This is a genomic window from Hylemonella sp. GW821-FHT12C09, assembly GCF_058807395.1.
In genome coordinates this window covers 56,402-168,468 of the sequence record NZ_JBXAQQ010000008.1, presented here as the reverse complement: position 1 = coordinate 168,468, position 112,067 = coordinate 56,402, and the positions used below count along the sequence as shown (strand labels likewise).

Below are 112,067 nucleotides of genomic sequence, written 5' to 3'. Positions count from 1 at the left end.
TGAACGTCTACGTGGTCAACGGCATGGCCAAGGACGTGCCCATCAGCGAGAGCTACCGCGGCGTGATGCCCTTCCTGATCAGTGACGTGCTGCGCACCCTGCTGCTGCTGTTCTTCCCGGCCGTCTCGCTGTGGCTCGTGAAGTACGTGGGCTAGCAGCGCGCCGGCACGGCCGCCCGCGCGCTCATTGAGGGAAAGCCCCAGCACGTGCCGAAGTGAATTTCGGCTAAGGTGCAGCCTGAACCCCCAAGAGGAGACAGACCATGATCCAGCGCCGTACCCTGCTCAAATCCACCGCTGCCGCCGCAGCGCTCGGCGTCCCGACGCTGGGCCTGGCCCAGCAGAGCGTGACCCTCAAGTTCCACACCTTCATGGCGCCCATGTCGGCCGTCTGGCTGACCATGCACAAGCCCTGGATGGACAAGGTCGAGAAGGATTCGGGTGGCCGCATCAAGTTCGAGGCCTACCCCGCCATGCAGCTGGGTGGCACGCCGGTGCAGCTCTATGACCAGGCGCGTGACGGCGTGGTCGACGTGGTCTGGACCCTGCCGGGCAACACCGCCGGGCGCTTCCCGCGCATCGAAGTGTTCGAACTGCCCTTCATGCTCAACAACGCCGAGGCCACCTCCAAGGCCTATTGGGAATACGTGCAGACCGTCGCGGTCGACGAGTTCAAGGACACGCACCCCATCGCCCTGCACGTGCACGGCCCCGGCATGTTCCACACCAAGGCCAGGCAGATCAAGACCCCCGATGACCTCAAGGGCCTGAAGATGCGCGGCCCGACCCGTCAGGTCACCAAGCTGCTGCAGTCCGTGGGCGCTACGCCCGTGGGCATGCCGCTGCCGCAGATTCCCGACGCCCTGTCCAAGGGCACCATCGATGGCTGCGTGATCCCCTGGGAAGTGGTGCCGGCCGTCAAGGTGCACGAACTGACCAAGTTCCACACCGAGTTTCCCGCCGGCCATCCTGGCCTGTACACCACGACCTTCGTGATGACCATGAACAAGGCCAAGTACGAGTCGCTGGCACCGGACCTCAAGAAGGTCATCGACAACAACTCCGGCCTGGCCACCTCGGGCTGGCTGGGCAGGCAGCAGCAGCAGAGCGATATTCCCGGTCGCAAGACCACGGTCGAGCGCGGCAACACCATCTACACCTTGAGCAATGCCGAGGCCCAGGAGTTCGTGAAGCGCTCCAGTGAAGTGGACAACGAGTGGGTGGCCGACATGAACAAGCGTGGCTTCGACGGCAAGAAACTGCTGCAAAGCGCCAAGGATCTGATCGCCAAACACGGCAAGGCCTGAGGAACCAGCGCACACATGAAAAAGCGCCCGATGGGCGCTTTTTTTACGGCTGGCTAGTAGTGGGCACCGTTGATGAACCGCACGATACCCTCGGCCACCTCGGCCTCCTGCTCCAGGAAGCCATGCGGCGAACGCCCTTCGCAGGCCTCCACCGCCGACAGGCCGGCGCGGCCCGGCCCGCCGTCCACCCGCACGAGCTGTTCGCGCACGCCCTCGGTACGCGCCATGATGCGCTCGTTCAGCGTGGCCGGGGAACGCAGGCATTTGTCCTGCGCATGGCCGATCACGAGCACGGGCATGCGGATGGATTCCAGCGGCAGGTCGAACACGGTCTGCGCCACCCAGGGCTTGCTGCCCTTGGGATTACCCGAGGTGACCGGAGAGGTCAGTACCAGGCCATCGGGCGCCGCCGGGCCGCTCAGGCGGCTCGCAGCGTTGGCCGCCGAGATTGCGCCGCGGCTGGTACCGACCAGCCAGACACGCGCCTGGGTGCGCCGGCGCACGTCGGCAATGATCCGCCCCAGGTCCAGGGCATGCGTGGACGAAGCCCGGAATCCCGCCAGGCCGTCCTCGCCGGTATGGTCCGAGCGCGCATCCACCAGCGCCGTGGCAAAACCAGCGGCCTGGAACAGCGGCAGCGAGCGCACCAGCGAATTGCCCTGGAGGGCCTGCGGGCAGGCCCGTTCGTCGAGCCGGAGATGGCCGCCCCCACCCGGCAGCAGCACCAGTGCCACCCGACTGCCCCGGGCCGGACTCGCGGGATGCGCGAACGCGTAGCGCGTGCGGGTTCCGTCGTGGGTGTCCATCGTCACGAGGTCGCCGCAAGGCCCGGCCTGCGCCACCGCCATGGTCAGGAACACCAGGCTGGCAAGCACCGACGCACTGCGCAGATTCCGTTCGTGTTGCATGGGACGCTCCTCTGTGGGGGGAGGACAAGCACCAAAAAGAAACTCAGAAGTTCGGACGCACCAGCCGCACCGTGAGCATGGAACGCTTGGTGACGTCACCCCGCGCCTCACCCGAGCCCAGGTGGACCGCCCAGCCCTGCTGCACGCCGAGCTGGTCGGTGTTGCCGCCCGCGCGGCCCTGGCGGATATTGTCGTAGTCGTAGGGGTTGATCCGCACGGCATTGATGCTGGCCGTGATGGACCAGTGCCAGTCCTGGGGAGCCGCCGGGAACAGTGCAGCCTCCGGCCCTGCAGGCTTGCCGACCTTGCCGGCCAGACGACGCAGTTCGGGTACGCGCGGCAGCCGCCAGGCCACGCCCTCGGCCTTGGCCCGTGCCGCGGCCAGCGCCGTGGCCTCGCCATGGGTCATCAGGCGCGCCGCACCCGTGCAGGTCTTCCCGTTCCAGGCCATGCCCTCCACGCAGCGGGGCCAGGCCAGCTTGCTGCGGACATCGACCACATAGGCGCCATCCTCCGACAGGCTCAGCTCCGGGGACGCGGGCGCATCCGCGGCAGCGGCCAGCGTGCCGAAACCGGCAAGGAACAGGCCGGGGAGCAGGCAGCGATTCATGGTCTGGGCCCCCGGGCTATTTCACGAGCTTGAGGACATCCGCAAAAGCCGGATGTTCAGCCGAGCGCAGCCACTCGAAGGCCACCATCTCGGTCGTCACGAGTTCGACACCGGCGCCGGCTAGGCGGTCAAAGGCGGCATCGCGGTTGCGCTCGCTGCGCGAACCGCAGGCGTCCGTCACGACCCAGACCTCGAACTCGTCGTCCAGCAGATCCAGCGCCGTCTGCAGCAGGCAGACATGCGCCTCGCAGCCGGCCATCACGATGGTGTTGCGCCCATCGGCCGGCTGGGCCGGCTTCTGCAGGTGCTTGGGCAGGCTGCGCGCGTTGCCTTGCGGCGCACGCGCCGGCGGACGCAGCAGTTCGGCCAGGCCGTCGGCCACGGCGCTGAAGCTCATCTTGGTTAAGGTCTTGCCGCCGGCCTGGGCGATCAGGGCCTGCAGCGCGGGCACGGTGGGGCCCAGGCCTGCGGGGTTCTCTTCGGTGGCAAAAACCGGCACCTGGAGCAGGCGCGCCATCTGCGCCAGCCGACTGGCGTTGGCCAGCACGGCCGGGCCCTCGTGGAGGGCGGGCATCAGCTTGCCCTGGTAGTCGACCAGCAGCAACTGGGAATCTTCGAGTTCGAGCAGCATCTGGTCTCCTTCAGGCGATGCGGACCACCACACGGCCGCGTACCTGGCCGGCCATGAGTTGCTGGGCCTTGGCGATGGCCTGGTCCAGCGGTACTTCCTCGACCATGCGCTCCAGCAGGGTCACGTCGAGGTCGCGCGCCAGGCGGTCCCAGGCGCGCTGGCGCTTCGGCAAAGAGGCCATGACCGAGTCGATGCCGGCCAGCGTGACCCCGCGCAGGATGAAGGGCATCACCGTGGTGGGCAGGTCCATGCCCTGGGCCAGGCCGCAGGCGGCCACCACACCACCGTAGCGGGTCTGCGCCAGCGCATTGGCCAGGGTGTGCGAACCCACGGCGTCCACCACCGCGGCCCAGCGCTCCTTCTGGAAGGGCTTGCCGGGCTGGGCCAGTTCTTCGCGGTCGATGATGGCGCTGGCGCCCAGCGCCTTGAGATAGTCAGCCTCGGCGGCCTTGCCGGTGGCCGCGACCACCTGGTAACCGAGCTTGCCCAGCAGGGCGATGGCGACGCTGCCCACGCCGCCGGTGGCACCGGTCACCAGCACCTCGCCGGCGCCGGGTTGCACGCCGTGGTCTTCCAGCGCCAGCACGCAGAGCATGGCGGTGTAACCGGCGGTGCCGATGGCCATGGCCAGTCTTGGCGTAAAGGCGGCCGGCAGCTTGACCAGCCAGTCGCCCTTGAGGCGCGCTTTTTCGGCCAGGCAACCCCAATGCGTCTCGCCCACGCCCCAGCCGTTGTGCACAAAAGCGTCGCCCGCCTTCCAGGCCGGGTGGCTGGATTCGAGCACGGTGCCAGCGCCATCGATACCGGCCACCATGGGCCAGCTGCGCACCACCGGCCCCTTGTTGCACAGGGCCAGGCCGTCCTTGTAGTTGAGCGTGGAGTACTGCAGGGCCACGGTCACGTCGCCGGCCGGCAGCCGGGCTTCGTCGATCTGCTGCAGGGAGGCCGTGAATCCGTTGGCATTGTCCAACACGAGCGCTTTGAACATGAAGGCATCTCTCAATGAATTTTTATTTAAAATCAATCACTTAAGCTGTTTTCCATGAAAAAGCTTTAATTGACATCTGCACTGGCAACGTCCTATGCTAACCGCATGCGTACCGCTTGTATCGCCCTGCTGCTGAGTCTGCTCGCCTGTGCACGTGCCGGCGCCAGCGGTGCGGGCGACGATGAACTGGACCGCTTCCTCAACGCACGCGGCCTGGTGGAGGCCCCGGCACGTGGCGTCTCGGCGCCGGCACCCGCTGGCGCTGCGCCGGTACCTACCGAGCCGGCCGGCACGAGCGATCCCGCCGGTTCGAACCAGCCGATGGACCGCATGTCCGAACTGGTGGTGGCGGCCATGGGCGCGCTGGGCGTGCCTTACCGCCGCGGCGGCAACACCTACGACTCGGGTTTCGACTGCAGCGGTTTCGTGCGGGCCGTGGTCGAACAGACGCTGGGCCTGATGCTGCCGCGCAATGCGGCGCAACAGGCGGCCGCCACGCATCAGATCGAGCGCACCGAGCTCCAGCCGGGCGACCTGGTCTTCTTCAACACCCTGCGCCGCACTTACAGCCATGTGGGCATCTATGTCGGCGACCACAAGTTCATCCACTCCCCCAAACCGGGTGCGGCCGTGCGCATCGAGGACATGCGCGTGAACTACTGGGACCGGCGCTTTGACGGCGCCCGTCGTGTCCTGGGCCAGTCCTCCGCTCGCGCGCCCTTTCAGGCCGCAACGACGTCGACGCCGGTCTCTACCAGCTACTGAGTCCGGGCCACCCTGCGCCGGCCGGACGCACATACCTCCGGGGGAATCCGGCACAATGCTTAGCCCCTGCCAACCCCCGAGAGGAATTCCCATGTTCTATACCGTTGACACCGCCAAATCCTTCGAACAGGCCGCCGCCGATCTGGACGCTGCCGTCAAGCGCCATGGCTTCGGCGTGCTCCACGTGCACGATATCGGCAACACCCTGCGCAGCAAGGGCCTGAGCTTCACCGAGAACTGCCGCGTCTTCGAGGTCTGCAACCCGGCCCAGGCCGCCAAGGTGCTGGCTGCCGACATGCAGATGAACATGGCCCTGCCCTGCCGCATTTCGGTCTACACTGAAAAAGGCAAGACCCGGATCGGCATGATCAAGCCGACCGACATGCTGGCCATGCTCTCCGAGGACCCGGCCCTGGGCCAGGTGGCCCGGGAAGTCGACGAGAAAACCACCCTGATGATCAACGAGGCGAAATGATGCGACCTGCCCTGCACCGACTCCTGCGCCAGACCGCGGCCCTGCTGCTGGCCGGCACCAGCCTCTGGGCCCTGGCCCAGGATGCCAACCAGCCGACCTACGCTGGCGCCGAGCCGCTGGGCGCGGCCATGGAGAACTGGGCCTATCCCTACCCGGTGCAGATGTTGCAGTTCGAGGTGGAGGGCCGGCCGTTGCGCATGGCCTATATGGACGTCAAACCGCAGAACCCCAACGGCCAGACCATCGTCCTCCTGCACGGCAAGAACTTCGGCTCGGACTACTGGCTCCCCACGCTCAAGGCCATGTCGACCTACGGCTTTCGCGTCATCGCCCCGGACCAGATCGGCTTTGGCAAGTCGTCCAAGCCCGAGATGCGCTACTCCTTCGGCATGCTGGCCGAGAACACCGCACGCCTGCTGGACCATCTCAAGCTCAACCGGGTCACGGTCATTGCCAACAGCATGGGCGGCATGCTGGGTGTGCATTTTGCGCGCCGTTACCCGGAGCGCGTGATCGCCCTGGTGCTGGAGAACCCGCTGGGCCTCGAAGACTACGTGGCCAGCATTCCGCCCCAGCAGACGCCCAACCTCGTGAAGCTGGAGATGGCGCAGACGCCGGCGAGCTACCGCAACTTCGTCAAGGGCTACTTCCCGGTCTGGAAACCCGAGTTCGAGCGTTTCGTGGAGCAGTTCGCACGCGTGCAGCTCAGCGGCGACTACCCGCACTTCGCCCTCGTCTCGGCCCTGACCTACCAGATGATCTACGACGGGCCGATCTACAACGAGCTGCCCCAGCTCAAGGTGCCGACCCTGCTGGTCATCGGCCAGAACGACCGCACGGTCTTCGGCCGCCGCTTCGCGCCGCCCGAGGTGGTCAAGCCCATGGGCAACTTCCCCCTGATGGGACGTAATGCACAGCAGCGCATCCCGGGCGCCGTGCTCAAGGAATTCAACGGCGTGGGCCACGTGCCGCATCTGGAACAGCCGGAGCGGTTCCACGCGGTGGTCATGGACTTCATCTACGGCAAAAAATAAACCCTGAGGGCTGACGCCCTTCAGGGTTGTTCGCAGCGTGCGACGGCGGCCTATTTGTCGGCCGGCTTCTCCGCGCTGCCCTTCTTGTTGACCTTGTTCTGGATCCAGGTGTCGGCAGGCTTGAACACCTTCTCGTTGACGGTACCGAAGGCTTTGCCCACCCCCTTGTCGGCAGCGGAGGCACCTTTGTGGATGCCCTCCTCGGCCACCTCGCCGGTTTTCTTGGTCACACGCGCGGCCTTGTCGACGAAGCGCTCTTCCTCGGCATGCACCGCCGGCCAGGCCAGTACAAGCAGCAGGCCACAACACCATCCCAGTTTTTTCATCACGATCTCACTCCAGTATCAAGAGGCCAGGTCAACAGGGACCCTGTTGCGAAATCTAGCATCATTGGACCCGCACGCCGAGCCATGACCATTGGAGCGGTCGGGACTACTTTGGTTCCTCGTCATGGCCGGGCGACAGGTCGATCTCCACCGATTGCCCGCGATCGATCGCACCACCGGCCTGCGACGGCGCACTGCGTGCCATCGGCACGCCCTCCAGCAGGGCAAAGACAGCACCACCTGGCCGCGCGTTGTCCGCCGCCGCATCGGACGACAGAGTGCCCGTGACTGATGAGCGATCAGGCACCACACGGTTGTTGCCGGCGTTGTCCGCCAGGGTCTGGCCGACCTCCGGCCGACCATTGACGGTGAAGACCCCGTCACCGGCGTTGCTGACGTTGCTGAAATTGCCGCTGACGCTGCCCCCCGGCGCATCGAGCGTGAGACTGGACGCCGAGCCGGACAGATTGGCCTGGCCCTCGGAACGCACCGTGGCCGTCTGGGTATTCAGCGTCAGCTGAACCGCACCGCCCGAGTCGACCACCGCCGCCGGTGCGCTGACGGAGCCGACCACGGAGTCACCGCTCAGGGTGGCCGTCTGTGTGGCCACCACGGCCACATTCGCGCTGCCTTGTGCCGTCACGGCCACGTCCGCCCCCGAAATCGTGCCCGTGATGTTGTTGCCGGCCACCGATGCATCACCGCCGGCGCTGACATTCACCGAAACATCGCCGCTGCTCTGCACGGCCACATTGCCCAGGCTGATGGTGCTGCCCGTCACGTCACCGCTGGTGGTGAGCGTGTTGTTGCCCGCCGCATCCAGGGCGCGCAGGGTATGGTTGCTGAGCGCCACCAGGCCCAGGGCGTTGATCTGGTAGCGCTGGACCCACAGGGTGTCGCTCAGGCTGTAACGGTTGGCGCTGACGTCGAACTGTTCCAGCGGGCTGTTCTGCGAACCACCGCTGCGCATGCTCACGTTGCCGCGGTTGCTGCCAGAACCCGCAGCCAGGGTCAGACTGTAGGCCCCGCCAGCGGCATTGCTGATGTGGCCGTCTAGCTGGATGTCGGCGCCGGTCGTGGCCAGCCGGGTGTCGGCCAGCAGCTGGACCGGCGCCTGGAAACGGATGCCGCCGGCCCCCTGGGCCGTCACCTGGCCGCCGATGCCGGAGTCGGCCGCACCGGCCTGAACGTCCAGTGCCTGGACGGTGGCATCGGCAAAGCTCAGGTTGCGCCGGCTGCCGAGGCTCACGGTTTCGCTGTAGCTGCCGGCCCCGATCGTGATCCGGGCGCCGGTGCCGGACGCGCTGATTGCACTGGCAATCGACATGGCCTGCGTGCCACCGCCGGCCAGCTGACCAAGGCCAACCTCGAAGTCCTGCGTCCGGGCTGCGCCATCCCAGCCCTGGATGATGCTGGACGACGCGCCGGGCAGATTGACGGCGAAATCGTAGGCCTTTTGTTGCGTGGCCTGCAGCCAGGTGTACTGGCTGCTGCCGGCGCTGGTCGTGTTGCGCACCGCATAGCCGAAACCGGCAATGCCCAAGGTGCCGAAATCATGCAGCGCCGACTCGTCCTGCAGGTAGACCGGGTTGACTTCATGGAACTGGTTGTTGCCTTCGATGCTGATGTTGTTGACCTGCTGGTTGTAGCTGCGGTTGGCCTGGTACAGCGCCACCCCACCCCACGCGTTGTTCAGCGTGGTGCTGTAGCGCACCGTCACGTTGGCGCTGTCGGTGATCTGCAGGCCGGCCCCCTGGCTGCTGCCAGCGTCGTTGCCGACCGGCGCGCCGTTGAGGGTGACATGGTCGATGAGGGCACCGTCGACACCGTTGAGGTCGAGCTCGGCCTTGCCCGCGCCACGGCTGCTCACGTTCACGATGGTGAAATTGCGCAGGCGTGCATCCGGCGTGCCCGAGGGCGATACCTTGATGCCGTAGGCCGAGGCATAAAAGGCCGAGGGCCCGTAAAACGTGAAGTCGCGCAGGGTGACGTCATCGGCGCTGACGGACATGCCGTAGGGCGTGGTGAGCCCGCGCGCATCGATGGTTGTCGCTGTCTCACCGGCACCGATCAGCGTCAGCGGCTTGCCGACACTCAGCGTCGAGGCCTGCGTGTAGCTGCCCGCGGCCACCTTGACCGTGCCGCCGCTGACCACCGCGTCGATACCGCCCTGGACCGTGTTGATCGGTGTGAGCCGGCTGCCCTGGTTGCCGGCTGCCCCGCTGCCTGCGACCTGCACCTGCGTGCGGTTGGAGGTGGTGTAAGCCTGGTCCTGCACCGTCCAGCCGTTGTTGGCGCCGCTCAGGGCCAGCAGGCTTTGCTGCCAGCCCAGGGTGGGGGCGGCCGCGATGGGTGTGCTGTTGCTGACGATCGTGCCGCCCACGATGTGGCCGTTGAGGTGCAGGTTCAGGCCCCACTCATTGCCTATCGTCCCCTGGCTGTTGCCGCTGATGGCGATGCCGCTGGCGTCGGTGTACTGCACCGAGATGCCGCTCTTGGTGTTCTCGATGCGGTTGCTGCTGACGCTGCCCGTGCTGTTGCGGCCATGGATCAGGATACCGGTGCGCAGATCGTGCAGATTGTTGTTGCGAATCGCAAAGCCTGTGATGCCGTCGGCCACCACGATGCCGCGGCTGATGTTGGGCCGCGAGCTGGCGTAGTAATCGTAGTAGGGCTGGTTCACCGGCCCGACGATCTCCAGGTTTTCCACCGTCAGGTTGGCGGCGCTGAGGGTGATGCCGTTGACATCGGCAACATCGGGCACCAGCAGCCTGGCGCCGGTCTCGCCCTGCAAGCTCAGGTTCGCCCTGTTCAGCGCCACTTGCTCGGTATGGTCGCCGGCCTTGAGGACCACCGTCGCCCCGGCACCGGGCGTTCCCGTCTTGGCGATGTTGATCGCGTCGCGCACGCGCGCACCTGGACTGACCTCGATGCGGTTCGAGCTGCCGCTGACCGTGGGCGCATCCAGCGCAGACTTGAGCAGCACCACGTCGCCGTTGACCACCAGGGTGCTGCTGGCCTGCTGCACCCCCTCCAGGTTGATGACACCGGACAGAAGGGTGGCAGCGTCGCCGGTGGTCATCAGCAGCTGCGCCCCGACCAGGCTGGCGCCGGCGTTGTTGGACACGCTGGTACCGATCGCGCCAGTTGGCAGGGCGAACTCAAAGAGGCCCCCGTTGAGGGTCACCGTCGCCCGATCCGTCCCGGACAGGGCGATGCGCCCCCCGGTGGCCGTGATGCTGCCGTGGTTCACCACCGAGGGAGCCACCAGGGCCACCAGGCCCGCGTTGCCGGCGGTGATGCTGCCCTCGTTGCGCACACTGCCGGTGGCGCCGGTGATGGTGATGGCGCCGCTGTTGACATCGTCCATGAAGGGGCTGACGCTGACCGTTCCCGTGGACGCGATCAGGGAGCCGACATTGATCGTCGCACCGTTGCCGAACAGCACGCCGTTCGGGTTCATCAGCAGCACCATGCCATTGGCCGACAAGGTGCCGTAGATCTCGGACATACCGGCGCTGGCCGACACCCGGTTCAGCACGGCCGCGGTGGCGCTGGGTTGCACGAATTCGACCGTTTTCCCTGCGCTGATATTGAAGGATGTCCAATCGATGATCGCCCGGTTGCCGGTCTGGGTCAGGGTGAGCTTGTTGCCCGTCAGGTCACTGGCCACACTGCCTGCCGCCACCGTCCCGCCCATGGGCAGGCCCGCGATGGCCGGGTTGATGTCGGCCCGGCTCAGCGTGCAAAAGCACCAGGCCACGGCCAGCGGCAGGGTCTTGAGGGTCAGGCCCGCAGGCATGCCACGCGTGCGCCGTCCGTGGGCAGGGGAGTGAATTTTTTGACGCGTCATGGTGAACCTTTCAGGAGTTGGTTCGCAAGCACGGTCCCTAGGCCAGAGCTGGATCAGGCTAAAACTGGATCAGCAGTGAGGCCAGCAGGCGCACGGCCTTGCCGTCGTCCGGGAGACTGGCGACCGGTTTGGTCAGGGGCCAGGCCGCTTCAAACTGGGCCGTCGCCGGCCCGGCCATGAAAAGACGGGTGCCGAAGCCGGCGGACGCCAGGCTCTGGCTGACCGGGGTACTGGCAGACGGGTTGCCGACCTTGGAAACCTCGCCGATGTCGTAGAAGCTGAACAGGTGATAGGACTGCAGCCCGCTGCCACCGACCGGCACGGCGTAGCGAGGCTCCAGCCGGAAGGCCAGCCCGCGATCCCCCACCAGTTCCGCGGCCTCGTAGGCGCGGCCATAACGGCGCCCGCCCAGGGCGAACTGCTCGGAGGACAGCAGTGGCGTGTCCGCGGTCCACTGCCCGGCCAGTCCGGTGGTGAGGCCCCAGCGCCCCCCCAGCGGCTGGTAGCGCGCATAGTCGAAGGTCAGCTTGCTGAAATGGCCATCGGCGCCGACGCGGCTCTTGAGCACATCGCCGCCCTGCGTCCCGCCCAGACCCCGGCTGAAGTCGACGTCGAGGTTGTTCTGCCCGTCGAGCAGGTCCAGCCGGCGCCAGGTCAGCCCGGTGCGCAAGGCGCGTATCTTGTCGTCGCTCACGCGCGCGCCCAGGATCTCGCTGCGGATATCGGCCTGGTCGTAGGTCACGCGCGCCAACAGGCTGTGGTTGCGGGTGCGCAGCCAGGGGGAACTCAAGGTCAGCGCAAACGCGTCCGAGTAGCCACGGACATCGAAGGCACGCAGGGTGTCGCCCGGCTGGGTGCGTGCCTGCGAGGCCGACAGCCCCAGCGCCAGCCCCTCCCCATTCAGCACCTGGCTATAGGAGAGCTGGGCAAAGGACATCTGCGTATTGCCGGTACCCGCGCCAATGAAACGCCACTGGTCGTTGACCCCGAGCAACTGGTTGCCGGTGACGCCCACCGTGGCCTGGTTGGGGCCCAGGTAGCGGGTGCCGTAGTTGTCGATCGAGGCAAAACCTTCCACGTCCTTCACACTGGCGATCAGGGTCAGGTCGGCGGCACCCACCGTCTGCGATGGCGACAGCACGCTGCGCAGCTGCACGCCGGGAAAGTCATTGGCGATCAGCAGGTAGCGCTCCAGCACCTGGGCCGACAGCGGCCGGGAGGCCTGGATCTTCGCCGCGATCTCCTCCAGCTGCGGACGCACGCGCGGGTCTCCTTCGATCCGCACGCTGGCCACATACCCCTCGATTGCGCGCAGGGTAAGCGTGCCCTCGGCCAGCGACTGCGGCGGCACGATCACCACCGAAAGAAAGTAACCGTCGTTGCGATACTGCACCGTCAGCGCCTGCGCGAGCGCAAAGATGTCGCTGCCGCTGATTTCCCGACCGATGTAGGGCCGGGTGTGCGCCTGCCACTGCGCGTCGCTGTAGACGGTGCCGCCCTCGACCCGGATGGCACGCAGCGTCACGCGCAAGGCCTTGACGGCCTCCGGCAAGACGGTTTCAGCTGCCCCCCTGAGTTCAGGCAAGCGGGCATCCGCCGAAGCAGACGGCGGGGCTTCGAAGCGTTCGCGAAGCCGGCCCGGCTCGGCCGTCGCCGGCGGAACCACCGTCTGGGCCTGCACGCCCCAGGCTGACAGGAGCAGTGCCGCTGTCAGCATCCCATCCAAGGCTCTCATCTTCCCCCCTCCAGGTCAAACCTCCGGGAGCGCCCTGTTCCTCATCACTCCCAGCAGCCTGGAAGGCAGGTCATCCGTCCCACGGCCCCATCTGTAACTTGGTGTAACCCAGTGTAATCTTTTGTAACACAAATGCAAGACTTCGATCCCGATGGACCGGAGCGGTCTGAAACAGGCGCGGGCAGACAAAAAAACGGGCGCCCTGGAGGCGCCCGTTGTGTGGAAGGCCGAAAAGGCTCAACGCCGCGCCGGGGGCACGTCGGTGCAACTGCCGTGCGCCACCTCGGCGGCCATGCCGATGCTCTCACCCAGCGTGGGATGCGGGTGGATGGTCTTGCCGATGTCCACGGCGTCGGCCCCCATTTCGATGGCCAGCGCGATCTCGCCGATCATGTCGCCCGCATGCGTGCCCACGATGCCGCCACCGACGATGCGGTGCGTCTGCTCGTCGAACAGCAGCTTGGTGAAGCCTTCGTCGCGGCCGTTGGCGATGGCGCGGCCCGAGGCCGTCCAGGGGAACAGGCCCTTCTTGACCTTCACGCCCTGGGCCTTGGCCTGTTCCTCGGTCAGGCCCACCCAGGCCACTTCCGGATCGGTGTAGGCCACGCTGGGAATCACGCGGGCGTTGAAGGCGGCAGCAGCCAGCTCCTTGTTGCCCAGCAGTTCACCGGCAATGACTTCGGCCGCCACGTGGGCTTCGTGCACCGCCTTGTGCGCCAGCATGGGCTGGCCCACGATGTCGCCGATGGCGAAAATGTGCGGCACATTGGTACGCATCTGGATGTCTACCGGGATGAATCCGCGGTCGCTCACGGACACGCCGGCCTTCTCGGCGACGATCTTCTTGCCGTTGGGACTGCGGCCCACGGCCTGCAGCACCAGGTCGTAGGTCTGCGGCGCCGGCGCGCCCTCGCCTTCGAACGTGACCTCGATGCCCTGGGGCGTGGCCTTGGCGCCCACGGTCCTGGTCTTGAGCATGATGTTGTCGAAACGCGGTGCGTTCATCTTCTGCCAGACCTTGACCAGGTCGCGGTCGGCGCCCTGCATCAGGCCGTCCATCATCTCCACCACGTCCAGGCGCGCGCCCAGGGTGCTGTAGACCGTGCCCATTTCCAGGCCGATGATGCCGCCGCCCAGGATCAGCATGCGCTTGGGCACGTCTTTGAGCGCCAGGGCGCCGGTGCTGTCCACCACACGCGGATCGTCAGGCATGAAGGGCAGGCGAACAGCCTGCGAACCGGCCGCGATGATGGCCGTCTTGAAGGCCACGACCTGTTTCTTGCCCGTCTTGTCCTGCGCCGCGCCGCTGGTCTCTTCCACTTCCACGTGGTTGGGGCCGACGAAGGCACCATAACCACGCACGATGGTGACCTTGCGCATCTTGGCCATGGCAGCCAGGCCGCCGGTGAGCTTGCCGATGACCTTCTCTTTGTGGCCGCGCAGCTTGTCGATGTTCACCACCGGCTTGCCGAAGTCCACCCCCAGGTCACCCAGGTGGCTGACCTCGTCCATCACGGCGGCCACGTGCAGCAGCGCCTTGGAGGGAATACAGCCCACGTTGAGACAGACGCCGCCCAGGGCAGCGTAGCGCTCGACCAGCACGACCTTGAGGCCCAGGTCGGCCGCGCGGAAAGCGGCCGAATAACCGCCAGGGCCAGCGCCCAGGACCAGCAGATCGCACTCGATGTCGGCGCTGCCGCCGAAGCTGGCCGCGACCGGCGCGGGTGCAGCGGATGAGGGGCTTTTCGAGCCCTCCCCCGTGACGGGGGAGGGTTGGGGTGGGGGTGAGCCAGCTTGCCCCGAAGGGGAACTCGTGTCGCTGCTTTCAAGCAGCAACACGAGAGACCCTTCTTTGACTTTGTCGCCGATCTTGACCTTGAGCTCCTTGACCACCCCGCCCTGGCTGGCCGGGATCTCCATGGAGGCCTTGTCGGACTCCACAGTGATCAGGCTCTGCTCGGCCTTGATGGTGTCGCCGGGTTGGACCAGCAACTCGATGACCGCAACCGACTCGAAGTCGCCGATGTCCGGAACCTTGATTTCTATGAGTGCCATCGGTTTTCCTTACAGCATGACGCGGCGGAAATCGCCGAGCACCTGGGCCAGGTAGGCGTTGAAACGTGCGCCCGCCGCACCATCGATCACACGATGGTCGTACGACAGGGACAGCGGCAGGACCAGGCGCGGCTGGAAGGCCTGGCCATCCCAGACCGGCTTCATGGCACTCTTGGACAGGCCCAGGATGGCCACTTCCGGCGCGTTGATCAGTGGCGTGAAGTAGGTGGTGCCGATACCACCGAGCGAGGAGATCGAGAAAGTACCGCCCTGCATGTCGGCCGCGCTCAGCTTGCCGTCGCGCGCCTTCTTGGAGAGTTCGGCCATCTCGGCGGAGATCTCCACCAGGCCCTTCTGGTCGGCATTCTTGAGCACGGGTACCACCAGGCCATTGGGCGTATCGGCCGCGAAGCCGATGTTCCAGTAGTTCTTCAGGACCAGCTGATCGCCATCGAGGCTGGCATTGAAGTCGGGAAACTTCTTGAGCGCCGCGACCGCCGCCTTGATGACAAAAGCCAGCATGGTGAACTTGATGCCGGCCTTCTCGTTTTCCTTGTTGAGCTGCACGCGCAGGGCTTCGAGTTCGGTGATGTCGGCGTCCTCGTAGCTGTTGACGTGCGGAATCATCACCCAGTTGCGGTGCAGGTTGGCGCCGCTGATCTTCTTGATGCGCGACAGTTCCTTGCGCTCGGTCGGGCCGAACTTGGCGAAGTCCACCTTGGGCCAGGGCAGCAGGCCCAGGCCGGCGCCATCGCCACCACCAGCAGGCGCCGTGCCCATCGCCTGGGTGCGGGCCGCGCCGCTCATCACGGACTTGGTGAAGTTCTTGATGTCTTCGTCAACGATGCGGCCCTTGGGACCACTGCCTTTGACCTCTTCCAGCGGCACGCCGAGCTCGCGCGCGAACTTGCGCACCGAGGGGCTGGCATGCGGCAGCTGCCCCTTGGGGGCCGAGGGATCGTGCGCCGGCACGGCGACGGAAGCCACGGGTGCGGTGGTTGCCGCAGCCTGGACTACCGGTGCCGGAGCGGCGACCGCGGCGGTTTTGGCCCCCTCCCCCGTGACGGGGGAGGGTTGGGGTGGGGTTGAGCCAGCTTGCCCCGTCGGGGAACTCGTTTCGCTGCTTTCAAGCAGCAAAACGAGTGACCCCATGGCGACCTTGTCGCCGATCTTGACCTTGAGCTCCTTCACCACACCGGCGTGGCTGGAGGGGATCTCCATGGAGGCCTTGTCGGACTCGACGGTGATGAGCGACTGCTCGGCCTTCACCGTGTCGCCGGGCTTGACCAGCAGTTCAATGACAGCGACGGACTCGAAGTCGCCGATATCGGGTACCTTGATTTCTACGATAGCCATGTTCTTGTCTTCCTGTTTGGGAAGCGGGCCCTGAGAGTCAGGCCCACCCGGCTGAGCGCGGGCAGGCCTGAGCCACAGGATCGACCCGCCTTATGCGTAAAGCGGGTTGATCTTGTCGACTTTGATCTTGTACTTGGCGATGGCCTCGGCCACCTTCTCCATCGGCACCGTGCCCTCATCCGCCAGGGACTTGAGCGCGGCCACGACGATGTAATGGCGATTGACCTCGAAGTGCTCGCGCAGCTTGCTGCGGAAGTCGCTGCGGCCGAAGCCGTCGGTGCCCAGCACCTTGTAGGTCCGGCCCTTGGGGATGTAGGGGCGGATCTGCTCGGAGAAGGTCTTGACGTAGTCGGTGGAGGCGATCACCGGCCCGGCATGCGGCTCCAGCTGCTGCGTGACGAAAGGCACGCGCTGCTTGGCCGTCGGGTGCAGCAGGTTCCAGCGTTCGCAGTCCTGGCCGTCGCGGGCCAGTTCGTTGAAGCTCGGGCAGCTCCAGACATTGGCGGCCACGCCCCAGTCCTTCTCCAGCAGCTCCTTGGCGAAGATCGACTCGCGCAGGATGGTGCCCGAACCCAGCAGGTTGACCTGCGGCGCCTTCTTGGCGGCCTTGGCTTCCTGCAGCAGGTACATGCCCTTGATGATCTGCTCTTCCGTGCCGGCCTTCAGGCCCGGCATGGCGTAGTTCTCGTTGAGCAGGGTCAGGTAGAAGAAGACGTTGTCCTGCTTCTCCACCATGCGCTTGAGGCCATGGTGCAGGATGATGCCCACCTCGTGCGCAAAGGTGGGGTCGTAGCTCACGCAGTTGGGGATGGTGCTGGCCAGCACCTGGCTGTGGCCATCTTCATGCTGCAGGCCCTCGCCGTTGAGCGTGGTGCGCCCGGAGGTGCCGCCCAGCAGGAAACCGCGCGCCTGCATGTCGCCGGCCGCCCAGGCCAGGTCACCCACGCGCTGCAGGCCGAACATCGAGTAGTAGATGTAGAAGGGGATCATGATGCGGTTGTTCGTCGAATACGACGTTGCCGCGGCGATCCAGCTGCAGATGCCGCCCGCTTCGTTGATGCCTTCCTGCAGGATCTGGCCCGCCTTGTCTTCCTTGTAGTACATGACCTGGTCCTTGTCGACCGGGGTGTACTTCTGTCCTTCGGGGTTGTAGATGCCGATCTGGCGGAACAGGCCTTCCATGCCGAAGGTGCGTGCCTCGTCCACGAGGATGGGCACCACACGCGGGCCCAGGGCCTGGTCACGCAGCAGCTGCGTGAGGAAACGCACATAGGCCTGGGTGGTGGAGATCTCGCGGCCCTCGGCCGTGGGCTCCAGCACCGACTTGAAGGTCTCCAACGACGGCACGGTGAAGCTCTCGCTCGACACGGTACGACGCTTGGGCAGGTAACCGCCCAGGGCCTTGCGGCGCTCGTGCAGGTACTTCATCTCGGGCGTATCGTCGGCCGGCTTGTAGAACGGGATCTTGGGCAGCTCGCTGTCCGGGATCGGGATGTTGAAACGGTCGCGCATGTAGCGGATGTCGTCGTCGCCGAGCTTCTTGGTCTGGTGCGCGGTGTTCTTGCCCTCGCCGGCCTTGCCCATGCCCCAGCCCTTGACGGTCTTGACCAGCAGCACGGTGGGGCCGCCCTGGGAGTTGTGGGCCTTGTGGAAGGCCGCATAGACCTTCTGCGCGTCGTGACCGCCGCGGCGCAGGCCCCAGACTTCCTGATCGCTCATCTTGGAGACCATCTCCAGCGTACGCGGATCGCGGCCGAAGAAGTTCTTGCGCACGAAGGCACCGTCATTGGCCTTGAAGGCCTGGTAGTCGCCGTCCAGTGTGTCCATCATGATCTTGCGCAGCGCGCCGTCCTTGTCGCGCGCGAGCAGGCCGTCCCACTCCTTGCCCCAGATCAGCTTGATGACGTTCCAGCCGGCGCCGCGGAACTCGCCTTCGAGCTCCTGGATGATCTTGCCGTTGCCGCGCACGGGGCCGTCCAGGCGCTGCAGGTTGCAGTTCACGACGAAGACCAGGTTGTCCAGCTTCTCGCGCGCGGCCAGGCCGATGGCGCCCAGGCTTTCGGGTTCGTCCATCTCGCCGTCACCGCAGAAGACCCAGACCTTGCGCTGGCTGGTGTCGGCCAGGCCGCGAGCGTGCAGGTACTTGAGGAAACGCGCCTGGTAGATCGACATGATGGGCCCCAGGCCCATGGACACGGTGGGAAACTGCCAGAAACCGGGCATCAGCTTGGGGTGCGGGTAGCTGGACAGGCCCTTGCCGTCGACTTCCTGGCGGAAGTTCAGCATCTGCTCTTCGCTGATGCGGCCTTCGAGGAAGGCGCGGGCGTAGATGCCGGGCGAGGAGTGGCCCTGGATGTAGAGCAGATCACCGCCGTGGGTGCCGCCCTCGTCGGTGTTGTCGGCGTGCCAGAAGTGGTTGAAGCCGGCGGCGAACATGTGCGCCAGCGACTGGAAGGAGCTGATGTGGCCACCCAGGTCGCCACCGTCGGCCGGGTCCAGGCGGTTGGCCTTGACCACCATGGCCATGGCATTCCAGCGCATGTAGGCGCGCAGGCGGCCTTCGAGGTCCAGGTTGCCGGGGCTGTGGGCTTCCTGGTCCGGCTCGATGGAGTTCACGTAGCCGGTGGTAGCCGAGAACGGCAGGTCGATGCTGTGCTCGCGCGCATGTTCCAGCAGTTGCTCCAGCAGGAAATGGGCACGTTCCGGGCCCTCCTGCGCAATCACGGCTTCCAGCGCGTGCTTCCATTCAAGGGTTTCCTGGCTGTCGAGATCTTGGGCGTCGATTCCAGACAGGTTCTGGGGCAGGGCTGACATGCTTGGCTCCTCTTGGTTTTAGGCACGGAACCTGTCTGCGGACAAGTTCTTCAGTCAATGTAGAACGATCCGGGAGTTTCTCATAATTCTTTTCCCATTTCAAGGCGTGCTCGCCAATTTCATATTATGGATTTCGCGGGGACCGCCGAAGGCCATACGGAATACACTTGGCACACATGCAAACCCGACTGCGCCGCCTGCTGCCCTACCTGCGCGAACTGCCCGCGCTGGTGCGTCTGCGGCAGTGGTGGCGCAGGCAGTCACCCCACCGCCAGGACCGTTACGCCATGCTGGCGCCGCTGCTGGCCGTGCTGCTGTTCCTGGCCGCCATCGTGGCCGCCTTTGGTTATCTGCGCCTGGAAGAGATGGAGCGGGAGCAGGAAGCGGTTCGCCGGGACGTGGAATACGCCCAGCAGCGCATGCGCCTGCGATTGCTGGAGCGCCAGGAAGAACTGGTGCGCCTCGCCCAGGAAGTCTCCAGCCAGGAACTGGACGCCGAACAGTTCCGCAACCGTGCCAACGTGCTGCTCAACCAGTACCCCGAACTCCAGGGGCTGAGCTGGGTCGACGAACGCCGCCGCCTGCGTGTCGCCCATGGCAATCCCAGTCTGGCGCAAAGCCTGGTGAACGGCCAGGTACGCAGCGGCGTGCTGCCGGAAAAACCCAGCGAGACCGAAAACGCCTTTGCCTTGGCGCGTGAATTGCGCCAGCCCATCTACGTGCAGCGCAGTGCCACGCCGGATGGCACCGCGCTGCTGGAGCTGCACCTGCCCTTGTACAGCCGGACGCGCTTCACCGGCGTTCTGCTGGCCGAGTATTCGCTGGACACGCTCTACCGCTACGGCGTCCCCTCCGAGGTCTCGGCGCGTTATGCCGTCTCCCTGCGTGACTCCCGCGGCGAGGTGCTGGCCGGCAGCAGCGCGCCCAAGCGCAACCGGGCTGGCCAGTGGCTGGGCTGGGCCTCCCATGCGAACGAATATGAAGTGCCGGTCTCGCCTGTAGGCAACGGCCTGGTGCTGCACGCCCAGGCCTATCGCGCTTCGCTGGGGGTGGTGGGCAGCGGCCTGTTCTGGCTGGTGGGCACGCTCAGCGTGATGACGGCCTGGATGCTGATCGCCAACTGGCGCCACACCCGCCGGCGCATGCAAGCCCAGCAGGCCCTGGTGCTGGAAACCAATTTCCGCCGCGCCATGGAGAACTCCATGCCCACCGGCATGCGCGCCCTCGACCTGCAAGGCCACATCACCTACGTCAACGCCGCGTTCTGCCAGATGACGGGCTGGAGCGAGCGTGAACTGGTGGGCTGCACCGCCCCCTTCCCCTACTGGCCCGAGGAAGACCGCGACATGCTGATGGGCCGGCTCGAAGACGAGCTGACCGGCCGCGTGACCCCGGGCGGCTTCCAGGTGCGCGTCAAGCGCAAGGACGGCACCCTGTTCGATGCCCGCATCTACGTCTCGCCGCTCATCGACGCACGCGGCCTGCAGACCGGCTGGATGACCTCGATGACCGACATCACCGAGCCCAACCGCGTGCGCGAGCAGCTCTATGCCTCCTACGAGCGCTTCACCACCGTGCTGGAGGCCTTGGACGCGTCGGTGTCGGTGGCTCCGCTGGGCACCGACGAATTGCTGTTCGCCAACAAGCTCTACCGGCTCTGGTTCCACGAACACAGCAGCGGCCATGTGCTCCTGTCCACCCAGGCCGGCATGCCGGCGCGCGTGAGCAGCGAGGACAGCCACGACAGCGTGGACGGCCTGATGGGCATGCCCACCAGCGCCCTGCCCGATGCCGAGGTCGAAAACGCCGAGGTCTATGTGGAGGAACTCGACAAGTGGCTGGAGGTGCGCACCCGTTACCTGACCTGGGTGGATGGCCGCCTGGCTCAGATGGTGATCGCCACCGACATCACGCCGCGCCGCCTGGCCGAAGCCCAGTCCGCCGCCCAGGCCGAGCGCGCACAGACCGCCAGCCGCCTGATCACCATGGGCGAGATGGCCTCCAGCGTCGCGCACGAGCTCAACCAGCCTCTGACCGCCATCAACAACTACTGCAACGGCATGGTCTCGCGCATCAAGGCGCAGCAGATCTCCGAGGAAGACCTGCTGGGCGCGCTGGAGAAGACGGCCAAACAGGCCCAGCGCGCCGGCCAGATCATCCAGCGCATCCGCGCCTTCGTGAAGCGCAGCGAGCCCAACCGCACGCTGTCGGAAGTCGCCGTCATGGTCAACGAAGCCGTGGAGCTGGCAGAGATCGAACTGCGGCGCTACAACGTGCGACTGAGCTACTTCATGGCCGACCTGCCGCCCGTGCTGGTCGATCCCATCCTGATCGAGCAGGTGCTGGTGAATCTGCTCAAGAACGCTGCCGAGTCCATCGTCCACGCACAACGCCCGCCGCAGCATCGCCGCGTGGAACTGCACGTGCTGCCGGCCACCGTCGAGGGCAGGCCGGTGGTGGAGTTCACCGTGACCGACACCGGCCGCGGCATCGCGCCCGAGGTCATGGCGCGCCTGTACGAGGCCTTCCACACGACCAAGGCCGAAGGCATGGGCATCGGCCTGTCCCTGTGCCGCTCCATCGTCGAGTCGCACCAGGGCCGGATGAAGGCCGAGAACCTCTACAATGGCTCTGCCGTCACGGGCTGCCGTTTCACCTTCTGGTTGCCCGTGGACGGACCAGCGGCTGCGTCGGCCCCCTTACAACTGCAAGCAGAAAAATCTCAGGTTAGAGCATGAGTCTGATTCCGAAAAAAGGCACGGTCTATGTGGTCGACGACGACGAGGCCGTGCGCGATTCTCTGCAATGGCTGCTCGAAGGCAAGGATTACCGGGTGCGCTGCTTCGACTCGGCCGAGTCCTTCCTGAACCGCTACGACCCGCGCGAAGTGGCCTGCCTGATCGTCGACATCCGCATGGAGGGCATGACCGGGCTGGAACTGCAGAACCGCCTGCTTGAAGGCCACTCGCCCCTGCCCATCGTCTTCATCACCGGCCACGGCGACGTGCCCATGGCGGTGGACACCATGAAAAAAGGCGCCATGGATTTCATCCAGAAGCCCTTCAAGGAAGACCAGCTGGTGGCCCTGGTCGAGCGCATGCTCGATCGCGCCCGCGAGACCTTCAGCGTGCACCAGCAGGCCGCCAGCCGTGATGCCCTGCTGGCCAAGCTGACCCTGCGCGAAAGCCAGGTGCTGGAGCGCATCGTCGCCGGCCGCCTGAACAAGCAGATCGCCGACGACCTGGGCATCAGCATCAAGACGGTGGAGGCACATCGCGCCAACATCATGGAAAAGCTCAACGCCAACACCGTGGCCGACCTGCTCAAGATCGCCCTGGGACAAGCCGCCAAAGCCTGACCCGCAGACTACTTCTCCGACGCCCGCCTCGTTCGCTCAGCGGGCGTTTTTACTTGACCGACGGAATAGCACGATGACCCAGACCACCGGCCGCCTGATCGACGGCAACGCCCTCTCCAAGCAACTGCGCGGCGACGTCGCCCAGCGCGCGGCCGCCCTCAAGGCCCGCGGCATCACGCCCGGCCTGGCCGTGATCCTGGTCGGCGAAAACCCGGCCTCCCAGGTCTATGTGCGCAACAAGGTCAAGGCCTGCGAGGACAGCGGATTGCACTCGGTGCTGGAAAAGTACGAGGCCACCATGACCGAAGCCCAGCTGCTGGCGCGCGTGGACGCCCTCAACAAGGACCCAGCCATCCACGGCATCCTGGTGCAGTTGCCCCTGCCCCCCCACATCGACGCGCACAAGGTCATCGAGGCCATCTCCCCGGCCAAGGACGTGGACGGCTTCCACGTGGCCAGCGCCGGCGCCCTGATGGTCGGCCAGCCCGGCTTCTGGCCCTGCACGCCCTACGGCTGCATGAAGATGCTGGAATCGATCCACTACGACCTCAGGGGCAAACATGCCGTGGTCATCGGCCGCTCCAACATCGTGGGCAAACCCATGGCGCTGATGCTGCTGCAGCAGAACGCCACGGTGACGATCTGCCACAGCGCTACCCCGGACCTCAAGGCCATGACCCTGCAGGCCGACGTCATCGTCGCGGCCGTCGGCAAGCGCAATGTGCTGACGGCCGACATGGTCAAGCCCGGTGCCGTGGTGATCGACGTCGGCATGAACCGCAACGACGAAGGCAAGCTCTGCGGCGACGTGGACTTCGAGGGCGTGAAGCAGGTGGCCGGCTGGATCACCCCGGTGCCCGGCGGCGTGGGCCCCATGACCATCACCATGTTGCTGGTCAACACCCTGGAAGCTGCCGAGCGCATGGCGGCGGGCTGATCGGGGACATCAGCAAAAGCTATGGGGACATGGCTTGAATCGAGCCCCGCTGACCGCACAATGCTGGATATGAGCAATCCCCTTCTCGACACCTCGGACCTCCCCCTCTTCGACCGCATCCGCCCGGAGCACGTGGCCCCGGCCATGGATGCGCTGCTGCGAGCCTGCGACGCTGCTCTGCAACGCGTCACCGCCAACGACTTCCCGCCCGACTGGTCCGCCATCGCGCGCGAACTGGACGTGGCCACGGAACAACTGGGCCGGGCCTGGGGTGCGGTCAGCCATCTCAACAGCGTGGCCGACACACCCGAGTTGCGCGCCGCCTACAACGAGGCCCTGCCGCGCGTGACAGAGTTCTGGACCCGCCTGGGCGCCGATGAGCGCCTGTATGCCAAGTACAAGGCCATCGATCCCTCCAGGCTGAATGCGGAACAGCGCCAGGCGCACCAGAACGCCCTGCGCAACTTCGTGCTGGGTGGGGCCGACTTGCGCGGCGCAGCCAAGGAACGTTTTGCCCAGATCCAGGAACGCCAGGCCGAGCTGAGCCAGAAGTTCAGCGAGAACACGCTGGACGCCACCGACGCCTGGTCTTATTACGCAACGCTGAGCGAACTCGAAGGCGTGCCCGCCGATGTGCAGCAGGCTGCGCGCGCGGCTGCCCAGGCCGAAGGCAAGGATGGCCACAAGCTCACGCTCAAGATGCCCTGCTACCTGCCAGTGATGCAGTTTGCGAAGAGCAGCGCGCTGCGCCACAAGCTCTACCGCGCCTACACCACGCGCGCCTCCGACCAGGCCGAGGGCGAAGGAGCCAAGTTCGACAACAGCGCGCTGATCCGCGAAATCCTGGCCTTGCGCCAGGAAGAGGCCCAGTTGCTGGGCTATCTGAACTTCGGCGAGGTCTCGGTCGTGCCCAAGATGGCCGAATCCCCGCAGCAGGTGGTGCGGTTTCTGCGCGACCTGGCGGTCAAGGCCCGCCCCTACGCCGAGCAGGACGTGGCCGACCTGCGCGCCTTTGCACGAGACGATTTGCACATGTCCGATCCCCAGCCCTGGGACTGGTCCTACATCGCCGAACGCCTGAAGGAGGCGCGCTACGCCTTCAGCGAGCAGGAGGTCAAGCAGTACTTCACCGCGCCGCGGGTGCTGGCCGGCCTGTTCAAGATCATCGAGACCCTGTTCGAGGTATCGATCCGGCCTGACACGGCACCGGTCTGGCATCCGGCGGTGGCGTTCTACCGGATCGAACGTGGTGGCCACTTGGTAGGCCAGTTCTACCTGGACCAGCCGGCCCGCCCGGGCAAGCGCGGCGGCGCCTGGATGGACGATGTGCGTTCACGCTGGCTGCGCCCGGACGACGGCCGCCTGCAGATGCCCGTGGCGCACCTGGTCTGCAACTTCGCCGACGGCGTGGGTGGCAAACCGCCGCTGCTCACGCACGACGACGTCATCACCCTCTTCCACGAGTTCGGCCACGGCCTGCACCACCTGCTGACCCAGGTCAACGAGCGCGATGTCTCTGGCATCAGCGGCGTGGAGTGGGACGCGGTGGAACTGCCCAGCCAGTTCATGGAGAACTTCTGCTGGGAGTGGGACGTGCTCAAGCACATGACGGCCCATGTCGAGACGGGCGAGCCGCTGCCGCGCGCCCTCTTTGAGAAGATGGTCGCCGCCAAGAATTTCCAGAGCGGCATGCAGACCCTGCGCCAGATCGAGTTCGCGCTCTTCGACATGTTGCTGCACACCGAACATGACCCGCAACAGGACTTCATGCCCCTGCTGGACCTGGTGCGCACCGAGGTCGCCGTGCTGCAGCCGCCGGCCTGGAGCCGTACGGCCCACACCTTCAGCCACATCTTCGCCGGCGGTTACGCAGCCGGCTACTACAGCTACAAGTGGGCCGAGGTGCTGAGCGCCGACGCCTACGCCGCCTTCGAGGAGAACCCGGGGCCTGAAGGCTTGCCGAATGTGCAAACCGGGCGAAAATACCGCCAGGCCATCCTGGAGGCCGGCGGCAGCCGACCGGCCATCGAGTCCTTCAAGGCCTTCCGCGGGCGTGAGCCCAGCCTGGACGCCCTGTTGCGGCACCAGGGCATGGCCCGCTCCTAGCGCGGCCGTAGATAGGGAATAATGAGACGCATGAAGACCACCTACCGTCCCCACCGCGCCACCCGGCTGGTTGCGGCCGCCGTTCTGGCGCTGCTCCCTGTCCTGGCTTCTGCCCAGGGCATCTACCGCATCGTCGGTCCGGACGGCCGGGTCACCTTTTCCGACAAGCCGCCCACCAGCAGCGAAAAAGCCACGGCCCTGAGCCCGAGCGGCCGCTCAGGCGAGGGCGGCGGCGCCAGTGAACTGCCCTTCGAACTGCGCGAAGTCATGAACCGCTACCCGGTCACGCTGTACAGCGGAAAAAATTGTGAACCCTGCAATGCAGCGCGCAGCCTGCTGAACTCGCGCGGCATTCCCCATACCGAGCGCACCGTCACGACAGCACAAGATGTCGAAGCGCTCCAGCGCTTGGGCATTGAGCCCACGGTGCCCACGGCCACCATCGGCGGCCAGCGCCTCAAGGGTTTTTCCGAGGGGGAATGGAACGACTACCTGGATGTCGCGGGTTATCCCAAGACCTCCCGCTTGCCCTCAGGCTATCGCAATCCGCCGATTGGCCCCCTGGTACCGCTCCCGGAAGCGCCCCCCCCCGCTGCCGCGCGCCCTGCAGCACCACCAGCAGCACCCAGCGCCCCGGCACCCGGGCCGACGCCGGACAATCCGACCGGCATCGTCTTCTGACCAGCAAGGGGCCCCAAGAGGCCCCTTGTGCATTTCAGTACGTCTGCGTCTTCACGCCTGCGGCCGTGCCCAGCAGGCAGACCTGGGCGCGCTGGTGCGCGAACACCCCCACCGTCACCACACCCGGCCACTGGTTGACCTCGGATTCGAAGGCCAGCGGCTCCTTGATCTGCAGGCCGGTCACGTCCAGGATGTGCTGGCCGTTATCGGTCACCAGGGGCGCAGCCCCTTTCATGCGCACCCTGGCCGTGCCACCCAGGGCGGCGAACTGGCGGATCAGGCGCTGGGTGGCCATGGGGATCACCTCCACCGGCAGCGGGAACTTGCCCAGCACGGCCACCTGCTTGGATTCATCGGCGATGCAGACGAAACGACGCGACTGTGCCGCCACGATCTTCTCGCGCGTGAGCGCCGCACCACCGCCCTTGATCATGTAGCCGCGGCCGTCGATCTCATCGGCCCCGTCGATGTAGACCGAGAGTTCACCCACCTCGCCGGCCTCGAACACCGGGATGCCCAGGGCCAGCAGGCGCTCGGTGCTGGCCACCGAACTGGACACGGCACCCTTGATCTGCCCCTTCATCGAGGCCAGCGCATCAATGAACTTGTTGACTGTGGAGCCGGTGCCGACCCCGACGATCTCGCCGGGAACCACGTATTGCAGGGCCGCCTGGCCGACCAGGGTCTTGAGTTCGTCTTGGGTGAGCATGTTGGGGAAAGAAAGGAAGGGTTGATCTGGGAAAATCGGGGAAACACTGGAATTATGCGATGTCCCTGATCCCCTACGCCCTCTCCCGCGCCATGCTGTTCCGCCTTGACCCCGAGACAGCGCACGACCTCACCATCGACATGCTGGCGCGCACGCAGAACACCCCCCTGGCCTGTACCTACAGCGAGCCCCGGGTCGAGGACCCCATCACCCTGGCCGGCCTGCCGTTCCCGAACCGCGTGGGCATGGCCGCCGGCCTGGACAAGAACGCCCGCTGCATCGATGGCCTGGGCGCCATGGGCTTCGGCTTCGTCGAGGTCGGCACCGTGACGCCGCTGGCCCAGCCGGGCAACCCGAAACCCCGCATGTTTCGCCTGCCCGCGGCGAACGCGCTGATCAATCGCATGGGCTTCAACAACGACGGCCTGGACGCCTTCCTGTCCAACGTGCAGCGCGCCACCTTCCGCCGCAAGAGCGGAACGCCCCTGCTGCTGGGCCTGAACATCGGCAAGAACGCCGCCACGCCGATCGAACGTGCCACGGATGACTATCTGATCGGCCTGGCCGGCGTCTACCCGCATGCCGACTACGTCACCATCAACATCTCCAGCCCCAACACCAAGAACCTGCGTGCACTGCAGAGCGACGAGGCGCTGGACGCGCTGCTCGGGGCCATCGCGACCCGGCGCGAACAGCTGGCGCAGCAGCATGGCAGACGGGTACCGGTGTTCGTGAAGATTGCCCCGGACCTGGACGAAGAACGGGTCAAGGTGATTGCCGCCACCTTGCGGCGCCACGACATGGACGGCGTGATCGCCACCAACACCACGCTCAGCCGCGACGCCGTGTCGGGCCTGCCACATGCGCAGGAAGCTGGCGGCCTGTCGGGCGCGCCGGTGCGGGAGGCCAGCAACCGCGTGATCCGCCAGTTGCGCGCCGCGCTGGGCCCGGCTTACCCCATCGTCGGTGTGGGCGGCATCCTGAGCGCCGCCGATGCCGTGAGCAAGATCGAGGCCGGTGCCGACCTGGTACAGATCTACACCGGCCTGATCTACCAGGGCCCGGCGCTGGTGCAGCAGTCTGCGCTGGCGATCAAGGCCTTGCGCCAGACGCCCTGAGACGCGCCTTACGGATTCAGGCCCCAGGCCTGGAACTGCGGCTCTCTTTGCCGGAAGGCGGCGTGAGCAGCGGCTGGTCCCAATAGGGTTCATCTGCAAAGCGCTCGGCGAGGAACTGGACAAAATTGCGCAGGCGCTCCGGCAGGCGACGATCCGGCAGGAACACGGCGTACAGCGTGCTCTGCGGCATCGTGTACTCCGGGAACAGCTGGACCAGGCGTCCGGCCACGATGTGTTCGCTGGCCGCGAAGGACGGCAACACGGCGATGCCCACGCCGGCCACGGCAGCATCGACCAGGCCCTCGGCCACATTCGCACGCAGGTTGCCCGACACATTGACGGTCAGCTCACCTTCGCGTCCGCGGAAACGCCATTCATTGCCCTTGGGCCGGTCATAGACCAGGCAATTGCAGGCCAGCAGGTCGCGCGGGGTGCGTGGGGTGGCGTTCGCAGCCAGGTAGGCTGGCGAGGCCGCCACGATCCAGCGGCAAGGCGCCAGGCGACGCGCCACGAGATTGCTCAGGCGCGGCTCTTCCGCCAGCCGAACCACCAGATCGGCATTGCCGGAGATCAGGTCGGCGAAGCGCTCGGACAAGGTGACATCGATCTGGATGGAACGATTCAGCGCGAGAAATTCGCTCACGGCCGGCAGCAGGTGCAGGCGGCCGAAGGTGATGGCGGTGCTGATGCGGATCAAGCCGTGCGAACCCCGTGAGAGTTCCGCAACATCGCGCACGGCATCGCCGGCATCGGCGACGATGCGCGAGCAGCGCTCGTAGAAGCGTTCGCCCGCCAGGGTCAGGCCCAGCTTGCGGGTGCTGCGATTGAGCAGCTTCACCCCCAGCGACTCCTCGAGTTCCTGGATATGGCGGCTGGCCAGGGCCTTGGAAATGCCGCAACGATCGGCAGCGACCGTGAAGCTGCCGGCATCCACGACAGCCACGAAGGTGGCCAGGGCGTTCAGGTCGCGCATGAAGGAACCCTCGGCATGACGCCCGTAAACAATGAATTCACAAAATCCCGTTCCATAGACGATGGCTTGAAAGTATATTGTCCCGTTGACCCGGCGTGCCCGCGGCACCACCCGGCGCGAGCGCGCTGCCCCTCTCTCGAACTGAAAGACCATCACCGTGATCTGGAGTGAAGAACATTTTGTGACCCGTGAGGGCGTGCAACTCTATGTGTACCGCAAGCGCGCCAAGGCACCCGTTCCCGGCGAGGCGCCGCTGCCGGTGCTGATGCTGGTGCACGGCTCCACCGTCTCGGGTCGCAACACCTACGACCTGCAGGTGCCCGGCGGCAAGGACTACTCGGTGATGGACTACTTTGCCGAACGCGGCTACGACGTCTGGACCCTGGACCACGAAGGCTACGGCCGCTCGGGCTGGTCGGGTCGCGGCAACAGCGACATCAAGACCGGCGCGCTGGACCTGGCCGCCGCCATCCCCTTCATCCTGCAAAAGACCGGTGCGCATAAAGTCAACCTGTTCGGTTCCTCCTCCGGCGCGCTGCGCTCCTGCCTGTACACGGCCGCGCATCCGGACACGGTCGAGCGGTTGGGCCTCTCGGCCCTGGTCTACACCGGTGCCGGCTCTCCCACGCTGGAGCAGCGCCGCAAGAAGCTGCCCGAATACTCGGCCAGCCCGCGCCGCAAGGTGGACCTGGCCTTTTATGAGGGCATGTTCAACCGCGACAAACCCGGCAGCAGCGAGGACATCGTGCCCAAGGCCATCGCCGCGGCGGAACTGCCGCTGGTGAGCGAAGTGCCAACCGGCACCTACGTGGACATGTGCGCCAACCTGCCGGTGGCCACGCCGGAAGCCATTCCCTGCCCGACCCTGGTGATCCGCGGCGAATACGACGGCATCGCGGCCGAGCCCGACCTGCTGGACTTCTTCGCCCGCCTGCCCACCAAGGACAAGGAGTTCGTCGTGCTCTCCGGCATCGCCCACAACCCGATGATGGGCGTGCAACGGTACAAGTTCCATTACGCGCTGGAAGCCTTCCTGCGCCGTCCCGTCTGAATCACAGATCAACCCGAGGAAACAAGACCATGGCAAATGTGCAGTGGACCGGCGGCATCGAGCACTGGACCCGCAAGGGAGAGATCAAGCTCTTTCTCTGGCAGAAACCGGCGTCGTCCAAGGTGCCTTACGCCGGCACCATCCTCTTTGTCCATGGCTCTTCCATGGCCTCGCAGCCGACCTTCGACCTCACGGTCCCCGGCCGGCCGCACTCCTCGGTCATGGACTGGTTCGCCGAGCGCGGCTTCGACACCTGGTGCATGGACAACGAGGGCTATGGCCGTTCCGACAAGCACCGCCCCATCAACTTCGACATCAGCAACGGTGCCGACGACCTGGCCGCCGGCAGCGAGTACATCCTGAAGACCACCGGTGTGGGCAAGCTGATGGTGTACGGCATCTCCTCCGGTGCACTCAAGGCCGCTCTGTTTGCCGAGCGCCACCCCGCACGCGTCGCCCGGCTGGCATTGGACGCCTTCGTCTGGACCGGCGAAGGCAGCCCGACCCTGGCCGAGCGCAAGAAGAAGCTGCCTGAATTCCTGGCCAAGAACCAGCGCCCGATCGACCGTGCCTTCGTGCACAGCATCTTCAACCGCGACCATCCGGGCTGCGCCGACGAGGCGACCAAAGAGGCCTTTGCCGACGCCATCCTGACGCTGGACAGCACCATGCCCACCGGCACCTACGTCGACATGTGCTCGAAACTGCCGGTGGTCGAGCCGCGCAACATCCAGGCCGCCACGCTGGTCATGCGCGGCGAGTTCGACGGCATCGCCAGCCTGGACGACCTGCTGAAGTTCTACCAGCTGCTGCCCTGCACCAACAAGCAGTTCAGCATCATGGAGGGTATCTCCCATGCCAGCTTCCAGCAGAAAAACTATCTAATGGTCTACGCCATCCTGCACGGCTTCTTTGCCATGCCCGAACCTAGCTACAAGGGGTAATCATCATGACCGAACGCTTCTCCGTCCGTCGTCTTTTGCTGGGCTCGCTGCTCGTGCTGGCCGCCGGCAGCGCCGCTGCCCAGGGCTATCCGAACCGCCCCGTCAAGATCATCGTGCCCTTCGGCCCCGGCGGCTTCACCGACGTGGTGGCACGCATCCTGGGCCAGAAACTCGGTGCCGCCATGGGCAGCTCCTTCGTCATCGAGAACAAACCCGGGGCCGGCTCCACCATCGGTGCCGACCTGGTCGCCAAGGCCGCCCCGGATGGCTACACCCTGGTCATGATCTCCTCGACCCACACCATCAGCCCCTCGATCTACAAGACCATCCCCTACGATCACATCAAGAGCTTCACCCCCATCAGCAAGCTGGTGGACTCCGCCTACGTGCTCGTGATCAATCCCGGCAAGGTCCCGGCCAACAACGTGAAGGAATTCATCGCGCTGTCCAAGGCCAGGCCCGATACCCTGCGCTACGCTTCGTCGGGCAATGGCAGCACGCAGCACCTCATGGGCGGCCTGTTCATTTCCATGACCGATGCCAAGCTGCAGCACATCCCCTACAGGGGCAGCAACCTGGCCATGACCGACCTGATCGGCGGCGTGGTCGAGAGCAGCTTCGCCGGCATCACCAACGCCCTGCCCCATCTGTCCAGTGGCAAGCTCAAGGCCCTTGCCGTGACCACGGCCACCCGCGCACCGCAGATGCCCGACGTGCCCACCCTGCAGGAAGCCGGCGTGTCCGGTTACGACGCCAGCAACTGGCTGGCCCTGCTGGGGCCGGCCGGCATGCCCAAGGAGATCGTGCAGCGCCTCAACAGCGAGATCGCCAAGCTCATGGCCCTGCCCGATACCCAGAAGGCCCTGTTTGATGCCGGCGTGCAGGTCAGCCTATCCACCCCCGAAGGCCTCACCAAGCTCATGCAGGACGAGACCGTCAAGTGGAGCAAGATCGTCAAGGATGCCGGCGTCAGCATCGACTGAGCGGCTTCAGACGAGTTCAGCCACCCGAGCCCCAATGGCCAGGCTGCTGGTCAGCCCGGGGGACTCAATGCCGAAGAGGTTGACCAGGCCGGGCACCCCGTGCCCGGCCGGCCCCTGGATCACGAAGTCACGTGCCGCCTCTGCCGGGCCGCTGATCTTCGGTCGAATACCGGCGTAACCGGCCTGCAGGGCCGCATCTGGCAGCGCCGGCCAGTACTTGCGCACCTCGGCATAGAAGCCCTCCCCACGCGCCGGGTCCACCACCAGATCGTCGGGCGAGTCCACCCACTGCACATCGGGACCGAACTTGGCCTGGTTTCCCAGGTCAAGGGTCAGGTGCACGCCCAGGCCGGCGGCCTCGGGCACGGGGTAGATCAGGCGGGAGAACGGCGAGCGACCGCTGAGCGTGAAGTAGTTGCCCTTGGCGTAGTACTCGCCGGGAATATGGCGTGCGTCCAGTCCCTCCATGCGGTGCGCCAAGGAGGGCGCGTGGACGCCGGCGGCGTTGACCACGGTGGAGGCCCGCAGCTGGGTGCCGTCTTCGGATTCGAGTTCGATGCCCCGCGCCGTCACCCGCGCGCGCGCCAGGCGCGCATGGCAGGCCACCATGCCGCCGGCATTCTCCAGGTCACCCTGCAGCGCCAGCATCAGGCCGTGGCTGTCAACGATGCCGGTGCTGGGGGAATGGACAGCCGCCACACATTCCAGCGCCGGCTCCAGGGCGCGGGCCTGCTCGCGTGTGAGCAGCACCAGGTCGTGGACGCCATTGGCTGCGGCCTTGGCGATGATGCCCTCCAGCTGGGCCACCTGCTCGGGCGATGTGGCGACGATGAGCTTGCCGCAGCGCCGGTGCCCGATGCCGCGCTCGGCGCAGTAGTCGTAGAGCATCTGCTTGCCCTGCACGCACAGCAGCGCCTTGAGCGAACCCTGGGGGTAATAGATGCCGGCGTGGATGACCTCGCTGTTGCGGGAACTGGTCTGGGTGCCAATGGCCTCGGCGGCCTCCAGCACCAGCACCTCGCGTCCGTTCTGTGCCAGCGCGCGCGCCACCGCCAGGCCGACCACACCCGCACCGATCACCACACAATCGACCTGCTCCACAGCTCAACTCCTCAGAAGGGCAAAGCCGGGAGCATAAGCGAGCTGCCGCTCAGCCCTCTTCGCCGCCCAGGGCCTTGTAGAGCTGGGCTGCGGCCGACCACATGGTGCGGCGCACCTGGATCAGGCTCTGCTGCACGGTGAAGAGCTGGCGCTGCGCATCCAGCACTTCGAGGAAGCTGCCCACGCCCTGGCGGTAACGGGCCTGGGCAATGTCGGCCGCACGCTGCTGCGAACGTTCCTGTGCCTCCACGGCCTTGAGCTGCTCGGCCAGCTGATCGCGCGCGACCAGCAGATCGGCCACCTCGCGGAAGGCCTGCTGCACCGTGCGCTCGTAGTCCGCCACCGCGATGTTCTTGCGAACCGTGGCCAGGTCCAGGTTGGAGCTGTTGCGGCCATAGTCGAAGATGGGCAGGCTGATGCTGGGCGTGAAGCTCCAGGCGTCAGACCCGCTCTTGAACAGGCCTTCAATCTCGCGGCTGGCCGTACCGGCCGAAGCCGTCAGCGCGATGCGCGGGAAGAAGGCCGCGCGCGCGGCGCCGATGTTCGCATTGGCCGCCAGCAGACGCTGCTCGGCCGCCAGCACATCCGGGCGACGCACCAGGACCTGAGACGGTACATCGGCCTGCTGGTCCAGGGCAATGCCCTGCTCGGCCAGGGCCTTGCCCACGGGCAGATCCCTGGGCTCGGTCCCGACCAGGGCGCGCAGATAGTTGCGTGCTGCCGACTGCTGGCGCAACAAGGCGGCCACTTCAGCACGGGCGCCCTCGAAGGCTGCATCGGCCTGCAGATAGTCAAGGTCGCCGGCCAGTCCCGCCTGGCGCCGGCGGTCCACCAGCTCACGGGTCTGGGCCCGGGTCTCCAGCGACGACTGGGCCAGTACCAGGCGCTCCTGCGCTTCGCTCAGGGAGAGGTAGGCATCGGCCACGCTGGACACCAGCGTCAGACGGAAGGCGCGCTCGGCCTGCTCGGTCGCCAGGTAGGAGGCCTTGGCGGCCTCGCTGAGACTGGCCACGCGCCCCCAGAAGTCCAGTTCGAAAGACGACAGGCCCACGTTGACATCGGCCCGCTGGCCGATGACAGCTGCACCGGTGCTCGACAGGTCGGCCGGCGTGCGGCTGCGCGCCAGCGAAGCGCCCACATTCACGGTGGGCAGACGGTCGGCGCGCTGGATGCCGTAAAGCGCCTGGGCCTCGGCCACCCGCGCCGTGGCGATGCGCAGGTCGCGGTTGTGCTCCAGTGAGAGCTTGATCAGGGCACGCAGGCGCTCGTCCGGGAAGAAGCTGGCCCAGTCCACCGGCTTGCCCGGCGCCACGGTTGCCTTGACGTCGTCGGGCCAGGCCTCCGGCACGGCGAGTGCGGGACGCTCGTACGTGGGCGCGAAGGAACAGCCAGCCAGTGCCAGCAACGCGAGCAATGCCGCGTAACGAATGTGCTTAGGCGCCATGGTGGCCCTCCTCGCCTGCGGCTGCGCCGCGCTGACGGCTGTGACCCGGGAAGAAGCGGCTCACGACCAGGTAAAACACCGGCACCAGGAAGATGGCCAGCACGGTGGCCGCGATCATGCCGCCCATCACGCCAGTGCCGATGGCGTGCCGGCTTTGCGCGCCGGCGCCGCTGGAGATGGCCAGGGGCAGCACACCCACGATGAAAGCAATCGAGGTCATCAGGATGGGGCGCAGCCGCAATCGGCAGGCCTCCAGGATGGCCTCCTTGAGCGCCATGCCCTTGTCCTGCAGGCTGCGCGCGAATTCGATGATCAGGATGGCGTTCTTCGAGGACAGTCCGATGGTTGCGATCAGGCCGACCTTGAAGTAGACGTCATTGGGCAGGCCGCGCATATACACCGCCAGCAACGCGCCGAAGATGCCCAGCGGCACCACCAGCATGACCGAGAGCGGGATGGACCAGCTCTCGTAAAGCGCGGCCAGGCACAGGAAGACCACGATCAGCGACACCGCAAACAGCAGCGGCGCTTGCGATCCGGACAGGCTTTCCTCAAAAGAGGTGCCGGACCAGGCGTAACCGATGCCCGGGGGCAACTGCCCCGCCACGTCCGCCATGGTCTGCATGGCTTCGCCCGTGCTGCGGCCCGGCCCCGGGTTGCCGGACAGCTTGACCGAAGGCACGCCGTTGTAACGGTCGAGTTTGGGCGCGCCCACCATCCACAGCGGCTTGACCACTTCGGACAGCGAAACCATGCCGCCGTTGCGGTTGCGCACCTGCACCCGCAACATCGCTTCGGGGGTGGTGCGCACCTGCGGCTCGGCCTGCAGTTGCACGCGCAGGATGCGGCCCTGGCGCTCGAAGTCGTTGATGTAGGCCACGCCAAACAGTGTCTGCAGCGTCTCGTTGAGCGTCGCGATGTCCACGCCCAGGGTCTGGGCCTTTTCGCGGTCGATCTGCAGCAGCAGCTGCGGGCCGGGTGGCATGCCCTCCATGCGCACACCGGCCAGACCCGGGTTGCTACTGGCCAATTGCACGGCCAGGGCCTGCGCCTCGGCCAGCTTCTCGCGCCCGAGGCCGCCGCGGTCCTGCAGGCGGAAATCGAAACCACCGACAGCTGCCAGTTCAGGAATGGGCGGCGGATTGACGCTGAAGATGAAGGCCTGCTTGATGCCGAACAGGGCCATGTTGGCGCGTTGCACTACAGCGGTCGCGCTGCTTTCCTTGGCCTTGCGCTCATCCCAGTTTTTCAGGCGCGTGAAGATCAGGCCCGCATTCTGGCCACGGCCGAAGAAGGAGAAACCGACCACACCGATGGTGTGCTCCACCTCGGGCTGCTTCAGGAAGAACTGCTCGGCCTGGTGGATCACCTCCACCGTACGCTCCTGCGTCGCGCCCGGCGGAAGCATCACCATGCTGATGAAATAACCCTGGTCTTCTTCGGGCAGGAAGCTGCCCGGCAGCTTGCTGAACATCCAGACCGTGGCCGCCAGGATCGCACCGTAGACGATCAACCAGCGGCCGGGCCGGCCCAGCATGCGGGTGACGTTACGTACGTAGCCGCGTGTGGCGGCAGCGAAACCGCGGTTGAACCAGCCAAAGAAGCCGGTGGTGGGCAAGACGCCTCCGTGTGAACCGGGATTGTGCTTGAGCAGGGTGGCGCACAGCGCCGGGGTCAGCGTCAGGGCCATCAGGGCCGAGAACAGCATGGTCAGCACCAAGGTCACGGCGAACTGGCGATAGATCGCTCCCACCGAGCCCGAGAAAAAGGCCATGGGGATGAACACCGCAGACAGCACCACGGTGATGCCGATGATGGCGCCCACGATCTGATCCATGGCCTTGGCGGTGGCGTCACGTGGCGAGAGGTTTTCCTCGCTCATGATGCGCTCGACGTTCTCCACCACCACGATGGCATCGTCCACCACGATACCGATGGCCAGCACCATGGCGAACAGCGTGAGCACGTTGATCGAGTAGCCCAGCACGTACAGGCCGAGCGCTGCACCGATCAGCGAGATCGGCACCACGATGGTCGGAATCAGCGTGGCGCGGAAGTTCTCCAGGAAGAGGTACATCACGATGAAGACCAGGAACACCGCTTCGAACAGGGTCTTGATCACTTCATTGATCGAGATGTCGATGAAAGGCGTGGTGTCGTAGGGGACCTCCCATGCAATGCCTTTGGGGAAATAGCGCTCCAGTTCCTTCATGCGCGCGCGCACCGCCTTGGCGGTGTCCATGGCATTGGCGCCCGGCGACACCTTGATGGCCAGGGCGGCGGTCGGCTGGCTGTCCATGCGCGCGAAGATGGAATAGTCCTGCGCCCCCAGCTCCACGCGTGCCACGTCGCGCACGCGCACCAGCGAGCCGTCCGCCTGGGCCCGCACGACCACGTTGCCGAATTCCTCGGTCGAGGTCAGGCGGCCGCGCGTGATCACGGTGGCGGCGTATTCCACGCCCGAGGGCGCCGGGGGCTGGTTGATTTCGCCCACGGCCAGCAGCACGTTCTGCGCGCGCACGGCCGCGATCACCTCACCCGGGGTCAGGCGGTAGGCCGTCAGCTTGTCCGGGTCCACCCACAGACGCATCGCATACTCGGAACCGAAGAGCTGGGCTTCACCCACCCCAGGCACGCGCCGAATTTCATCGATCACGCTGGCCGCCACAAAACTCCCGAGGTCCACGCCCTTGAGGCTCCGGTCCGGCGAATACAGCGAGATGAACATCAGGTAGTTGCGTCGCGTCTTGGTCACGTTGATACCGAGACGCTTGACCTCGTCGGGCAGGCGCGCCTCGACGCGCTTGATGCGGTTCTGCGTCTCGACCGAGGCAATCTCGACATTGGTGCCGGTCTTGAAGGTCAGGTTGATGGTGCCGGTGCTCTGCTCGGAGGACGAATCCATGTAGAGCAGGTTCTCGATGCCGTTCATCTCCTGCTCGATCAGGGCCACCACCGTGTCCTCGACCACCTTGGCCGAAGCCCCGGGGTAGGTCACGTTGATGGCCAAGGCGGGCGGCGCCACCTCGGGGTACTGGGCCACGGGAAGCTGGCGCAGGGCGAGCGCACCGGCCAGGATGATGACCAGGGCAATCACCCAGGCAAAGACCGGGCGGTCTATGAAAAATTTAGCCATGGTGTCTTACTTCCCCTGCGTGACGGGCGCGCCCGCGGGCGGTGCCGGCGTCCACGGCACGGGCTTGACGACGCTGCCCGGACGGGCCTTCATATGCCCTTCGACGATCACCTGTTCGCCGCCAGCCAGGCCCCCTGTGATGGTCCAGGTGCTGCCGCTCATGCCGCCGAGCTTGACCGGGCGCGGTGCGACCTTGCCCTCGGCGTCCACGATCAGCACCGCGGCACCGCCGGGAGACAACATGACCGCGCGCTGCGGCAGCGTGATCAGCTTGTCGGCCTGGGCCTGCGCGTAGCGCACGCGCACGAACATGCCGGGCAGCAGTTCCTTCTTCGGGTTCGGGAACTCGGCGCGCAACGAGACGGCGCCCGTGCCCGGATCCACGGCCAGGTCGGAGAACAGCAGCTTGCCGGTGAGCGGATAGACGCTCTCGTCCTCCAGCACCAGCTCCATGCGTGCCTTGGTGGCACTGCGCCAGCGACCGCTCTTGATGGCATCACGCAGGGCCAGCAGTTCGGCGCTGCTCTGCGTGAAGTTCACATAGATCGGATCGATCTGCTCGATGGTGGCCAACTGGGTGGCCTCACCGCGACCGACCAGTGCACCTTCGGTCACCAGGGTGCGGCCGATACGACCCGAGATCGGGGCCGGCACGGTCGTGTTTTCCAGGTCCAGTTCGGCGCGCGACAAGGCGGCCTCGGTCTGGCGCAGCCGCGCTTCGGCCGTATCGAGCTCCTGCTGGCTCACGGCCTTCATCTCGACCAGGGGGCGGTAGCGGTTCACCACGGCGCGCGCCGCGGCGGCATCGGCCTTGGCCGCCTCGTAGCTGGTGCGGTAGGTCCGCGCATCAATCCGGTACAGGGGCGACCCGGCCTTCACGTCCGAGCCTTCGACGAACAGACGCTGCTCGACGATGCCTTCCACGCGGGCCCGCACCTGGGCGGTGCGCCAGGCCTGCAGGCGACCCGGCAGGTCCTTGGTCAGCAGGGCCTCGCCCTGGCGCGCGATCACCACGGCCACTTCAGACGGCGGCGGCGCAGCGCCGGGGCCCGCGGCGGCCGGCTTGGGCGCATCGGATTTGCCGCAGCCGCTGAGGAGCAGGACAACGGCTGTCGAAGCCAGGAGAGAGCGGTAGGCAAATGGTTTCATTCTGGGTTCCCTTCAAGACGCTTGGGCGTTCGGTGCGTACGCCTGTAAAAAACATTCGATGATCTGAGCCGTCCTCGCGGCCTGCTGGGGCGCTGTCGGCGCCATGCCGAAGAGGTGCAGATCGCGCTGCGTGCCGGTCAACATGCTCAGCAGCATGTCGGCTGCAAAATCGACGTCACCCTCGCGCAGTTCGCCACGTGCCATGGCCTCACGCAACAAGCGGGCCAATTCGACCGCAGCGACCTGCCAGGCTTCACACACCGCACGCGCCAGCTCGGGGAAACGCGGCGACTCGGCCACGAGCATGCGGTGCAGGGCCAACCCCTGCTCGCTCATGGTCTTGGTCTGGAAAGACTCGGCAAAACGCAACAAGTCCTGGCGCACCGAACCCGAGCGGGCAACCAAATCGACCAGCAGCTCATCGACCAGCCCGGTCAGCGCCTCGCGAAACAGGCTGTCCTTGCTGCCGTAGTGATGGTAGAGCGTCTGTTTGACGACGCCAGCCCGGCGCGCAATGTCGTCCACGCAGGCGCCATAGCCCTTCTCGCAAAAAATGCTGAGGGCGGCATCGAGAATGCGCGCGCGCGTGTCCGCTGTCATGGTGGCTGGGTTGGGAATCCGGCTTGACGAACATCAAGCCCGGAAGGGACCCGATCATACTAGACTGATGAGTCTAATGCTTGTCGCGGTCGTAAAGTACGGTGAAGCCCGCAAAGCAAAAAGGGCCACGGCATATGCGTGACCCTTTGCAAGATGGTGGGCGATACATGGATCGAACATGTGACCCCTGCAGTGTGAATGCAGTGCTCTACCGCTGAGCTAATCGCCCTGAATTCGTGCTGAAAGCGCGTGTGTCTTCAGGAAAACAGGGATTATGCCACAAGTTGTGTGGCGCATTTCAGACCTGCAGACGCCAGACCGTCTTGCCGCCACTGGCCTTGTCGAGCTGGACCAACAGATCCTCGTGCGCCGAGAGCTCCTGCTCGGATGCTGTCAGCACCGGCAATTCAAAGCGGCTCAGATCCACCCGTTCGAAACTTCCGGTCGTGCCGGAGGTTTCAGCCACGTCGATCAGCAGCGCGTCCTGGCCCCGGGTGAGGTTGATGTAGACATCGGCCAGCAGTTCGGCGTCCAGCAGCGCGCCGTGCAGGGTGCGCCCGGAGTTGTCCACACCGAGACGGTCGCACAAGGCGTCCAGGGAGTTGCGTTTGCCCGGGTACATCTCCTTGGCCATGGCCAGGGTGTCGGTCACGCTGGCGACAAACTCGGCAAAGCGCGGCTTGCCGATGAGTTCCAGTTCCTTGTTGAGGAAACCGACGTCAAAGGCCGCGTTGTGGATGATGATCTCGGCGCCCTGCAGATAGGCCAGGATCTCCTCGGCCACTTCGGCGAACCTGGGTTTGTCGCGCAGGAATTCGTTGCTGATGCCGTGCACACGCAGGGCGTCCTCGTGGCTGTCGCGCCCGGGGTTCAGGTAGAAGTGCAGGTTGTTGCCGGTGAGCTTGCGGTTGAGCAGCTCCACACAGCCTATTTCAATGATACGGTCGCCGCCGTCGGCGGACAGGCCCGTGGTTTCCGTGTCGAGAAAGATCTGGCGCATGGGTCAGATCATAGCGGCCCCGAAGCCCCAAACAGCCCTGAATGGGGGCTGTCGAAAGACACGATGCTCAGTGGTTTTCCTTGGCATGGTTGATCGAGTACTTGGGTATCTCGACTTCCACGTCCTGCTGCGCCAGGATGGCCTGGCAGCTCAGGCGCGACTGGGGCTCCAGGCCCCAGGCACGGTCCAGCAGGTCTTCTTCATTCTCGTCAGGCTCGTTGAGCGAGTTGTAGCCCTTGCGCACGATGACGTGGCAGGTCGTGCAGGCGCAACTCATGTCGCAGGCGTGCTCGATGCTGATGTGGTTGTCCAGCATGGCCTCGCAGATCGAGGTGCCGGCAGGCGCCTTGATCTCGGCGCCCTGCGGGCAGTACTCTGGATGGGGCAGGATCTTGATGACGGGCATGCGGATTCTCGAAAAAATTTGTCTCAGACGGCGGCGATGTTCTTGCCAGCCAGCGCCTGCTGGATGCCACGGTTCATGCGCATGGCGGCGAAGGCTTCAGTCCCCTTGGCCAGGGTTTCGGTGGCGGCGTCGATGACAGCCGCCTCGTCCTGCGTACGCACGTTCTCCAACGCCGCCATCAAGCCGTCGAGGGCATTGCGCTCTTCGGCCGACAGCAGGTCACCGTCGGTCGCCAGCGCCGTGCGCGTGGCCATCAGCATGCGATCGGCCTCGACCCGGGCCTCCACCAGCGCGCGGGCGCGCATGTCTTCCTGCGCGGTGCTGAAACTTTCCTGCAGCATCCTGGCAATCTGCTCATCGCCGAGACCATAGGACGGTTTGACGGTGATGCTGGCCTCCACGCCGCTGGCCTGCTCGCGCGCGCCGACCTGCAGCAGGCCGTCGGCGTCGATGGTGAAGGTCACGCGGATGCGTGCCGCGCCGGCCGCCATGGGCGGGATGCCGCGCAGTTCGAACCTCGCCAGGCTGCGACAGTCGGCCACCAGATCGCGTTCGCCCTGCACCACGTGCAGGGCCAGGGCGGTCTGGCCATCCTTGTAGGTGGTGAAGTCCTGCGCCATGGCGGTGGGGATGGTCTGGTTGCGCGGCACGATGCGCTCCACCAGCCCGCCCATGGTCTCCAGCCCCAAGGACAGAGGGATCACGTCCAGCAGCAGCAGGTCGCCGCTGGGGTTGTTGCCGGCCAGCTGGTTGGCCTGGATGGCGGCGCCCAGTGCCACCACCTCGTCCGGGTTCAAATTGGTCAGCGGCGCGCGGCCGAAGAACTCGCCCACCGTGCGGCGGATCACCGGCATGCGGGTGGAACCGCCCACCATGACCACGCCCTGAACTTCGTCCACGGCGAGCCTGGCGTCGCGCAGCACCTTGCGCACGGCCGTCATGGTGCGTGCCGTCAATGCGGCGGTGCAGGCCTCGAACTGGTCACGGTTCAGGGACAGGTCCACCGCACCGCTGGACAGCTCCAGCTCGGCCGTGACGATCTCCTCGTCCGACAGGGCTTCCTTGGCCTGGCGCGCCTCGGCCATGATGCGGGCCTGGTCTTCGGGGGTGTCGGCGGTGAGTTCCGCTTCCTTCAACATCCACTCGGCCAGGGCACGGTCGTAGTCGTCGCCGCCCAGGGCCGAGTCGCCGCCGGTGGCGATCACCTCGAACACGCCCTTGGAGAGGCGCAGGATGGAAATGTCGAAGGTGCCGCCGCCCAGGTCGTAGACCGCGTAAATGCCTTCGCTGGCATTGTCCAGGCCGTAGGCAATGGCGGCGGCCGTGGGCTCGTTGATCAGGCGCAGCACGTTCAGACCGGCCAGTTGGGCCGCGTCCTTGGTGGCCTGGCGCTGCGCGTCGTCGAAATAGGCCGGCACCGTGATGACGGCACCATACAGGTCATCGTTGAAGGTGTCTTCGGCGCGATAACGCAGCGTGGCCAGGATCTCGGCACTGACTTCCACCGGCGTCTTCTCGCCGTCTATGGTGCGCACGCGCACCATGCCGGGCGCATCCACCAGCGCATAGGGCAGCTTGCCGGGCTGACTCACATCGGCCAGGCCACGCCCCATCAGGCGTTTGACCGAGGCGATGGTGTTGCCCGGATCGTTGATCTGCTGTACCAGCGCCTCATGGCCGATCTGCCGGCCGCCTTGCGGCAGGTAACGCACCACCGAGGGCAGGATCACGCGCCCCTGGGCGTCGGGCAGACACTCGGCCACGCCGTTGCGCACGGCGGCCACCAGGGAATGGGTGGTGCCCAGGTCAATGCCCACCGCGATGCGCCGCTGGTGCGGGTCGGGTGCCTGGCCGGGTTCGGAAATCTGCAGGAGTGCCATCGTTGTTCTATTGAGGTTCAGGGCGAATTGTCACCCGAGCCGGCTTTCCATCTTGTCGTAACGGGCTTCGATGTCACGGGCAAAGCGCTCGATGAACATCAGCGCCCTCACCTGCGCGACGGCGCCGGTGTAATCCCTGGCCTGGTCCAGCAGCTGCTCGCAGCGCTGCAGCAAACCCTTGCGACTGCGGCCGACCTCGTCATTCAGTGCATCGAGCGCCGGGATGTCCTGGGCATCGTCCAGCGCCTCGCGCCATTCCATCTGCTGCACCAGGAACTCGGCCGGCATGGCCGTATTGTTCTCGGCATTCACCGGCGCGCCGTGCAGTTCGCAGAGGTAGGCAGCCCGTCGCAGCGGGTCCTTCAGACGCTGGTAGGCCTCGTTGATGCGCACCGACCACTGCATGGCCACACGCTGGGCCGCTGCCCCCTGCGCGGCAAACTTGTCCGGATGGGCCTCGCGCTGCAGGTCTTTCCACCGCGCGTCGATGGCAGCGCGGTCCTGGGTGAACTGCTGCGGCAGGCCGAAGAGTTCGAAGTCGTCGGACTGGAGATTCACACCCGGAACGATTCACCACAACCGCAACGATCCCGCTCGTTCGGGTTGTTGAAACGGAAACCCTCGTTCAGGCCCTCGCGCACATAGTCGAGCTGGGTGCCATCGATGTAGGACAGGCTCTTGGGATCGATCAGCACCTTGACGCCATGGTCTTCGAAGACGATGTCTTCCGAGGCGATCTCGTCCACGTACTCCAGCTTGTAGGCCAGGCCCGAGCAGCCGGTGGTCTTGACACCCAGGCGCACGCCCACACCCTTGCCGCGTTTGGAAAGGTAGCGGGTCACATGCCGGGCTGCGGCTTCGGTCAGGGAAACTGCCATTTCAATCTCTCGTTTTCATCATCCACACCTCAAACCCAGGGCACCCGTGGAACCGGCTTGGCCGGGCCACCGGGTGCGCCCCCTTGAGGGGGAGGCGCCGCAGGCGCCTCGGGGGTGGGCTTAGTGCGCGTGCTTCTTGCGGTAGTCGTCCACTGCAGCCTTGATGGCATCTTCAGCCAGGATGGAGCAGTGGATCTTGACCGGCGGCAGCGCCAGCTCTTCGGCGATCTCGCTGTTCTTCAGCGCAGCGGCCTGGTCCAGGGTCTTGCCCTTGACCCACTCGGTCACCAGCGAGCTGGAAGCAATGGCCGAACCGCAGCCGTAGGTCTTGAAGCGCGCGTCCTCGATGACACCGGTGCTCGGGTTCACCTTGATCTGCAGCTTCATCACGTCACCGCAGGCGGGCGCGCCCACCATGCCAGTGCCTACCGTGTCATCGCCCTTGTCGAAGGAGCCGACGTTGCGCGGGTTTTCGTAGTGATCAACGACTTTTTCAGAATACGCCATGGTCTTGCCTCTTTAATCAGTCAATCTCAATGAGCGGCCCATTGGATGGTGCTCAGGTCCACGCCGTCCTGGAACATCTCCCACAGGGGGCTGAGCTCGCGCAGCTTGGCCACGTTGTGCTTGATGGTCGTGATGGCGTAATCGATTTCCTCTTCCGTCGTGAAACGGCCGATGGTCATGCGCAGGCTGCTGTGGGCCAGCTCGTCGCTGCGGCCCAGGGCGCGCAGCACATAACTGGGCTCCAGACTGGCTGAAGTGCAGGCCGAACCGCTGGATACCGCCAGGCCCTTGATGCCCATGATCAGCGACTCGCCTTCGACGAAGTTGAAGCTCATGTTCAGGTTCTGCGGCACGCGCTTTTCAAGGCTGCCGTTCACGTAGACCTGTTCGATGTCCTTGAGACCGTCGAGCAGGCGCTGCTGCAGCTTGCGGGCCTTGGCCAGGTCCTGGGCCATCTCGGCCTTGGCAATGCGGAAGGCCTCGCCCATGCCGACGCACTGGTGGGTGGGCAAGGTGCCCGAACGCATGCCACGCTCATGGCCTCCACCGTGGATCTGCGCCTCGATGCGCACGCGCGGCTTGCGGCGCACATAGAGCGCGCCGATGCCCTTGGGTCCGTAGGTCTTGTGGGCCGTCATGCTCATCAGGTCGATGGGCAGCTTGTTCATGTCGATATCGACCCGGCCCGTAGCCTGCGCCGCATCCACATGCAGCAGGATGCCCTTTTCACGGCAGAACGCGCCGATGGCAGGGATGTCCTGGATCACGCCGATCTCGTTGTTCACGAAGAGGATGCTGATCAGGATGGTGTCGGGTCGGACGGCGGCCTTCAGCGCATCCAGATTTACCAGCCCGTCTTCCTGCACGTCCAGATAGGTCACATCGAAACCCTGGCGCTCCAGCTCACGCATGGTGTCCAGCACCGCCTTGTGCTCGGTCTTGAGGGTGATGAGGTGCTTGCCCTTACCCTTGTAGAACTGGGCCGCGCCCTTGAGGGCCAGGTTGATGGATTCGGTGGCACCGGAAGTCCAGACGATCTCGCGCGGGTCGGCGCCAATCAGGTCGGCCACCTGCGTACGCGCCTTCTCCACGGCCTCCTCGGCTTCCCAGCCCCAGGCATGGCTGCGCGAAGCCGGGTTGCCGAAGTGCTCGCGCAACCAGGGAATCATGGCATCGACCACACGTGGGTCGCAAGGTGTGGTGGCACCGTAATCCATGTAAATGGGAAAGTGGGGCGTCATGTCCATACAGCTCTAGAAAAACGAACAGTCGAATGAAAGTGAAGTGGCGCAGGCACGGCCGTATCAGGACTTGGAAAAGGCGTTGCCCAGCGCAAACACCGAATTGGGGGCGTTCACACGCACCGGCTTGACCACCGGAGCGCTGGAAATGGCCCGCTTGACCATGGGCTTGTCTTCGATGGTGATGCCCTTGGCCAGCTGGTCGTCGACCAGCTTCTGCAGGGTGACCGAGTCCAGGAACTCGACCATGCGGGTGTTCAGGGAGGCCCAGAGTTCGTGCGTCATGCAACGGCCGCCGTCGCCCAGGCAGTTTTCCTTGCCGCCGCACTGGGTGGCGTCGATGGGTTCGTCCACCGACAGGATGATGTCGGCCACGGTGATCTCGGCCGCCTTGCGCGCCAGCGTGTAGCCGCCGCCCGGACCGCGGGTGGATTCAACCAGTTCGTGACGACGCAGCTTGCCGAAGAGCTGCTCCAGGTAGGACAGGGAAATCTGCTGCCGCTGGCTGATGGCGGCCAGGGTCACAGGGCCGTTGCTCTGGCGCAGGGCCAGATCAATCATGGCGGTGACCGCAAAGCGGCCTTTGGTCGTGAGGCGCATGGCAAGCTCCTATTCCGAGTAATGGACTCAAGTTTACCAAAAACCCCAGCTGCGCGCTCGGGATAGCGGCAATGCAGCGCAAGTGCTTGTCAGCAAAGGGATTTCTCCAGCCTAGCGGGAAGCCGGCAAGCCGTCCGGGTGGTCCGGGACGGCCGCCCCGAAGGCCCGGGCCTTGAGCAAACCCAGCTGGTCGCGCACCCGGCCAGCCAACTCGAACTCCAGGTTGCGGGCGTGTTCCAGCATCAGCTTTTCCAGCCGCTTGATCTCGCGCGCAATGTCCTTCTCGCTCATTTCCTCCACCTGGGCGCGGGCCATGGCCTCCTGTTCCAGGCGTTCGGCCTCGCGGCCGGCCTTCTCGCTATAGACGCCGTCGATCAGGTCACGCACCTGCTTGACGATGGCGCGCGGCGTGATGCCATGCGCCGTGTTGTGCGTCACCTGCTTGGCCCGGCGGCGTTCGGTTTCACCGATGGCGCGCGACATGGAGTCGGTGATGCGATCCGCATAAAGGATGGCCCGGCCGTTCAGATTGCGCGCCGCGCGGCCTATGGTCTGGATCAGGGAGCGCTCGGACCGCAGGAAACCCTCCTTGTCGGCGTCCAGGATGGCCACCAGCGAGACCTCGGGGATGTCCAGGCCTTCGCGCAGCAGGTTGATGCCCACCAACACGTCGAAAGCCCCCAGGCGCAGGTCGCGCAGGATCTCTACCCGCTCGACCGTGTCTACGTCGCTGTGCAGGTAACGCACCTTGACACCGTTGTCGGTCAGGTAGTCGGTCAGCTGCTCGGCCATGCGTTTGGTCAGGGTGGTGATCAGCACCCGTTCGTGCTTCTCCACACGGACGCGGATTTCCTGCAGCACATCGTCCACCTGATGGGTGGCCGGGCGGACCTCCACCTGCGGGTCGACCAGGCCGGTGGGGCGCACCAGTTGCTCCACCACCTGACCGGTGTGCTCGTTTTCCCAGTTGCCCGGGGTAGCCGAGACAAACACCGCCTGGCGCATCTTGGTCTCGAACTCCTCGAACTTCAGCGGCCGGTTGTCCAGTGCGCTGGGCAGGCGGAAACCGTATTCGACCAGTGTGGTCTTGCGCGCGCGGTCGCCGTTGTACATGCCGCCGAACTGGCCGATCAGCACGTGGCTCTCGTCCAGGAACATGAGCGCGTCCTTCGGCAAATAGTCGGTCAGCGTGGGCGGCGGTTCACCCGGGGCGGCACCGGAGAGATGACGTGTGTAGTTCTCGATGCCCTTGCAGTGGCCCACCTCGCTCAGCATTTCCAGGTCGAAGCGCGTGCGCTGCTCCAGGCGCTGGGCTTCCACCAGCTTGCCCATGCCCACCAATTCCTTGAGGCGGTCGGCCAGCTCGACCTTGATGGTCTCCACGGCGTTGAGCACCTGCTCGCGCGGGGTCACGTAATGACTGCTGGGGTAGACCGTGAAGCGCGGGATCTTCTGGCGGATGCGGCCGGTCAGCGGGTCGAAGAGCTGCAGGCTCTCGATCTCATCGTCAAACAATTCGATGCGCAGGGCCAGTTCGCTGTGCTCGGCCGGGAACACGTCGATGGTGTCTCCGCGCACGCGGAACTTGCCGCGCCCGAAGTCCATGTCGTTGCGCTGGTACTGCATGCGCACCAGCTGGGCGATCACGTCGCGCTGCCCCATCTTGTCGCCGGCGCGCAGGGTCATCACCATCTGGTGGTAGGCCTCGGGCTTGCCTATGCCGTAGATGGCCGAGACCGTGGCCACGATGACCACGTCGCGCCGCTCCAGCAGGCTCTTGGTGCAGGACAGGCGCATCTGCTCGATGTGCTCGTTAATCGCGCTGTCCTTCTCGATGAACAGGTCGCGCTGCGGCACATAGGCCTCGGGCTGGTAGTAGTCGTAGTAGCTGACGAAGTACTCCACCGCGTTCCTGGGGAAGAACTCGCGGAACTCGCTGTAAAGCTGGGCCGCCAGCGTCTTGTTGGGCGCGAACACGATGGCAGGCCGCCCCATGCGGGCGATCACATTGGCCATGGTGTAGGTCTTGCCCGACCCCGTCACCCCCAGCAGGGTCTGGTAAACCTCGCCGTTTTCCACCCCTTCCACCAGCTGGTTGATGGCCTCGGGCTGGTCGCCCGCCGGCGGATAGGGTTGGTAGAGCTCGAAGGGCGAGCCGGGGTAGCTGACGAAACGGCCTTCGGCGGGGCTGTCAGCGGCATTGGCCTCGGGCGCGGGGACTGCTGATACGTCTTGCATGTCGACCTGATAGGGACGGTTTCCGGAGCCCGTTAAAATTAGGGCTAACCCGAAAGAATACGCCATTCCGGTGCCGGGCGCAGCCCGCCATCGGACTGGCATGAATCCACCAACTTCACTACTTTTGCTAGGAACCGACATGTCCATGTTCTCCGCCGTCGAAATGGCACCGCGCGACCCCATCCTGGGTCTGAACGAGCAGTTCAACGCCGACACCAACCCCAAGAAGGTCAACCTGGGCGTGGGCGTGTATTTCGACGACAACGGCAAGCTGCCCCTGCTGCAGTGCGTGCAGGCTGCTGAAAAGGCCATGATGGACAAACCCACGGCCCGCGGTTACCTGCCCATCGATGGCATTGCCGCCTATGACGCCGCCGTCAAGAGCCTGGTCTTCGGCGCCGACAGCGAGCCCGTCAAGAGCGGCCGCGTCGCCACCATCCAGGGCATCGGCGGCACCGGCGGCCTGAAGATCGGCGCCGACTTCCTCAAGAAACTCAACCCCGGCGCCAAGGTGCTGATCTCCGACCCGAGCTGGGAAAACCACCGCGCCTTGTTCACCAGCGCCGGCTTCACGGTCGAGAGCTACCGCTATTACGACGCCGCCAAGCGCGGTGTCGATTTCGCCGGCATGCTGGCCGACATCCAGGCCGCCCCGGCCGGCACCATCGTGCTGCTGCACGCCTGCTGCCACAACCCCACCGGCTACGACATCACCGCCGCCCAGTGGGACCAGGTGATCGCCGCCATCAAGGCCAAGGGCCTGGTGTCTTTCCTGGACATGGCCTACCAGGGCTTCGGCAACGGCATCCAGGAAGACGGTGCCGTGATCGGCAAGTTCGTGGCCGCCGGCCTGGACTTCTTCGTCTCCACCAGCTTCTCCAAGAGCTTCAGCCTCTACGGCGAGCGCGTGGGGGCCCTGAGCGTGCTGTGCGCGAGCAAGGAAGAAGCCGACCGCGTGCTCTCCCAGCTCAAGATCGTGATCCGCACCAACTACAGCAACCCGCCCACCCATGGCGGCGCCGTGGTGGCCGCCGTGCTGGGCAACCCCGAGCTGCGCGCCCTCTGGGAAAAGGAACTGGGCGAGATGCGCGTGCGCATCAAGGCCATGCGCCAGAAGCTGGTCGACGGCCTCAAGGCCGCCGGCGTCAAGCAGGACATGAGCTTCATCACCAGCCAGATCGGCATGTTCAGCTACTCGGGCCTGTCCAAGGACCAGATGGTGCGCCTGCGCAGCGAGTTCGGCATCTATGGCACCGACACCGGCCGCATGTGCGTGGCCGCGCTCAACAGCAAGAACATCGACTACGTCTGCCAGGCGATTGCCAAGGTGGTGTAAGTCAATTCGGTCCGCAGAAAAAAGCCGCCTTCGGGCGGCTTTTTCTTGCCTGCGAGTTGAAACAGGGCTCAGCCATCGAGTTCAGGGTAGCGTCGGAAGATGCCGTCCTCGTTGAATGGAATGCGCCGTTCGCTGCGCAAGTACACCGAGACGCGACGATGCCGGGCCACGCGGTCTCGCAACGCCAGCACCAGCGGCGTCTTCTTCAGGGCTCGCCGGGTTGCCTTGGGGAAGGCGTAAAGCAGGCCCTCCACCAACTGGAACAGCGACAGGTCCGCATAGCTCAGTCGCGCACCCACCAGATGCTGGTTGCCCTTGGGGTTACGCGCCAGGATGGCCTCAAACCAGCCCAGAAATTTCGGGATGCGCTGGCTGCGGAACGCCTGGGCGGCTCGCAAGGCCTCGGGCTTCTGCTCCTCGTAATACAGCCCCGTACCGACCGGGTGGTGCGTGTTGTGGGCCTGGTCCACGGCATCTGCGATGGTGAGCTGGATCTGATGGGTCCACAGGCGGTCCGCTTCGCCTGCCCCAACCAGCTTGAGCCGCGGGCCCAGGTACAACAGGATGGCAGCGGTCTGTCCGATGACGTGTTTGCCGTCCACCAGCACGGGACAGGCCAAAGGCGGTCGTACGACGAATCCGTCGTTCAGATAGTGGAGCAAGGCCGGTACACCCTGGCCCGCTGACTCAGCGCCACGCGCCACATCGACATAGGGCACGCCAGCAGCCTCAAGCGCAAGACGGACAAATTCCCCGCGCCCCTGGATGCCGGGCCAATAATGGAGTTCGTAGGACATGACCTTGTTGAATGGGCCAGAAGACAGCCATTTTGTACGCTGCACAGACCGTGGACAACCCGACCAGGCGCCGCGTCGCGAAGATTTGCATCAAACGCCAAAGCGCAGCCTGAACGCCTGGCAAAACTGTTCGCTGCCACTGAGCACCAGCGTCACCGTGTACCGCGGGGGGCCGGCCGAACCCGGCTGGCTGCTGAAGCGCCGCATCACCTCGTCGTAGGCCAGGGTCTCCGGCACCGTCCACTCCCGCTGCGCTTCCAGCAGGTAGTCCCACTCACCACCCTCCTCCAGCGGCGCGCGCTGATCGGGAAAGGTGGCATGGGCCCAGTCCAGCACCCGCGCAATCTCGGCCTGCAGGACGCTCAGGCGGTCCGCGGGGACCGAGGCCATGGCCTCGAACGTGCCGTGGCCGTGCCCGTCTTCGCTGTAGTCGAAGTCCAGGTACTGCAGCATCGTCTCAACCCAGCAAATCCCGGATATGCGGCAGCGCGAACTCGGCCGCGCGCTCGCCTTCGGCGATGGTGCCGGCCGCCAGGTGGTAGTCCATGGCGGCCACCTCGTTGAGCCGGGGGCGAATCACCACGTCGGCCGGCTCGCCGGCCAGGCGGCTTTGCGTGATGCGCATTTGCATGATGTTCAGGCTGGTGGTCAGCACGTCCAGCATGGAGGGCATGGGCGGTCCGTTGTCGTGGCCATTGGCCCCCTTGGCCGGTCGCAAGCGGGTGAGGATGGCCTGCAGCATCCCGCCCTGCTGGGCTTCCTCGGCCTCGGCCTCGCGCGCATGGCTGGCCACGCGGCTGTGGTGCAGCATGATGTCCCAGTTCAGATCCACGGCGATGACGATGTCCGCCCCCATGGCACGGCACAGCGAGACGGGTACCGGATTGACCAGGCCACCATCGACGAGCAGGCGCCCTTCATGCTGCGCCGGGGTGAACAGGCCCGGCAGGGCAATGGACGCGCGCACCGCGTCGATCACCGGTCCCTCGCGCAGCCAGACCTCGCGGCCGGTATACAGCTCGGTGGCCACGCAGGCATAGGCCTTGCGCAGGCCGGCGATGCCCTGGTCCTCGTAGCGACTACGGAAGAAGTCCAGCAGCTTGCCGCCCTCGATCAGGCCGCCGCCCATCTTGAAGTCCATGAGCCCGAGCACGGACTTCCAGGTCAGGCTTTTGACCCAGGGCTCCAGGCGGTCGATCTCTCCGGCCGCATAGACCGCCCCCACCAGCGCGCCGATGGAGGTGCCGCAGACGATGTCGGGCGAGATGCCGGCGCGCTCCAGCGCACGGATGACGCCGATATGCGACCAGCCGCGCGCCGAGCCGCTGCCCAGGGCCAGGCCGATGCGCGGGGGCTTCTTGCTCATGCTCACGCTACCGGCCATTCCTCAGTCGTCCTGATCCTCTGGCCCACTGCCCGCCGGGCGGGCCTTGCGGTGGCCGTTCTTGGCCAGTACTTCCACATACACCGCCGTGGCACCGTCCTTGGAGGCGGCGTCAATCTGCTCGATGAGGTTGCCGAAGTGGACGGGCGCGGCCGTGTCCGCACTGAGGCCGAACTTGCAGTCGAAGTCCCAGAAATCGACGCCCTCCGGCAGCGCCACGCGCCGCTGCCGTTTGACGTATTTGCGGATGTCGTGCTTGACGGCGTCGAGCACGCGGTCAGGGTGTTTGCCCTCGATAAGGAGCGGATAGGTTTTGCGCACGATGGGCCTTGGTAAATTTCGCGAGGGGCTTGATTATCGTCGTCCCACGCCTGTGCTGGCAGCGGAGCGCTTAAACTGGGTGCCCTTTCCCGAGTTTGCTCATGCCATTTTCCTCCCTGGGCTTGTCGCCCGCCCTGCTGCGGGCGCTCAGCGCCCGGGCCTACGCCGCCCCCACGCCCATCCAGGCCGCGGCCATTCCGGCCGCGCTGCAGGGCCGCGACGTGCTGGGCTCGGCGCAGACCGGCTCGGGTAAGACCGTCGCCTTTGCTCTGCCGCTGCTGCAACAGCTGGCGCAGGTTCCGGCTGAGAAACCCCGGCGCGCCCGTGCGCTGGTACTCGTGCCCACGCGCGAACTGGCTGCCCAGGTCGGCGAGGAGTTCCGTAGCCTGGCCCAGCACCTGGACGCGCCGCTCAAGGTGAGCGTGGTGTTTGGCGGCGTGTCCATCAACCCGCAGATGATGGGACTGCGCGGCGGCACCGACATCGTGGTGGCCACCCCCGGCCGCCTGCTGGACCTGCTGGACCACAACGCGCTCACGCTGGCCAACGTGCGGGCCCTGGTGCTCGATGAGGCCGACCGCCTGCTGGACCTGGGTTTTGCCGAGGAGCTGGAGCGCATCCTGTCGCTGCTGCCCGCCCGGCACCAGAACCTCTTTTTCTCGGCCACCTTCCCGCCAGCTGTACAGGCCTTGGCGCAGACCCTGCTGCAGGACCCGCTGCGCATCGACGTTCTGCCGACACCACAGGACCGGCCCGATATCCTTCAGCGTGCCATCGCCGTCGATGCAGCCCGGCGCACCCAGTTGCTGCGCCAGCTGATCACCCAGGAAAAATGGAGCCGGGTCCTGGTGTTCGTGGCCACCAAACACGCGGCCGAGATCGTGGCCGACAAGCTGCGCAAGGCCGACATCGATGCCGAGCCCTTCCACGGCGAGCTGAGCCAGGGCAAGCGCACGCAGGTGCTGGCCGACTTCAAGGCCGAACGGCTGACCGCGGTGGTGGCCACCGACGTCGCGGCGCGCGGGCTGGACATCATGCAACTGCCGGTGGTCGTCAATTACGACCTGCCACGATCGCCCAGTGACTACACCCACCGCATCGGCCGCACCGGGCGTGCCGGTGAAAGCGGGCTGGCCGTGAGCTTCGTCAGCGCGAGCACCGAGGCACATTTCCGACTGATCGAAAAACGCCAGGGCCTCCAGTTGCCGCGTGAAAGCATCCCCGGGTTCGAGCCGACGGAAGCGCCCGCGCCAGCCGCCGCCGGCACGGGCGGTGTCAAGGGCAAGCGACCGAGCAAGAAAGACAAGCTACGCGCCGCCGCACGCGGCGACTGAGCGGCCCGACCATGCCGGACCTCCTGACCCTGCTCTTTGCCGAACCGGTGATCGCCGTGGCCTACGTGGTCTTCGGCCTGGTGGGCTTTGGCTCCACCCTGGTCAGCGCACCGCTGCTGGCGCACCTGTTGCCCGTCTCGACCGTGGTGCCCACACTGGCGCTGACGGACATGGTGGCGTCCTGGTCCAACGGCTGGCGCCTGAGTGAACACGTGGCTCGGCGCGAACTCTGGCGCCTGGTGCCGGCCTTGCTGGCCGGCAGTGCGCTGGGCGCCTGGCTGCTCTTCACCCTGCCAGCCACGCTGCTGATGCCGGCGCTGGCTGCCTTCGTGGTGCTGTACGCGCTCAACGGCCTGCGGCCCAAGGTGGCCCCGACCACACCGCTGTCGCCGCGCTGGGCCTGGTGGTACGGCGGCGTGGGCGGCGTGTTCAGTGCGCTGTTCGGTGCGGGCGGCTGGGTCTACTCGCTCTACCTGCTGCGCCGCCTGGACGATGTGCAGCAGATCCGCGCCACGCAGACGGCCGTCTTGATGTTCAGTTCGCTAGTGCGTGTGGCGCTGTTCCTGCTCGCCGGCCGCCTGCTGGACCCCGAACTGCTGTGGCTGGTGCTGTACCTGCTGCCGGCCGTTGCACTGGGCCTTTACATCGGCCACCATATCAGCCTTCGGCTGGACAAGCGGCGCTTCCTGCTGGTGCTGCACGGCGTGCTGCTGCTCACCGGCAGCAGCCTGCTGCTGCGCTCGCTGTTCTGATTCAACGACTGTCTGATTGGCCCAGCAGGGCGTCCTTCAAGGTCCAGTCGGCCGGATCCTGGCCCAGCCAGATGCGCAGCAAGGCGCCATAGAACTCGGGCTCGGGAAAAGGTTCGCCGACCGGAACACCACGGATGGTGATGATCGTCCCTTTGCCCGGCACCCAGTCCATGTTGATGACCTCGCCGATCTTCATCTTGCGGGCTTCGTAGAAGACCTGGCTCATGCGCATCACGCTGCCGACAATGCGCGTGTACTCTTCATTCGGTGTGTTGGACTTGATGCCCTTGATGAACAGCCGGCCCAGTTCCTCGGACGCGATCTCGCGCACAAAGGTCAGCGTCAGGCGTTTGGGCCCGGGAACCGCCAGGGCCTCGGGCAGGGTGCCCGCCTTCTTGCCAAGGTACAGACCGGCCGTATAGACCTTGAACACGGCCTTGTAGCGTGTGCCTGCGCCATTGAGCTGCAGCTTCGCGCCAGCGAGTTCAATGTTTTCCTCGTATTTCACGCCCTCCACTTCACGGGCCTGGGCTTGCAGTGCCAGCAGGCCGAGGGTGCACAGAAACAGCGCTTTCAGAATTCGGTTCATTTCTTGCTCTGGTTTTTTTGGGGGAATAAGGGCATTGTCACTGCCTTACAGAGGCTTACAAACGGGCCTATGCAAGCGATTGCCTGGTACTGCGCCCCAGAGGTAGAGGAACATGATGAAAGCGATGAATCCGTGCGCAGGGCCAGGCGCAAATCCTCGCCATAGCCTTCGCTATGGCGAGGATTTGCAACGCGGCCATGCGCGCGAAGGCGCGCTTTCATGTTTCGATACTTCTGAGGCGCAGTACTAGGGTTGCGCTGCGTGACCGGCTAGCCCCAGATGACCGAGCGCATGGAGATCGAGGCCCCCTGGAAACTGTCGTTGAAAAAGCGCATGGACTCGCCTGCGTCCGCAGCGCCCGCTGCGTACAGCAAGGGCAGGAAGTGCTCATGGGTGGGATGGGCCAGGCGGGCCAGCTCGCCCAGCTGCAGAGAATCCGGCAGTGCGTTCAGGCGCCCCCGGGCAATGTGCTCGCCCATGAGGCGGTCGAACTCCAGGGCCCAGTCATAGGCCTGGTCGCTGGATGCGCCCCGGCGCAGGGCACGCAGGTTGTGCACGATGTTGCCGCTGCCCACGATGAGCACGCCGCGCTCGCGCAAGCGGCGCAGCTGCTGGCCGAGTGCATAGTGTTCGGCTGGCGGGCGGCTGTAGTCCATGCTGAGCTGCAGGACCGGAATATCCGCCTGAGGAAACATGGGCTTGAGCACCAACCAGCTGCCGTGGTCGTAACCCCATTCCGCCTGGTCCGCGCCCAAGGGCTGCTGGCTGGCTGGCTGGCGCAGTTCGCCAGCCAGGGCCTGCGCCACCCGCGGCGCGCCTGGCGCCGGGTACTGCTGGTCGAAGAGCGCCTGCGGAAAGCCGCCGAAGTCGTGGATGGTGGGCGGCCTTTCCATGCCGGTGAGCCACCAGCCGCGCGTGAGCCAATGCGCCGAGATGCACAGGATGAGTTGCGGCCGGGGCCAACGGGCCTGCGCGCCGCTGCCGAATTCACGGCCCAGTGCCTCCCAGCGGGGCCGGAACTCATTGGGTTCGATCACGTTCAGCGGGCTGCCGTGTCCGATGAAAAGCACCGGCAAGCGCGGACTGGGCTGGAGTTGGGTGAGGCGGGTCGCCCCGGCAATGGCGGTCATGGGCATTCCGGTCAGAAGGCTGGCGCCAGGGCCCAGGGCCGTGGCAAGAAGGATGCGGCGCTGCATGGTCTGGGTCTGTTCACGCCAATTGTCGCCTTTGCGTCCCACTGGCCCGCTGATTAGGTGCAATTCCCCAGACCGCAACGCTCCACAACTGCTATATTGCACTGCAGCAATATGCTGAAAGCGAGTCCGCCATGCTGTACCAGCTCTACGAAACCCAGCGCTCCCTGATGGAGCCCTTTGCCGATCTGGCCGAGACCACGGCCAAGGCCTTCAACAACCCGCTGTCGCCGCTGGCCCACCTGCCGCATGCCCAGCGCATGGCAGCCGGCTACGCGCTGATGCACCGCCTGGGCAAGGACTATGAGAAGCCCGAATTCGGTATCCGCACGGTAGGGGTGGACGGCGTCAACGTGGCCATCCACGAGCGCGTGGAGCTGGACAAGCCCTTCTGCGAACTGCGCCGCTTCAAGCGTTTCACCGACGACCCGGCCACGCTGACCAAGCTCAAGAACCAGCCCGTGGTGCTGGTTGTGGCGCCGCTCTCGGGTCACTACGCCACGCTGCTGCGCGACACCGTGCGCACCATGCTCAAGGACCACAAGGTCTACATCACCGACTGGAAGAACGCGCGCATGGTGCCGCTGTCGCAGGGCGAATTCCACCTGGACGACTACGTCAACTACGTCCAGGAATTCATCCGTCACATCCAGCACGAATACGGCAACTGCCACGTGATGAGCGTGTGCCAGCCCACGGTGCCGGTGCTGGCCGCCGTCTCCCTGATGGCCAGTCGCGGCGAGACCACGCCGCTGACCATGACCATGATGGGCGGCCCGATCGACGCACGCAAATCACCCACGGCCGTGAACAACCTGGCCATGACCAAGAGCCACAGCTGGTTCGAGCACAACGTGATCTACCGCGTGCCCAGCAATTTCCCCGGCGCGGGCCGCCGCGTCTACCCCGGTTTCCTGCAGCACGCAGGTTTCGTGGCCATGAACCCGCAGCACCACGCCAAGAGCCACTACGACTACTTCGAACACCTGCTCAAGGGCGACGACACCAGCGCCGAAGCGCATCGCCAGTTCTATGACGAGTACAACGCCGTGCTGGACATGGACGCGCACTACTACCTGGAAACCATCAGGACCGTGTTCCAGGACTTCAGCCTGGTGCAGGGCACATGGGATGTGAAGGGCGTGGACGGCCAGATCGAGCGCGTGCAACCACAGGACATCAAGACCACCGCCCTGCTCTCCGTCGAGGGTGAGCTCGACGACATTTCGGGCTCGGGCCAGACCGAGGCCGTGCACGGCATCTGCAGCGGCGTTCCCAAGACCCGACAGCAGCATCTGGAAGCCAAGGGTGCCGGCCACTACGGCATCTTCTCGGGCCGACGCTGGCGCGACATCGTCTACCCGGCGGTCAAGGCCTTCATCCTGGAGCACAACACGCCGGCCAAGGCGGGCGGGAAGAAAAGCGCCAGGTCAGCGGCCTGATGCGCCCCCCAGGGGCCGGATAATCCGGGCATGCCCGCGACCGCTGCCCAGATCCTCGACGCCCTGCCCCAGACCCAGTGCACGCGCTGTGGTTATCCGGACTGCGCGGCCTATGCCCAGGCCATCGCGGCAGGAGACGCCGCCATCAACCAATGCCCGCCCGGCGGCGCCGAAGGCATCAGCCGCCTGGCGGCGCTGACCGGCCGGCCCGCACTGCCTCTGGACCCCGCGTTCGGCACCGAAGGCCCGCTCACCGTGGCGGTGATCGACGAGGACTGGTGCATAGGCTGCACGCTGTGCCTCGCCGTCTGCCCGACCGACGCCATCCTGGGCGGCAACAAGCGCATGCACACGGTGATCGAGCCGCACTGCACCGGTTGCGAACTCTGCATCCCGGTCTGCCCGGTGGACTGCATACGCATGGAAAGTGTCAGCGGCGAGCGCACCGGCTGGGCTGCCTGGACGGCGCAGCAGGCGGCCACGGCGCGCCAACGCTATGAATTTCATAGCGTTCGTCAGCAGCGCAGCCGACAGGAAAACGAACTGCGGCTGGAAGAAAAAGCGCGGATGAAGCTGGCCGATCTGCCCGCGCATACACAGCATACGGACCCCGCCGTGCTGGACCAGAAACGCGCAGTGATCGAGGCGGCCCTGGCACGTGCACGGGCACGGCGTGAAGGTGGAAACTGAGGCCTGCAGGCCTCAGGACGCGACCAGGTTCTTGTAGACGCCGGCGCCGACGTACAAATCGTCGACCTGCTGTACATAGGACATCTTGGTCTGCACCGCGCCGGTGGCCGGGTTGGTGATGTCGTACTCCACCCAGCCCGGCGCGTGTTCGGCCTGCGCCACGATGGCCTCGAGCAAACCCTGGCCGTCGATGCCCGGGATGTCCTGCACCCGCGTCCCGACCTTGGCCGGATTCCCGCCAAAGGCCACATAGGCACCGCTGCGGTCCAGCGCGAAGACATACATGTCGCGGTCGTAAAAGCCCTGCTGCGGATCGGTCAGACCCCGCACAAAACCCTCGCGTGTGGTCTGCCGGCGAAATGCGATGGCCCGCTGCACCAGCTCGAGCGCCTCGTCGGCCGTGCCTTGCTGCAGCCGGAACGCCGCCACGGCCTGAGCCAGCGTGGAGGCGCGTTGCTCCAGTTTCTCGGCCTGCTCGACGGCATGTTCCACCATCGCCGCATTGCGCTGCGTGATCTCATCGAGCTGGCGGATGGCAGCCGTGATCTCGTTGAGCGAGGTGCTCTGCTCGGCGCTGGACACCGAGATATGGGACATGCTCTCGGCCACGCCACGGATACCCGGAACGATTTCACCGATGCTGCTGCCCGCCGTGCGAATCTGCGCCACGCTCGCCGCCACCTGGCTGGAAGAAGCACCGATAAGCTGGCGGATCTCCTTGGCCGACTCGGCCGAACGTTGCGCCAGGGTCCGCACCTCGGCCGCCACCACGGCAAAACCACGTCCGGCCTCACCGGCCCGCGCGGCCTCGACCGCGGCATTGAGCGCCAGGATATTGGTCTGGAAAGCCAGGCTGTCGATCACGCCGATGATCTCGTTCATGCGCTGCGCGCTGCTCTGGATCGCTTCGACTGACTGCACGGCCTGCACCATGCCCTGGGCACCGCGGTCGGCCACGTCGCGTACCTGGGCCGCCTGGCTGTTGGCCTGCTGTGTGGTACGCGCATTGCCCTGCACGGTGGATGACAACTCCTGCACGCTGGCAGAGGTCTGCTCCAGATTGGCCGCCTGCTGCTCGGTGCGGTCCGACAGCTCGCGGTTGCCGGCGGCCAGGCTCTGCCCGGCGTGCGCCACCAGGGCCGAGTTGCTGCGGATGCTGGCCACCATGCCCGACAGGCTGGCCACCATGCGCTGCATCGCCTCGGCCATGGCGCCGAGTTCGTCGCGCCCGCGGATCAGCACCTTCTCGCGCAGATTGCCCTGGGCCGTCTGCTCCATGAAATGCATCACCCGGCGCAGGTCGGACATGAAGCTGAGATAGAAAGCCAGCATCAGGTAGACCAGGACCAGCAAGGCGCAGACACCCGTGACGATACCGACCCAATCCATCGCGACGTTGGCCAGCACCATGACCACGTTCAGCAGGACCAGCTTGCCGGCCAGGGACAGGCGGCGCATGAGCCATGCGCCGGGTCCAAAAAACTGTTTGATGATGCCCATGACGGATCCCGGTGACGTATGCCTCTTGAGCAAGGCGGGTCTGATCACAATTCAAGTTCGACAACATCGAACCGGAACTGAAGCGCCCGATACCCTGACAAGTATAGGAATGCGTCCTTCAGGAAACTTACCGGGTTTGTCCCTATCAAGTCAGGGCGTCCACCACCTCGGGGGGCGCCTGCACCAGCTCGATCAGCACGCCTTCACCGGCAATCGGGAACTCGTCGTTCGACTTGGGATGCAGGAAGCAGATGTCGTAGCCGGCCGCGCCTTTGCGGATACCGCCCGGCGCGAAACGTACGCCCTGGGCAGTGAGCCATTCCACGGCCTTGGGCAGATCGTCGATCCACAGGCCCACGTGGTTGAGCGGCGTGGTGTGCACCGCCGGCTTCTTCTCGGGGTCCAGCGGCTGCATCAGGTCGACCTCGACCTTGTAAGGCCCGGAGCCCATGGCACAGATGTCCTCGTCCACGTTCTCGCGTTCGCTCCTGAACGTGCCCGTGACCTGCAGGCCCAGCATGTCGACCCAGAGCGTTCGCAGCCGCGTCTTGTCGGGGCCGCCGATGGCGATCTGCTGGATGCCCAGCACCTTGAAAGGCCGCAGACCCATCACTGGAACTCCACGATGGGCTGATCCACCGTCAGGCTTTCGCCCTTGGAAGCCAGTACCTTGGCCACCACGCCATCGGCGGCGGCGAACAGGACGTTTTCCATCTTCATGGCCTCGATCACGGCCACGCGCTCGCCCGCCTGCACTTTCTGGCCGGGCTGCACGGCCACGTCGACCAGCAGACCCGGCATGGGCGAGAGCACGTAACGACTCATGTCCGGCGGCGCCTTGTGCGGCATGAGCTGGTGCAGTTCGGCCATGCGCGGCGAGATCACCAGCGCCTCGATCAGCGTCCCGTTGTGCTGCAGCTTCAAGGCCAGTGGGTTCCTGGCCGTGCCGCGCTCCACCTGCGTCGTGAAGGGTTTGCCATCCACCGTGCCGACGATGATGATGTCGTTCAGGCGCGAGGTGCTGCAGATTTCATAACTCCTGTCACCCACGCGCACGCGGGCCTTGCCGGTCTCACCCACGAATTCGTCCACATGCACCGGGGTATGCAAGTGCTGCCCCTCTGCGCCCAGCGTGATGACCACGTAGTCCTTGCCAGCATCGACCGAATACCCCGGCAACTGGCCGGAGATGGTGGTCGTACGCTCGCGCGATTTGCGGCGCACAAAAGCCGCCAGTGCCACCAGGAAGTTCGGATCGGCGTGCGGCACATTCGCGGACGAGAAACCCTTGCCGTAATGCTCGGCGATGAAGCCGGTGTTGAAGTCACCCGCCACAAACCTCGGGTGCGCCAGCAGCGCGGCCTGGAAAGGAATGTTGGAGCTGATGCCACGGATCACGAAGCCGTTGAGCGCCTCGCGCATCTTGGTTATCGCGTCCAGCCTGTCCTTGCCGTGCACGATGAGCTTGGCGATCATCGAGTCGTAGTACATCGGGATCTCGCCGCCGTCCTGCACGCCGGTGTCGACGCGCACGCCCTGCAGGTGCTTCGTGTCGGACTGCCACATGCTTTGTGTCGGCGGCGTGAAACGCACCAGGCGGCCGGTCGAGGGCAGGAAGTTGCGGAAGGGGTCTTCGGCGTTGATGCGGCATTCGATGGCCCAGCCGTTGCGCTTCACGTCGGCTTGCGCCAGCGGCAGCTTTTCCCCCGCGGCGACACGGATCATCAACTCCACCAGGTCCAGGCCGGTGATGCACTCGGTCACCGGGTGTTCCACCTGCAGCCGGGTGTTCATCTCCAGGAAATAGAAGCTCTGGTCCTTGCCAACGACAAACTCCACCGTGCCCGCGCTCTGGTACTTCACGGCCTTGGCCAGGGCCACGGCCTGCTCGCCCATGGCCTTGCGGGTCGCGTCGCTGATGAAGGGACTGGGCGCCTCCTCGATCACCTTCTGGTGACGGCGCTGGATCGAGCACTCGCGCTCGTTCAGGTAGATCACATGGCCGTGGCTGTCGCCCAGCACCTGGATCTCGATGTGGCGGGGCTCCTCGACGAACTTCTCGATGAAAACACGGTCATCGCCAAAGCTGTTGCGCGCCTCGTTGCGGCAGCTGGTGAAACCTTCCAGCGCCTCCTTGTCATTGAAGGCCACACGCAGGCCCTTGCCGCCGCCACCGGCCGAGGCCTTGATCATCACCGGATAGCCGATGCCCTTGGCGATCTCCACGGCACGTTCGGCCGATTCGATGGCTTCGTTCCAGCCCGGGATGCAGTTGACCTTGGCCTCGCCCGCCAGCTTCTTGGAGGCGATCTTGTCGCCCATGGCCGCAATGGAATAGTGCTTGGGGCCGATGAAGACCAGGCCCTCCTCCTCCACGCGTTTGGCGAAGTCCTCGTTCTCGGACAGGAAACCGTAGCCCGGGTGGATGGCCTGGGCGCCGGTCTGCTTGGCCGCGGCGATGATCTTGTCCGCCACCAGGTAGGAATCCCGGCTGGGCGCAGGGCCGAGCAGCACGGACTCGTCGGCCAGCAACACGTGGCGCGCGTCACGGTCGGCTTCGGAATACACCGCCACGGTGGCGATGCCCATCTTCTTCGCAGTCGCAATCACCCGGCAGGCGATCTCGCCACGATTTGCAATCAGGATTTTCTTGAACATGTTCTTATCTCCTCAGGCCATCACAGCGGAATGTTGCCGTGCTTGCGCCACGGGTTGTCCAGCTTCTTGTCTTTCAGCATGACCAGCGAACGGCAGATGCGCTTGCGGGTTTCGTGCGGCAGGATCACGTCGTCGATGTAACCGCGCGCGCCGGCCACGAAGGGGTTGGCGAAGCGGGCCTTGTACTCGGCTTCCTTGGCGGCCAGCTTGGCCGGATCACCCTTGTCCTCGCGGAAGATGATCTCCACCGCGCCCTTGGCGCCCATCACCGCGATCTCGGCATTGGGCCAGGCGAAGTTCACGTCGCCGCGCAGGTGCTTGGAGGCCATCACGTCGTAAGCGCCGCCATAGGCCTTGCGCGTGATCACGGTGATCTTGGGCACCGTGCACTCGGCATAGGCGTAGAGCAGCTTGGCGCCGTGCTTGATGATGCCGCCGTACTCCTGGGACGTGCCGGGCATGAAACCGGGCACGTCCACGAACGTGATGACCGGGATGCTGAAAGCGTCGCAGAAGCGCACAAAACGCGCCGCCTTGATGCTGCTCTTGATGTCCAGGCAACCGGCCAGCACCAGCGGCTGGTTGGCCACGATGCCCACGGTCTGGCCGTCCATGCGGGCAAAGCCGATCAGGATGTTCTTCGCGTACTCGGGCTGGATCTCGAAGAAGTCGCCATCGTCCACGGTCTTGACGATCAGCTCCTTCATGTCATAGGGCTTGTTGGGGTTGTCCGGCACCAGGGTGTCCAGGCTGCGCTCCATGCGATCGATCGGGTCACCGCTCTTGCGCACCGGGGCCTTCTCGCGGTTGTTCAGCGGCAGGTAGTTGTAGAGGCGACGCAGCATGAGCAACGCCTCCACGTCGTTCTCGAAGGCCAGGTCAGCCACACCGCTCTTGGTGGTGTGGGTCAGCGCGCCACCCAGTTCCTCGGCGGTCACCTCCTCATGCGTCACCGTCTTCACCACCTCGGGGCCGGTCACGAACATATAGGAGCTGTCTTTCACCATGAAGATGAAGTCCGTGATGGCCGGGCTGTAGACCGCGCCGCCGGCACTCGGCCCCATGATCATGCTGATCTGGGGGATCACGCCGGAGGCCAGCACATTGCGCTGGAACACCTCGGCATAACCACCCAGGGAGGCCACGCCTTCCTGGATGCGGGCGCCGCCCGAATCGTTCAGGCCGATCACCGGCGCGCCGGCCTTCATGGCCTGGTCCATGATTTTGCAGATCTTCTCGGCATGCGCTTCCGACAATGCACCGCCGAAGACCGTGAAGTCCTGGCTGTAGACGAAGACCAGGCGGCCGTTGATCATGCCGTAGCCCGTGACCACGCCGTCACCCGGGATCTTGTTCTCCTCCATGCCGAAGTCCACGCAGCGGTGTTCGACAAACATGTCCCACTCTTCGAAGGTGCCTTCGTCGAGCAGCACGTCCAGGCGCTCACGTGCCGTGAGCTTGCCCTTGGCATGCTGTGCCGCGATGCGCTTTTCACCCCCGCCCAGCCGGGCTGCGGCGCGTTTTTGCTCCAGTTGTTCCAGGATGTCGTGCATGGTTCGTCCTCTGTTGATTCGTTCAGGTTTTCTGTTCGTAGGCCTGCAGCAGCCGGCGTGCGGCGGTGGAGGCGGCCAGACGGCCGCTTTGGACTTCCGTGCTCAGCGGGGGCAGCAACTTGCGCACCTGCGGATGCGCGCGAAAGGCCAGTCGGAGACCGGCCTCGATGCGCTCCCACATCCAGGCCTGGGCCTGGCCCTCTCGCCGCGCCGTGAGTTTGCCGCTGGCGGCCTGCAGCGCACGGAACTGCGTGACGGCAGCCCAGAAGCTGTCCACGCCCTGGCCCAGCAAGGCACTGAGCTGGACCACCTTCGGGTGCCAGATCTTCTCGTCATGGTGCGCATGGTCATGGCCCCCAAGCTCACTGCGTTCGCTGCCCCCCGAGGAGGTGCTCGCGTTCTTGGGGCGGCCCGGCGAACGCTCGGGATTGCCATGCTGCGTCAGCAGACGCAAGGAAGAGGTGATCTGCGCCTGCGCACGAGTAGCGGCCGCGGCATCGATGTCGGCCTTGTTGATCACCACCAGATCGGCCAGTTCCATCACGCCCTTCTTGATGGCCTGCAGGTCGTCGCCTGCATTGGGCAGCTGCATCAGCACAAACATGTCCGTCATGCTGGCCACGGCGGTTTCGCTCTGGCCCACGCCCACGGTCTCGACGATCACGATGTCGTAACCCGCGGCCTCGCAGACCAGCATGGCCTCACGCGTCTTCTCGGCCACGCCGCCCAGCGTGCCGCTGCTCGGGCTGGGACGGATGTAGGCTTTTTCATGCACGGAAAGCTTTTCCATGCGGGTCTTGTCGCCCAGGATCGAGCCACCGGAGACGCTGGAAGACGGATCCACCGCCAGCACCGCCACGCGATGCCCGTGGCCGATGAGGTAAAGGCCCAGCGCCTCGATGAAGGTGGACTTGCCCACACCGGGCACGCCGCTGATGCCCAGCCGAAACGCACCGCCGGTGTGCGGCAACAGCGCCGTGAGCAGCTCGTCGCCCTGCGCCCGATGATCGGCCCGCGTCGATTCGAGCAGCGTGATGGCCTTGGCCATGGCACGGCGCTGCTGGGCGGGAGTGCCCTGCAGGATGCCGTCCAGTAGTGGAGGATGGCTCACCGCCGCCTCTTTCAAGCGTGGGCTTTCTTGATCTGCTCCAGCACATCCTTGGCGCTGGCCGGGATCGGGGTGCCGGGACCGTAGATGCCCTTGACGCCCGCTTCATAGAGAAAGTCGTAGTCCTGACGCGGAATGACACCGCCGACGAAGACGATGATGTCGTCCGCACCCTGCTTCCTGAGCTCGGCAATGATGGCCGGCACCAGGGTCTTGTGGCCTGCCGCCAGCGTGGAGACACCCACGGCATGCACATCGTTCTCGATGGCCTGGCGGGCGCATTCCTCGGGGGTCTGGAACAGCGGGCCCATGTCCACGTCGAAGCCCAGATCGGCAAAGGCCGTGGCCACCACCTTGGCGCCGCGGTCATGGCCGTCCTGGCCCAGCTTGGAGATCATCACGCGCGGACGGCGGCCCTGCGCCGTCGCGAAGTCGGCGATTTCCTGCTTGAGGGTTTCCCAGCCTTCGGCCGAGTCGTAGGCAGCAGCGTACACACCGGTCACCTTTTGTGTATCGGCGCGATGGCGCCCAAAGACCTTTTCCAGCGCATCACTCACCTCGCCCACCGTGGCGCGCAGGCGGATGGCCCGGATGCTCAGGTCGAGCAGGTTACCACTGCCTTGCTCGGCCGCCCGGGTCAGCGCGTCGAGTGCGGCCTGCACGGCCTGGCCGTCGCGTTGCGCGCGGATGGCCTGGAGGCGTGCAATCTGCCCGTCGCGCACCGCCACGTTGTCGATGTCGCGCGCCTCGATCGGGTCTTCCTTCTTGAGCTTGTATTTGTTGACGCCGACGATCACGTCCTTGCCGGAGTCGATGCGGGCCTGCTTTTCCGCTGCCGCAGCCTCGATCTTGAGCTTGGCCCAGCCGCTGTCCACGGCCTTGGTCATGCCGCCCATGGCGTCGACCTCCTCGATGAGGGTCCAGGCCGCATCGGCCATGTCCTGCGTCAGCTTCTCCATCATGTAGCTGCCGGCCCAGGGATCGATCACATGGGTGATGTGGGTCTCTTCCTGGATGATGAGCTGGGTGTTGCGCGCGATGCGCGAGCTGAACTCGGTCGGCAGGGCAATGGCTTCGTCGAAGCTGTTGGTGTGCAGGCTCTGCGTCCCACCGAAGACCGCGGCCATCGCCTCGATGGTGGTACGCACCACGTTGTTGTAGGGATCCTGCTCGGTCAGGCTCCAACCGCTGGTCTGGCTGTGCGTGCGCAGCATCAGGCTCTTCGGTGCCTTGGCGTTGAAGCCCTTCATGATGCGGCACCACAGCAGGCGCGCCGCGCGCATCTTGGCGATCTCCAGATAGAAGTTCATCCCGACCGCCCAGAAGAAGGACAGGCGACCCGCGAAGTCGTCCACGTCCATGCCCTTGGCGATGGCCGTCTTCACATACTCCTTGCCATCGGCCAGGGTGAAGGCCAGTTCCAGGGCCTGGTTGGCGCCGGCTTCCTGCATGTGGTAACCCGAAATCGAGATCGAGTTGAACTTGGGCATGTTCTTGCTCGTGTACTCGATGATGTCGCCGATGATGCGCATGCTCGGCTCGGGCGGGTAGATATAGGTGTTGCGGACCATGAACTCCTTGAGGATGTCGTTCTGGATGGTCCCGCTCAATTGGTCCTGGCTGACGCCCTGCTCTTCGGCCGCCACCACATAACCCGCCAGCACGGGCAGCACGGCGCCGTTCATGGTCATGGACACCGAAACCTTGTCCAGCGGGATCTCGCTGAACAGGATCTTCATGTCCTCCACCGAGTCGATGGCCACGCCGGCCTTGCCCACGTCGCCCGTCACGCGCGGGTGGTCGCTGTCGTAGCCGCGGTGGGTGGCCAGGTCGAAGGCCACGCTCACGCCCTGCCCGCCGGCCGCCAGGGCCTTGCGATAAAAGGCGTTGGATTCCTCGGCCGTGGAAAAGCCGGCGTACTGGCGGATGGTCCAGGGCCGCACGGCGTACATGGTGGCCTGCGGTCCGCGCAGATACGGCTCGAAGCCGGGCAGCGTGTCGGCGTGCGGCAGGCCCTGCAGGTCGGCCGCCGTGTACAGCGGCTTGACTGAAATGCCATCGGGCGTGAGCCAGTTCAAGGCGTTCACGTCGCCGCCCGGCGCAGACTTGGCGGCGGCCTTGTGCCAGGCCTCGAGGCTGGCTTGTTGGAACTCGGTCTTTTTCTGGTTCATGGCAAAGCGGCGGCCCCGGGGAGGCTCTGTAAATTGTTGCGCGGAGTTTACATCATTCATAATTATTGATGCAAAATATTCTTTAAGCTTACAATCCCAGCCATGTCCGCCGTCTCCCTCTCTCCCCGTGCCCTGTATGAAGAAGTGGCCGAACTGCTGCGCCAGCGCATCTTCAACCGCGAACTGGAGCCCGGCAGCTGGATCGACGAGCTCAAGATCGCCGAGGACTACGGCATCAGCCGCACTCCCCTGCGCGAGGCCCTCAAGGTCCTGGCCGCCGAGGGCCTGGTGACCATGAAGGTGCGCCGTGGCGCCTACGTCACCGAGGTCAATGAAAAGGACCTGGTGGACATCTACCACCTGCTGGGTCTGCTGGAATCCGACGCGACCGGCATGGTGGCCCGGCACGCCACGGACGAGCAGCTGCGCGAACTGCAAAGCCTGCACGAGGCACTGGAAGCCAGCGCCCAGAACCGGGATCGTTTCTTCGAACTCAACGAACGCTTCCACATGCGCCTGCTGGAGATCGCCGACAACCGCTGGCGCGACCAGATGGTGGCCGACCTGCGCAAGGTCATGAAGCTCAACCGGCACCACTCGCTGCTCAAGTCCGGTCGCATCGAGGAGTCACTGGCCGAACACCGCGCTGTCATGACCGCGCTGCAGGCACGCGATGCGGCGGCAGCCACACAAAGAATGCTGGAACACTTCCGCAACGGACTCGAAGCCGCAACCTGAGACTTTTGCACTGGCCGCCCAGCCTGAATTGCCCTATCCTGAGCGCATGGCCCTACCGCCCGGCGACAGCTTGAAACCCGGCATCCAGCAAACCTTGCTGGAATATCAGGCCATTCTGGAAAACGCCTCGGTCGGGATCGTGTTCACGCGCGACCGCAAGGTCCTGCACTGCAACCCACGTTCCTCCGAAATCTACGGCTGGCCACACGGGGAGCTGGTCGGCCAGCCGGGCTCCGTCTTTTATCCCAGCCAGGAAGCCTACGAGGCCATGGGCCGCCAGGCCGGCCCGCTGCTGGCGCGTGGCGAACTGCTGGACGTGGAGCAGCCCATGCGCCGCAAGGACGGCAGTGAAGTCCACTGCCATCTGCGGGCCAAGGCCATCAACCCCGCCAACACGGCCGAGGGCACGATCTGGATCATCGAGGACATCAGCGACCGTGTGCGTGAGCGGGCCAGCCTCGACGAACTGCTGCAGCGCCAGCAGGCCATCCTGGAAAACGCCTCGGTGGGCATCCTCTTCACGCGCAACGGCCAGATCGTGCATTGCAACCCACGCATGGAGGCCATCTACGGCTGGGCCCCGGGCACCCTCGTCGGCGAGTACGCAAGGGCCTTCTTTGCCGACGACGACGACTACCGGGCCTTTGGCGCCGCCGTCGGCCCCATGCTCGCGCGCGGCGAACTGGTCGACATCGCCTGGCGCCACGCGCGCCGCAACGATGGTGTCATGATCTGGAGCCGCCATCTGGCCAAGGCCCTGCCCAACCAGGACGGCAGCCAGGGCGCGATCTGGATCAGCGAGGACATCAGCTCGCAGAAAGCGGCACAGGGCGCCCTGGCCGAGGCACGCCATGAACTCGAACGCCGGGTCGAGGCACGCACCCAGGAACTGGCGGCGATCAACGAGCGACTGCAGCATGAGATCGCCGAACGCATCGCCGCCGAGCAGCACCTGCGAAACGAGGAAGCACGCTTCCGCGATCTTTCGGAGATGTCCTCCGACTGGTTCTGGGAAATGGACGCAGACCTGCGCTTCACGGAGATCTCCGGCGGTCACCTCGCCGCCCCGCCCACCAGGGAGGACAGCGGCCTGGGCAAGCAGCGCTGGGAGTTGCCCATCGAGGGGCTGACACCGGAACAGTGGACCGAGCACCGCCGCGCGCTCGACGCACGCCTGCCCTTCAAGGATTTTGTCTACCAGCTGAGGAACCGTGACGGCGAGCTGCGCTGGTGCGTGATCAACGGCAAGCCGGTGTTCGAGAGCGGTGCTTTCAAGGGTTACCGAGGCACCGGTTCCGACATCACCGCGCGCAAGCTGGCTGAACAGAAGGTCGAGTTCCTGGCCTATCACGATCCGCTGACCGGCCTGCCCAATCGACTGCTGCTCGAAGACCGCCTGCAGCAGGCCATCACCCAGGCCGAGCGCAGCCGCAGCGGCCTGGCCCTGGTCTTCCTGGACCTCGACAACTTCAAGAAGATCAACGACTCGCTGGGCCACGCCACGGGCGACGCCCTGCTCAAGGAAGTCGCGACACGGCTCAAGCATTGCGTGCGCGACAGCGACACCATCAGCCGCCAGGGGGGCGACGAGTTCGTGCTCATCCTGCGCGAGCAACACGGCACCGAGAGCTGCCTGCCGGTGCTGACCAAGATCATGGAGCTGCTGCAGGAGCCCTTCCTTCACGACGGCAACGAGCTCTCCACCTCGGCCTCGATCGGCGTGGCGCTCTACCCGCAGGACGGCAGCGATTTCGACATCCTGCGCAAGAAGGCCGACATGGCCATGTACCGTGCCAAGGAGGCGGGCCGCAACACCTATCGCTTCTTCGACGAAGCCATGGACGAGGAGGCGGTGGAACACCTGCTGATGCGCAGCGGCCTGCGCCGTGCCCTGGAGCGCGGCGAGTTCGTGCTGCACTACCAGCCGCAGATCGAGCTGGGCAGCGGCCGCGTCATCGGCGTCGAAGCCCTGCTGCGCTGGCAGCACCCGGAATTCGGCCTCGTCCATCCCGCCCGTTTCGTGCCCGTGGCCGAGGACAGCGGCCTGATCGTGCCCATCGGCGACTGGGTGATCCAGGAGGCCTGCCGCCAGGCCCAGGCCTGGCAGAGCGCCGGCTTGCCCGCCATGATGATGGCGGTCAACCTCTCGGCCGTGCAGTTCCAGCGTGGCAGCATCGAAGACACCGTGGTGCAGGCGCTGGCCGGCACGGGCCTGGACCCTTCACGGCTGGAGCTGGAACTGACCGAATCCATCCTGATCCAGGACGTCGATCAGGTCATGGCCACGGTCCGTCGCCTCAAGCAGCTGGGCGTGAGGCTGGCCATCGACGACTTCGGCACGGGCTACTCCAGCCTGTCCTATCTGAAGCGCTTCGACATCGACAAGCTCAAGATCGACCAGAGTTTCATCCGCGATCTTGCCAGCGACCCCGACGACGCGGCCATCGTGCGCGCCATCATCCAGATGGCGCACAGCCTGGGCCTGCTCACCATCGCCGAGGGCGTGGAAACACCGGACCTGCAGCAGCAGTTGCAGAGCTTCGGCTGCGACGAAGCCCAGGGTTACCACTTCGCCCGTCCCATGCCGGCGGCGGAATTTGAAGGTTATATGGGCAGCCGCAGGAACGGCCTGCACTGAGCCCGCCGCGCCCCGGCCGGCAAGCGCGCGAGACGCATCACGCCGAGGGTGCCTGGTGCGCCAGCGCCATCACTTCACGCGGATCGAGCGGCTTGAGCTTGTGGTCGCTCCAGACCTGGCGCCAGCGCCGCGCCCCGGGCAGGCCGTGGCGCAAACCGAGCATGTGGCGTGCAATCGCGTACCAGGGGCAACCATCCTCTGCGGCGGCGCGTAGCATGTAGTCCACCATCTGCTGCTCCACCGCCTCGCGCGTCAAGGTCGAAGGCGACGCGCCGAAATACCGCTCGTCCCAGGAGGCCAGCCACCAGGGATTGTGATAAGCCTCGCGCCCGATCATCACACCGTCGAGCAGGCGCAACTCCCTCGACACCTGCTCGTCCGTGGTCAGGCCGCCGTTGATGACGATGGTCAGCTGCGGAAAGTCGTGTTTGAGCCGGTGCACCAGTTCGTAGCGCAGCGGCGGGATCTCGCGGTTTTCCTTCGGCGACAGACCCTGCAGCCAGGCGTTGCGCGCATGCACGATGAAGGTGACGCAGCCGGCCTCGGCCACCGTGCCGACGAAGTCGCGCACGAATTCATAACTCTCGGTCCGGTCGATGCCGATGCGGTGTTTCACCGTGACGGGCACGGACACGGCGTCCACCATGGCCTTCACCCCCTCGGCCACCAACTTCGGCTCGGCCATCAGGCAGGCGCCAAAGGCGCCACGCTGCACGCGCTCACTGGGACAGCCGCAGTTCAGGTTGATCTCGTCGTAACCCCACTGTTCACCCAGCTTCGCACAGCGGGCCAGGTCGGCCGGTTCGCTGCCGCCGAGCTGCAAGGCCACCGGGTGCTCCTCGGCGTTGAAGCGCAGATGGCGCGCCACATCGCCATGCAGCAGCGCGCCGGTGGTGATCATCTCCGTATACAGCCGTGCGTGGCGGCTCAGCAAGCGGTGGAGGTAGCGGCAATGGCGGTCCGTCCAGTCGATCATGGGCGCGACCGACAGGCGCCAGGGCCCGGGGGCGGCAGACTGGGGGGTGAACATGTGCCAATTATCTCAGGCGACATGGCGCCCCCCGCTAAAATGGCTGGTTGATCTTTTCGGCCCATTTTTGTTTCTCCGCCTGTCACACGCCCGCCCATGAGCACCACGCCAACCCAGACCGACTTCGAACAAGAGATCGCCCGGTTCATCGTCACCGCCCTGAACCTGGAAGTCGCCCCCGAGCAGATCCCGCCGCTGGACCCGCTGTACGGCGACGGCCTGGGCCTGGACTCGATCGACGTGCTGGAAATCGCCCTGGCCGTTTCCAAGCAATACGGCTTCCAGATGCGTTCGGACGACCCGGACAACGCCAACATCTTCAGTTCCCTGCGCAGCCTGGCCGCGCACATCGCCAGCCACCGCGTCTGAGCCCTCGCGGCCTCGCACCTGTCCATGAAAACGGGACTGTGGTTCAAGACGGCTCTGGCCTTGCTGCTCCTGCTGGGCTACCCGGCGGCCATGCACTGGCTGCTGACCGCCTCCAGCTGGTCACACGCCACGCTGGCCTGGATCAACCTGGCGCAGACCGTGGGCATGCAGTCGCTGCTGGCCTGGTTCTTCGGCCACACGCTGCGCCCGGGCCGTGAGCCGCTGATCGCCCAGTTCGCCCGGCGCATCCATGGCGCGGACTACAGCCCGCGCATCGCCCGCTACGCGCGCCAGGCCACCTGGGCCTGGACGGGGTTTTTCATCGCCATGGCCGTGATCCCGCTGGTCATGTTCTTTACCGTCTCGCTGTCCACCTGGTCCTTCTTCGTCAACGTGCTCTCGATCCCCCTGCTGGGCGGGATGTTCGTCGCCGAATACGCCGCGCGGCGCTGGTGCCTGCGCGGCATCCCGCACGTCTCCATCCTCCAGAGCTTCACGATGTACCGCGACAAGCGGCGCGCGGCGGGCGACGGCACCTGAACCACCGACCATGCCGGCCCTGATCTCGCATCGCACACCCCAGGCCCTGATGGCCTGGTCCAAGGGTCGTGGCATCACGGCGCTGGACTACCTGGGCGCCGTGCGCCACATGGCGACACGCCTGCCGCAAGACGCCGCCGTGCTCAACCTGTGCAGCAAACGCCACCACTTTGCCGTGGTGCTGGGCGCCGCCCTGCTGCGCGGCGTGCCGCTGCTGCTGCCTTCGACCCGCACGCCCGAAATGCTGCAACGCCTGGGCCAGCGTTACCCCGGTCTGCACGCTGTGGTGGACACGCCGGGCGACAGCGGCGGCCTGCCGCAGATCGTCTATGAACGGGGCCCCGTTCCTGCGGCCGACGCGCCCTTCGACGTGCCCGAGATCGATGGCGATCAGATCGCCGCCTACGTCTTCACCTCAGGCTCCACCGGCGAGCCCATGCCGCACGCCAAGCACTGGGGGCCGCTGGTGCAGAACGCCCAGGGCGCAGGCCGCCGCGTGCGCGAATGGCTGGGCACGGATCAGCCCTTCACGGTCACCGGCACCGTGCCGCCCCAGCACATGTACGGCTTCGAATCCACCGTATTGCTGCCCCTGCTCAACGAGAGCGTGATCGACGCCAGCCATCCCTTCTACCCGGCCGACATCGCAGCCGCTCTGCAGGACACGCCTGGCCCGCGTGTGCTGGTCAGCACGCCCTTTCACCTGCGCACCCTGGTCGAAGCCCGGCTCGCCGTGCCACCGCTGTCCCTGCAGCTGAGCGCCACCGCACCGCTGGCACCACAGCTGGCACGCCAGGCCGAAGAGGCACTGGGTGCCCCGCTGCTTGAAATCTACGGCAGCACCGAAACCGGCCAGATCGCCGCGCGCCGTTGCGCGGCCGGCGATCTGTGGCAGACCTTCGACGGCATCGAAGTACGGGCCGAGCCGGTCGTGGACGGTGAACCCCGTTTCAGCGCCCACGGCGGCCACGTGGAAGGCGTGGTGCCGCTGAGCGACGTGCTGGAGCTGCAGTCTCCCACCCGCTTCGCCCTGCTGGGCCGCCACGCCGACATGGTCAACATCGCCGGCAAGCGCACCTCGCTGGCCTACCTGAACCACCAGCTGAACAGCATCCCCGGCGTCGTGGATGCGGCCCTGTACTGGCCGCAGGACGCCGTCCAGGACGCGCAGGGCCGCATCCAGCGCCCGGTCGCCTTCGTGGTGGCGCCCACGCTGAACGAAGCCGAGCTGCAGCAGGCCATGCGCGAGCGCATCGACCCCGCCTTCCTGCCGCGCCCCATCCATTTCCTGGCGTCCCTGCCGCGCAACGCCACGGGCAAGCTGCCGCAGCAGGCCTTGGCCCAGCTGGCCTCGCAGGTCGCACAGGATCGCGGCACGGCCCGGGCCGCAGCCGCCACCCGCTGGAAGCCGGCGCCTTTCGTCCAGCTCTCCCTGGGCGTGCACGCCCTGGCCGGCGTCGGCCTGCTTACGCCCGCCTGGCCCCTGAGCCTGGGCGCGCTGGCGGCCAACCATGCGCTGATCGCAGCCACCGGCCTGTGGCCACGCAGCCGTTGGCTGGGCCCCAACCTGACCCACCTGCCACGCCAGCGCCCCGAAGTCGCCCTCACCATCGACGATGGTCCCAACCCGCAGGTCACCCCCGCCGTGCTGGACCTGCTCGATACGCTGCAGGCCAAAGCCACCTTCTTCTGCATCGGCGAACACGTTCGGCAGCATCCGGAACTGGCGCGCGAGATCGTGCGGCGCGGCCATGCCCTGGGCAATCACAGCCAGCGGCACCGGCACCATTTTTCCGTCATGGGGCCGGGCCAGCTGCGTCGGGAAATCAGCGCTGCACAGGCCACCCTGGAAGACGTGACCGGTCAACGCCCGCAGTTTTTCCGTGCACCGGCCGGCCTGCGCAACATCTTCCTCGACCCCGTGCTGCATGAGTTGGGCCTGCAACTGGCCAGCTGGACGCGGCGCGGTTTCGACACCCGCACAGGAGATGCGGCCCTGGTGCTGCGCCGCCTTACCCGCGACCTGGGTGCCGGCGACATCCTGCTGCTGCACGACCACCATGCGGCCCTCAGTCCAGCCGGCCGCCCCGTGATCCTGGAGGTGCTGCCGCCGCTGCTGGCGGCCCTGCGCGCGCAGGGCCTGCGAGCCGTGCGACTGCAAGCCTGACCCCACATCCCGCCCCGACCATGCGCACCGCCACCCTGCCTGCCGAGCTGCTTGAACAAGCCACGGCACCCTATCGCCCCCTGGGCAACTTCACCTGGCGCTTCGCCCGCGGCAAGCTCGGCGCCGACCCGGCCTTTGCCGGCCTGCTGCAGCGCGGCCTGCTGCCACCCCGCGCCCAGGTTCTGGACATCGGCTGCGGCCAGGGCCTGCTGGCCGCCCTGCTGGGCAGCCTGGACGGCCAGTCCGGCGCCGAGCGGCAATGGCCGGCCGGCTGGGCGCCACCGCCGTCGCAATGCCGGGTCCGCGGCATCGAGCTGATGCCGCGCGACGTGACACGGGCCGAGCAAGCCCTTGGGTACCTGGGCGAGCGTGCCCGCTTCACGCTGGGTGACATGTGCCACACCGATTTCGGCCAGGCCGATGCCGTTGTCATCCTGGACGTGCTGCATTACGTCAGCTATGCAGCTCAGGAAGACGTGCTGCGCCGCGTCAAGACCGCCTTGACACCCGGTGGCACCCTGCTGCTGCGGGTGGGGGACGCCTCGGCCGGCCTGCCCTTCAGGATCAGCAACTGGGTGGATGCTGCGGTCACTTTCGTGCGCGGCCACCGGCTCGCGCGCCTGTATTGCCGCACGCTGGACGACTGGCAGGCCTTGCTGCGCGCGCTGGGTTTTGCGGTGGAGGCCATCCCCATGCACCAGGGCACACCCTTCGCCAACATCCTGCTGGTCGCCCGGCTGGCGCCGCCTGAGGGCAGCGGGAATGGACGCTGAATGACCAGCCTGCCCTTGCACGTGGCCATCGACCACCCCGCCTATGCCGGCCATTTCCCCGGCCGGCCCATCCTGCCGGGCGTGGTCCTGCTCGACCGGGCCCAGCGCGCCGTGGAGCAGGCCTGCGGCATCGGGATCAGCGGCATCGCCATGGCCAAGTTCCTCAGCCCCTGCCTGCCGGGCGATGCGCTGGTGCTGGAGTTTGAAGCGAGTGATACCGCCGTGCGCTTCGAGATCCGCAGCGGCGAACGGCGCATCGCCAGCGGCCGCTTCACGGTGGCCACAGCCAGCCAGGCATGACACATCATCAGCCGCCCCCCAGCCACGGACACGGCACCGATACGCCAGCCTGGCTGCAACGCAAGGAGCGTGGCAGCGTGATGCTGCTGCGCTTCATGACCTGGCTGTCGCTGGCGCTGGGGCGCCGCCTGACCCGTCCCATCGTCTATGGCATCGCGCTCTATTTCCTGCTGGCCGTGCCCGCCGCACGCGCGGCCTCGCGCGGCTACCTGCAGCGTGTGCTGGGCCGGCCCGCCAGCTGGCGCGACATGTACCGCCACATCCTGGCCTTTGCCAGCACCATCCACGACCGCGTCTACCTGCTCAACGACCGGCACGAGCTCTTCGACATCCGCGTCTACGGCGAAGAACTGCTGCCGGCGGCCGAGGATGCCGCGGGCGGCCTGCTGATCTTCGGCGCCCACCTGGGCAGCTTCGAGGTGCTGCGCGCACTGGCGCGCAAGAACGCCAGGCACAAGGTCTGCGCGGCGATGTACCCGGAAAACGCCCGCCTGCTCAACAGCATGCTGGCCCGGGTCAACGCCCAGGTCGTGCTGGACATCATTCCCCTGGGCCGGCTCGATGCCATCTTCACGCTCAATGAGCGGGTCCAGGCCGGTGCCTGGGTCGCCCTGCTGGCCGACCGCGCCGTGGGACCGGACACGCACCTGCAGGTGCCCCTGTTCGGCGAGCCGGCCCCCTTCCCGCTGGGGCCGTTCCGCCTCGCCGCCATCGTGCGTCGCCCGGTGTATTTCATGACCGGCCTGTACCGCGGCGGCAACCGTTACGACATCCATTTCGAGCGCCTGGCCGATTTCAGCCAGCTATCCTCGGCCGACCGGGAGGCTGCATTGCGCACGGCCATCGAGCGTTATGCCCGGCTGATCGAACAGCACTGCCGCCAGGCACCGTATAACTGGTTCAATTTTTATGACTTCTGGAAAGAGACTTCCCGTGCGGCCCGCTGACATCGGCCTGCGACGCGGCCTGCTGGTGCTGCTCTGCACCGTGCTGCTGGCCGGCACCTCCGTGTGCCAGGCGGCGGAATGGCAGCTGGGCGAGCTGATGCAACTGCTGGCCCAGACGAAAAGCGGGCAGGCCCGTTTCGTCGAGCGCAAGTACATCGCCATGCTGGACAAGCCGGTCGAGTCCTCGGGCGAGCTGTCCTTCTCGGCGCCGGACCGCATGGAGATGCGCACGCTCAAGCCGAAAAAGCAGTCCATGCTGCTGGACGGCAACCGCCTCACCCTGGAGCAGGATGGCCGCCAGAAGACCGTGAGCCTGCAGTCCTACCCCGAGGTGGCCGCCTTTGTCGAAGGCATACGCGGCACCCTGGCCGGCGACCGCCAGGCCCTGGAAAAAGTCTACAAGGTGCACCTGATCGGCACGCCGGCCCGCTGGCAGCTCATGCTGGTGCCGCGCGAACCCTCCATGAGCCGCATCATCAGCGGCATTCGCATCGGCGGCAGCCAGGGCGAGGTCTCGAGCGTGGCCTATGACCATGCCGATGGCGACCGCTCCGAAATGCAGATCACCCCGGTGGCCCGGCCATGAAGCGCCTGCGCGCCCACCTGCCCATCGTGCTCTGGCTGGCCGCCCTGCTGGCCTGCGTGGCCGTGATCGCCCGAACGACCTTCGTGGCCGACCTCTCGGCCTTCATGCCGCGCGCGCCCAGCGAACGCCAGCAGATGCTGATGGACCAGTTCAAGGACGGCATCATCGCGCGCCTGATCGTGGTCGGCATCGAGGGCGGCGACGCCGCCGAGCGGGCCCGGCTCTCGAAGGCGCTCTCCGCGGCGCTGCGCCAGCAGGCCGAGTTCATCGGCGTGCAAAACGGCAGCGCCGCTGACCTGGCGCTGGACCGCGCCTACGTTTTCGACAACCGCTACCTGCTCAGCCCCGCCGTGGACGCGCAACGCTACACGGAAGACGGCCTGCGCCGCGCCATCGGCAGCACAGTAGAAGACCTGTCCGGCAGCGCCGGCATGCTGCTCAAGCAGCTGCTGCCGCGCGACCCGACCGGTGAGACCCGTGAACTGCTGGGCCAGTTCGAAGGCAGCTCGCAGCCGCCCAGCACCGAGGGCGTCTGGTCCACGCGCGATGGTGCGCGCGCCCTGCTGTTGCTGCAGACCCGGGCCGAAGGGTCGGACATCGATGCACAGGCCCGCACGCTCGAGACGGTGCGCAGCGCCTTTGCCGCCATTCCCGAGCGCCAGGCCGACACCCGCCTGCTGATGACGGGCACCAGCGTTTTCTCGGTGGCATCGCGGGCCCTGATCGAAAGCGAAGTCCATCGGCTTGCCGCCGCCAGCCTGGTGCTGGTTGTCGCCCTGCTGCTGCTGGTCTACCGCTCTGCACTGCTGCTGGGCCTGAGCCTGCTGCCCATGCTCACCGGCACGCTGGCCGGCATCACGGCCGTGAGCCTGGGGTTCGGGCAGGTGCACGGCATCACGCTGGGTTTTGGCACCACGATGATCGGTGAAGCCGTGGACTACGCCATCTACCTCTTCGTGCAGCGCCCGGCCACGCCGCAGCAGGCGCGCCTGTTCTGGCGCACGCTCTGGCTGGGCCTGCTGACTTCGGTGGCGGGTTTCCTGGCGCTGCTGGGCTCGGGTTTCCCGGGCCTGGCGCAACTGGGGCTCTACTCCACGGTCGGCCTGGTGGCCGCCGTGCTGGTCACACGCTACGTCCTGCCCCGACTCATGCCCCGGCATCTGCCCGCGCCCGACCTGCCGCGCACCGGAGAGCTGCTGCTGAGGCTGATGCGACAGGCGCCGCGGCTGCGCTGGCTGTTGCTGGTGCTCATGCTGGGCATGCTGGTGGTGGTCGGCCTGCATGCGGACCGCATCTGGAACCGCAGCATCTCCGCCCTCAATCCCGTGTCCCAGGCCGACCAGCAGCTGCACGAAGAGCTGCGTCGTGACCTGGGGGCCTCGGATCTGCGCTACCTGGCCGTGCTGACGGCGGCAGACCAGGAACAGGCCCTGCAGCAGGCCGAGCGCGCCGGCCGTGTGCTGCAGACCCTGAGCCGTGCCGGCACGCTTGCAGGCTACAGCTCACCGAGCCAGGTGCTGCCCAGCCTGGCCAGCCAGCAGGCCCGCCAGGCCGCGCTGCCGGAACCGGCGCCCTTGCGCCAACGGCTGGACGCGGCACTGGCCGGCCTGCCCCTGCGAGCCGAGCGCCTGCAAGGCTTCCTGGCGGATGTGGAAAGCAGTCGCACCCGTGCCCTGCTGACGCGCCGCGACCTGGACGGCACGGCCTCGGCGCTGCTGTACGACTCCCTGCTCATCCCGCGGGAGCGCGACGTGCTGGTGCTGATGCCGCTGCGCCCGCCCATCGTCGGCGAGGTGGAGCAGGACATCAACATCGAGCGCGTCGACGCCGCGCTCAAGGCCGACGGCATCAGGAGCATCACCGTGATCGATCTGCTGGCCGAGACCAGCGCCCTGTTCGACAGCTATCTCCACGAAGCGCTGTTGTTCTCGGGCCTGGGCTGCCTGGCGATCCTGGCCCTGCTGCTGCTGACACTGCGCTCCATCACACGCGCGCTGCGGGTGGCCCTGCCCCTGGCCTGTGCCGTGGTCTGCGTGACTGGCACCCTGCTGCTGGGCGGAACCTCGCTGACCATCCTGCACCTGGTGGGCCTGCTGCTGGTGGTCGCCATCGGTTCGAACTACGCTCTTTTCTTCGACAACACGAACACCGGCGGCACGGCCCAGGCGCAGCGCCAGACCAGCATTTCCCTGGTCACGGCCAACCTGACCATCGTCGGCAGTTTCGGCATGCTGGCGCTGTCCAGCGTCCCGGTGCTGGCCATCCTGGGCATCACCGTCGGCCTGGGCACGGTGCTGGCCCTGGTGTTTTCTGCGGTGCTCGCCCGCTCGCAGCCCGGCCTCGAACAGGCCCACCCGGTAAAATTGCCCGCCTGATCCCGGTCCCCCGTCTCTCCCCTGTCCCCATGCCGTCGCCGCTTCAACTTTCCGCCTACACCATGACCAGCGCCCTGGGCGCCGGACTCGCACCGACGCTCGATGCCCTGCGCCAGCAGCGCAGCGGGGTGCGGCACATGCGCTGGGAAACCGTCGAGCTGGACACCTGCCTGGGCGAAGTGGCGGGACTGGACGAGGTCAGGCTGCGCGAGGACCTCGCGGCCTTCGACTGCCGCAATAACAGGCTGGCCCAGCTGGGCTTGGAACAGGACGGGTTCGCGGTTGCCGTGCGCGAGGCCATGCGCCGCCATGGCGCCGACCGCATCGGCGTCTTCCTGGGCACCAGCACCTCGGGCATCCTCAGCTCCGAACTCGCCTACCGCCAGCGTGATGCGGATACCGGCGCCTTCACCGTGCCACTGGACTACCAGCACACGCACAACGGCTATTCGGTGGCCGATTTCGTGCGCTCCTATTTCGGCCTCACGGGACCGGCTTTTGTCGTCTCGACCGCCTGTTCCTCCAGCGCCAAGGTCTTCGGCAACGCACAACGCATGATGGACTGCGGCCTGATCGATGCCGCCATCGTCGGCGGGGTCGACTCGCTCTGCCTGACCACCCTCTACGGCTTCAACTCCCTGCAACTGGTGTCGGCCCGGCCCTGCCGCCCCTTTGATGCCACGCGCGACGGCATTTCGATCGGAGAGGCCGCAGCCTATGCCCTGGTCGAGCGCGCCGGCCAGGCCGCGACAGGCGCCATCGTCATGAGCGGCATCGGCGAGTCCAGCGACGCGCACCATATGTCCTCCCCCCACCCCGAGGGCCTGGGCGCGCGCACGGCCATGCAGCAGGCCCTGGCCATGGCCGGCTTGCAGGCGGCGCAGATCGACTACATCAACCTGCACGGCACCGCGACACCAAGCAACGACGCGGCCGAGGACAAGGCGGTGAGCGCCCTGTTCGGCACCACCACCCCCAGCAGCTCCACCAAGGGCCATACCGGTCACACGCTCGGGGCGGCTGGCGGCATTGAAACCGTCATCTGCGCACTGGCCCTGCAGCACGGCCTGGCACCGGGCGGCTGCGGCACCGAGCAGCTGGACCCGACGCTACAGTCCCGCTACCTGCTGACCAACCTGGAGCAGCCTCTGCGCCATGTCCTGAGCAACTCCTTCGGCTTCGGCGGCAGCAACTGCAGCATGGTGCTGTCGAGGGTCGAGGCATGAGCGTCGCACAGCCGCCAGCAGACGCTCGCACCGCAGCCCGCCAGGACGAAGGTATACCAATGGGTCAGCTACAGGTTCACGTGCAGGGCGTCGGGGTCTATGGGCCTGGCCTGACCGGCTGGACGCAGACCGCCGGGGTGCTGGCTGGTCACCAGCCTTTTTGCCTGGCCGCCATCAGCCTGCCGCCGGCCGAGGCCCTGCCACCGGCCGAGCGCCGGCGTGCCGGCGTGTCCATCAAGCTGGCCTTTGCCGCGGGCTTCGACGCCATCCGCCAGGCCGGGGCCGATGCGGCTCGCCTGCGCTCGGTCTTCACCTCGACGGGTGGTGATTGCGACAACTGCCACGCCATCCTGGAAACCCTGGCCTCGGCCGACCGCGCGGTGTCGCCCACGCGCTTTCACAACTCGGTGCACAACGCCCCCTCGGGTTACTGGGGCATCGCCACGGCCTGCCGGGCCACATCGACCAGCCTGTGCGCCTACGACGGCTCCTTTGCAGCCGGCCTGCTGGAGGCGGCCACCCAGGTCGTGAGTTCGGGAGAGCCGTGCCTGCTGCTGGCCTACGACAGCCCCTATCCCGAGCCGCTGGGCCAGGTGCGTGGCATCCCCTACCCCTTTGGCGTCGGCCTGGTGCTGAGCCCCGAGCCGGTGGCCGCCAACGCGACCTCGCTGCGCCTGAGCCTGAGCCGGCAGCCCCCCACCCGCCTGTCCGATCCGGCGCTGGAAGCCATGCGGTGCAGCGTTCCTGCGGCACGCAGCCTGCCCTTGCTGCAGCACTTGGCGCAAGGCCGCGACGGCCGGGTGAGCCTGGACTACCTCGACGGAATGGCCCTTGATGTTGACATCAAGCACGCTGCCTGACCAGGCCTGGATCGCGGCCCGTATCCCGCATCAGGGCAGCATGTGCCTGCTCGATGCGGTGCTGCAATGGGACGCCGAACACATCGTCTGCCGCGCCAGCAGCCACACCCGGACTGACCACCCGCTGCGGTCGGATGCGCAGCTGGGCATGGCCAACGGCATCGAGTACGCGGCCCAGGCCATGGCCGTGCACGGCGCGCTGCTGGCGGGCAGCGACAGCGCACCGGCCGCCGGTTTCCTGGCCAGCGTGCGCGACGTGAAGTGGCTGGCCGCGCGGCTCGACACACAGGCCGCCGATCTGCAGATTCATGCCCAGCGCCTCTCGGGTGACGGCAACACCATCCTCTATAGCTTCCACCTCGAAGCAGGGGGCAGCGCCCTGCTGAGCGGTCGCGCCAGCGTCATGCTCGACGCGGGCGCATCATGAACTTCCTGCACACGGACCCCGCATGAAATACGCACTCGTCACCGGTGGCAGCGGCGCCATCGGCGCGGCCATCTGCCGCCAGCTGGCCGCCGACGGCCTGCACGTCATCATCCACGCCAACCGCAATGTCGAAGCGGCCGAAGCCTTGCGCGCAGAGATCGTGGCCGCGGGCGGATCGGCCAGCACCGTGAGTTTCGACGTGGCCGACGAGGCCGCAACGCGCGCGGCATTGGAGCCCCTCGTGGCGCAACAACCCATCCAGGTGCTGGTCAACAACGCCGGCATACACGACGACGCCGTCTTTCCGGGCATGAGCAGCGCGCAGTGGCATCGCGTGATCGACGTGTCGCTCAACAGCTTCTTCCACGTCACGCAGCCCTTGACCATGCCCATGATCCGCACCCGCTGGGGGCGCATCATCACGGTCACCTCCATCGCCGGTATCACCGGCAACCGCGGGCAGACCAACTATGCGGCGGCCAAGAGCGGCCTGCATGCGGCCAGCAAATCGCTGGCGCAGGAGCTGGCCAGTCGCGGCATCACCGTGAACGCGGTGGCGCCTGGCATCATCACCTCCGACATGAGCAAGGACGCTTTCGATGCCGAATCGATCCAGCGCCTGGTGCCCATGAAACGCGCGGGCCGGCCCGAGGAGGTCGCGGCCCTGGTGAGTTTTCTGGCCTCGGAGCAGGCGGCCTACATCACCGGCCAGGTGATCTCGGTCAATGGCGGGATGATCTAGGTGAACACGCCCTAGGTGTGATGTTTCAATAGGTTGCTCCCGGCGAGTCGGCAAACTGACGGCGGAACAGGCCCAGGCTAAGCAAGCCGCCCAGCGCCCCCAGCAGCACACCGCCCACCACATCCAGCAGCACGTGCTGCTTGGTGGCCAGGGTCGAGTAGGCGATGACGACGCACCACAGCCAGTTCAGGGCCAGCCAGACCCGGCCGACACCGACGGCACGCAGCTGATGGTGCAGCCAGATCGCCGAAAACACGGCGATGGCCACATGCAAGGAAGGGCAGGCATTGCCCGCCGTGTCGACACCTTCGAGCATGGCCAGGGCGCTGCCCGGCGGCCGCTCGAACGCCGGCACGCTCGTGGGCCAGAAGTAGAAGCAGGCCAGGCCGACCAGGCAGGTGCCGCCCACACTCAGGCCGTAATACAGCAGTTGCCGCAGATTGGGCATCAGCGCGGGCGACAGGCAGGTGTAGAACCAGAGCGAGAGGTAGGGCACCCAGGCCCACCCCTGCATGGGGATGACCCGGTCCAGCCAAGTGAGCGGCATCGTGCTCACCTGCGTGTGAGGGTAACGCAGCAGGAAAAAATAGGCTTCGAAAAACAGCCAGATGAAGAGTGCCGAGCCGGGTGCCTTGAGCCACCAGAGGCGCCAGAACAAGCGGTTCAATTCGTGCGCCGGGGACTGTCGGGAAAGAGGCATGGTCAATAATCGCTGATCTGTGAGCAATGGTATCAACTTGGCTATGCAATCGCGACGATCCGGCAACCCGCTCTGGCGACTCTACGAAGTTTTTGTGATGGTTTTCGGGCTGGGCTTGCTCGCGGTGATCTGCCTGCTGTCGATCCCGCTGTTCCTGCTGCTCTTCATCGCGCTGCCGCGTCGCTGGCACCGGGCGGTGTCGCGCCGCATCATCCGTTTCGGTTTTCAGGCCTACCTGTGGACCTTGCACTGGGTCTGCCAGATCCGCACCGACCTGCGGGAACTGGATGGCCTGCAGGACGAGGGGCCGCTGATCATCATTGCCAACCACCCGTCCCTGCTCGACGCGGTCATGCTGCTGAGCTGTTCGTCCAAGGCGACCTGCGTGCTCAAGGCCAGCCTGCTGCACAACCCCCTGTACGGCGTGGGTGCGCGCATGGCCAGGTACGTGAGCAACGAGAACCCGCGCCTCATGATCGAAGGCGCCTGCCGTGAACTGGCGCATGGCGCGCATTTCATCCTGTTCCCGGAAGGCGGACGCAGCCGCGAATTCCCCATCAGCAGCCTGTCCGGCGCCTGCATTCTGATCTCGAAGAAAAGCCAGGTGCCCATCCAGGCGGTCATCCTGGAGTTTTCCACGCCCTATCTGGGCAAGCACTGGGGCCTGTTCACCCCGCCGGTCCTGCCCCTCACCATCCGGGCCCGCCTGGGCCGGCGCTTCGAGCCGCCGGTGGTCACCGCCCAGGCATTGAGCGAGCTGGACAGCTACTTCCGCAGCGAACTCCCGCCGAAGGGCTGAAGCGGTCGCACCGGTTCAGGTGCTGCGCTGTGCGAGGCCGGCCAGGCCTTCCATCACCGCCTGTCGCGGGGCGTTGATCACCAGGATCTCGATCTGGGCCGCTTCATCGCCGCCGACGGTCAACAGGGCGGTGACCGCCGCCGCCGTTTCCGACATGGGCCGCGTACGCACGTCCACCTGCACGGTTTCACGCGGCAGCACCGGGCGCTTGAAGCTGCACTTGCGGATGCTGGCGAGCAAACCCAGGTAGTCGCCTTCCAGGCGCCGCGCCGCCGGGGAGCCCGCCCGCATGCCCGCGCCGGCCACCTGTGCCACCAGCTCGACCAGCATCACGCCTGGCACCAGCGGCAGGCCGGGGAAGTGGCCGCGCAAGATGGCACCGTCCTCAGACCAGCGCGCGCTGGCCTGGTAGTGATCGTGGTCCAACACCGTGAGGCGCTCGATCAGTTGCATGTCGCCGCGATGCGGCAGCAGCTGGTAGACGCCTGCGGCGCCGAGCTCGATGGGGTAGCTCAGCGTCTCGCTCATCAGCAGATCTCCGCCCTGCGGGCTGCGCTGCCATGCGCCTTGGGAGCGGCCCGGCGGCTCATGCGTACCGTCGCGCGATCAGCGACACATTGCTGCCGCCGAAGGCGAAGGAATTGGACATGACGGCCTGCAAGGACTGGCCGTGGCGCGCCTGGCGGGGCACGTAGTCCAGGGTACAGCGCGGGTCCGGCTTGTCCAGGAAGGCCGTCGGCGGAATGCTGCCGCTTTGCATGGCCAGCAGGCTGATGGCGAATTCGGTCGCGCCCGCGGCCCCGATCAGATGCCCGTGCTGGGACTTGGTGGAACTCACGGGCAGGTGATCGGCATGGTCGCCAAAGGCCTGGCGGATGGTCTCGCTCTCCACCACGTCGCCGGCCTCGGTGGCCGTGCCGTGGGCGTTCAGGTAATGGATGCCGGCGGGCGCGATGCCGGATTCATCGAGCGCCATGCGGATGGCGCGGTACTGGCCTTCGCTGGACGGCAGGGTCAGGTGCTTGGCGTCGCTGCTGCTGCCATAACCGCAGATTTCCCCGTAGATCGTGGCCCCGCGGCGCAAAGCGGACGCTGCGGTCTCCAGCACCAGCGCGGCCGCCCCCTCACCGAGCACGAAACCGCTGCGGTCCTGGTCGAAGGGCCGGCAGCTGGCCGCCAGATTGTCGGGGTGGGGCTTGGCCATCACGCGCAACGCGTTCCAGGCCATGAAGACACCGGGCACGTTCATGGCCTCGGCGCCGACAACCACGATGGCATCGGTATAGCCGTGGCGGATGCTGCGATAGGCCTCGCCCAGTGCCATGGCCGAGGAGGAACAGGCCACGCTGTAGGTGTGTGTCGGGCCGCGAAACTGATGGGCCATCGATATGGCGGCCGTGGCGGCATTGGGCATGAGCCGCGGTACGGAGAGCGGGTGCATCACCGTGGGGTTGCGGCCGGCCAGCAGCTGTTCGTGCAGACGGGTGTAGAGGGCTTCGCCGGTGGTCGCGCCACCCAGGCCGATGCCGGCAAACACGCCGACGCGCTCGGGCTTGAGATCCCAGTCAGTAGCCCGGGCATCAGCCAGTGCTTCCCGGCTGGCCAGCAAGGCGAATTGCGTGGCGCGGTCCAGCCCCTGCTCGTTGCGGTCCAGCGTCTGTTCAAAGGCGGGATCGACATCGGCCGCCAGGGCATGGGGCAACCAGTGGGTGATGCCGGGTGCGGCGGGCCGGATGGCGCTCTCGCCCTGCAAGAGGCGATCAAAGCTGGCCTGGCGTGTCAGGCCCAGTGGCGTCAGCAGGCCGATGCCTGTGACAACGACGCGCTGCACGGACGGGATGGTTGACATGGACCGGAATCAGCGCTGCCCGCCGGCAGCCACTCAGGCCTTGCCGGGCAGGGAGGCCGGCACCGGAATCTGGCCGTTGTTGGCCGCGCGGATGGTGGTCTCCATGTCGGCCACCATCTCGTCAAAGCTCATGCTGCTGTAGCGCGCCGGATCGTCGACCTGAAAACCGTAGAGGTCTTCGACCTCGAACAGCATTTCAACCACGCCCAGCGAGTCCAGGCCCAGGTCGGCGACCTTGAGACCGGGCTGGTCGAACACGGCCGGTTCGACGTTGAACTGTTGAATGACGAAATCTTTGATGATCTGACGCAGCATGGTGACTCTGTTTCCTCATGGGCTCCCGCGGTCTGGCTGGTAAATCCGTCCGCCTGGCGGTCCGGAATTCACAGCTGACGAGCATCCCAGGGAATTTGTTGTTGTATACGGCGCCAGACAGGAATATCCCTGTCCGGCTACAGCCATGCGCCCCGACAGCTTGGCTCATGGTCAGTCCAAATTGTACCCAGATTCCCCCAGGATTCGTACGGAAAACAGCCCCGGCGAACGGTCGGGCTCAGCAGCGGCGGCGCCCCAGGCGCCGTACCAGCAACAGTGGCAGGCGCAGGGCAAAACCCAGCATCAGGCGCGTGTGCATCCAGGTGAGCAAGGCGTTGTCGCGCAGGTAGTTGAAGTGCGAGACGCCGCCCTCCTCGGGCCGCAGGTATTTGACCGGTGCGTCGATATTGACAGGCCAGACACCGGCCCAGCACAGGCGCACGGCGGCTTCGATGTCGAAATCGAAGCGGCGCATCCAGCGCTGGCCGCGCATGATCTTCAGCAGCGGCGAAACAGGGTAGACGCGAAAACCGTAAAGCGAGTCGCCGATGCCCATCCACAGCGTCTCCAGATTGGCCCAGGCATTGGAGACCTTGCGGCCCTGCACGCGCAGCGCTGGCGCATCGGCAGCAAAGACCGGCTTGCCCAGCACCATGCGGCAGGTGTCGTCGCCCGCCGCCTGCATGAACGCCGGGATCAGTTGCGCCGGGTGCTGGCCATCGGAATCCATGGTCAGCACATGGGTGTAGCCGGCCGCCTCGGCCAGCACCAGCCCGTGCAGGACGGCGGCACCCTTGCCCTGGTTCCGTACCAGCACCATGACCTTGAGGTCCGGCTCCTGCGCAGCCCGCGCCTGCAGTTGCGCCCCGCTGCCGTCCGTGCTGCCGTCGACGACCACCCAGACCGGAGCCCACTGGCGCAAGGCCTCCTGCACGGTTTCCAGCAGCTTGGGACCGGTGTTGTAGCTGGGGATCAGGACCAGATGGGTGCGCGACGGTGTGGCGCCGGAAGGACGTGACATGGGCCTGGATTATGGCAAACGGCCGTGCGACAGACGAAGGAGAAATCGGGATCAGCCGGCCGGGGTGACGCACCAGGGTGCCGTGTCATGCACCAGTCCCATCCACAGCGCCCAGGCCGAACTGGCAGCCAGCGCCAGACCGGCCAGTCGCATACCCCAGTCACCGCGGCCCGTGCCGCGCAGGCGCAGCCATAACCAGGGACCGGCCATCATGGAAACGGCCGTGCCCGCGGCGAACAGCGCCATGACCGCCGCGCCTTCGATCGCGCTGCCCGTCATGGCCGCCACCAACAGGGCCGAGTACAGCAGGCCACAGGGCAACAAGGCCCACAGCGTGCCCACCACCAGCGGTGCGCCCCGGCCCTGGCCGGCGGCCAGCGCACGGGCACCGCTCCACAGGCGTCGCGCCGCACGCTCCAGCCAGACCGGCTGTTGCGCACGCACCAGCAGCACCAGGCCCAGCATGAAGGCCGCGACGTGAAACAGGGTCCAGACCGGGCGCAGCGCAGCCGACTGGATGGTGAGCCAACCCAGGCCCTGGATGGAGGCTGCCGCCAGGGCGCCCAGTGCGGCATAACCCAGCACGCGACCGAGCTGGAACACCCACATCGCCTCGTTGCGGCGCTCGCCGGCGGCCTGGCCCAGACCGACGCAGGCCGCGCCGCACATGGCGATGCAATGAGGGCCGCCGGCAAGGCCCATGAGCAAGGCCGTGACGGCCAGGGAAGTCTGCATAAGGCCGAGTGTAGGGCCGCGCGAAAGCGCTCAGATGATCTTGGAGAACCGGGCGCGGTTGCGGTCCGCCTGCAGGTAACGGTCGAAGGCCATGGCCACGGCGCGCACGAAGTACCAGCCCATGGCCGTGACCTGGATACCCCCATCGTCCAGCGTCACCAGCCCCTGCTCGGCCAGCTCGCGCAGGGCCTCCAGTTCCGGGGCGAAGTAGGACTTGAAGTCGATCAGGTAGGCCAGGTTGATGGATTCGAACAGCACCTCGCCCTGGCACATCAGGGCCATGATGACGGCACGGCGCACCAGATCATCCCTCGATAGCGCCAGGCCGCGCACCACGGCGAAGTGGCCGTGATCGATGGCGTCGTAGTACTCCTCCAGTGTCTTGGCATTCTGGCTGTAGGTGGCGCCGATGCGGCCGATGGACGAGACGCCCAGGCCGATCAGGTCGCAGTCGGGCTGGGTGCTGTAGCCCTGGAAGTTGCGGTGCAGGCGCCCCTGGCGCTTGGCCACGGCCAAGGCGTCGTTGGGCAGCGCGAAATGGTCCATGCCGACATAGACGTAACCCGCGGCCTGGAAGCGCGCCAGCGCGCCGGACAGCATGGCCAGCTTGGCGGCGGCGCCCGGCAGTTCGGCGCTGGCGATGCGGCGCTGCGGCTTGAAGCGCTCGGGCAGGTGGGCGTAGGCGTACAGGGCGATGCGGTCCGGCCGCAGTTCGTTGACCTGCTGAATCGTGCGGGCGAAGGACTCGGGCGTCTGCTGCGGCAGACCGTAGATCAGGTCGACGTTGACCGAATCGAAGCCGCGGTCACGCGCGGCCTGCACCAGGGAAAACACCTGTTCGGCCGGTTGCACCCGGTGCACCGCTTTCTGCACGGCGGGGTCGAAGTCCTGCACACCGAAACTCAGCCGGTTGAAGCCGAGTTCAGCCAGGGTGTCGAGCCGACCGGCATCGATGGTGCGCGGATCGACTTCGATCGAGTATTCGCCGCCAGGCGCCAGCGTGAAGCTGCGCTTGAGCATGGCCATGAGCTCGCGCAGTTCGGCGTCGCTCAGGAAGGTCGGCGTACCGCCACCCAGATGCAACTGCGTGACGGTCTGGCCCACGCCCAGCTGGGCGGTGTGCAGATCCACCTCGCGGCTCAGGTAGCGCAGGTACTCGGCCGCGCGGTCATGGTGCTTGGTGATGATCTTGTTGCAGGCGCAGTAGTAGCACAGCGACTCGCAGAACGGCACATGCACGTAGAGCGACAGCGGCAGCACCAGGGCGGCCGCGCCCGAGCGGCGCTGCTGCAGGGCACGCAAGTAGTCGTCAGGGCCGAAGGCCTCGACGAAACGATCCGCCGTCGGGTAGGAGGTGTAGCGCGGCCCCGCCACGTCGTGGCGACGCAATAGCTCTGGAGAAAGGGGCTCGACGGTATCGGCGTTCATGAGGGGTCCTCGGATGCTTGAACTGTGCCGGGGAAAGGGGGATTCCATCTTGATTTGCATCAAATGCTGGTAAGGTACGGGCCAGAGTCCATTTCCAGTGGGGAGTTGCCGCCATGGCCGATGTCAAAATACAGCCCATGAATCCGCAAACGATCAAAGTCGCCTGCTCCAATTGCAATCTGCGCGAGCTCTGCATGCCCATGGGCCTGAGCACCGAGGAAATTGACCGCCTCGATGACATGGTGGCCAATCGCCGCAAGATCAAGCGCGGCACCGCCCTCTTCCGCAATGGCGAGAAATTCAACTCGCTCTACGCCATCCGCACCGGCTTCTTCAAGACCTGCGTAGCCTCCGAGGACGGCCGCGACCAGGTCACGGGCTTCCAGATGGCCGGCGAGATCATCGGCCTGGACGGCATCGTCAACGACCACCATACCTGCGACGCCGTGGCGCTGGAGGATGCCGAGGTCTGCGTGATGCCCTTCGACCGCATCGAGGACCTGTCGCGCGAGATCAATGGCCTGCAGCGCCATGTGCACAAGATCATGAGCCGCGAGATCGTGCGTGAGCACGGGGTGATGCTGCTGCTGGGCAGCATGCGGGCCGAGGAACGGCTGGCGGCCTTCCTGCTGAACCTGGTGCAGCGCCTGCACGCACGGGGGTTCTCCCAATCCGAGCTGATCCTGCGCATGACGCGCGAAGAAATCGGCAGCTACCTGGGCCTCAAGCTCGAGACCGTCAGCCGCACTTTCTCAAAATTCGTGGAAGACGGCATCGTCGAGGTCAAGCAGCGCCATGTGCGCATCCTCGACACCGATGCCCTGTCCCGGCTGGTCAACCACCAGACCGAGTGCCACTGAGGTCGAACGACCCCGGTTCTTTCAGCAGCAGCCGTCCTGCTTGGCGCAGGCCTCGGGCCGTTCGTCCTGCGGCAAGGGGCAGTGGTTCAACTCGAAGGGCGACAGCGCCAGCAGCGTCGTGAGCGCGCTGGAGAGCATGGTGATGCCCCAGAAGACGAAAAAGGCGATGGTGTAGATGCCCTGGCGCGACAGCTCGACCGGTTGGCCGAACCAGTGCAGGTCATGCGGATCGACCATGGCAAACACCAGCATCTCCAGCACACCTGCGACCAGAAAGGCCGGCCAGGCGATCCACATGAGTTTTTGCAGTTTCATCGCGCCCTCCTCGTATCAGGTGGCCGGGGATTCAAGGCTTGTCCGCCGGCCGGGCCGGCACCGGTGCGCCCGTGGCAGCGTGGTTGCGCGCCTGCACAGCCGGCGCCAGGCTGGCCGGATCGGCCTCGAGCGTCTTGTTGATCTCGATGCCCTTGCGGTAATAGTCCTCGCTGACCACCGGGTCGGGTCGGCTCACGGCCAGGTAGAGGGTGATGAAACCGGCGATCACCACGATGATCGGACCGGCCAGCACCAGCCAGACGTGGCCGAACTTCCACCAGGGCGCGGCCGGCGCGGCATTGTTCTTGTCATTCATACTGCAAGGCTCCTCAACGTGGCACCAGGAACACCGACTTCTCGCGCAATTGCGCTGACGTGTCGCGTGCGGTGATCTCGAAATGGATGGGATGGGTGCCAGCGGCGGCGCCCTCATAGGGCAACTGCACGCGCACCGCAACCCAGCGCGATTGCGTGGCGTCGACCCCTACCTCCTCCTCGGAGGCCACCGACAGGCCCGGCAGGCCGCTGACCGTGATGCGGTAGTGCTGTCCGGACTCGGTGGCATTCATGATCTGCAGACGGTAGACGTTCTCGATCATGCCGCCGGACACGATGCGCGCCATCACGCCACGGTCGCGCACCACGTCCACCTTGAAGGGCGTGCGCAGCGCCAGGCTCACCAGCATGGCCATGCAGACCCCGGCCAGGATGGAGGTGTAAACCAGCACCCGGGGACGGAACACGTGCCGCCAGGTCTCGGCGCTTGTCCACTTGTTCTTGATGGCGTTCTGCGTCGAGTACTTGACCAGGCCGCGCGCGTAGCCCATCTTGTCCATCACGGTGTCGCAGACGTCGGCGCAGGCGCCGCAACCGATGCACTCGTACTGCAGGCCCTTGCGGATGTCGATGCCGGTCGGGCAGACCTGCACGCACAGGCTGCAGTCGACACAGGCGCCGAGCTTCAGCGCCGCCGGGTCGGCCTTGCGCGAACGTGCGCCGCGGGGCTCGCCGCGCTCTTCGTCGTAGGTGACGATCAGGGTGTCCTTGTCGAACATGGCACTCTGGAAACGCGCATACGGGCACATGTACTTGCAGACCTGCTCGCGCATGAAGCCGGCATTGCCGTAGGTGGCAAAACCGTAGAAGATGACCCAGAACACCTCCCAGGACGACATGCGCCACTGGATGAACTCCAGACCCAGCTCCTTGATCGGCGTGAAGTAGCCGACGAAGGTGTAGCCGGTCCACAGCGCCACGGCCAGCCAGGCCAGGTGCTTGCCGCCCTTGCGCGCCAGCTTGTTCAGGGACCATGGCGCGGCGTCGAGCCGCATGCGGGCCGAGCGATCACCTTCGATCCGGTGTTCGATCCACAGGAAGATTTCGGTGTAGACCGTCTGCGGACAGGCATAACCGCACCACAGGCGCCCGGCCACGGCCGTGAACAGGAACAGCGCGAGCGCGGAAATGACCAGCAAGCCGGTCAGGTAGATGAAGTCCTGCGGGTACAGGACCAGGCCGAAGATGTAGAAGCGGCGCGCGCCCAGGTCGAACAGCACGGCCTGACGCTGGCCCCACTCGAGCCAGGGCAGGCCATAGAAGACCAGCTGGGTCAGCCAGACAAAGACCCAGCGCCAGCGGCTGAACAGGCCGCTGACGCTGCGAGGATAGATTTTCTGCTGGGCCTGGTACAGCGAGACCATCTCCGCGTCATCGGCATCGACGGCCGAAGCCGGCGCCTGCGCGACGATGGGGATGATCTTCTGGCCCTTGGGGTCTGATTCTGTCAACTGAACGCCCAGCCCTCAAGGGGCCGCCACCTTGTTACCGCCGGAGCGACTCCAGACATAGGCCGACAGGACGTGGATCTGGGCTTCGCTCAGTTTTCCTTCCTGGGCCGGCATCTGGTTGACCTTACCGTTGTTGATCATGGCGACGATGGCATTCTCGCCATAGCCGTGCAGCCAGGTGTCGTCGGTCAGGTTGGGCGCACCCAGGGCCGTGTTGCCCTTGCCGTCCATGCCGTGGCAGGCGGCGCAAGCACCGAACTTGGTTTTGCCCAGCGAGGCGCGCAGCGAATCGTGCGGGCTGCCCGAGAGGCTCAGCACATAGTGCGCCACGTTCTTGACGTCGTCGGGGGTACCCACGGCCGCAGCCATGGGCGGCATGTTACCCATGCGGCCCTTGGTGATGGTTTCCTTGATCTGTTCGGGCGCACCGCCATACAGCCAGTCGCCGTCGCTCAGGTTGGGAAAGCCCTTGCTGCCGCGGGCGTCGGAGCCGTGGCATTGCGCACAGTTGTTCATGAACACGCGCTCGCCGATGGCCAGGGCCTGCGGATCGCGCGCCATGTCCTGCACGCTCATGGCGGTGAAGCGGGCATACAGGGGCGCCACTTCCTTCTCGCCCTTGGCCATCTCGGCCTCGTACTGGCCCTGCTGGCTCCAGTTCAGCTTGCCCGGGCTGGTGCCCAGGCCCGGGTACATGGCCAGGTAGATCAGGGCAAAGACCACCGTGATGATGAACAGCCAGACCCACCAGCGCGGCAGCGGGTTGTTCATCTCGCGCAAGTCGCCGTCCCAGACGTGACCGGTGGTGTTGTCGTTGGCGGTCATGGCCTTGGCCTTGCCACTGACCCAGAGCAGGACCAGGCAGGCAATGATGCCGACCAGGGTGACCACCGTGACGAAGACCGACCAGAAGTTGCTTGTGAAATCGCTCATTTTTCTTCCTTTGACGGCGCGTTAATCCTGCTCGAAAGGCAGTTGGGCGGCCTGCTCGAAATCGGCCGCATTGCGGCTCGACCAGGCCCACAGCACGATGCCGATGAAGCAGATCAGGCCCGCAACGGTGACTGCGGAACGAAGTGTGTTGACGTCCATGATGGGGTCTCCGTCTTTTCTTTACTTGAGGGCCGTGCCCAGAACCTGCAGATAGGCGATCACGGCGTCCATTTCAGACTTGCCCTTGACCTCCTCGCTCGCCTTGGCGATCTGCTCGTCGGTGTAGGGAACGCCGACCGTGCGCAGCGCCTTCATGTGCGTCGGCAGCGAAGCCGCATCAACCATGTCCTTGTTCAGCCAGGGATAGGCCGGCATATTGGACTCGGGCACGAGGTCACGCGGGTTGTTCAGGTGGATGCGGTGCCATTCGTCGCTGTAACGACCGCCCACGCGCGCCAGGTCAGGACCGGTGCGCTTGCTGCCCCACTGGAAGGGGTGGTCGTAGACCGACTCGCCCGCCACCGAGTAGTGCCCATAGCGCAGCGTCTCGGCGCGGAAGGGACGGATCATCTGCGAGTGGCAGTTGTAGCAGCCCTCGCGGACGTAGACATCACGCCCGGCCAGCTGCAGCGCGGTATAGGGCTGGATGCCCTTGATCGGCTCGGTGGTGGACTTCTGGAAGAACAGCGGGACGATCTCGACCAGGCCGCCGACCAGCAGCACCAGCAGGATCAGCACGATCATCAGGAAGTTGTTGGTCTCGATCTTCTCGTGCGAGATGCCGCTCGATTTGGTGTTGTTTGCCATGGTGTATTCCTTCTCAGGCGTGGGCAGCGGCGGCCGGGATGGTGACGTTGGTCGCACGACCGGCGGTGGCCGTCTTGATCACGTTCCACAACATGACCAGCATGCCGCCGAGGTAGAGCAGGCCGCCCAGCAGGCGCAGCACATAGAACGGGAAGGTCGCCTTGACCGACTCGACGAAGGTGTAGGTCAGGGTGCCGTCCGGGTTGATGGCACGCCACATCAGGCCCTGCATCACGCCGGCAATCCACATGGCCGCGATGTAGATCACGATGCCGATGGTGGCCGTCCAGAAGTGCACCTCCACCGCACGCATGCTGTACATCTGCTTCTGGCCGAACAGGCGCGGGATCAGGTAGTACATGGAACCCATGGTCACCAGGCCGACCCAGCCCAGGGCGCCCGAGTGCACGTGGCCCACGGTCCAGTCGGTGTAGTGGCTCAGGGCGTTGACGGTCTTGATCGACATCATCGGGCCCTCGAAGGTGCTCATGCCGTAGAACGACAGCGAGACGATCAGGAAACGCAGGATGGGGTCGTCACGCAGCTTGTGCCAGGCACCCGACAGGGTCATGATGCCGTTGATCATGCCGCCCCAGCTCGGAGCCAGCAGGATGAGGGAGAACACCATGCCCACCGACTGGGTCCAGTCCGGCAGTGCGGTGTAGTGCAGGTGGTGCGGGCCGGCCCACATGTAGGTGAAGATCAGGGCCCAGAAGTGCACGATGGACAGGCGATAGCTGTACACCGGGCGCTCGGCCTGCTTCGGAATGAAGTAATACATCATGCCCAGGAAGCCGGCGGTGAGGAAGAAGCCCACGGCATTGTGGCCGTACCACCACTGGACCATGGCGTCCTGCACACCGGCGTAGGCCGAGTAGGACTTCATGAAACCGGCGGGAATGGCGGCGCTGTTGACCAGGTGCAGCAGTGCCACGGCGAGGATGAAGGCGCCGAAGAACCAGTTGGCCACGTAGATGTGGCGCACCTTGCGGGTGCCGACGGTACCAAAGAAGACAACGGCAAAGGCCACCCAGACCAGGGTGATCAGGATGTCAATCGGCCACTCCAGTTCGGCGTATTCCTTGCCCTGGGTATAACCCAGCGGCAGGGAGATGGCGGCCAGCACGATGACCAACTGCCAGCCCCAGAAGGTGAAGGCCGCCAGCTTCTCGCCGAACAGCCGCACCTGGCAGGTTCGCTGCACCACGTAATAGGCCGCTGCGAACAGGCCGCAACCGCCAAAGGCGAAGATCACCGCATTGGTGTGCAAGGGCCGCAAGCGACCGTAGCTCAGCCAGGAGATGCCGAAATTGAGTTCAGGCCAGGTCAGCTGGGCGGCAATGATGACGCCGACCAGCATGCCGACCACACCCCAGACCACCGTCATGATGGCGAACTGTCTGACAACGCTATCGTTATAGACCGTCGCTTGTTGGTTTGAAAATGCCATGTGCACCTCTCTTCTTGATTAACCCTATGAAGTCTGCGCTTTTAACCCTGCCAGGGGTTTGACGAATATCAAAGCGTTCAGGAATCCCTCAGAATTCGCTCGCCTTCGGCCTCGATGTCCTCGAACTGGCCACGCTCGATCGCCCACCACAGCCCGCCCAGGATGAAAAACACCAGGGCGACCGACAAGGGGATGAGCAGATAAAGTATGTCCATCAGATGACTTCCTTGTGACTTGCGTCAACGACCAGCCGCAGTGCATTGAGCACCACCAGCAGCGAACTGGCTGCCATGCCCAGACCGGCCAGCCAGGCCGGCAGCCAGCCGACCACGGCCAGCGGCACGCAGGCCGCGTTGTAGACAACGGCCCAGGCCAGGTTCTGGCGCACGATGCGCAGGGTGCGGCGTGCCAGCGCCAGCGCCCTGCCCACACTGGCCAGCTCTTCACCCAGCACCACGAAATCGGACTGGGCCTGCGCCAGAGGGACGGCCTGGCCGAAGGCAAACGAGACATGGGCACCGGCCAGCGCCGGGCCGTCATTCAAGCCGTCGCCCACTACCACCACCTTGCGCCCCTGCTGCTGGGCGGCCCGGAGAAAGACCAGCTTGTCCTGCGGCGTGCAAGCGCCTCGCGCCCCGCGTATGCCCAGCCGGTCCGCCACGCGGGCCACGGCAGGCGCCGCATCACCCGAGAGGATGCGCACTTCAATCCCCTGGGCCTGCAGCGCGGCCACGGTGCCTGCCGCATCAGGACGGATGTCTTCACCCAGCTCGAAGATGGCGAGCCAGCCCTGCGCATCACTCAGGACCGCATGCGGGCCCGCCGGTGCGGCAACACTGACACCACAATGCGCCTGGGACCCCAGGCGCAGCTCCTGGGTCACACCCCCCTGCCCCGGCAGCGGGCTGACCAGCCCCCGCAAACCCTGCCCCGAAGCCTCATGCACCTGCTCGGACCGCCAGGCCAACACAGCTTCGCGCTGCCCGGCCGCGACCAGCGCCCGTGAAACGGGATGCAAGGACTGCTGCGCCAGCGCCATGGCCATGCCCAGTGCCTGCGCGCGGTCCACCCCCTCGCGGGTCTGCACCGACTGCAGCACCATGGCATCGCGCGTGAGCGTGCCGGTCTTGTCGAACACCACCATGTCTGCCTCGGCCAGCGCCTCCAGCGCCCCCAGGCGACGTACCAGCACACCCTGCCGCGCCAGCGTACCGGCGGCGGCCAGCATGGCCGCCGGCGTGGCCAGCGAGAGCGCGCAGGGGCAGGTCACCACCAGCACGGCCACCGCCACCATCAGCGCATGGCCGGGATCGTGCGACCACCAGAAGGCGGCCGCACCACCCGCCGCCAGCAGCACACCCACCAGGAAAGGCCGTGCCATGCGGTCGACCAGCTGCGCCAGTTGCGGCCGGCTGGTGGCGGCTTGCTCCATGAGCGCCACGATCTGGGCGAAACGCGTGTCGGCCCCGATGCGCTCCACGCGCACGAGCACGGCCGCCGTCAGGTTGTGGCTGCCGGCAATCACGGTTGCGCCCAAACCCCGCGCCAGCGGACGGGACTCGCCCGTGAGCAGGGCCTCGTCGGCCAGCGTGGCGCCCTCGATCACCGTGCCGTCGGCCGGGAAAGCCTCGCCCGGTAGCACCCGCAGGACATCACCGGGCAAGATGCGCCGCACCGCGACACGTTCGAACTCGCCGTCGCTACGGCGGCGCAGCACGCTGTCGGGCAGCCGGTTCATCAGGGCATCCAGCGCGCCGGCAGTGCGCTCGCGCAGCCGCTGCTCGAACCAGCGTCCGGTCAGCAGGAAAAAAACGAACATGGTCAGCGAATCGAAATAGACCTCGCGCCCGAAGATGCCCTGCGGCTCGAAGGTGCCGGCCGTACTGACCACGAAGGTGATGCCCATGCCCAGGGCCACCGGCAGGTCCATGCTGATGCGCCGCTGCAGGATGTCGCGCAGGGCTGCGGAGAAGAAGGGGCCACAGGAAAACAGCATCACCGGCAGCGTCAGCACCCAGGACGCCCAGCGCAGCAGCTGCTCCATCTCGGCCGTCAGGTCGCCGGGCTCGGCCACATAGGCCGGCCACGCATACATCATGACCTGCATCATGCAGAAACCCGCCACCGCCCAGCGCCACAGGGCCTTGCGGGTCTCCTGTCGCCGGCGCTCGCTGGCAAACGCGTCGTTGGCCGGCACGGCGCGGTAGCCGGCCCGGCGCACCGCGTCCATCCAGCCCGAGGGGAGCACGGCATCGGCCTGCCAGAGCACGCGTGCGCGCCGGCTGCCCGCACTGACACTGGCGACGCTCACGCCCGGCACGCTGCGCAGGGCCTCCTCGACCGTCAGCGCACAGGCCGCACAGTGCATGCCCTCGATGATCAGATGGGATTCCCAGCAGCCCGGCCGCTCGTCCAAGGGGCGGCTGAAGGCCGTCCAGGCGGCCGGATCGTCGAGCAGTTGCCCTGCCTCGGCCGGTGGCACGGGCTGGGACGGCCCCGCACCGGGCACAGTCTGGCGTTCTCCAGATACCGACAGGAGTTGCGCAGACACGGCAAGACTGGCAGATTGCATGGTGGTCAAGCGTAGCTGGCAGCACCCGACTCCAGCTTGATATGGATCAAGACCATAACAGAACCCGGTGGAGTAATCTAGAGCCGCTCGAACAACCCAAGGAGATCGAACCATGTACCAACGCATCCTCGTCGCCACCGATGGCAGCACCCTGTCCAAGAAGGCCGTGAGCAGCGCCCTCGCTCTGGCCAGGCTCAGCGGCGCCGAAGTGGTCGCCCTCAAGGTGGTGCCGCGTTATCCGCAAAGCTATTTCGAAGGCGGCCTGGCCCTGCCCTTGAACGACATCAACAAGATTGAAAAGCAATGGGCCGCGCATGGCCAGGCCATCGTGGACACCGTCGCCAAGTCGTCCGCCGCCAAGGGCCTCACGGTCAAGGCCGTCATCGCCAAGTCCGATCTGGTCAGCGAGGCCATCATCGCCACCGCCAAGAAGCACAAGTGCGACCTCATCGTCATGGCCTCCCATGGCCGCAAGGGCATCAAGCGCCTGCTGCTGGGCAGTGAGACCCAGCAGGTGCTGACCCACTCGCACATCCCGGTGCTCGTGCTGCGCTGACGCCCCCCGGGTTCGTAACCCGAGTTTCTGCAGGCCTGGAGCACCTCTGTGCTCCAGGCCTTGTTGTTTCTTGTCTACGCCACCCAAGAATTGCTCCCCCATCTGATAGGATTTTTAGGTGGTCATTGATGCCATCCATAACTAATTTCAAGGAGGATCCCCGATGCTGAAATGGACAGCCCCCTGGCTGCTCGCGCTGGCCGCGCTACCCGCACTGGTGCAAGCCCAAGACCTGCCCCTCAAGACTGTCACGGGCGGGGATGTCGGCATCCAGGTCTTCGGCCATACCTTTGACGCCGATCGCGATGGCGCCTTCGACATGTGGCTGGACAGCAAGAAGATCGGTCTGGTCGGCAGCATCGTCCAGGTACTGGAAGACGACTGGCACTGGGGTGGCGAAGCGCGTATGGCAACAGGCGTGACCACTTTTTCCAGCGCCGCGCGCGGCAGCAACAGCGGCAACGCCGAAACCCTCACGGAATTCCGCCTGACCCTGGGGCGCGACTTCACCGCGGGCCAGCAAGTGCTCGCCCCCTACGCCGGCCTGGGCTACCGCACCGTTCTCAGCTACCTCAAGGGCTACACGAATGCCGGCTATATCTCGCCCACACGCAGTGGCAACCTGGTGTACCTGCCAATCGGCGTGATCCACCGCTACAGCCTGGGCAGCGATGCGCGCCTGGCCACCACGCTGGAATACGACCACCTGCTGCAGGGAACGCAGAAGACGCTTTACACCGACATTGTCGGTTACACCAGCGACCTGAGCGTGACGCAGAAAAAAGGCAGGGGTGCGCGTCTGAGCCTGGCCTACGAAACCGCACGCTGGTCAACCAGCGTGTTCTTCCACTACTGGAACATCGAAGAGTCCGAAGTCGGGACCTACGCCAACGCGACCACGGTCTTTTCCGCGACCGAGGCACACAATATCAGCCGCGAGCTGGGCATCCAGATCAGGTACCGCTTTGGCCAGTAGACCGGCCCACAAATGGCATGCCGCGGGCATGGCCGGGCCCTACTGTCCACATCAGGGAGCAAACAATTGAAAACCTTCGTCATGATCAGCCTGGCCATGCTGGCCAGCCTCAGCACCGCGGCCTCCGCACAGGGCCTGCCACTGCAGACCACCACGGGCGCAGAGATCGGCATCCAGGTCTCCAGCTACAGATACGAGGAAGACCGCAACGGCAGTTTCCTCATGTCGCTGGAAGGCAAGAAACTCGGCCTCACGGGCAGCTTCACGCAAGCCACCGGTGACAACTGGTACTGGGGCGGCGATCTCCGTTTTGCCAGCGGCAATACCGACTACACCAGTGCCAGCACGGGTGACAAAAGCGCCAACCCCGACAGCTACGTCGATGGACGCGCCACCTTCGGCAGGGACTTCGACGTCGGCAGTCAGGTGCTGTCGCCTTATACGGGCCTGGGTTACCGTTACCTCAACAGCGACCTGCGCGGCTACACCACCACCGGCGCGGCAGGCTACCGGCGCACCAGCAACTACATCTATATTCCCCTGGGCGTGACGCACCGCTTCCGGATGGGCCCCGAGGCACGTTTCGCCACCACCTTCGAGTACGACTACCTGCTCCAGGGCATGCAGCGCTCCTACCTGACGGACGTATCCTCAGGAGGCTATGACAGGGACCTGAACAACCAGCAGCGCAACGGCCACGGACTGCGCCTGAGCCTGGCCTATGAGGCTGAAAGCTGGTCTGCTGGCGTCTTCTATCACTACTGGAACATTGCCGACTCGGACACCGGGGTCTATACCGCACCCGGCCTGGTCTACACCGGCTACGAGCCGCACAACATCACACGCGAGCTCGGCGTCCAGGTGAAATACCGCTTCCGCTGAGAGACCGGATCTTGCCAACAAGAACGCCGGCGATGCCGGCGTTCTTGTTTTCCGGCCCAGGCCGGGATCAGGCGAACAACTGCCTGTACTGGTCGCGCAGCAGGTTCTTCTGCACCTTGCCCATGGTGTTGCGCGGCAGGTCATCCACCACGTAGCATTTCTTGGGAATCTTGAAGTTGGCCAGCCTGGACTTGAGCACGGTGATGACCTGTTCCCCATCGACGGCCGCCCCCGCCTTGCGCACCACCACCGCCACCCCGACCTCACCGAAATCCGGGTGCGGCACGCCCACCAGCGCGCTCTCGGCGACGCCGGGCAGCTCGTTGATGTAACCCTCGATCTCGGCCGGATAGACGTTGTAGCCGCCGCTGATGATCAGGTCCTTGCTGCGGCCGACGATGCTCACGTAACCGCGCTCATCAATCTTGCCCACGTCGCCGGTCCGGAAGTAGCCGTCTTCGGTGAATTCTTCTTTCGTCTTCTCGGGCATGCGCCAGTAGCCCTTGAACACGTTCGGGCCCTTGACCTGGATGCCACCGATCTCGCCCACCGGCAGGGGCCGGCCAGCCTCGTCGCAGACGCGCAGGCTCACACCCGGGAGGGGAAAACCGACCGTGCCGCCGCGGCGCTCGCCCTGGGCGGCGAGGTAGGGGTTGGACGTCAGCATGATGGTCTCGCTCATGCCGTAGCGCTCCAGGATGGTGTGACCGGTGCGCTGCTGCCAGGCGGCGAAGGTCTCGATCAGCAGCGGCGCAGAACCGGCGATGAACAGGCGCATGTTGCGCACGACCTCACGGGTCAAGCCAGGCTCGGCCAGCAGGCGCACGTAGAGCGTGGGCACGCCCATGAATACCGTGGCCTCGGGCATCTTCTCGAGCACGCGTTTCGGATCGAACTTCGCCAACCAGAACATCCTGCTGCCGTTGAGCAGTGCGCCATGCAGGGCCACGAACAGGCCATGCACGTGGAAGATAGGCAACGCATGGATGAGCACGTCACCGGGTTTCCAGCCCCAATAGTCCTTCAGCACCTGGGCATTGCTCAGCAGGTTGCCATGCGTCAGCATGGCACCCTTGCTGCGGCCGGTGGTGCCACTGGTGTAGAGGATGGCGGCCAGGTCATCGGGCTGGCGCTCGACCGGTACGTGGCGGTCTGAGCAGTGCGCGGCCCGCTCCAGCAAGGAGCCGCTGCGGTTGTCGTCCAGGGTGTAGACATGCTGCGTGCCGGCCTTGAAGGCCAGCTTGCTGACCCAGCCGAAATTCTTGCTGCTGCAGACCACCACGGCGGGCTCGGCGTTGCCGATGAAGTATTCGATCTCGGCACTCTGGTAGGCCGTGTTCAGCGGCAGGAAGACGTAACCCGCGCGCAGCGTCGCCAGATAAAGCATCATGGCTTCGACCGACTTCTCCACCTGCACCGCCACACGAGCCCCTTCGGGCAGGTTCAGCGACTGCAGCAGATTGGCCAGCATGGCCGTGGCGCGCTCCAGGTCGCGCCAGGAATAGCTCAGGCCGTTGTCGGTTTCGATGGCCACGGCATCGAGCTGCGTGGGAAAGGCTGCACGCAGTGCGGAAAACAGATTGGCGTTGGGTCGGGACATGGTGCGGTTCACAAAAGTCAGGGAATCGGAACGGAAAATTCGGCGGCTCGCTTGGCCAGAAAGGCGGTGATGCCTTCACGGTGTTCGGGGCTGGCGGCGTAGTCGTAGGCTCGCGCCAGCAAGGCTGGCAGTACGTCGGGTGCGCCGGACTGCAGGGTGCGCAGGGTCTGCTTGTTCAGGCGGGCAGCCTGCGGGGCCAGTGCCACGATGCGCTGCGTGGTGCTGGCGATCTCACCGGCCATCGCCCCTTCGGAAACAACGCGCTGCACAAAACCACGTGCCAGCATCTGCTGCGCCGTCAGCACGGCGGCCTCCAGCAGCATCTCGCGGGCCGTTGACGCCCCGGCCTCGCGCAGGACCAGTGCGGCTTCACGCGGGGCCATGGGAAACCCGAGCCGGCCGATGGGCGCACCGAAGCGCGACGTATCGGCGGCGATGCGTATGTCGCAACAGCAGGCAATCTCGACGCCCGCGCCCATGCAATTGCCGTCGATCTGGGCCACCACCGGCACATCGCAATCGAGCACGGCCTGCAGCCCGCCCCAGACATCGTTCTCGTGAAAGTCACGCAGGCCGGCTTCGCTGAAGCGAAAGTCGGGATACTCGGAAATGTCCCCGCCGGCACAGAAATGCCCCCCCTCGCCGCGCAGCACGATGCAACGCAAGGCGGCATCGCGCTTCAGGGCAACGAACACGGCGCGCAGTTCGCGCCACATCGCGCACGACATGGCATTGAACTTGCCAGGATGGCTGAGCGTGACCATGGCCAGCGCGTCCTGCCGCTGCAGCTGGATACGGCCGCTCATGGTCGAGGCTGCTCCATCAGACGTTCACAGGGTCCGGGCAAACCGTCAATCGAGCTTGGCGCCCGAGAGCTTGACCACCTGCGTCCAGCGCTTGACTTCCGCGCTGACGAACTGGCCGAACTGCTGCGGCGACATGCTGCTGAATTCGGCACCCTGGTTGGCCCAGACGGCCTTGGCCTCGGGGGTGTTGCCGGCCTTGCGGATCTCGTCCACGGCACGGGCCTGCACCTCGACGGGCGTGCCTTTGGGCGCCCAGATGCCGTACCAGGTCTGTACCGTGTACTCGGGCAGGCCCAGCTCAGCCGCACAGGGCACGTCGGGAAACGCGGCATTGCGCTTGGATCCGGCCACCATGAGGGCCTTGATGCGGCCGCCCTTGATGTGGGCAGCCGAGGAACCCAGGCCGTCGAACATCATGTCCACGTTGCCGGCAATCAGGTCCTGCAGGGCCGGACCGGCACCGCGGTAGGGGATGTGGGTGATGAAGGTATTGGTCTGCTGCTTGAACAGCTCCCCCGCGAGGTGGTGCGAAGTGCCGCTGCCGGCCGAGCCGTAGTTCAGACGACCCGGATTCTTGCGCAGCATCTCCAGGAAGGACTTGAAATCACTTTCGGTGACCTTCTTGGGGTTGACCACCAGGACCTGCGGCACCGTGGCCACCAACGCCAGCGGCACAAAATCCTTCTCGATGTCGTAATCGAGCTTGGGGTACATCGAGGGTGCAATGGTGTGGTGCACCGCCCCCATGAAGAGGGTGTAGCCATCCGGCTGGGCCTTGGCCGCGATGCTCGCGCCCAGCGTGCCACCGGCGCCACCGCGGTTATCGATGATGAGCTGCTTGCCAGTCAAGCGGGAAAACGATGCCGACAGGGGACGGGCAAAGGCATCGGTGCCGCCGCCCGCAGGAAAAGGCACGATCATGGTGACCGGCTTGGTCGGCCAGCCGGACTGCGCCTGCCCCAACAGGGGCCCGGCGGCCAGGCCGGCCGCAGCCAGGCGCAGGATGTCGCGTCGGGTGCCGCGGAAGGGAAATGAGGTTGTCATGCTTGTCTCCTTTGGTTATTTGTAAGCGAGCCTGGCTCAGAACTGAAGATCCTCAATCGAGGCCGCAGCAGCTATTTTGCCCTCTGCCAGCTGGGCTCGCTGACGGTCCAGACGCTTGAGATCGTAGAGGTAGTTGACCATCAGGCCAAACGACTGCTTGAGGCCCTTGGGCGACGGGTCACCCATCCAGTTCAGCCGCTCGACACGGGCCCCATTGCCCAGGTGGAAACGCGCCACCGGATCGGCGGGCTTGCCCTCGACCAGCTCGCGTGCCAGATAGTGGGCGGCGCAGTGCAGCAGCCAGCGCGAGAGCGCGGACTTCGGATCCAGCGACTCGACCCTGTCCAGGGCCAGCAGCAGGTGCGCCGCGGCAGGCGGCTCGAAGCCCACGACCCGCCCCAGTTCAGCCCGTTCTTTTTCGGGCGTGAGGACCAGCATGCGGTCGGCGTTCCGCGTCAGCCAGGCACGCAAGCCGGGAATCGGCGAGAGGGTGGCGAAATGCCTGAGCCGGGGGAATTCGGCACCCAGCGTCTCCACCACCCGCTTGATCAGCGAGTCACCAAAGCTCACGCCGCGCAGCCCGGACTGGGTGTTGCTGATGGAATAGAAGATGGCCGTCGTCGCCTTGCCCAGATCGGACGCCGCAGCCTGCTCATCGAGCAGGGGCGTGATGCTGTCGGCCATATGGTCGATCAGCGCGACCTCGACGAAGATGAGTGGCTCGCCCGGCAGGCGTGGATGGAAAAATCCATAGCAACGGCGGTCCGAGTCCAGCCGGTTCTTGACATCGTCCCAGCTGCGAATGTCATGCACGGCCTCGTACTTGATCAGCTTTTCGACCAGCGAGGCCGGCGAGTCCCAGCTGATGCGCTGCAACTCCAGAAAACCGACATCGAACCAGGTGGAGAACATGTACTCCATCTCCACGTCCAGCGCCTGCAGCCGCTTGTCCTTCTTCAGGAAAGGCTGCATCTCGGCCCGCAGGTCCACCAGGAAACGGATGCCCTCGGGCAGCACGCTGAAACGCTGCAGCAGGCGCCGGCGCGGCGAAACCGTCGCCCGGCGGTACTGCACCTCGGCAGCCGCTTCATCGGGCGTGCCCACCGCGGCTGCAAACTTGGCCTGGGCGCTTTTGACCTTTTCGGCATCGGCCGTGAACATCTCGCTCATCAGCAGCCACATGTCGCGCCGCCGGGCGACGGTGGCGCCTGCATAGCGTTCGATCAGGATCTGGGCACGCCGCCCGCCCTCGACCTCGCTGATGCGCGGGTCGATGGTGGCCTTCAACTCCTCGAGCACGAGTCTCAGCATGCGCGGCGACATCGCCTCTTCCTTGTGCCGCCGGCTGGCCGCCAGGCGCTCACGCGTGGGCCGTTCAGCGCCCGGGCCCGCCGTTCCGCCCTGGGCGGGTCCACGCGCGGCCTGTGCGAGTCCGGCGACATCGCTGGCCAGCAGGCCCTTGCGGTCGATGGGGAAGAGTCGCGAGACGTTGCGGCTGATCCAGCTCGTTGCGTTCATGCCAGTCTCCGGCTTTTTTGATGACGGGCCAATTCGCGCAGGGCTTCGCGCTGGCGCGTCAGATGCGTGCGCATCGCCGCCTCCGCGCCCTCGCCATCGCGCGCCTTGAGCGCTGCGAACACGGCCAGGTGCTCGCTGAGGCTCTGTTCCAGCCGCCCCGGCGCATGCAACTGCTGCAGCCGGGCCAGCTTGAGGATCTTGCGCAGATCGCCAATGACCTGGGCCAGCCAGCGGTTGTTGGCCAGCGTGATGATGGCCTCGTGGATGGCGAAATTGGCTTCGTAGTAATCGACGATGCGCTTGTTGCGTGCCGCCTTCTGCAGTCTGTCGTGCAAGGCCTCCAGCGCGACCAGGTCGGCATCGCTGGCGTGCAAGGCCGCCTCATGTGCGCAACGCCCCTCCAACAAGGCGATCACGGGAAAGATTTCGTCGAGATCCTGCTCGGTGACCTCGTTCACGAAACAGCCGCGCCGCGGCTCATGTCGTACCAGCCCCTCGGCCGTCAAGACCTTGAGCGCTTCCCGCAAGGGTGTACGGGAAATCTCCAGACGCACGCACAGGTCGGCCTCGTCCACGAAGCTGCCTGCCGCCAGGGTGCCATTGAAGATCTCCTGCCGCAGGGTGTCTGCGACCTGTTCGTGCAAGGAGTTGTGGACAACACGCATGGGCAGACCTGCTGGGAAGTGCGAACCCCTGTGGACGCCGAGAACCGGGCTCGGGGACCACAGGACCATGGCCGTAATTTTACGTAATTACGCATAATTACAAACCACGGAATAACCCTGAGTCTCATGCGCGCCACAAAAACGCGCGCCCGGTCAGGAAAACGCCCGGCTCAGGATCGCCGCGGCTGGCGGCCCGCCCACCACCAGACACCTGCCCCTACAACGATCATGGGCAAGCACAGCCACTGCCCCATGCTCAGGTTCAGGGCCAGCAGGCCGAGGTAGTCGTCGGGTTCACGGAAATATTCGGCAATGAAGCGCAGCACGCCGTAGCCCGCCAGAAAAGCCGCTGCCACCTGGCCGGTGCGGCGCGGCTTGCGGGCATAGAGCCAGAGCAGAACGAACAGCAGCAGGCCTTCGAGCAGGAACTGGTAGATCTGGGAGGGATGACGCGGCGCATCACCCGCACCACGAAACACCATGCCCCAGGGCAGTGAAGGGTCCGCCACGCGCCCCCAGAGTTCGCCGTTGATGAAGTTGCCGATGCGCCCGGCAGCCAGGCCCGTGGGCACGCAGGGCGCCACAAAATCGGCAACCTGCAGCCAGTGCTTGTGGCGGGCATGCGCAAACCACAACATGGCAACCACCACCCCCAACATGCCACCGTGAAAGCTCATGCCGCCCTGCCAGAGCGCAAAAATCTCCAGCGGGTGGCTCAGGTAATAGGCCGGCTTGTAGAACAGGCAATATCCCAGCCTACCGCCGATGACCACGCCGATCACACCGTAGAACAGCACGTCCTCGACATCGCGCCGGCTCCAGGCTGCCTCCCCCCGGGCCGAGGCATAAGGCTCGTGTCGCAAGCGGCGCAGGCCCAGGAACATGAAAAGGGCAAAGGCCACCAGATAGGTGATGCCGTACCAGTGGATGGCCAGGGGCCCCAGGCGCAAGGCCACCGGATCGATCGCGGGGTGTATCAGCATGGGCGCCATTGTGCCGCAGCCCAAGCCGGGCCAGCCACGGCTTACACTCACGGTTTGCATTGATTTTCCGGCTCCCCTGCCGCACACCCACCATGGCCACCAAAGTCATCCAGATCAACCGCCGCTCGGCCAACATCACTGAAGGCAAGTCCCGCGCCCCCAACCGCTCCATGTACTACGCCATGGGCTACGAGGAAAGCGATTTCAAGAAACCCATGGTCGGCGTGGCCAACGGCCACAGCACTATCACGCCGTGCAACTCCGGCCTGCAGAAGCTGGCCGACGCCGCCATCGCCGGCATCGAGGAAGCCGGCGGCAACGCCCAGGTCTTCGGCACCCCCACCATTTCCGATGGCATGGCCATGGGCACCGAGGGCATGAAGTACTCCCTGGTCTCGCGTGAAGTGATTTCCGACTGCATCGAAACCTGCGTGCAGGGCCAGTGGATGGACGGCGTGCTGGTGGTCGGCGGCTGCGACAAGAACATGCCCGGCGGCATGATGGGCATGCTGCGCGCCAACGTGCCGGCCATCTACGTCTACGGCGGCACCATCCTGCCCGGCCACTACAAGGGCCAGGACCTGAACATCGTCAGCGTGTTCGAGGCCGTCGGCCAGAACGCCGCCGGCAACATGAGCGATGCCGATCTGCGCGAGATCGAGATGCGCGCCATTCCCGGCACCGGCTCCTGCGGCGGCATGTACACGGCCAACACCATGTCCAGCGCCTTCGAGGCCCTGGGCATGTCCCTGCCCTACTCCTCCACCATGGCCAACCCGCACGACGAGAAGCAGAACTCGGCCAAGGAATCGGCCAAGGTTCTGATCGAGGCCATCAAGAAGGACCTCAAGCCGCGCGACATCGTGACGCGCAAGTCCATCGAGAACGCCGTGGCCGTCATCATGGCCACAGGCGGCTCGACCAACGCCGTGCTGCACTTCCTGGCCATCGCCCACGCGGCCGACGTGGAGTGGACCATCGATGACTTCGAGCGTGTGCGCAAGAAGACGCCTGTGCTGTGCGACCTCAAACCCAGCGGCAAGTACCTGGCGGTGGACCTGCACAAGGCCGGCGGCATTCCCCAGGTCATGAAGGTCTTGCTGAACGCCGGCCTGCTGCACGGCGACTGCATCACCATCACCGGCCAGACCATTGCCGAGGTGCTCAAGGATGTACCAGACCAGCCCCGCGCCGACCAGGACGTGATCCGCCCCATCAGCAAACCCATGTACGAAGAAGGCCACCTGGCCATCCTCAAGGGCAACCTCTCGCCCGAGGGCGCGGTCGCCAAGATCACCGGCCTGAAGAACCCGGTCATCACCGGCCCGGCGCGCGTGTTCGACGATGAGCAGTCGGCCCTCAAGGCCATCCTGGACGGCAAGATCAAGGCCGGCGATGTGATGGTGCTGCGCTACCTGGGCCCCAAGGGCGGCCCCGGCATGCCCGAAATGCTGGCCCCCACCGGCGCCCTGATCGGCGCCGGCCTGGGCGAGAGCGTGGGCCTGATCACCGATGGCCGTTTCTCGGGCGGCACCTGGGGCATGGTGGTCGGCCACGTGGCGCCGGAAGCGGCGGCCGGCGGCACCATCGCTTTCGTCAAGGAAGGCGACAGCATCACCATTGACGCCCATGAACTCAAGCTGGAACTCAACGTACCGGCCGCTGAACTCGCCAAGCGCCGCGAAGGCTGGACGCCCCCGCAGCCGCGCTACACCCGCGGCGTGCAGGCCAAGTTCGCCTTCAACGCCTGCTCGGCCAGCAAGGGTGCGGTGCTGGACAACTACTGAGCCCCGTCGCAAAGAAAAAGCCCCGGGAATCCCGGGGCTTTTTTTTGGACCGCCGTCGCAGGCTCAGCGTTTGCGTTTCAGGCCCATGGCGTCACGCTGCTTGTTGATGCGATCCAGACGCCGTTTGTCCTCACGCTCCATGGCCTTGCGCCGCGTGTAGCCACTGGCATCGGCCCAGGACCACCAGGCCACCGCCAGGCCAAAAGGCGCCAGCACGATCCACCAGCTCCAGCCCACGACCGGATCGATATCAAGGTATTTCATCAACAGAAGAATGATGCCCAGTCCCAGCAAATACATGTGCGGCCCTCAGTCTTTGTGCTGCAGGCCCACCACGCGGGTCAACTGCAGCCCTTACAATTGCGTTCATTGATTATGTATTAACCCCAGCCTAGAGGAAATCAATGAAACGCGCCCTGTTCATCCTGTTTGCCGCTACCGCCATCAGCGCTCCCGCGCTGGCCGATCAAGCCCTGGCCACTTCCAAGAACTGCATGGCCTGCCATGCCGTCGACAAGAAGCTGGTCGGCCCGGCGTTCAAGGACGTCGCCAAGAAGTATGCCGCCGACAAAACTGCCGCCGACAAACTCGCCGCCAAGATCATCAAGGGTGGCTCTGGCGCCTGGGGCCCCGTGCCCATGCCGGCCAACCCGCAGGTCAACGAGGCCGAGTCCAAGAAGTTGGCGGCCTGGGTCCTGGCGACCAAGTAAACCGGTCGCCAGGCATGAAAAAGCCCGCTCACGCGGGCTTTTTTGTTTGGGAACCCGGCGCTGGGCGGCGCCGGGACGTCAGATCAGTTGTTCTGCGACAACTGATCCAGGATGGCCGGTTTTGCCGGCACATCACATCGGCTGTGTCGGTATGAGTGCCGTCCAACCCCGCAACAGCGCTGCGCGCTTGGCGCCTCTCGGCGCTTTCTCGATCAGTTGTTCTGCGACAATTGATCGAGAATTGCGGGGTTTTCCAACGTTGAAGTGTCCGAGGTGATGGCCTCGCCCTTGGCGATGGAGCGCAGCAGGCGGCGCATGATCTTGCCGCTGCGGGTCTTGGGCAGGTTGTCGCCGAAGCGGATGTCCTTCGGTTTCGCGATCGGGCCGATTTCCTTGGCCACCCAGTCGCGCAGTTCCTTGGCGATCTGCTTGGCTTCCTCGCCGGTCGGACGGGAACGCTTGAGCACCACGAAAGCGCAGATGGCTTCGCCGGTCAGATCGTCGGGACGGCCCACCACGGCAGCCTCGGCCACCAGGTCGGTCTTGGACACCAGGGCCGACTCGATCTCCATCGTGCCCATGCGGTGACCGCTGACGTTGAGCACATCGTCGATGCGGCCGGTGATGCGGAAGTAGCCGCGGTCTGCGCTGCGCACCGCGCCATCTCCGGCCAGGTAATAGCCCTTGAGTTCCTCGGGAAAGTAGCTCTTCTTGAAGCGCTCGGGGTCGCCCCAGATGGTGCGGATCATGGACGGCCAGGGCTTCTTCACCACCAGGATGCCGCCCGAGCCATTGGGCACGTCATGGCCGGCTTCATCGACGATGGCCGCGGTAATACCCGGCAGCGGCAGCGTGCAGGAACCCGGCACCAGCGGCGTGGCACCCGGCAGCGGGGTAATCATGTGCCCCCCGGTCTCGGTCTGCCAGAAGGTGTCCACGATGGGACAACGCTCGCCGCCCACGTGCTTGTGGTACCACATCCAGGCTTCCGGGTTGATGGGCTCGCCCACCGAGCCCAGAATGCGCAGGCTGCTCAGGTTGGAACGGGCCGGATGCACTTTCTCATCGCCTTCGGCCGCCTTGATCAGCGAACGGATCGCCGTGGGGGCGGTGTAGAAGATCGTGCACTTGTGCTTCTCGATCATCTGCCAGAAGCGGCCGGCGTTCGGGTAGGTCGGCACGCCTTCGAAGACGATCTGCGTCGCGCCTGCGGCCAGCGGGCCGTAGGCCACGTAGGTGTGGCCCGTGATCCAGCCGATGTCGGCCGTGCACCAGAAGACGTCGGACGGCCTCAGATCAAAAGTCCAGTCCATGGTCAGCCGGGCCCACAGCAGGTAGCCGCCGGTGGCGTGCTGCACGCCCTTGGGCTTGCCCGTGGAGCCCGAGGTGTAGAGAATGAAGAGCGGGTGCTCGGCGCCCACGGAGGTCGGTGCGCATTCGGTGCTCTGCCCGGCCAGCGCCTCGACAAAGGTCTTGTCGCGGCCGGCCACCATAGGGCAGGCCGTCGCGGTGCGCTGGTAGACCAGCACGGTCTTGATGGACTCGCAGCCGCCCATGGCCAGACCCTCGTCCACGATAGCCTTGAGCGGCAGTTCCTTGCCGCCGCGCATCTGGTAGTTGGCCGTGATCACGGCCACGGCGCCGGCGTCGATGATGCGCTCCTGCAGCGACTTGGCCGAGAAACCACCGAACACCACCGAGTGGGTGGCGCCGATGCGCGCGCAGGCCTGCATGGCCACCACGCCCTCGATCGTCATGGGCATGTAGACCAGGACACGATCGCCCTTCTTGACACCCTGGGCCTTGAGCGCATTGGCGAACTGGCTCACCCTGGCCAGCAGCTCCTTGTACGTGACCTTGGTCACCGTGCCATCGTCGGCCTCGAAAATGATGGCGGTCTTGTTCTCGGTCGACGTGCCCATGTGCTTGTCCAGGCAGTTGGCCGAGGCGTTGAGCTCACCGTCGTCGAACCACTTGTAGAACGGGGCCCGGGACTGGTCCAGGGTACGCGTGAAGGGCTTGTTCCAGACGAGGTTCTCGCGCGCCAGCCTGGCCCACGTGCCTTCGAAATCCTTGTCGAAGGCGTCACACATGGCCTGGTACTGCGCCATGCCGGAGATACGTGCCGCCCTGACGACCGCATCCGCCGGGGGAAAGACACGGTTCTCGACCAGGACGGATTCGATGGCGGACGAAGGTGAACTCATGGTTTGTTTCCTCTGGTTGAAATTGGATCGCCCCGCAATGTCGGGTTTTGCCCTTACAAGTCACTGACTTGACACCATCTCGCAATGTACCGAATCCCGGTACGGTTTGAAATGCCGCCTAAAATCATGGCTCTACATAGAAACCCGCAGAACGCCCCATGTCCACCCCTGAACCGTCGAAGACTTCCCCCCTGCGCCCCCTGCCCGCACTGATTTTCTCCAGCCGTTGGCTGCAGTTGCCTCTTTACCTCGGCCTGATCGTCGCCCAGGGCGTCTATGTCTATCATTTCCTGTTCGAACTGCTGCATCTGGTGGAGGCC

At 65.8% G+C, this 112,067-nt stretch carries 103 protein-coding genes, 1 tRNA gene and 1 pseudogene (2 of these 105 running past the window's edge); 41 read left to right on the top strand and 64 right to left on the bottom strand.

Annotated elements, in window-relative coordinates:
• Nucleotides 1-155, top strand: partial view of a TRAP transporter large permease gene (locus tag AC1RRP_RS14650; protein ID WP_493037398.1) — the 3' portion only. The gene continues 1,165 nt to the left of window position 1, outside the view; the window shows 155 of its 1,320 coding nt (coding positions 1,166-1,320); the start codon falls outside the window, past its left edge; it ends in the stop codon at nt 153-155.
• A gap of 107 nt (nt 156-262) precedes the next feature.
• Complete coding sequence (locus tag AC1RRP_RS14645) at nt 263-1,306, top strand: TRAP transporter substrate-binding protein (protein WP_493037396.1); 1,044 nt, start codon at nt 263-265, stop codon at nt 1,304-1,306.
• A 53-nt stretch (nt 1,307-1,359) separates the two neighbouring features.
• Here the strand turns inward: AC1RRP_RS14645 and AC1RRP_RS14640 are convergent, their stop codons facing one another.
• Genes AC1RRP_RS14640 through acuI form a run of 4 tightly spaced genes read right to left on the bottom strand, consistent with a single transcriptional unit; the run spans nt 1,360 to nt 4,443 of the window.
• Entirely contained in the window at nt 1,360-2,214 is an 855-nt protein-coding gene (locus tag AC1RRP_RS14640; protein ID WP_493037394.1) for an alpha/beta hydrolase, read from the bottom strand.
• Between the two features lie 43 nt (nt 2,215-2,257).
• Entirely contained in the window at nt 2,258-2,824 is a 567-nt protein-coding gene (locus AC1RRP_RS14635; protein ID WP_493037392.1) for an Lcl domain-containing protein, read from the bottom strand.
• A gap of 16 nt (nt 2,825-2,840) precedes the next feature.
• Nucleotides 2,841-3,455, bottom strand: coding sequence for an isochorismatase family protein (locus AC1RRP_RS14630; RefSeq protein WP_493037390.1), 615 nt, complete (start codon nt 3,453-3,455; stop codon nt 2,841-2,843).
• 10 nt (nt 3,456-3,465) lie between these two features.
• On the bottom strand, nt 3,466-4,443 hold the full coding sequence (acuI, locus tag AC1RRP_RS14625; protein WP_493037388.1) for an acrylyl-CoA reductase (NADPH): 978 nt from the start codon (nt 4,441-4,443) through the stop codon (nt 3,466-3,468).
• A gap of 105 nt (nt 4,444-4,548) precedes the next feature.
• Here acuI and AC1RRP_RS14620 point away from each other — a divergent pair, with 105 nt between their 5' ends.
• The 3 genes from AC1RRP_RS14620 to AC1RRP_RS14610 all read left to right on the top strand — a co-directional run bounded on the left by AC1RRP_RS14620 (nt 4,549) and on the right by AC1RRP_RS14610 (nt 6,717).
• A complete protein-coding gene (locus tag AC1RRP_RS14620; protein ID WP_493037386.1) occupies nt 4,549-5,208 on the top strand; it encodes a C40 family peptidase in 660 nt (219 codons plus the stop codon).
• A 91-nt stretch (nt 5,209-5,299) separates the two neighbouring features.
• On the top strand, nt 5,300-5,683 hold the full coding sequence (locus tag AC1RRP_RS14615; protein ID WP_493037384.1) for a DUF302 domain-containing protein: 384 nt from the start codon (nt 5,300-5,302) through the stop codon (nt 5,681-5,683).
• The gene (locus AC1RRP_RS14610; protein WP_493037382.1) at nt 5,680-6,717 is read left to right on the top strand and encodes an alpha/beta fold hydrolase; all 1,038 of its coding nucleotides are present in this window, start codon (nt 5,680-5,682) and stop codon (nt 6,715-6,717) included. Before AC1RRP_RS14615 ends, AC1RRP_RS14610 begins: the two co-directional genes overlap by 4 nt.
• A 50-nt stretch (nt 6,718-6,767) precedes the next feature.
• On the opposite strand, the gene AC1RRP_RS14605 is transcribed toward AC1RRP_RS14610, so the two are convergent.
• From AC1RRP_RS14605 to aceE, 6 genes and pseudogenes are all read right to left on the bottom strand, one after another.
• Entirely contained in the window at nt 6,768-7,043 is a 276-nt protein-coding gene (locus AC1RRP_RS14605; RefSeq protein WP_493037380.1) for a hypothetical protein, read from the bottom strand.
• 106 nt (nt 7,044-7,149) lie between these two features.
• Nucleotides 7,150-10,896 carry a beta strand repeat-containing protein gene (locus tag AC1RRP_RS14600; RefSeq protein ID WP_493037378.1) on the bottom strand — a complete coding sequence of 1,249 codons (3,747 nt, stop codon included), beginning with the start codon at nt 10,894-10,896 and terminating at the stop codon, nt 7,150-7,152.
• 58 nt (nt 10,897-10,954) lie between these two features.
• On the bottom strand, nt 10,955-12,631 hold the full coding sequence (locus AC1RRP_RS14595) for a ShlB/FhaC/HecB family hemolysin secretion/activation protein (protein WP_493037376.1): 1,677 nt from the start codon (nt 12,629-12,631) through the stop codon (nt 10,955-10,957).
• A gap of 237 nt (nt 12,632-12,868) precedes the next feature.
• A complete protein-coding gene (gene lpdA, locus AC1RRP_RS14590; RefSeq protein ID WP_493037374.1) occupies nt 12,869-14,686 on the bottom strand; it encodes a dihydrolipoyl dehydrogenase in 1,818 nt (605 codons plus the stop codon).
• Nucleotides 14,687-14,695: 9 nt separating this feature from the next.
• Nucleotides 14,696-16,108, bottom strand: a pseudogene (aceF, locus tag AC1RRP_RS14585) (dihydrolipoyllysine-residue acetyltransferase); the annotation flags it as partial.
• Nucleotides 16,109-16,132: 24 nt separating this feature from the next.
• Nucleotides 16,133-18,856: a pyruvate dehydrogenase (acetyl-transferring), homodimeric type gene (gene aceE, locus AC1RRP_RS14580; protein ID WP_493037372.1), complete on the bottom strand. Its 2,724-nt coding sequence runs from the start codon at nt 18,854-18,856 to the stop codon at nt 16,133-16,135.
• Between the two features lie 176 nt (nt 18,857-19,032).
• Between aceE and AC1RRP_RS14575 the strand changes: the two genes are divergently transcribed.
• From AC1RRP_RS14575 to AC1RRP_RS14555, 5 genes are all read left to right on the top strand, one after another.
• On the top strand, nt 19,033-21,594 hold the full coding sequence (locus AC1RRP_RS14575) for a PAS domain S-box protein (protein ID WP_493037370.1): 2,562 nt from the start codon (nt 19,033-19,035) through the stop codon (nt 21,592-21,594).
• On the top strand, nt 21,591-22,214 hold the full coding sequence (locus AC1RRP_RS14570) for a response regulator transcription factor (protein ID WP_493037368.1): 624 nt from the start codon (nt 21,591-21,593) through the stop codon (nt 22,212-22,214). Before AC1RRP_RS14575 ends, AC1RRP_RS14570 begins: the two co-directional genes overlap by 4 nt.
• Nucleotides 22,215-22,287: 73 nt before the next feature.
• Nucleotides 22,288-23,151 carry a bifunctional methylenetetrahydrofolate dehydrogenase/methenyltetrahydrofolate cyclohydrolase FolD gene (gene folD, locus AC1RRP_RS14565; RefSeq protein ID WP_493037366.1) on the top strand — a complete coding sequence of 288 codons (864 nt, stop codon included), beginning with the start codon at nt 22,288-22,290 and terminating at the stop codon, nt 23,149-23,151.
• 69 nt (nt 23,152-23,220) lie between these two features.
• Nucleotides 23,221-25,257: a M3 family metallopeptidase gene (locus tag AC1RRP_RS14560; RefSeq protein WP_493037364.1), complete on the top strand. Its 2,037-nt coding sequence runs from the start codon at nt 23,221-23,223 to the stop codon at nt 25,255-25,257.
• A gap of 30 nt (nt 25,258-25,287) precedes the next feature.
• The gene (locus tag AC1RRP_RS14555) at nt 25,288-25,938 is read left to right on the top strand and encodes a glutaredoxin domain-containing protein (protein WP_493037362.1); all 651 of its coding nucleotides are present in this window, start codon (nt 25,288-25,290) and stop codon (nt 25,936-25,938) included.
• A gap of 34 nt (nt 25,939-25,972) precedes the next feature.
• Here the strand turns inward: AC1RRP_RS14555 and rpiA are convergent, their stop codons facing one another.
• The gene (gene rpiA, locus AC1RRP_RS14550; RefSeq protein WP_493037360.1) at nt 25,973-26,647 is read right to left on the bottom strand and encodes a ribose-5-phosphate isomerase RpiA; all 675 of its coding nucleotides are present in this window, start codon (nt 26,645-26,647) and stop codon (nt 25,973-25,975) included.
• 59 nt (nt 26,648-26,706) lie between these two features.
• On the opposite strand from rpiA, the gene AC1RRP_RS14545 reads away from it, so the two are divergent.
• Nucleotides 26,707-27,765 carry a quinone-dependent dihydroorotate dehydrogenase gene (locus AC1RRP_RS14545; protein WP_493037358.1) on the top strand — a complete coding sequence of 353 codons (1,059 nt, stop codon included), beginning with the start codon at nt 26,707-26,709 and terminating at the stop codon, nt 27,763-27,765.
• A gap of 16 nt (nt 27,766-27,781) precedes the next feature.
• Here AC1RRP_RS14545 and AC1RRP_RS14540 read toward each other — a convergent pair whose 3' ends face one another.
• Entirely contained in the window at nt 27,782-28,738 is a 957-nt protein-coding gene (locus AC1RRP_RS14540) for a LysR family transcriptional regulator (protein ID WP_493037356.1), read from the bottom strand.
• Between the two features lie 157 nt (nt 28,739-28,895).
• Here AC1RRP_RS14540 and AC1RRP_RS14535 point away from each other — a divergent pair, with 157 nt between their 5' ends.
• The 3 genes from AC1RRP_RS14535 to AC1RRP_RS14525 are packed head-to-tail and all read left to right on the top strand — an operon-like array spanning nt 28,896 to nt 31,716.
• Entirely contained in the window at nt 28,896-29,789 is an 894-nt protein-coding gene (locus AC1RRP_RS14535) for an alpha/beta hydrolase (RefSeq protein WP_493037354.1), read from the top strand.
• Nucleotides 29,790-29,818: 29 nt separating this feature from the next.
• Nucleotides 29,819-30,733: an alpha/beta hydrolase gene (locus AC1RRP_RS14530; RefSeq protein ID WP_493037352.1), complete on the top strand. Its 915-nt coding sequence runs from the start codon at nt 29,819-29,821 to the stop codon at nt 30,731-30,733.
• 5 nt (nt 30,734-30,738) lie between these two features.
• Nucleotides 30,739-31,716 (top strand): tripartite tricarboxylate transporter substrate binding protein, encoded by a 978-nt coding sequence (locus AC1RRP_RS14525; RefSeq protein WP_493037350.1) that lies wholly within the window; start codon nt 30,739-30,741, stop codon nt 31,714-31,716.
• A gap of 6 nt (nt 31,717-31,722) precedes the next feature.
• Here AC1RRP_RS14525 and AC1RRP_RS14520 read toward each other — a convergent pair whose 3' ends face one another.
• The 15 genes from AC1RRP_RS14520 to uvrB form a co-directional block, all read right to left on the bottom strand.
• Nucleotides 31,723-32,817 (bottom strand): NAD(P)/FAD-dependent oxidoreductase, encoded by a 1,095-nt coding sequence (locus AC1RRP_RS14520; protein WP_493037348.1) that lies wholly within the window; start codon nt 32,815-32,817, stop codon nt 31,723-31,725.
• A gap of 49 nt (nt 32,818-32,866) precedes the next feature.
• Nucleotides 32,867-34,261: an efflux transporter outer membrane subunit gene (locus AC1RRP_RS14515; protein WP_493037346.1), complete on the bottom strand. Its 1,395-nt coding sequence runs from the start codon at nt 34,259-34,261 to the stop codon at nt 32,867-32,869.
• Nucleotides 34,251-37,397 (bottom strand): efflux RND transporter permease subunit, encoded by a 3,147-nt coding sequence (locus AC1RRP_RS14510; protein ID WP_493037344.1) that lies wholly within the window; start codon nt 37,395-37,397, stop codon nt 34,251-34,253. The genes AC1RRP_RS14515 and AC1RRP_RS14510 overlap by 11 nt, the downstream gene beginning before the upstream one ends.
• Nucleotides 37,398-37,403: 6 nt before the next feature.
• On the bottom strand, nt 37,404-38,546 hold the full coding sequence (locus AC1RRP_RS14505; RefSeq protein ID WP_493037342.1) for an efflux RND transporter periplasmic adaptor subunit: 1,143 nt from the start codon (nt 38,544-38,546) through the stop codon (nt 37,404-37,406).
• Nucleotides 38,547-38,558: 12 nt separating this feature from the next.
• A complete protein-coding gene (locus tag AC1RRP_RS14500) occupies nt 38,559-39,146 on the bottom strand; it encodes a TetR/AcrR family transcriptional regulator (RefSeq protein ID WP_493037340.1) in 588 nt (195 codons plus the stop codon).
• 154 nt (nt 39,147-39,300) lie between these two features.
• Nucleotides 39,301-39,375, bottom strand: a tRNA-Val gene (locus tag AC1RRP_RS14495).
• A gap of 69 nt (nt 39,376-39,444) precedes the next feature.
• Complete coding sequence (dnaQ, locus tag AC1RRP_RS14490; protein WP_493037338.1) at nt 39,445-40,146, bottom strand: DNA polymerase III subunit epsilon; 702 nt, start codon at nt 40,144-40,146, stop codon at nt 39,445-39,447.
• A 67-nt stretch (nt 40,147-40,213) separates the two neighbouring features.
• Complete coding sequence (gene fdx, locus AC1RRP_RS14485) at nt 40,214-40,552, bottom strand: ISC system 2Fe-2S type ferredoxin (RefSeq protein ID WP_493037336.1); 339 nt, start codon at nt 40,550-40,552, stop codon at nt 40,214-40,216.
• Between the two features lie 23 nt (nt 40,553-40,575).
• On the bottom strand, nt 40,576-42,432 hold the full coding sequence (gene hscA / locus AC1RRP_RS14480) for a Fe-S protein assembly chaperone HscA (protein ID WP_493037334.1): 1,857 nt from the start codon (nt 42,430-42,432) through the stop codon (nt 40,576-40,578).
• Between the two features lie 30 nt (nt 42,433-42,462).
• Entirely contained in the window at nt 42,463-42,990 is a 528-nt protein-coding gene (gene hscB, locus AC1RRP_RS14475; RefSeq protein ID WP_493037332.1) for a Fe-S protein assembly co-chaperone HscB, read from the bottom strand.
• On the bottom strand, nt 42,987-43,310 hold the full coding sequence (gene iscA, locus AC1RRP_RS14470) for an iron-sulfur cluster assembly protein IscA (protein ID WP_057676329.1): 324 nt from the start codon (nt 43,308-43,310) through the stop codon (nt 42,987-42,989). Before iscA ends, hscB begins: the two co-directional genes overlap by 4 nt.
• A 120-nt stretch (nt 43,311-43,430) precedes the next feature.
• Nucleotides 43,431-43,817: a Fe-S cluster assembly scaffold IscU gene (gene iscU, locus AC1RRP_RS14465; RefSeq protein ID WP_057676330.1), complete on the bottom strand. Its 387-nt coding sequence runs from the start codon at nt 43,815-43,817 to the stop codon at nt 43,431-43,433.
• A gap of 26 nt (nt 43,818-43,843) precedes the next feature.
• The gene (locus tag AC1RRP_RS14460) at nt 43,844-45,064 is read right to left on the bottom strand and encodes an IscS subfamily cysteine desulfurase (RefSeq protein WP_493037329.1); all 1,221 of its coding nucleotides are present in this window, start codon (nt 45,062-45,064) and stop codon (nt 43,844-43,846) included.
• 57 nt (nt 45,065-45,121) lie between these two features.
• Entirely contained in the window at nt 45,122-45,658 is a 537-nt protein-coding gene (gene iscR / locus AC1RRP_RS14455) for a Fe-S cluster assembly transcriptional regulator IscR (RefSeq protein WP_174251995.1), read from the bottom strand.
• Nucleotides 45,659-45,769: 111 nt separating this feature from the next.
• On the bottom strand, nt 45,770-47,896 hold the full coding sequence (gene uvrB / locus AC1RRP_RS14450) for an excinuclease ABC subunit UvrB (protein WP_493037326.1): 2,127 nt from the start codon (nt 47,894-47,896) through the stop codon (nt 45,770-45,772).
• 139 nt (nt 47,897-48,035) lie between these two features.
• On the opposite strand from uvrB, the gene AC1RRP_RS14445 reads away from it, so the two are divergent.
• Nucleotides 48,036-49,232 carry an amino acid aminotransferase gene (locus AC1RRP_RS14445; RefSeq protein WP_493037324.1) on the top strand — a complete coding sequence of 399 codons (1,197 nt, stop codon included), beginning with the start codon at nt 48,036-48,038 and terminating at the stop codon, nt 49,230-49,232.
• A gap of 68 nt (nt 49,233-49,300) precedes the next feature.
• Here the strand turns inward: AC1RRP_RS14445 and AC1RRP_RS14440 are convergent, their stop codons facing one another.
• The 4 genes from AC1RRP_RS14440 to AC1RRP_RS14425 form a co-directional block, all read right to left on the bottom strand.
• Nucleotides 49,301-50,029 (bottom strand): glutathione S-transferase, encoded by a 729-nt coding sequence (locus AC1RRP_RS14440; protein ID WP_493037322.1) that lies wholly within the window; start codon nt 50,027-50,029, stop codon nt 49,301-49,303.
• A gap of 90 nt (nt 50,030-50,119) precedes the next feature.
• Nucleotides 50,120-50,482, bottom strand: a complete 363-nt coding sequence (locus AC1RRP_RS14435; protein ID WP_493037320.1) for a hypothetical protein — start codon at nt 50,480-50,482, stop codon at nt 50,120-50,122.
• 4 nt (nt 50,483-50,486) lie between these two features.
• Complete coding sequence (rssA, locus tag AC1RRP_RS14430) at nt 50,487-51,395, bottom strand: patatin-like phospholipase RssA (RefSeq protein WP_493037318.1); 909 nt, start codon at nt 51,393-51,395, stop codon at nt 50,487-50,489.
• Between the two features lie 21 nt (nt 51,396-51,416).
• Nucleotides 51,417-51,734 carry a DUF6172 family protein gene (locus AC1RRP_RS14425; RefSeq protein ID WP_493037316.1) on the bottom strand — a complete coding sequence of 106 codons (318 nt, stop codon included), beginning with the start codon at nt 51,732-51,734 and terminating at the stop codon, nt 51,417-51,419.
• A 101-nt stretch (nt 51,735-51,835) separates the two neighbouring features.
• Here AC1RRP_RS14425 and AC1RRP_RS14420 point away from each other — a divergent pair, with 101 nt between their 5' ends.
• The gene (locus AC1RRP_RS14420; protein ID WP_493037314.1) at nt 51,836-53,068 is read left to right on the top strand and encodes a DEAD/DEAH box helicase; all 1,233 of its coding nucleotides are present in this window, start codon (nt 51,836-51,838) and stop codon (nt 53,066-53,068) included.
• An 11-nt stretch (nt 53,069-53,079) separates the two neighbouring features.
• Nucleotides 53,080-53,820: a sulfite exporter TauE/SafE family protein gene (locus AC1RRP_RS14415; RefSeq protein ID WP_493037312.1), complete on the top strand. Its 741-nt coding sequence runs from the start codon at nt 53,080-53,082 to the stop codon at nt 53,818-53,820.
• A gap of 1 nt (nt 53,821) precedes the next feature.
• On the opposite strand, the gene AC1RRP_RS14410 is transcribed toward AC1RRP_RS14415, so the two are convergent.
• Together AC1RRP_RS14410 and ygiD are read right to left on the bottom strand one after the other, a co-directional pair.
• On the bottom strand, nt 53,822-54,409 hold the full coding sequence (locus AC1RRP_RS14410) for a chalcone isomerase family protein (RefSeq protein WP_493037310.1): 588 nt from the start codon (nt 54,407-54,409) through the stop codon (nt 53,822-53,824).
• A 269-nt stretch (nt 54,410-54,678) separates the two neighbouring features.
• Complete coding sequence (ygiD, locus tag AC1RRP_RS14405; RefSeq protein WP_493037428.1) at nt 54,679-55,545, bottom strand: 4,5-DOPA-extradiol-dioxygenase; 867 nt, start codon at nt 55,543-55,545, stop codon at nt 54,679-54,681.
• A 191-nt stretch (nt 55,546-55,736) separates the two neighbouring features.
• Here ygiD and AC1RRP_RS14400 point away from each other — a divergent pair, with 191 nt between their 5' ends.
• A complete protein-coding gene (locus tag AC1RRP_RS14400; protein ID WP_493037308.1) occupies nt 55,737-57,044 on the top strand; it encodes a polyhydroxyalkanoate depolymerase in 1,308 nt (435 codons plus the stop codon).
• A 30-nt stretch (nt 57,045-57,074) separates the two neighbouring features.
• The gene (gene rsxB / locus AC1RRP_RS14395; protein ID WP_493037306.1) at nt 57,075-57,734 is read left to right on the top strand and encodes an electron transport complex subunit RsxB; all 660 of its coding nucleotides are present in this window, start codon (nt 57,075-57,077) and stop codon (nt 57,732-57,734) included.
• 12 nt (nt 57,735-57,746) lie between these two features.
• Here the strand turns inward: rsxB and AC1RRP_RS14390 are convergent, their stop codons facing one another.
• The 6 genes from AC1RRP_RS14390 to scpA all read right to left on the bottom strand — a co-directional run bounded on the left by AC1RRP_RS14390 (nt 57,747) and on the right by scpA (nt 66,724).
• Nucleotides 57,747-59,192 (bottom strand): methyl-accepting chemotaxis protein, encoded by a 1,446-nt coding sequence (locus AC1RRP_RS14390; protein WP_493037304.1) that lies wholly within the window; start codon nt 59,190-59,192, stop codon nt 57,747-57,749.
• A 187-nt stretch (nt 59,193-59,379) separates the two neighbouring features.
• The gene (locus AC1RRP_RS14385; RefSeq protein ID WP_493037302.1) at nt 59,380-59,844 is read right to left on the bottom strand and encodes a VOC family protein; all 465 of its coding nucleotides are present in this window, start codon (nt 59,842-59,844) and stop codon (nt 59,380-59,382) included.
• Nucleotides 59,844-61,892, bottom strand: a complete 2,049-nt coding sequence (locus tag AC1RRP_RS14380; RefSeq protein ID WP_493037300.1) for an acetyl-CoA carboxylase biotin carboxylase subunit — start codon at nt 61,890-61,892, stop codon at nt 59,844-59,846. Before AC1RRP_RS14380 ends, AC1RRP_RS14385 begins: the two co-directional genes overlap by 1 nt.
• Before the next feature lie 20 nt (nt 61,893-61,912).
• A complete protein-coding gene (locus AC1RRP_RS14375; protein WP_493037298.1) occupies nt 61,913-63,445 on the bottom strand; it encodes an acyl-CoA carboxylase subunit beta in 1,533 nt (510 codons plus the stop codon).
• A gap of 22 nt (nt 63,446-63,467) precedes the next feature.
• Nucleotides 63,468-64,493 carry a methylmalonyl Co-A mutase-associated GTPase MeaB gene (gene meaB / locus AC1RRP_RS14370; protein ID WP_493037426.1) on the bottom strand — a complete coding sequence of 342 codons (1,026 nt, stop codon included), beginning with the start codon at nt 64,491-64,493 and terminating at the stop codon, nt 63,468-63,470.
• Between the two features lie 74 nt (nt 64,494-64,567).
• Nucleotides 64,568-66,724, bottom strand: a complete 2,157-nt coding sequence (gene scpA, locus AC1RRP_RS14365) for a methylmalonyl-CoA mutase (protein ID WP_493037296.1) — start codon at nt 66,722-66,724, stop codon at nt 64,568-64,570.
• A 102-nt stretch (nt 66,725-66,826) separates the two neighbouring features.
• Between scpA and AC1RRP_RS14360 the strand changes: the two genes are divergently transcribed.
• On the top strand, nt 66,827-67,462 hold the full coding sequence (locus AC1RRP_RS14360; RefSeq protein ID WP_493037294.1) for a GntR family transcriptional regulator: 636 nt from the start codon (nt 66,827-66,829) through the stop codon (nt 67,460-67,462).
• A gap of 46 nt (nt 67,463-67,508) precedes the next feature.
• Complete coding sequence (locus AC1RRP_RS14355) at nt 67,509-70,100, top strand: sensor domain-containing protein (RefSeq protein WP_493037292.1); 2,592 nt, start codon at nt 67,509-67,511, stop codon at nt 70,098-70,100.
• A gap of 37 nt (nt 70,101-70,137) precedes the next feature.
• Here AC1RRP_RS14355 and dusA read toward each other — a convergent pair whose 3' ends face one another.
• On the bottom strand, nt 70,138-71,130 hold the full coding sequence (gene dusA, locus AC1RRP_RS14350) for a tRNA dihydrouridine(20/20a) synthase DusA (protein WP_493037290.1): 993 nt from the start codon (nt 71,128-71,130) through the stop codon (nt 70,138-70,140).
• A gap of 96 nt (nt 71,131-71,226) precedes the next feature.
• On the opposite strand from dusA, the gene AC1RRP_RS14345 reads away from it, so the two are divergent.
• From AC1RRP_RS14345 to fabG, 12 genes are read left to right on the top strand one after another with little or no spacing between them, the layout of a single operon-like run.
• The gene (locus tag AC1RRP_RS14345; RefSeq protein WP_493037288.1) at nt 71,227-71,499 is read left to right on the top strand and encodes a phosphopantetheine-binding protein; all 273 of its coding nucleotides are present in this window, start codon (nt 71,227-71,229) and stop codon (nt 71,497-71,499) included.
• 24 nt (nt 71,500-71,523) lie between these two features.
• On the top strand, nt 71,524-72,039 hold the full coding sequence (locus tag AC1RRP_RS14340) for a COG4648 family protein (RefSeq protein ID WP_493037286.1): 516 nt from the start codon (nt 71,524-71,526) through the stop codon (nt 72,037-72,039).
• 10 nt (nt 72,040-72,049) lie between these two features.
• On the top strand, nt 72,050-74,206 hold the full coding sequence (locus tag AC1RRP_RS14335) for a polysaccharide deacetylase family protein (RefSeq protein WP_493037284.1): 2,157 nt from the start codon (nt 72,050-72,052) through the stop codon (nt 74,204-74,206).
• 20 nt (nt 74,207-74,226) lie between these two features.
• A complete protein-coding gene (locus tag AC1RRP_RS14330; RefSeq protein WP_493037282.1) occupies nt 74,227-74,979 on the top strand; it encodes a class I SAM-dependent methyltransferase in 753 nt (250 codons plus the stop codon).
• Nucleotides 74,980-75,279: a 3-hydroxyacyl-ACP dehydratase FabZ family protein gene (locus AC1RRP_RS14325; RefSeq protein WP_493037280.1), complete on the top strand. Its 300-nt coding sequence runs from the start codon at nt 74,980-74,982 to the stop codon at nt 75,277-75,279. It begins immediately after the preceding gene.
• Nucleotides 75,276-76,226, top strand: a complete 951-nt coding sequence (locus AC1RRP_RS14320) for a lysophospholipid acyltransferase family protein (protein ID WP_493037278.1) — start codon at nt 75,276-75,278, stop codon at nt 76,224-76,226. The genes AC1RRP_RS14325 and AC1RRP_RS14320 overlap by 4 nt, the downstream gene beginning before the upstream one ends.
• Nucleotides 76,213-76,812 carry an outer membrane lipoprotein carrier protein LolA gene (locus AC1RRP_RS14315; RefSeq protein WP_493037276.1) on the top strand — a complete coding sequence of 200 codons (600 nt, stop codon included), beginning with the start codon at nt 76,213-76,215 and terminating at the stop codon, nt 76,810-76,812. Before AC1RRP_RS14320 ends, AC1RRP_RS14315 begins: the two co-directional genes overlap by 14 nt.
• On the top strand, nt 76,809-79,187 hold the full coding sequence (locus tag AC1RRP_RS14310; RefSeq protein WP_493037274.1) for an MMPL family transporter: 2,379 nt from the start codon (nt 76,809-76,811) through the stop codon (nt 79,185-79,187). The genes AC1RRP_RS14315 and AC1RRP_RS14310 overlap by 4 nt, the downstream gene beginning before the upstream one ends.
• Nucleotides 79,188-79,216: 29 nt before the next feature.
• Nucleotides 79,217-80,413 (top strand): beta-ketoacyl-[acyl-carrier-protein] synthase family protein, encoded by a 1,197-nt coding sequence (locus tag AC1RRP_RS14305; protein ID WP_493037272.1) that lies wholly within the window; start codon nt 79,217-79,219, stop codon nt 80,411-80,413.
• A 59-nt stretch (nt 80,414-80,472) separates the two neighbouring features.
• Nucleotides 80,473-81,273: a beta-ketoacyl synthase chain length factor gene (locus tag AC1RRP_RS14300; RefSeq protein ID WP_493037270.1), complete on the top strand. Its 801-nt coding sequence runs from the start codon at nt 80,473-80,475 to the stop codon at nt 81,271-81,273.
• Complete coding sequence (locus AC1RRP_RS14295; protein ID WP_493037268.1) at nt 81,248-81,700, top strand: hotdog family protein; 453 nt, start codon at nt 81,248-81,250, stop codon at nt 81,698-81,700. Before AC1RRP_RS14300 ends, AC1RRP_RS14295 begins: the two co-directional genes overlap by 26 nt.
• A gap of 22 nt (nt 81,701-81,722) precedes the next feature.
• Nucleotides 81,723-82,442 carry a 3-oxoacyl-ACP reductase FabG gene (gene fabG / locus AC1RRP_RS14290; protein WP_493037266.1) on the top strand — a complete coding sequence of 240 codons (720 nt, stop codon included), beginning with the start codon at nt 81,723-81,725 and terminating at the stop codon, nt 82,440-82,442.
• Between the two features lie 25 nt (nt 82,443-82,467).
• Here the strand turns inward: fabG and AC1RRP_RS14285 are convergent, their stop codons facing one another.
• Nucleotides 82,468-83,142, bottom strand: coding sequence for a phosphatase PAP2 family protein (locus AC1RRP_RS14285; RefSeq protein ID WP_493037264.1), 675 nt, complete (start codon nt 83,140-83,142; stop codon nt 82,468-82,470).
• Nucleotides 83,143-83,185: 43 nt separating this feature from the next.
• Here AC1RRP_RS14285 and AC1RRP_RS14280 point away from each other — a divergent pair, with 43 nt between their 5' ends.
• Nucleotides 83,186-83,941, top strand: a complete 756-nt coding sequence (locus AC1RRP_RS14280; RefSeq protein WP_493037262.1) for a lysophospholipid acyltransferase family protein — start codon at nt 83,186-83,188, stop codon at nt 83,939-83,941.
• 15 nt (nt 83,942-83,956) lie between these two features.
• Here the strand turns inward: AC1RRP_RS14280 and AC1RRP_RS14275 are convergent, their stop codons facing one another.
• The 6 genes from AC1RRP_RS14275 to hemN form a co-directional block, all read right to left on the bottom strand.
• Nucleotides 83,957-84,469: a 3-hydroxyacyl-ACP dehydratase FabZ family protein gene (locus AC1RRP_RS14275; RefSeq protein ID WP_493037260.1), complete on the bottom strand. Its 513-nt coding sequence runs from the start codon at nt 84,467-84,469 to the stop codon at nt 83,957-83,959.
• A gap of 58 nt (nt 84,470-84,527) precedes the next feature.
• Nucleotides 84,528-85,790 (bottom strand): beta-ketoacyl-[acyl-carrier-protein] synthase family protein, encoded by a 1,263-nt coding sequence (locus AC1RRP_RS14270; RefSeq protein WP_493037258.1) that lies wholly within the window; start codon nt 85,788-85,790, stop codon nt 84,528-84,530.
• A gap of 33 nt (nt 85,791-85,823) precedes the next feature.
• A complete protein-coding gene (locus tag AC1RRP_RS14265; RefSeq protein WP_493037256.1) occupies nt 85,824-86,105 on the bottom strand; it encodes an acyl carrier protein in 282 nt (93 codons plus the stop codon).
• 238 nt (nt 86,106-86,343) lie between these two features.
• Nucleotides 86,344-87,126: a glycosyltransferase family 2 protein gene (locus tag AC1RRP_RS14260; protein WP_493037254.1), complete on the bottom strand. Its 783-nt coding sequence runs from the start codon at nt 87,124-87,126 to the stop codon at nt 86,344-86,346.
• Nucleotides 87,127-87,177: 51 nt separating this feature from the next.
• Nucleotides 87,178-87,861 carry a sulfite exporter TauE/SafE family protein gene (locus AC1RRP_RS14255; protein WP_493037252.1) on the bottom strand — a complete coding sequence of 228 codons (684 nt, stop codon included), beginning with the start codon at nt 87,859-87,861 and terminating at the stop codon, nt 87,178-87,180.
• A gap of 30 nt (nt 87,862-87,891) precedes the next feature.
• The gene (gene hemN / locus AC1RRP_RS14250) at nt 87,892-89,289 is read right to left on the bottom strand and encodes an oxygen-independent coproporphyrinogen III oxidase (RefSeq protein WP_493037250.1); all 1,398 of its coding nucleotides are present in this window, start codon (nt 89,287-89,289) and stop codon (nt 87,892-87,894) included.
• A 137-nt stretch (nt 89,290-89,426) separates the two neighbouring features.
• Between hemN and fnr the strand changes: the two genes are divergently transcribed.
• Nucleotides 89,427-90,149 (top strand): fumarate/nitrate reduction transcriptional regulator Fnr, encoded by a 723-nt coding sequence (gene fnr / locus AC1RRP_RS14245; protein WP_493037248.1) that lies wholly within the window; start codon nt 89,427-89,429, stop codon nt 90,147-90,149.
• A 21-nt stretch (nt 90,150-90,170) separates the two neighbouring features.
• On the opposite strand, the gene AC1RRP_RS14240 is transcribed toward fnr, so the two are convergent.
• The 9 genes from AC1RRP_RS14240 to AC1RRP_RS14200 form a co-directional block, all read right to left on the bottom strand.
• On the bottom strand, nt 90,171-90,464 hold the full coding sequence (locus tag AC1RRP_RS14240) for a hypothetical protein (RefSeq protein ID WP_493037246.1): 294 nt from the start codon (nt 90,462-90,464) through the stop codon (nt 90,171-90,173).
• A 31-nt stretch (nt 90,465-90,495) separates the two neighbouring features.
• Nucleotides 90,496-90,780 carry a FixH family protein gene (locus AC1RRP_RS14235; RefSeq protein WP_493037244.1) on the bottom strand — a complete coding sequence of 95 codons (285 nt, stop codon included), beginning with the start codon at nt 90,778-90,780 and terminating at the stop codon, nt 90,496-90,498.
• 13 nt (nt 90,781-90,793) lie between these two features.
• Nucleotides 90,794-92,251 (bottom strand): cytochrome c oxidase accessory protein CcoG, encoded by a 1,458-nt coding sequence (ccoG, locus tag AC1RRP_RS14230; RefSeq protein WP_493037242.1) that lies wholly within the window; start codon nt 92,249-92,251, stop codon nt 90,794-90,796.
• A 15-nt stretch (nt 92,252-92,266) separates the two neighbouring features.
• Nucleotides 92,267-93,184 (bottom strand): cytochrome-c oxidase, cbb3-type subunit III, encoded by a 918-nt coding sequence (gene ccoP / locus AC1RRP_RS14225; protein ID WP_493037240.1) that lies wholly within the window; start codon nt 93,182-93,184, stop codon nt 92,267-92,269.
• Nucleotides 93,185-93,205: 21 nt separating this feature from the next.
• A complete protein-coding gene (locus tag AC1RRP_RS14220; protein ID WP_493037238.1) occupies nt 93,206-93,343 on the bottom strand; it encodes a cbb3-type cytochrome oxidase subunit 3 in 138 nt (45 codons plus the stop codon).
• Between the two features lie 21 nt (nt 93,344-93,364).
• The gene (ccoO, locus tag AC1RRP_RS14215) at nt 93,365-93,991 is read right to left on the bottom strand and encodes a cytochrome-c oxidase, cbb3-type subunit II (protein WP_493037236.1); all 627 of its coding nucleotides are present in this window, start codon (nt 93,989-93,991) and stop codon (nt 93,365-93,367) included.
• 13 nt (nt 93,992-94,004) lie between these two features.
• Nucleotides 94,005-95,441: a cytochrome-c oxidase, cbb3-type subunit I gene (gene ccoN, locus AC1RRP_RS14210; RefSeq protein ID WP_493037234.1), complete on the bottom strand. Its 1,437-nt coding sequence runs from the start codon at nt 95,439-95,441 to the stop codon at nt 94,005-94,007.
• A gap of 77 nt (nt 95,442-95,518) precedes the next feature.
• Nucleotides 95,519-95,656, bottom strand: a complete 138-nt coding sequence (gene ccoS, locus AC1RRP_RS14205) for a cbb3-type cytochrome oxidase assembly protein CcoS (protein ID WP_057676374.1) — start codon at nt 95,654-95,656, stop codon at nt 95,519-95,521.
• Nucleotides 95,656-98,013: a heavy metal translocating P-type ATPase gene (locus AC1RRP_RS14200; protein ID WP_493037232.1), complete on the bottom strand. Its 2,358-nt coding sequence runs from the start codon at nt 98,011-98,013 to the stop codon at nt 95,656-95,658. The genes ccoS and AC1RRP_RS14200 overlap by 1 nt, the downstream gene beginning before the upstream one ends.
• A gap of 112 nt (nt 98,014-98,125) precedes the next feature.
• Between AC1RRP_RS14200 and AC1RRP_RS14195 the strand changes: the two genes are divergently transcribed.
• From AC1RRP_RS14195 to AC1RRP_RS14185, 3 genes are all read left to right on the top strand, one after another.
• Complete coding sequence (locus AC1RRP_RS14195) at nt 98,126-98,569, top strand: universal stress protein (protein ID WP_493037230.1); 444 nt, start codon at nt 98,126-98,128, stop codon at nt 98,567-98,569.
• A gap of 163 nt (nt 98,570-98,732) precedes the next feature.
• Nucleotides 98,733-99,545 (top strand): hypothetical protein, encoded by an 813-nt coding sequence (locus AC1RRP_RS14190; protein ID WP_493037228.1) that lies wholly within the window; start codon nt 98,733-98,735, stop codon nt 99,543-99,545.
• A 66-nt stretch (nt 99,546-99,611) separates the two neighbouring features.
• Entirely contained in the window at nt 99,612-100,427 is an 816-nt protein-coding gene (locus AC1RRP_RS14185; RefSeq protein WP_493037226.1) for a hypothetical protein, read from the top strand.
• Nucleotides 100,428-100,494: 67 nt separating this feature from the next.
• On the opposite strand, the gene AC1RRP_RS14180 is transcribed toward AC1RRP_RS14185, so the two are convergent.
• The 6 genes from AC1RRP_RS14180 to lgt form a co-directional block, all read right to left on the bottom strand.
• Nucleotides 100,495-102,027 (bottom strand): malonate--CoA ligase, encoded by a 1,533-nt coding sequence (locus AC1RRP_RS14180; RefSeq protein ID WP_493037224.1) that lies wholly within the window; start codon nt 102,025-102,027, stop codon nt 100,495-100,497.
• Nucleotides 102,028-102,044: 17 nt separating this feature from the next.
• Complete coding sequence (locus AC1RRP_RS14175; RefSeq protein ID WP_493037222.1) at nt 102,045-102,833, bottom strand: enoyl-CoA hydratase/isomerase family protein; 789 nt, start codon at nt 102,831-102,833, stop codon at nt 102,045-102,047.
• A gap of 45 nt (nt 102,834-102,878) precedes the next feature.
• Nucleotides 102,879-103,877: a Bug family tripartite tricarboxylate transporter substrate binding protein gene (locus AC1RRP_RS14170; RefSeq protein ID WP_493037220.1), complete on the bottom strand. Its 999-nt coding sequence runs from the start codon at nt 103,875-103,877 to the stop codon at nt 102,879-102,881.
• Between the two features lie 36 nt (nt 103,878-103,913).
• Nucleotides 103,914-105,395: a malonyl-CoA decarboxylase gene (locus AC1RRP_RS14165; RefSeq protein WP_493037218.1), complete on the bottom strand. Its 1,482-nt coding sequence runs from the start codon at nt 105,393-105,395 to the stop codon at nt 103,914-103,916.
• Entirely contained in the window at nt 105,392-106,060 is a 669-nt protein-coding gene (locus AC1RRP_RS14160) for a GntR family transcriptional regulator (RefSeq protein WP_493037217.1), read from the bottom strand. The genes AC1RRP_RS14165 and AC1RRP_RS14160 overlap by 4 nt, the downstream gene beginning before the upstream one ends.
• A 170-nt stretch (nt 106,061-106,230) precedes the next feature.
• A complete protein-coding gene (gene lgt / locus AC1RRP_RS14155; protein WP_493037215.1) occupies nt 106,231-107,043 on the bottom strand; it encodes a prolipoprotein diacylglyceryl transferase in 813 nt (270 codons plus the stop codon).
• 92 nt (nt 107,044-107,135) lie between these two features.
• On the opposite strand from lgt, the gene ilvD reads away from it, so the two are divergent.
• On the top strand, nt 107,136-108,830 hold the full coding sequence (gene ilvD, locus AC1RRP_RS14150) for a dihydroxy-acid dehydratase (protein ID WP_493037213.1): 1,695 nt from the start codon (nt 107,136-107,138) through the stop codon (nt 108,828-108,830).
• A 63-nt stretch (nt 108,831-108,893) separates the two neighbouring features.
• On the opposite strand, the gene AC1RRP_RS14145 is transcribed toward ilvD, so the two are convergent.
• Entirely contained in the window at nt 108,894-109,130 is a 237-nt protein-coding gene (locus AC1RRP_RS14145; RefSeq protein ID WP_493037211.1) for a TIGR04438 family Trp-rich protein, read from the bottom strand.
• Nucleotides 109,131-109,234: 104 nt separating this feature from the next.
• On the opposite strand from AC1RRP_RS14145, the gene AC1RRP_RS14140 reads away from it, so the two are divergent.
• Nucleotides 109,235-109,540, top strand: coding sequence for a c-type cytochrome (locus AC1RRP_RS14140; RefSeq protein ID WP_493037209.1), 306 nt, complete (start codon nt 109,235-109,237; stop codon nt 109,538-109,540).
• A gap of 212 nt (nt 109,541-109,752) precedes the next feature.
• Here the strand turns inward: AC1RRP_RS14140 and acs are convergent, their stop codons facing one another.
• Entirely contained in the window at nt 109,753-111,747 is a 1,995-nt protein-coding gene (gene acs / locus AC1RRP_RS14135) for an acetate--CoA ligase (protein ID WP_493037207.1), read from the bottom strand.
• Between the two features lie 158 nt (nt 111,748-111,905).
• On the opposite strand from acs, the gene AC1RRP_RS14130 reads away from it, so the two are divergent.
• Nucleotides 111,906-112,067, top strand: partial view of a TIGR00645 family protein gene (locus AC1RRP_RS14130; RefSeq protein ID WP_493037205.1) — the 5' portion only. It continues 441 nt past the right edge of the window; the window shows 162 of its 603 coding nt (coding positions 1-162); it begins with the start codon at nt 111,906-111,908; its stop codon lies off the right edge, out of view.

What these genes read in the sequence shown, in the direction of transcription:
- AC1RRP_RS14170 (WP_493037220.1), bottom strand. Translation starts at nt 103,877, where the DNA reads ATGACAACCTCATTTCCCTTCCGCGGCACCCGACGCGACATCCTGCGC.
- AC1RRP_RS14140 (WP_493037209.1), top strand. Translation starts at nt 109,235, where the DNA reads ATGAAACGCGCCCTGTTCATCCTGTTTGCCGCTACCGCCATCAGCGCT.
- AC1RRP_RS14595 (WP_493037376.1), bottom strand. Translation starts at nt 12,631, where the DNA reads ATGAGAGCCTTGGATGGGATGCTGACAGCGGCACTGCTCCTGTCAGCC.
- AC1RRP_RS14610 (WP_493037382.1), top strand. Translation starts at nt 5,680, where the DNA reads ATGATGCGACCTGCCCTGCACCGACTCCTGCGCCAGACCGCGGCCCTG.
- dnaQ (WP_493037338.1), bottom strand. Translation starts at nt 40,146, where the DNA reads ATGCGCCAGATCTTTCTCGACACGGAAACCACGGGCCTGTCCGCCGAC.
- AC1RRP_RS14545 (WP_493037358.1), top strand. Translation starts at nt 26,707, where the DNA reads ATGTCCCTGATCCCCTACGCCCTCTCCCGCGCCATGCTGTTCCGCCTT.
- ccoP (WP_493037240.1), bottom strand. Translation starts at nt 93,184, where the DNA reads ATGAGCGATTTCACAAGCAACTTCTGGTCGGTCTTCGTCACGGTGGTC.
- hemN (WP_493037250.1), bottom strand. Translation starts at nt 89,289, where the DNA reads ATGAACGCCGATACCGTCGAGCCCCTTTCTCCAGAGCTATTGCGTCGC.
- ilvD (WP_493037213.1), top strand. Translation starts at nt 107,136, where the DNA reads ATGGCCACCAAAGTCATCCAGATCAACCGCCGCTCGGCCAACATCACT.
- AC1RRP_RS14570 (WP_493037368.1), top strand. Translation starts at nt 21,591, where the DNA reads ATGAGTCTGATTCCGAAAAAAGGCACGGTCTATGTGGTCGACGACGAC.
- AC1RRP_RS14345 (WP_493037288.1), top strand. Translation starts at nt 71,227, where the DNA reads ATGAGCACCACGCCAACCCAGACCGACTTCGAACAAGAGATCGCCCGG.
- AC1RRP_RS14600 (WP_493037378.1), bottom strand. Translation starts at nt 10,896, where the DNA reads ATGACGCGTCAAAAAATTCACTCCCCTGCCCACGGACGGCGCACGCGT.
- AC1RRP_RS14445 (WP_493037324.1), top strand. Translation starts at nt 48,036, where the DNA reads ATGTCCATGTTCTCCGCCGTCGAAATGGCACCGCGCGACCCCATCCTG.
- AC1RRP_RS14305 (WP_493037272.1), top strand. Translation starts at nt 79,217, where the DNA reads ATGCCGTCGCCGCTTCAACTTTCCGCCTACACCATGACCAGCGCCCTG.
- ygiD (WP_493037428.1), bottom strand. Translation starts at nt 55,545, where the DNA reads ATGCCCATGACCGCCATTGCCGGGGCGACCCGCCTCACCCAACTCCAG.
- acs (WP_493037207.1), bottom strand. Translation starts at nt 111,747, where the DNA reads ATGAGTTCACCTTCGTCCGCCATCGAATCCGTCCTGGTCGAGAACCGT.
- AC1RRP_RS14620 (WP_493037386.1), top strand. Translation starts at nt 4,549, where the DNA reads ATGCGTACCGCTTGTATCGCCCTGCTGCTGAGTCTGCTCGCCTGTGCA.
- AC1RRP_RS14525 (WP_493037350.1), top strand. Translation starts at nt 30,739, where the DNA reads ATGACCGAACGCTTCTCCGTCCGTCGTCTTTTGCTGGGCTCGCTGCTC.
- AC1RRP_RS14380 (WP_493037300.1), bottom strand. Translation starts at nt 61,892, where the DNA reads ATGTTCAAGAAAATCCTGATTGCAAATCGTGGCGAGATCGCCTGCCGG.
- AC1RRP_RS14530 (WP_493037352.1), top strand. Translation starts at nt 29,819, where the DNA reads ATGGCAAATGTGCAGTGGACCGGCGGCATCGAGCACTGGACCCGCAAG.
- AC1RRP_RS14420 (WP_493037314.1), top strand. Translation starts at nt 51,836, where the DNA reads ATGCCATTTTCCTCCCTGGGCTTGTCGCCCGCCCTGCTGCGGGCGCTC.
- AC1RRP_RS14385 (WP_493037302.1), bottom strand. Translation starts at nt 59,844, where the DNA reads ATGGGTCTGCGGCCTTTCAAGGTGCTGGGCATCCAGCAGATCGCCATC.
- AC1RRP_RS14500 (WP_493037340.1), bottom strand. Translation starts at nt 39,146, where the DNA reads ATGACAGCGGACACGCGCGCGCGCATTCTCGATGCCGCCCTCAGCATT.
- hscA (WP_493037334.1), bottom strand. Translation starts at nt 42,432, where the DNA reads ATGGCACTCCTGCAGATTTCCGAACCCGGCCAGGCACCCGACCCGCAC.
- iscU (WP_057676330.1), bottom strand. Translation starts at nt 43,817, where the DNA reads ATGGCGTATTCTGAAAAAGTCGTTGATCACTACGAAAACCCGCGCAAC.
- folD (WP_493037366.1), top strand. Translation starts at nt 22,288, where the DNA reads ATGACCCAGACCACCGGCCGCCTGATCGACGGCAACGCCCTCTCCAAG.
- AC1RRP_RS14630 (WP_493037390.1), bottom strand. Translation starts at nt 3,455, where the DNA reads ATGCTGCTCGAACTCGAAGATTCCCAGTTGCTGCTGGTCGACTACCAG.
- AC1RRP_RS14505 (WP_493037342.1), bottom strand. Translation starts at nt 38,546, where the DNA reads ATGAAACCATTTGCCTACCGCTCTCTCCTGGCTTCGACAGCCGTTGTC.
- AC1RRP_RS14180 (WP_493037224.1), bottom strand. Translation starts at nt 102,027, where the DNA reads ATGTCCCGACCCAACGCCAATCTGTTTTCCGCACTGCGTGCAGCCTTT.
- AC1RRP_RS14575 (WP_493037370.1), top strand. Translation starts at nt 19,033, where the DNA reads ATGCAAACCCGACTGCGCCGCCTGCTGCCCTACCTGCGCGAACTGCCC.
- AC1RRP_RS14360 (WP_493037294.1), top strand. Translation starts at nt 66,827, where the DNA reads ATGTCCGCCGTCTCCCTCTCTCCCCGTGCCCTGTATGAAGAAGTGGCC.
- aceE (WP_493037372.1), bottom strand. Translation starts at nt 18,856, where the DNA reads ATGTCAGCCCTGCCCCAGAACCTGTCTGGAATCGACGCCCAAGATCTC.
- AC1RRP_RS14400 (WP_493037308.1), top strand. Translation starts at nt 55,737, where the DNA reads ATGCTGTACCAGCTCTACGAAACCCAGCGCTCCCTGATGGAGCCCTTT.
- AC1RRP_RS14415 (WP_493037312.1), top strand. Translation starts at nt 53,080, where the DNA reads ATGCCGGACCTCCTGACCCTGCTCTTTGCCGAACCGGTGATCGCCGTG.
- AC1RRP_RS14265 (WP_493037256.1), bottom strand. Translation starts at nt 86,105, where the DNA reads ATGCTGCGTCAGATCATCAAAGATTTCGTCATTCAACAGTTCAACGTC.
- AC1RRP_RS14235 (WP_493037244.1), bottom strand. Translation starts at nt 90,780, where the DNA reads ATGAATGACAAGAACAATGCCGCGCCGGCCGCGCCCTGGTGGAAGTTC.
- uvrB (WP_493037326.1), bottom strand. Translation starts at nt 47,896, where the DNA reads ATGCAAGACGTATCAGCAGTCCCCGCGCCCGAGGCCAATGCCGCTGAC.
- AC1RRP_RS14270 (WP_493037258.1), bottom strand. Translation starts at nt 85,790, where the DNA reads ATGTCAACCATCCCGTCCGTGCAGCGCGTCGTTGTCACAGGCATCGGC.
- scpA (WP_493037296.1), bottom strand. Translation starts at nt 66,724, where the DNA reads ATGAACCAGAAAAAGACCGAGTTCCAACAAGCCAGCCTCGAGGCCTGG.
- fdx (WP_493037336.1), bottom strand. Translation starts at nt 40,552, where the DNA reads ATGCCCGTCATCAAGATCCTGCCCCATCCAGAGTACTGCCCGCAGGGC.
- acuI (WP_493037388.1), bottom strand. Translation starts at nt 4,443, where the DNA reads ATGTTCAAAGCGCTCGTGTTGGACAATGCCAACGGATTCACGGCCTCC.
- fabG (WP_493037266.1), top strand. Translation starts at nt 81,723, where the DNA reads ATGAAATACGCACTCGTCACCGGTGGCAGCGGCGCCATCGGCGCGGCC.
- AC1RRP_RS14375 (WP_493037298.1), bottom strand. Translation starts at nt 63,445, where the DNA reads ATGCACGACATCCTGGAACAACTGGAGCAAAAACGCGCCGCAGCCCGG.
- AC1RRP_RS14335 (WP_493037284.1), top strand. Translation starts at nt 72,050, where the DNA reads ATGCCGGCCCTGATCTCGCATCGCACACCCCAGGCCCTGATGGCCTGG.
- fnr (WP_493037248.1), top strand. Translation starts at nt 89,427, where the DNA reads ATGAATCCGCAAACGATCAAAGTCGCCTGCTCCAATTGCAATCTGCGC.
- AC1RRP_RS14240 (WP_493037246.1), bottom strand. Translation starts at nt 90,464, where the DNA reads ATGAAACTGCAAAAACTCATGTGGATCGCCTGGCCGGCCTTTCTGGTC.
- meaB (WP_493037426.1), bottom strand. Translation starts at nt 64,493, where the DNA reads ATGGCCAAGGCCATCACGCTGCTCGAATCGACGCGGGCCGATCATCGG.
- AC1RRP_RS14340 (WP_493037286.1), top strand. Translation starts at nt 71,524, where the DNA reads ATGAAAACGGGACTGTGGTTCAAGACGGCTCTGGCCTTGCTGCTCCTG.
- AC1RRP_RS14165 (WP_493037218.1), bottom strand. Translation starts at nt 105,395, where the DNA reads ATGAACGCAACGAGCTGGATCAGCCGCAACGTCTCGCGACTCTTCCCC.
- AC1RRP_RS14435 (WP_493037320.1), bottom strand. Translation starts at nt 50,482, where the DNA reads ATGCTGCAGTACCTGGACTTCGACTACAGCGAAGACGGGCACGGCCAC.
- AC1RRP_RS14310 (WP_493037274.1), top strand. Translation starts at nt 76,809, where the DNA reads ATGAAGCGCCTGCGCGCCCACCTGCCCATCGTGCTCTGGCTGGCCGCC.
- AC1RRP_RS14390 (WP_493037304.1), bottom strand. Translation starts at nt 59,192, where the DNA reads ATGCGCCGCCTGTCCCTGGCCGGCAAGCTGGTCCTGCTGAACGTGGTC.
- lpdA (WP_493037374.1), bottom strand. Translation starts at nt 14,686, where the DNA reads ATGGCACTCATAGAAATCAAGGTTCCGGACATCGGCGACTTCGAGTCG.
- AC1RRP_RS14640 (WP_493037394.1), bottom strand. Translation starts at nt 2,214, where the DNA reads ATGCAACACGAACGGAATCTGCGCAGTGCGTCGGTGCTTGCCAGCCTG.
- dusA (WP_493037290.1), bottom strand. Translation starts at nt 71,130, where the DNA reads ATGTTCACCCCCCAGTCTGCCGCCCCCGGGCCCTGGCGCCTGTCGGTC.
- AC1RRP_RS14460 (WP_493037329.1), bottom strand. Translation starts at nt 45,064, where the DNA reads ATGGACATGACGCCCCACTTTCCCATTTACATGGATTACGGTGCCACC.
- AC1RRP_RS14280 (WP_493037262.1), top strand. Translation starts at nt 83,186, where the DNA reads ATGCAATCGCGACGATCCGGCAACCCGCTCTGGCGACTCTACGAAGTT.
- AC1RRP_RS14190 (WP_493037228.1), top strand. Translation starts at nt 98,733, where the DNA reads ATGCTGAAATGGACAGCCCCCTGGCTGCTCGCGCTGGCCGCGCTACCC.
- AC1RRP_RS14355 (WP_493037292.1), top strand. Translation starts at nt 67,509, where the DNA reads ATGGCCCTACCGCCCGGCGACAGCTTGAAACCCGGCATCCAGCAAACC.
- AC1RRP_RS14560 (WP_493037364.1), top strand. Translation starts at nt 23,221, where the DNA reads ATGAGCAATCCCCTTCTCGACACCTCGGACCTCCCCCTCTTCGACCGC.
- AC1RRP_RS14440 (WP_493037322.1), bottom strand. Translation starts at nt 50,029, where the DNA reads ATGTCCTACGAACTCCATTATTGGCCCGGCATCCAGGGGCGCGGGGAA.
- rsxB (WP_493037306.1), top strand. Translation starts at nt 57,075, where the DNA reads ATGCCCGCGACCGCTGCCCAGATCCTCGACGCCCTGCCCCAGACCCAG.
- AC1RRP_RS14255 (WP_493037252.1), bottom strand. Translation starts at nt 87,861, where the DNA reads ATGCAGACTTCCCTGGCCGTCACGGCCTTGCTCATGGGCCTTGCCGGC.
- iscA (WP_057676329.1), bottom strand. Translation starts at nt 43,310, where the DNA reads ATGGCAGTTTCCCTGACCGAAGCCGCAGCCCGGCATGTGACCCGCTAC.
- AC1RRP_RS14300 (WP_493037270.1), top strand. Translation starts at nt 80,473, where the DNA reads ATGGGTCAGCTACAGGTTCACGTGCAGGGCGTCGGGGTCTATGGGCCT.
- AC1RRP_RS14325 (WP_493037280.1), top strand. Translation starts at nt 74,980, where the DNA reads ATGACCAGCCTGCCCTTGCACGTGGCCATCGACCACCCCGCCTATGCC.
- AC1RRP_RS14555 (WP_493037362.1), top strand. Translation starts at nt 25,288, where the DNA reads ATGAAGACCACCTACCGTCCCCACCGCGCCACCCGGCTGGTTGCGGCC.
- AC1RRP_RS14285 (WP_493037264.1), bottom strand. Translation starts at nt 83,142, where the DNA reads ATGCCTCTTTCCCGACAGTCCCCGGCGCACGAATTGAACCGCTTGTTC.
- AC1RRP_RS14635 (WP_493037392.1), bottom strand. Translation starts at nt 2,824, where the DNA reads ATGAATCGCTGCCTGCTCCCCGGCCTGTTCCTTGCCGGTTTCGGCACG.
- AC1RRP_RS14175 (WP_493037222.1), bottom strand. Translation starts at nt 102,833, where the DNA reads ATGAGCGGCCGTATCCAGCTGCAGCGGCAGGACGCGCTGGCCATGGTC.
- rssA (WP_493037318.1), bottom strand. Translation starts at nt 51,395, where the DNA reads ATGAGCAAGAAGCCCCCGCGCATCGGCCTGGCCCTGGGCAGCGGCTCG.
- AC1RRP_RS14605 (WP_493037380.1), bottom strand. Translation starts at nt 7,043, where the DNA reads ATGAAAAAACTGGGATGGTGTTGTGGCCTGCTGCTTGTACTGGCCTGG.
- AC1RRP_RS14145 (WP_493037211.1), bottom strand. Translation starts at nt 109,130, where the DNA reads ATGTATTTGCTGGGACTGGGCATCATTCTTCTGTTGATGAAATACCTT.
- lgt (WP_493037215.1), bottom strand. Translation starts at nt 107,043, where the DNA reads ATGCTGATACACCCCGCGATCGATCCGGTGGCCTTGCGCCTGGGGCCC.
- AC1RRP_RS14200 (WP_493037232.1), bottom strand. Translation starts at nt 98,013, where the DNA reads ATGCAATCTGCCAGTCTTGCCGTGTCTGCGCAACTCCTGTCGGTATCT.
- AC1RRP_RS14295 (WP_493037268.1), top strand. Translation starts at nt 81,248, where the DNA reads ATGTTGACATCAAGCACGCTGCCTGACCAGGCCTGGATCGCGGCCCGT.
- AC1RRP_RS14510 (WP_493037344.1), bottom strand. Translation starts at nt 37,397, where the DNA reads ATGGCTAAATTTTTCATAGACCGCCCGGTCTTTGCCTGGGTGATTGCC.
- rpiA (WP_493037360.1), bottom strand. Translation starts at nt 26,647, where the DNA reads ATGCTCACCCAAGACGAACTCAAGACCCTGGTCGGCCAGGCGGCCCTG.
- AC1RRP_RS14540 (WP_493037356.1), bottom strand. Translation starts at nt 28,738, where the DNA reads ATGCGCGACCTGAACGCCCTGGCCACCTTCGTGGCTGTCGTGGATGCC.
- AC1RRP_RS14220 (WP_493037238.1), bottom strand. Translation starts at nt 93,343, where the DNA reads ATGGACGTCAACACACTTCGTTCCGCAGTCACCGTTGCGGGCCTGATC.
- iscR (WP_174251995.1), bottom strand. Translation starts at nt 45,658, where the DNA reads ATGCGCCTCACGACCAAAGGCCGCTTTGCGGTCACCGCCATGATTGAT.
- AC1RRP_RS14330 (WP_493037282.1), top strand. Translation starts at nt 74,227, where the DNA reads ATGCGCACCGCCACCCTGCCTGCCGAGCTGCTTGAACAAGCCACGGCA.
- AC1RRP_RS14320 (WP_493037278.1), top strand. Translation starts at nt 75,276, where the DNA reads ATGACACATCATCAGCCGCCCCCCAGCCACGGACACGGCACCGATACG.
- ccoN (WP_493037234.1), bottom strand. Translation starts at nt 95,441, where the DNA reads ATGGCATTTTCAAACCAACAAGCGACGGTCTATAACGATAGCGTTGTC.
- AC1RRP_RS14645 (WP_493037396.1), top strand. Translation starts at nt 263, where the DNA reads ATGATCCAGCGCCGTACCCTGCTCAAATCCACCGCTGCCGCCGCAGCG.
- AC1RRP_RS14260 (WP_493037254.1), bottom strand. Translation starts at nt 87,126, where the DNA reads ATGTCACGTCCTTCCGGCGCCACACCGTCGCGCACCCATCTGGTCCTG.
- AC1RRP_RS14615 (WP_493037384.1), top strand. Translation starts at nt 5,300, where the DNA reads ATGTTCTATACCGTTGACACCGCCAAATCCTTCGAACAGGCCGCCGCC.
- AC1RRP_RS14195 (WP_493037230.1), top strand. Translation starts at nt 98,126, where the DNA reads ATGTACCAACGCATCCTCGTCGCCACCGATGGCAGCACCCTGTCCAAG.
- AC1RRP_RS14275 (WP_493037260.1), bottom strand. Translation starts at nt 84,469, where the DNA reads ATGAGCGAGACGCTGAGCTACCCCATCGAGCTCGGCGCCGCAGGCGTC.
- ccoS (WP_057676374.1), bottom strand. Translation starts at nt 95,656, where the DNA reads ATGGACATACTTTATCTGCTCATCCCCTTGTCGGTCGCCCTGGTGTTT.
- AC1RRP_RS14160 (WP_493037217.1), bottom strand. Translation starts at nt 106,060, where the DNA reads ATGCGTGTTGTCCACAACTCCTTGCACGAACAGGTCGCAGACACCCTG.
- AC1RRP_RS14410 (WP_493037310.1), bottom strand. Translation starts at nt 54,409, where the DNA reads ATGAACCGAATTCTGAAAGCGCTGTTTCTGTGCACCCTCGGCCTGCTG.
- AC1RRP_RS14515 (WP_493037346.1), bottom strand. Translation starts at nt 34,261, where the DNA reads ATGGCGCCTAAGCACATTCGTTACGCGGCATTGCTCGCGTTGCTGGCA.
- ccoO (WP_493037236.1), bottom strand. Translation starts at nt 93,991, where the DNA reads ATGGCAAACAACACCAAATCGAGCGGCATCTCGCACGAGAAGATCGAG.